Genomic DNA, 91,839 nt, shown 5'->3' with positions numbered 1-91,839 from the left:
ACCTGGAACTCGGACACATCCGGGGCACCGGTCAGCAACTGCCCTGCTACCAGGAGATCGAGATTCTCCCCCCGGCCGGTCACGCGCACGCCGTCAACGAGATCGAGGTGACCTTCATCGCCGCACCGGGCGGTCTGGAGGTCGTGATCGAGGCGGACAAGCGCGCCGGACTGTTCTCGGACGGCCACGACACGGTCCACCGCTTCACCGCCTCGCACCACGGGGTCCCGCACACCGACTGGAACGCCCAGGTCGACGCCTGGCTGAAGGAGGTCATCGCCGGTCACGAGACCCGTGCGACGCCGTCCTCGGGCTTCGGGCACCACGGTGACCAGCACAGGTCGGGTCCCGGCGCGGGTGCGGTGGTGGCCGGGGTCGCCGCGGGCGTGGCCGTCGGTGTCGTCGGAGGCATGGTCGCCGCCGAGGTCGTCGACGAGATCGGTGACGCCTTCGAGGAAGAGGAGGGCGAGGAGGGCGACGAGGGCTGACCCGCGTCTCCCTGCCCGGCCCGGCGCGGCGGGCGGTGCGTCTACCGCCTGTCGCGCCCGGTGCCCGCCTCGTCGCCCGGCTCCGCCGCTCACCCCGGTCGATGAGCTCCGTCTCGCGGACGGTCGACTCGGCCGGACGGCCGGCGGTCCCCGTTCGGGGCCATTCGGTCGGCGAGAGCGTCCAGATCGGACAGGAACCAGATGTCCCGGCCCCGGTTGGCCTCGCTGACGAGGTCGGAGAGGGCCGAGCCGGCCGACAGGTGGTGGCCGATGTCGCCGAGGACGACGAGGCGGAGCCGGTAGTTCGCGCATGTCTGCAGGATGGCTCCGGCGAGGCCGGTGCTCAGGTCGAAGAAGCGGTCGTCCAGCCGTGCGGACGGCACCGCCACCACCTCAGCGGACGTGAACGCGGCCCCGATCAGATGGTCGAGGGCGTCCTGGACATCGGCGATGGTGTCTCCGGAGGCGTCGCACACCAGGACCGGGACACCGTGGTATTCGACGAGTTCAGGCATGGTCCGCCCTCTGCGCGGAGCTGGACGTGGACGTCGGGGCGGAGGCGAACAGGCCGCTGTCCGGGTCCAGCAGGCCGTCGATCATGTGCAGCAGATCGGCGGTGGCGGCGGTGCCGCCGAGAATGACGATCTTCATGCGGGTTCGCTCCTCGTCGTAGACCGTCTGGATGCGCAGCGGGCGCGATGCCTCCCGCCCGGACTGCGTGCTCGCGGTGATGAATGTGCCCAGCCGGTGGGCGGCGTCCGGACCGAGCGCGTCGATCTCCACGATGCTGGACACCTCGGCGTGCCCCGGTGCGGGCGCCGGTTTTGGGACCGTGGCGTCGGTCGGCCGGCCGGTCAGAGCGGCCAGGTCCTCCTTGTTGATCCGGTACTGCTTGCCGATCCGGACAGCCTTCAGCCGGCCGTCACGTACGTAGTTCCGAACGGTGCGCACATGCAGCCCCAGCAACTCGGCCACCTCGCCGACCGAGTAGAGCTCCTGCTCATCATTCCTCATGATCCTAAAGATTACCCTAAACGACTCTTTTGTGATCACTGTAAGTGAGTATGAAGCATTTTAAGGAACATGTGGCTGATGCTCGACCTCCCCGGACGGACTCGGCGGGTGTGGCGAAGCTCCCGGGGGGACAGTAGGAAGGCCCCGGCAGTGAGGGGCAGACGTACGGCTGCCCATGGACAAGGAACCCGATGAACGCCGAACACCGGCCGCCCGATTCGCGGCACCGACGACCCGAAGGCGTGACCGACGCGACCGTCGAGGCCCTCGGGGCACTCTCGAAGGCGCTGGAGACCGCCGAGCGTGCCCGCGGCGCCCTGTACGACTTCCATCAGCTCACCGGCAGCGCCGACCTCGCGCTCGACGACGCCGTACGACTCCTCCGCGCCGCGGGACACGGACGACACGCCGAGCGGGTCGAACGCGAGATCCTCGGCCGCAACGTGATCCCCGGGCACTGGACCTTCCAGATCGTCGAGGAATACAACGCCACCTACTACGACGTGTTCCGGACGATCGAAGGGGGGATCAGGCAGGAGCTCGCCGAGGGCCGCGACCACCTCCACGAGGCCGAGATGAAGGCGGCCCGGCGGACCGAGGGGCACCCGGACCACACCGCCGAATGACGGACGGTGGCCGCCCTCCGGGACCGCGTCCTCCCGCAGTCACCGAACGTAGCCGCACGAGATGCGAACCGGGCGGACTCCGGTGACGCTGGGGCTCCGGTCGCGCACGCGACGTCGGTCGCCGGCGGAGGACCGCGGACGGAGGACACCCCCATGAACCTGTACGACACCCCGGCGGAGCGAGTCCGCCGCAACCGGGAGCGCGCCGAGGAACTCGGCCGCGCCGCGGACCGGGCCACCGACCCCGAGCACCGGCAGCGGCTGCGGGAGAAGGCGCTGCGGCTGCTCCGCGAGGAGACGGCGGCCGAACCCCGCCCTTCCTGAAAGCCGGTCCGAGGGGGCGCGCCGCGAAATGTCGATTGCCCGGGTCGTCGTCGCCCGGGTAGCGTCCCGCGCCGTGACCCCGACCCTGCGCACCGAGAGGCTCCTGCTGGAGCCGTACGCCCCCGGGGACGAAGAGGACTTCGTCGCCCTGTTCCAGGACACCGAGGTGTCCCGGTGGATGGGCGACGGCCCTGCCACCGAGGCGGAGGACCGAGCCCTGTTCGGGCGGGTCTTCACCCAGGTCTACGCGCGGGACCTGTTCGCCGTCTGGGCCGTGCGCCGAGACGGACTCCTTGTCGGTCATGCCGAGATCAAGCGGACCGAAGCCGTCGACGGCCACGAGATCATCTATGCCCTCGCCCCCTCCGCATGGGGTCGAGGCCTGGGCACCGAACTGGCGCAGGCCGTCGTCGCCCATGGCTTCGGCGCCCTCGGGCTGACCGAGGTGCACGCCACGGTCGCGGCCGAGAACGAGGCGTCGCTGACCCTGCTGCACCGCATCGGCTTCCAGCACACGAGGGACATCGAGGAGGAGGACGGCAGCACCACGCGCGTGCTGACCCGTCACCGCTGAGGCGAAGAACGCGCTCTGAACGCGTCCGGGCCGACGGAGCCGCCCGGTGCCCGACCCGTCCGGCCCGACGCCGGTGCCCTGGTCGTCACGCGTGCGACCGGGCTCCGCGTGGTCACGCGCGCAACCGCGCTCCGCACGGCGGCCGTTCACCCCACGGTGCCGCCGTCGCGCCCTGCACACCATGACGCCTCTGGGCGTCGGCGACTGAGCCGACCGCGGGCCAGGGCATGCGGAACGGCCCGATGCGCCCACGGGGCAGCCGCTCCTCCGCCCGTCGCGGTCGAACGACGCGCGGTCCCGGGCCCGTCGCGGTCCGGGACCTCAAGCCCCCACCGTGCCGTCCACTCCTTCCCGCAGCAGGTCCGCGTGACCGTTGTGCCGGCCGTACTCCACCAGGACGTGGACCATGACCATGCGCAGCGAGACCTCCTTCCCCCAGCGCGGCTGACGCCCCACCAGGTCCAGTGAGTCGGCCTCCCGCTCGATCCGGCGCGAGATCTCCACCTCGGCCTTCCAGGCGGCGAACGCCTCGGCCCCGGTCGAGGCGCTCGCGTCGTACGCCGCCTGGAAGTCGAAGGGCTCCGCGGACCACACCATGGGGGCCGCCCCGTCCTCGAACACCCGCCGGAACCAGGCGCGTTCCACTTCCGCCAGATGCCGCACCAGAGCCAGCAGCGACAAGGCGGACGGCGGCATCGACCGCTCGCGCAACGCGTCGTCGTCCAGCCCCGCGCACTTCATGGCGAGGGTCTCCCGCTGATAGTCGAGAAAGGCCCTCAACGTCTCGCGCTCGCCGCCCAGCAGCGGAGGCGCGATCCGTTCGTCGTCCGTCATGATGATGGTCCCCAGTCCGTGTTCCGGCCGACAGTATGACCGGTCGACGTCCGCCCGGCCCGATCCGGACGACAGCTCCCGAGGTGATGAGGCATGGACGAGACGGAACTGCTGCGACGCTCCGACGGGCCCGTGACCCGGGACCGGATCCGGCACGACCTGGCCGCGCTCGGCCTCGTCCCGGGCGACACCGTGATGTTCCATACGCGGCTGTCCGCGATCGGCTACGTCTCCGGAGGCCCCCAGACCGTCATCGACGCCCTGCTGGACGTGGTGGGACCGACCGGCACGCTGCTGGTCACCTGCGGCTGGAACGACGCTCCGCCCTACGACTTCACCGACTGGCCTCCCGCCTGGCAGGAGGCCGTACGCGCCCACCACCCCGCGTTCGACCCGCGGACGAGCGAGGCCGAGCACGCCAACGGCCGCCTTCCGGAGGCCCTGCGCCGCAGACCCGGGGCCGTACGCAGTCGCCACCCCGACGTGAGTCTCGCGGCGCTCGGCGCCTCGGCCCCCGCTCTGATGGACGCCCACCCCTGGGACGATCCGCACGGTCCCGGCAGCCCGCTGGCGCGCCTGGTCGCCCTCGGCGGCCGGGTGCTGCTGCTCGGCGCGCCCCGGGACACGATGACGCTGCTGCACCACGCCGAGGCGCTGGCCCAGGCCCCCGGCAAGCGGTTCGTGACGTACGAGCAGCCCATCGAGGTGGCGGGCGAGCGGGTCTGGCGCACCTTCCGGGACATCGACTCCGAGCACGGTGCGTTCGACTACTCCTCGGCCGTGCCCGAGGGGCAGGACCCCTTCGCGGTGATCGTCGGTTCCATGCTCGCCGCGGGCATCGGACGGGAGGGCTTCGTCGGGGCGGCCAGGAGCCGGCTGTTCGACGCCGCCCCGGCCGTCGAGTTCGGCGTCCGCTGGATCGAGGAGCACCTGAACCGGGACCGCTGAACCGGGCCGCCCGACGCCCGGTTCAGGACAGCCGCACCTTGACCGTCTGCGTCGCCCCGCGCGTCCCGGAGAGGTCGCCGAAGACCAGGCGCAGCGACGCCCCCGTGGCCGCCGAGGTCACGGTCGCCGGCTTCGACACGACCAAGGCGACGGCCCGGTTCCAGGTGAGGGTCAGGCTGGTGCGCGCCCGCATGGGGTCGCTCACGCACACCGTCGCCGTCCCGTCGGCGTGCTCGGTCACCATCACCGAGCACGGGGCGTCCGCCACCAGCGGCCCGACGGTCCCGCCGAACCAGAAGTTGACCGCGGTCAGGCGCAGCGAGGGCACCGACACCCCCTGCTGGGCGTCCGTGTTGGCGAGCACCCTGAGCCAGCCGCTGTCCGCCGCCCGTGCCGCCGTGCGCTGTGGGGACGCGCCGGGCAGGAGTTGGTACGCGTACGTCGCGTCCGTCGGGTCCTGGCCGTGGTCGAACCAGAGGGTGAGGTACTTCCGGGAGACCGGATCCGTGGAGCCGGCCTTGTTGATGTCGCGCCAGCGGCCCGTCCGGTCCTCCCGCAGCGCCTTCACGGTGGCCCCTCCCGGGAAGACGTAACCACCGTGCCCGGCGAGATGCGCCCAGGACGCTCCGGTCAGGGTCGCCGACCAGGGGAGCGTGAGGGGTTTGACCGAACCGTCCGCGGTGAAGGGGGCGTTGCCCGTCGGCCCGAGGTTGCGGTTGTCGACGGTCGTCTCCACGGCGGCGCCGTCGCGGCCGTGAATGCCCGCGCCCAGGCACACGACGGTGTCGTCGAGGAAGAACCACGACTTCTTCGCCATCAGCGTGCTGGTCAGTCCCTTGAGGTACTGGCCCACGGCGGCGCGCTTGCTGTCGGTGACCCCGCCGACCCAGTTCACATCGGGGAGGGAGACGCCCCAGTCACCTCCCGCCCCGTCGGCCAGCACCTTGCGCGAGGCGGTGGTGCCGGGCAGCCGGTACGGGTCGACGGTGGGCCAGAAGGCGTCGCTGTACTGGCCGTTGGCGAAGGTGTCGCCCCACCAGTAGAGCATTCCCGATCCGGTGTGCCAGCCGCGCAGGTTCTCGCCGTTGCCGGCCTCGTAGTAGGTGACGCGCCGGTCGGCCATGCTCAGCGAGGCCGCCCAGCCCGGACGGCGGTGAGTGGCCCGCGCCATGTCGGGGAAGAGGCGGTGGCCCGCGGGCTCGGCGACCGGGGTGAGCGCGGGGTCGTCCAGGACGCTCTTGAGCCGGGCCAGCGCGGTGAGCCCGAGCGAGGGGTTGCTCAACGGCGGACTGTAGTAGTCGCGCTGGGCCCAGCCCTTGACGAGCCCCCGCCACCGGGCGTTCTCGGCGGCCGACGCGCCCCGCCCCAACAGCACGATCGAGGCCATGATCGGGTGCCCCCGCCGGTGGTCGTCGACCTCGCCCCGGCTGATCGCGCGTCCCGCGACGGAGTCCATGACCAGCCCGTTGTAGAGGAACGGGGCCCAGGCGTTCTCCACCGCGTCGAACACCACCTGCCGCTTCGGGTCGGTCACCTCCCACGTGGTCCCCTTCAGCAGCGCGAACAGCAGCCCGAGCCCGCCGAGCATCACCGATCCGTAGCTGCCGGTGTAGGGAACGGTGGTGTGCTGGATGAAGGAGCCGTCGGCGTACAGACCGTCGCCCCTGGTCACCAGGGGGAAGACGGGGGAGAGCGCGTCGCGGGCCAGTGCGATCTTCGCCGCCTTCCCCCCGACGACCCCGCGCAGCGCCAGGACCCGGCACAGGTCGACCCGGTTCGCCCCGGTGCTGGTCCCCGTGTACGAGGCGACGGCGGAGTCCGGGACGAAATGGTCGACGGCGGCGCAGTAGCGGGCGAGCCGCTCCTGGGCGATGGCGTCGTACATCAGCACGCACACGTCCAGCAGGGCCTGGGGCGCGCCGATCTGCCAGCTGTACCAGTTGCCGTACCTGCTCTGCCCGTCGTTGTAGACCTGGGTGCTGAGGTGTTCGAGGCCGGTGAGGACGGCGTCGCGCAGTGCGGTGTTCCCGGTCAACCCGGTGCCCTGCTGGCGGTAGGCCTGGGCCATGGTGTTCAGCCGGACGAAGCTGTCGGCCATCCGGCCGGAGAGGACGTACGACTCGGCGTCCGTGTCCGGGTCCGGATCAGCGAACACCGCGTCGGGCCAGAGCGAACCCTCCGCCGGAGCCATGGTCTCCAGCAGGCGCGAGGCCTTCGCGCCGAGATCGGCCAGTCGGCTCCTGAACGGTTCGGCGGTCGGGCTGAAGCCCTCGCCGAGGATCAGCGCGCTCCAGGTGGTGCGGAGCGCCGCGTAAGCGTCGTCCTCGGGGGCGGCGGAGGCGGCGGTGCCGGGCGCGGCGAGCATCAGCGCTCCGCCGCCCGCGGCGGTGAACGCCGCCGAGGTGGCCAGGAAGGTACGGCGGGACCAGGCAGAAGTCATGGGGGAGCTCCGGGTCGGTGACGTGTCTCCGCCGGGAACCCGGAGCGCGCGATGCGCCGGCCTGTTCCCGGAATCCGACTGTTCTGAGCGGGCGGGCACTTTCTAGCAGCAGCCAGACGACTCGCTCAATGACTTTGGCCGAATTGATCGTATCGATCGATTCTCGGGATGTGTATGCCTGCTCCGGTCGCGAACCGGCGTGCGCCCGTCGCACGGGGGCAAAACACCGCTCGGATCGTTTCGAGCGGATGTGATCGATATGGTTGACGCATGCCGGACGGGTCCCGGGAGGCAGCCGAGCGGAACAGGAGTCCGAGCGGTTTCCGTCGCCCGGGCGGCGGCCGATCGGCCGCCGTGACGCCGTCAGGCCGAGCCCAGCCGTCTCCGAGTCCAGGGGGATCCATGCGACTGCACGTCGATCAGCGCCATGAGCGTGTGCTGGAGCTCGTCCGCGAGCGCGGCAGCCTGCGCGTCGCCGAACTCGCCGAGGAGCTCGGCATGTCCGCCGTCACCCTGCGCCGGGACGTCGAGGCGCTGGCCGCGCAGGGCCTGGTGGAGCGGTTGCACGGCGCGGTGGTGTGGCCCACCGGGCAGTCCCGGCCCGCCCCCGCCGCCGCGCCCCCCGCCGAAGGGCTGGTGGTGGGGATGGTGGTGCCGACCACCGAGTACTACTACGCGGACGTCGTGCGCGGCGCCCGGCAGACCGTCGAGGCCGCCGGCGCCCGCCTGACGATCGGGCTCTCCCGCTACCTCCCCGACGAGGACGCCGCCCAGGCCCGCCGGCTGCTGTCGACGGGCGCCGACGGGCTCCTGCTGACGCCCAGCTGGGAAAGCGGCTGCCCGGAGCCGGGGGAGGGTCTGTGGGCGGTGGAGCAAGGGGTCCCGGTCGTCCTGGTGGAGCGCTCGGCGCCCCTGGGGCATCCGGCGGCCGGGCTGGACCGGGTTCGCTCGGACCATGCGCACGGCGCCGCCGAAGCGGTGGCGCACCTGGCCGGGCTCGGTCACCGGGCGATCGCGCTCGCCGTGCAGGACAGCCCGACCGCTCCCCGGCTCCGGGTCGGATACCGGGCCGCCGTGGAGGCGCTGGGGCTGACCCCGGTGTCGGCCGCGCCGCTGGACGGCGCTCCGTCGCGGTCGGAGGCGAAGCGTTTCGAGCGGACCCTGGAGTACCTGTGCGAGGCCGTGGCGAGCGGCAACGTGACCGCGGCGATCGTGCACAGCGACGCGGACGCGATCGTCCTCATCCCGCGCCTCCAGGCCCGGGGCGTGCGGGTGCCCGAGGACCTCGCGGTGATCGCGTACGACGACGAGGTCGCCGGTCTCGCCGACCTGCCGCTCACCGCCGTGGCCCCGGACAAGCACGCCGTGGGGGCCGCCGCCGCCCGCCTCCTGCTGGACCGCCTGGGGGCGACGGAACCCGGCGCGGCGGACCCGGGGGCGGGGGAGAGCGGCCGGAGGCCCGCCGCCCGCAGGCACCTGGACATCCTGCCCAGCCTGCGCATCCGGGTCTCCTGCGGGGCGGTCGCCGCCGCCCCCTGACCCCGGGAAGTGTCGTGCGAGGAGCCGCGCCCGGGCCAACAGGCCCTGGGGTTGCGGCTTTTCGTGCGTTCGGCGGGCGGTGGCCCGGATCCGGGGCTCGGCATCGTAAGTGATCGATTTGATTGATTTGGTCATTTGCTCTTGACGGCGATCACTTGCGCGCAAAATGATGTGTGCCGTTCACCTCATCTCCCGCAGTTCGAGGTCTCGTAGGAGCCGGCCCATGCCCTGTAACGCCCGCACGTCCCGCCTCGCCCTCGCGGCGTCCGCCGCCTCACTCGCCCTGCTCGCCACCGCCTGCGGCGGTGGATCGGGGGCGGACGCCTCGGGCCCCGGCGACGGCAAGCCCGTCACCCTCACCTTCTGGTCCTCCGCCCTGGGCGCCAAGGAGACGGCCGACGCGTTCAACAAGACGCAGACCGGCATCAAGGTCAGGTTCTCCTTGGTGCCCGCGGGGCCCGAGGGCGTCACCAAGCTGTCCAACGCGGTCAAGGGCGGCAACGCGCCCGACGTGGCCACCATGGACTACTCCGCCCTGCCCGAGTACGCCAGCGAGGGCAACCTCGTGAACCTCACGCCCACCTCCGGAGAGCTGGTGGAGAAGGAGTTCCCCGAAGCGGTCCAGTCCCTGGTCAACCTCGGCGGCTCCACCTGGGCGGTCCCCTTCGACGTCACGCCCATCCAACTGTTCTACCGCAAGGACCTGTTCGCGAAGTTCGGCGTCGAGGTGCCGACGACCTGGGCCGAATACCGCACGGCCGCCGAGAAGATCCAGCGGGCCGACCCCGACGTCGCCATCACCAACTTCGGCGGCGGCGACCCGGCCCTGCTCTCCGGCCTCGCCTGGCAGGCCGGCGCCCGGTGGTACGGCACCAACGGCGACGCCTGGAAGGTGAACATCGACGACCCGGCCTCCCGCAAGGTCGCCGCGTACTGGGACGGCCTCCTCGCGGACGGCCTCGCCTCCAAGACCCCGCTCTGGGGCGAGGGCGAGGCCAAGGAGCGCTCCACCGGCAAGGTCGCCACCGTCATCGGCGCCGCCTGGAGCGCCGGAACCTTCCCCGTCAGCTACCCCGACAGCAAGGGCAAGTGGGGGATAGCCCCCCTGCCCACCTGGGACGGCAAGCCGAGCACCGGCATGTACGGCGGAACGTCCTACATCGTGCCCAAGGGCAGCGAACACACCGAGGCCGCAGCCGAGTTCATCAAGTGGGTCACCACCGACCCCGCGGCCATGACCGCCCGCCTCAGCTCCCTCAAGGCCCCCAGCAGCGCACTGCCCGCCAACGAGGGCATGCGCGCCGCGGCGGCGAAGGAGTTCGACACCTCCTACTTCGCGGGCCAGGACGTCTACGCCGTGGCCGGCGAGGCCGCCGACACCATCGTGCCCGGCTGGACCTGGGGCCCGGTGCAACAGCAGGTCGTCTCGGCGCAGATGGCCGCGGGCAGCGACCACACGAAGATGCTCAGCTCCGGTCAGGCGAAGGGCGAGACCGCGGTCACCGACCGCGGTCTGAAGCTCGACAAGTAGCCGCACGGCTGCCCGGGACGCACGTGCCGGGCAGCCCCTCCCCTTCCCGCCCACCTCATCCACCCAGCCGAAGGAGCCATCAGGTGGCAGCCCCACTCGCCCGGCCGGCCAAGGCCCCGGCACCCCAGGCCGCGCCGCCGCCCACGGGGCCCGCGGGTCCTTCCGGTCCGGCCGCTTCCCTCGGACCGGGGAACCCCGGCGGCCCCGGGACCCGACGCGGACAGCGCCGGGCGGTCGCCCTGTTCACGGTCCCGTTCTTCGCCCTGTTCACCGCCGTCACGGTCCTGCCGATGATCTACGCGGCCTGGATGAGCCTCTACCGTGAGGAGTCCTCCGGCCTGGGGTTCGGCGGCACCGAGCGGGCCTTCGCCGGATTCGGCAACTTCACCGAAGCCCTGGGAAGCGAGGCGTTCCTCCGCTCGTTCGGGAACATCGCGCTCTACTGCGCGCTCTACATCCCCGCGATGGTCGGCGGAGCGCTCGTCCTGGCCCTGCTCGTCGACTCGACCATGGCCCGGGCCCGGCGCTTCTTCCAGATCGCCTACTTCCTGCCGCACGCGGTACCCGGCCTGATCGCCTCGCTGATCTGGCTCTACCTCTACACGCCGGGGCTCAGCCCGATCACCGACGCCCTCGACGCGCTCGGCGCCCAGTGGAACTTCTTCGGCCAGGACGAGGCGATCTTCTCGGTCGTCAACATCTCCGCCTGGCAGTGGACCGGCTACAACATGATCATCTTCTACGCCGGTCTCCAGGCCGTTCCCCGCGAGGTCCTGGAAGCGGCGACCGTCGACGGGGCCGGGGCCCTGCGCACCGCCCTCCAGGTCAAGATCCCCATGATCCGTCCCACCGTCGTGCTGACCCTGCTGTTCACGTGCGTCGGCGCCATCCAGCTGTTCGACGCCCCCAAACTCGTCCAGTTGCGCGCCAACACCATGGGCGAGGACTGGTCGCCGACCATGTTCATCTACACCGCGGCCTTCAAGGGCCACGACTACGGCCTGGCCGCCGCGAGTTCCCTCCTGCTCGCCCTCGTCGCCGGCCTGCTGTCCTTCGTCGTCACCAAGCTCGGCAACCGGTGGAAGGCCTCATGAGCACCCAGACAGCCACCCCCGACGCGCCGCCCGCGCCCCGCCGACCCGGACGCCGCTCCGCCCCACCGGTCCGCCGCAGGAGCCGGGGCATCACCTCCCGCGTCATGGTCAACGGCGTGCTCGCCGTCGTCGCCGTCTACACCCTGATGCCGCTGACCTGGCTCCTCATCGCCTCCACCAAGAGCTACCGGGACCTGTTCGCCACCAACCCGTTCAGCCTCGGCGACTTCCAGTTCCTGGCCAACCTGAACGCCCTCCTCGACTACAACGACGGAGTCTTCGTCCGCTGGCTGCTCAACAGCCTCCTGTACACCGTCGTCGCCTCCGGCCTCTCCACCCTCATCTCGGTGGCCTGCGGCTACGCCTTCGACAAGTACGCCTTCCGCGGCCGGGAGAGGTGGTTCGGGGTCGTCCTCGTCGGCGTCCTCATCCCCTCCACCGTCGTGCAGCTCCCGCTCTACCTGATGGCCTCCGAACTGGGCCTCGTCAACACCTACTGGGCCGTCCTGATCCCCAGCCTGGTGAACCCGTTCGGCGTCTACCTCGCCCGCGTCTTCTCCGAGGGGTACGTACCGGGCGAGGTCCTGGAAGCGGCCCGGATGGACGGGGCGGGAGAGGTGCGGACCTTCAGGGAGGTGGCCCTGCCGATGCTGGCGCCGGGGTTCGTGACCATCTTCCTGTTCTCGTTCACCGCGAACTGGAACAACTTCTACGGCGCGCTCATGATGCTCAACGACGACCGGCTCTACCCGGTCAACCTGGGCCTGTACATGTGGAACCAGAACGTCTACCAGCAGCCGGAGCTCTACCCGCTGGTCATCATCGGCTCGCTCGTCGCCGTCGTCCCCCTGATCGTCGCCTTCCTCTGCCTCCAGCGCTTCTGGCGCTCGGGCCTCACCGCAGGAGCCGTCAAGTGAGCCACTCCGCCGCGCCCCAGCGGACCCGCCCCCGCACCGTCCTGGCGATGAGCGGCGAGACCCGGTCGGCGATCCTCGCCCCGGAGGCCCTGGACCGGCTCACCCGCGTCGCCGACCTCGTCCCCGGCCTCCTCGTCACCGACTTCGGCGCCGACGACCCCGCCCAGCGCACCGGGCTCCACGAGGCGGAGGTCCTGTTCACCGGCTGGGGCTGCCCGCCGCTGGGCCCCGCGGCCCTGAGCGCCATGCCCCGGCTGCGCGCGGTCGTCCACGCAGCCGGCTCCGTCAAGCACCACATCACCCAGGACGTCTGGGACCGGGGCATCGCCGTCAGCACCGCCGCGACGGCCAACGCCCTGCCCGTCGCCGAATACACGGTCGCGGCGATCCTCTTCGCCAACAAGCGGATCCTGGAGAGCGCCCGCGTCTACCGCGAGGCCCGCTCCCGGGTGGACCTCCTGAGCCGGTTCCCCGCCGTCGGCAACTACCGCCGGACCGTGGGCATCGTCGGCGCCTCCCGCATCGGACGCCGCGTCGTCGAACTGCTGCGCCCCTACGACCTGCGCGTCCTGGTCCATGATCCGTACCTGGACGAGGAGGGGGCCAGGGCCCTGGGCGTGGAGCGCGCCGCCCTCGATGCCCTGGCGGCACAGAGCGACGTCGTCAGCATCCATGCCCCCGAGCTCCCCTCGACCCGGCACCTGTTCGACGCGGGGCGCCTCGCCCTCATGCGGGACGGAGCGACCCTCGTCAACACCGCGCGCGGTTCCCTGGTGGACACCGGAGCGCTGGTGAAGGAACTGGTCGCCGGACGCCTGAACGCCGTGCTCGACCACACGGAACCGGAGGTCCTGCCCGCCGACTCACCTCTCTACGAGCTGCCGAACGTCCTTCTGACCCCGCACATCGCCGGGTCCCAGGGCGGTGAGCTCCACCGACTCGCGGACGCCGCCGTCGACGAGCTCGAACGCTACGCGCACGGTCTGCCGTTCGCCCACGCGGTGGATCCCCGGACGCTGCACCAGCAGGCGTGACCCCGCCCCCCGGGCCCGTGCGCACCGGTCCCGCCCGTCGGGGACGCCCAGTCGTGGCGTCCCCGACGGCGTGTCACGCGGCGTACGCCCGCCCCGAGGGCAGCACCGCGATCATCCGGGCCACGGTACGGGCCATCGCGTCCCGGCCGTCCGCCAGATAGCGGCGCGGGTCCACGCCCCGGTCGTCCCGGGCCAGCCGTTCCCTTATCGCTCCGGTCATCGCGATGTTGAGCGCGGTACCGATGTTGACCTTGCGGATACCGCCTGCCACGGCGCGGGCCAGTTCCTCGTCGGACGCTCCGGACGAACCGTGCAGCACCAGGGGGACCGGCACGGCCTCCCGCAGCCGGTCCAGCAGGCCGTGGTCGATGACGGCGTCCCGCGAGGTCATGGCGTGCGCGGTGCCGACCGCAACGGCCAGCGCGTCGACCCCGGTGGCCGCGACGAACGACCGTGCCTCGCCGGGATCCGTACGGGCCCCGGGCGCATGGGCGTCGAGCGCCGGCTCCCCGTTCTTCCCGCCGACCTGTCCCAGCTCGGCCTCCAGCCACAGGCCCCGCTCGTGCGCCCAGAGCACGGCGGCGCGGGTGGCCGCCAGATTCTCCGTGTACGGCAGCCGGGCGGCGTCGAACATCGCCGAACTGAAGCCGCAGTCCGCCGCCCGGTGCAGCAACTCGGTGGACTGCACATGGTCGAGGTGCAGGGAGACGGGCACGGCGGCCTGGTCGGCCACCTCCGCCGCGGCGCGCGCCAGCGGCCTCGGCCGGCCCCGGTGATAGGCGACCGCGTTCTCGCTGATCTGCAGGATCACCGGTGACCCCGCCGCTTCCGCGCCCTCGGCGATGGCTTCCGCGTGCTCCAGGGTGATGACGTTGAACGCGGCGACCGCACGGTTCTGTGCGGCTGCCTCGGCGATCAGATCGCCGGTGGTGGCGATGGACATGGCGACTCCGGGGTGAGGGACCGTCGGGCGGGGAGGGGCTGCCGGACCGTCAGACCGTGCTGCTGAGGATGACCGAGCGGGTGAGGTGGCGCGGCCGGTCCGGGTCGAGACCGCGCGCGTTCGCGATGGCCAGCGCCAGGCGCTGCACCCGGACCAGCTCCGCCAGCGGGTCGAGGCCGCCGGCCACCCACCGGGCGCCGGTCGCGTGCACCTCGTCCATCAGCCCGGAGGGGGCCTCGCCGAGCATCCAGGTCGCGGTGGAGCGGGTGGAGATGCTGATCGGGCCGTGCCGGTACTCCATCGCCGGGTACGCCTCGGTCCAGGCGAGCGCCGCCTCGCGCATCTTCAGCGCGGCCTCGTGGGCGAGCCCCACGCTCCACCCCTGCCCGAGGAAGGTGAACTGGCTGCACTCCACCAGACCGCTGGGCAACGGCTCCGCGAGCGCGACCTGGGCGTCCTCGACGACCGCGTCGGTGTGCAGGCCGAGATGGGCGCGGAGCAGGGTCAGCGCCGAGGTGGCGAAGCGGGTCTGGACGACGGACTTCTCGTCGGCGAACTCGAGCACGATCGTGTCGTCGGCCATGGCCGCCATCGGGGTGTCGGGGTCGCCGATGACCACCGTGCGCCGGCTCGTGTCGCCGATCCTCCCGAGGAGTTCGAGCACCTCGGTCGTGGTGCCGGAGCGGCTCAGCGCCACGACCCGGTCGTACGGCCGGCCGGCCGGGAACTCCGAAGCGGCGAAGGCGTCGGTCTCACCCCGGCCGCTGCCCTCCCGGAGGGCCGCGTAGGCCTGGGCCATGAAGTACGACGTACCGCAGCCGATGACGGCGATGCGCTCACCGGCCGCCGGGAGCCGGTGGGCGAGGCCGTCCGCCATGCCGGCGGCCACCTGCCAGCAGTCGGGCTGACTGGCCAGCTCCTGAGCCACGTGCGTCATCTGCGCTCCCTGTTCCGGCGATCGATGCTCGAAGCTGCATATTAAGCGCGCATTTCAAGCATTATCAAGCAGGAGTGTCGGGGGTTCCTGCAAGCCTGGGTGAGCGTCGGCCCGACGGTCCGACCAGGAGCACCGGGACAGACGAGCGCGGCGCCGGGGAGGCCGCCTCCCCGACGCCGCGCGGCACTCTCAGGCACCCGTGAGAAGCGACTCCCACGCGCTCGCGGTCTCCGGGTGACGGGCGGCCAGCACCACGCCGCCCGGCCGCGCCCCACCCGCACCGGACGCGGCCCACGCTCCGTCGCAGCCGAGGAGCTGTGCGACCGCGTCGAGCGCCGCCGGATGGGCGAAGACCAGCGCGGCGCCACGACCCCCGTCGCCGGCCGCGTTCGCACGGCCGACGACGGGCGCACCGGCTTCCGGCACCTCGCGCCACGGCGGCACCCACGCGTCCAGCGCCGGGAGGCGGGCCGGGAAGATCCGCCCCGCCTCCCGGATCAACAACGGGGCCAGGTCCGCCGCTCCGGCGCGGAGCGTCGTGATCAGGGTCGGCAGCCACGGCAGCAGCACCGCGTCCGGCAGCCGCCCGAACGCGTTCGACACGGCCTCCACCACCACGTCCGCGAGCCCCGGCACCGGCACCAGCGCGTGCACGAAACCGCTGAGATAACGCGGGTAGGCGGGCACCACCATCGGGTTCGCCAGCAGCTCACCGCAGCGCTCCCGCAACTCGGCCCGCGTCAGTGCGCCGAGCTGCACCTGCGCCGCCCACAGGAGCGCCGTCCGCTCCGGGTCCGTGGGGCGTGACTGGGCGACCGCCAGCTCCAGCTGAGCCCGGTCGCAGCCCAGGGACAGCGCCAGACCCTCCATGCTGAACAGGAAGCCCAGCATCGCCGCCACCTGCCCCGCGGTCACGTCCTCGTCGGTGAACGCGGTCGGCAGCAAGGTGCAGTAGTGCGCGTAGCCGGTCTTGACGAACGACTCCACCCACGGCGGCAGGACCGGCTCGCCGGTCCGGTAGTACGCCAGCAGCCCCCGCACCCGGCGCAGCACCTCCGGGGCACCGTCCACGGTGCGCTCGGCGGCGAGGACCTCCAGGGCGCGGGCGCCCAGCTCGTCGGCGAGACGACGGCCGCCGAGATACAGCGTCGCGTCCTCGACGGCGGCGAGGACGGCCGCCGTCGTCGCCCTCGGCCCGTAGGCGTCGCGGCGCAGCCGCTGCTCCAGGACCTGCTCGATGCTCACGCCCTCGTAACCGAGCTCGATCAGCGCCCGCTGATGGGTGCCCAGGGCCAGGTCCCACGACTCCTGGATCGAACGCTCACCGAGCTTCCGCTCACCCATGATCGGCCGGGCCGTACCGTGCGGCATCAGACGACGGAGCATCCACAGCACGTCGGAGCACGCCCCGAGCTCCGGGCGGGCGTTCATGTCCAGCAGGGCACGCTGCACGCCGCGCTGCTGGAGCTTCAGCTCCAGCGGTGCGAGCCGGTCGTGCACATCGCGGGCCAGCGGCGGCAGCGCGTCGTAGCCGACCCGCCCGATCCGGTCGCCGCCCATCATGATCTCGACGAGCCGGCGCACGTCCCGCCGCCCCGGCACCGCGTCCTTCTCGATGCAGGTGATCGCCGCGTCCTGGAAGTCGTACGGAGTGGGCTTGGCCCGGTCCCGCATCCCGGCGAGCAGGATCGACGTCTCGAAGACCGCGATGGCGTCGGCGGTGGACGCGAGATAGCCGCCGCGCCGCGCCGCGCGCACGATGCCCACCGACCAGCCGAGCAGCTCGGCCTCGTCCAGGGTGTCGAGGACCGGCGGCCGGCGCAGGAACCCGGAGAGCCGGTCCGCGGCTGCTTCCGGTGGGGGAGCGGGGAGGGCCGGGGCGGCCCTCCCTGATGTGCGGGGCTTCTTCGCTCCGTCCTGACCGGCCAGCCGGTACGGCTGTATCCGGGTGCGCTCGAGGTTCTTCGTCCACTGGGTCGCGGCGATCGAGACCGACCCGGTGGCGAGCCCGAACTGGGCCTCGATCGCCGCATGGCTGGACGGGATCAGCCCGTGCTGCCAGGTGGTCGCGGAGCGCGGGGAGATGCTGAACGACCCGCCGCCCGCCACCCCGAACTCCTCGACCCGGCTGGCCGCGTGGAAGGCGCCGCACACATACAGGCAGTCCTCCGGGTCCGCCCCGCTCGACGCCAGGTGCTCACGCATCCGGGTCCACATGTACCGCTCGCGGTCCTCGTCCACCCGCAGCCGCTCCCCGTCGCCCGGGGCGAGCCGGCGGAACAGGCTGCCGACGAGGAACATGACCTGGCGGTAGGCGGCGTGGTCGCTGTCGCCGAGCGGGATCTCGACGTACTGGTGCCACCACTCCGACCAGTGCCGCACCTTGCCGTGGCGCAGCAGATGCTCCTCCAGCTCCGCGAAGCGGGGCCGCAGGTCACCGATCTCGACGCCGACCGCCTCACCGTGCAGCGCCGCTTCGGGCTCCGGAGACCCGTCCGCGGCACCGGACGCCCCCTCGGGGGCGCGCTCGCCGTGCCGGCCGTCCCACTGGAAGACGTGGTCCGACGACCGGTCGACGAGTACCAGCTCGACGCCCGGGGTGTCGAGGGCGTACGCGATGGCCTGGTACTCGGCGGAGGCCTCGGTGATCGGGGCGACGACCGAGAGCGGGGCCCACTCGGCGGGGAACCCGTCGATGTCGCTCGCGAACGCCTGGACCGCCACCGGGAGACGGCAGTTGCGCAGCTCGTCGAGGAGCGGCGCCATGTCCTCGCACAGCTCCAGATAGACGACCTTGGGCTGCTTCTCGCGGAGCCGACGGGCCATGGCGAGGGCGGAGGCGGGCGAGTGGTGGCAGACCGGGAAGATCTCCAGTGGCTCGCGCACCGCCCGGTCGACGTCGTCGACCATGCCGAGGAGGATGCCCTCCAGCGCGTCGGGCCCGTCCGCGAAGGCGGCGGCGGCCTCGTGCAACTGCCCGCGCAACGCGGCGAACGACGTCTCCCCGGGGGCGTTCTCCCCGAGGCCGTCCGTGGGCGACCCGCTCATGACAGCGTGGCGATCGTGTCACGCCCGCCGTCCAGGAACTCCTGCCACGAGCCGCCCTCCTCCTTGCCGCGCGGTTCCACGACACCGTGCAGGTACTTGTTGAAGATGGCCAGGTCCTCCGGGTCCCGCCGGGCGAGCGAGCCGACCAGCGAGGAGGCGAGCGTCCGGGCGGTCAAGGTGCTCTCGCCGAAGAAGTTGCTGTGCAGGACGGCGTCCTCCAGCACGCCGATCTGCTCCGCCGTCGACAGCGCGGACTCCAGCTTCTCGTCGTCGCTGCCCGCCGCGGCGGCCGAGGCCCGCAGGTCGGCGAAGCTCTGGAGGAGGATGTCGAGCAGCGTCGGCGGCACGTCGAGGTCGATCGCGTGCCGGCGCAGCAACTCCTCCGTGCGGAAGCGGACGATCTCCGCCTCGCTCTTCCTGTTCGTCACGACCGGGATGCGGACGAAGTTGAAGCGGCGCTTCAACGCGGACGACAGGTCGTTCACGCCCCGGTCGCGGCTGTTGGCGGTCGCGATGATCGAGAAACCGGGCTTGGCGAAGACGATGTTGTCGCCCCCGTCCACGCCGTCGTTCCGCAACTCGGGGACCGAGATGTACTTCTCGGAGAGAATCGAGATCAGCGCGTCCTGGACGTCGCTGGTCGAGCGGGTCAGTTCCTCGAAGCGGCCGATGGCGCCCGTCTCCATCGCGGTCATGATCGGCGACGGGATCATCGACTCGCGTGACTGACCCCTGGCGATGACCATGGAGACGTTCCACGCGTACTTGATGTGGTCCTCGGTGGTGCCGGCCGTGCCCTGCACCACCAACGTGGAGTTGCGGGAGATCGCGGCGGACAGCAGCTCCGCCAGCCAGCTCTTGCCGGTGCCGGGGTCGCCTATCAGCAGCAGACCGCGGTCCGAGGCGAGAGTGACGATCGAGCGCTCGACCAAGCTCCGGTCGCCGAACCACTTCTGCGGGATCTCGCGGTCCAGGCCGTCGGCGCGCTCGGACCCGAGGATGAACAGCCGGACCATCTTCGGGGACAGCCGCCAGGAGAACGGCTTGGGGCTGTCGTCGATCGACTCCAGCCAGTCGAGCTCCTCCGCGTACTTGGTCTCGGCGGGGGCGCGCAACACGTCGGACATCAGAAGGCCTTTCTGAAACATGCGGGAGAGTACGGAAGAAGAACGAGGGGGCGAGGAGAGCCGGCCCGGGGCGGGCGGGAGGGCGGCGCCGCCCCGCAGGACCTCAGGTCAAAAACGTCTTGAGCTCGTGCACGAGCTGGCTCACGTGCCCGGAGACCACGGGCGTGCCCAGGGCCTTGAACCGCTCACGGAACCAGGGGTTGACCTCCTGCCGCCCGGAGCTGGTCACCGAGCCGACCGGGATGAACTTCACCCCGGAGCGGTGAACGGCCTCGATGCCCTCGAACAGCGGCTGGGAGCGGTCGAACTCGTAGAAGTCCGAGATCCACACCATGACGGTGTTCCTCGGCTCGGCTATCTTCGGGCGGGCCATCGCCATCGCGACGGGGCCGTCGTTCCCACCGCCGAGGTTCGTCCGCAACAGCACGTCGAACGGGTCGTGCACCCAGGGTGTGAGGTCGATCGAGCGGGTGTCGTAGGCGATGAGATGCACGTCCACCTTCGGCAGCCCCGCGAAGATGGAGGCGAGGACGGTGCAGTTCACCATGGAGTCGACCATGGAGCCCGACTGGTCCACCACGACGATCAGCCGCTGCGGCGTGGTCCTGCGGACGGTGTGCCGGTAGTAGAGGCGATCGACGTAGAGCCGCTCCTCCTCCGGGCTCCAGTTGGTGAGGTTCTTCCAGATCGTGCGGTCCAGGTCGAGATTGCGGAAGACGCGCTTGGGCGGCACCGAACGGTCCAGCTCGCCGACGGTGGCCTTCTCCACCTGCGTACGCAGCACCTCGGCCACCTCGTCCACATACCGGCGGATGAGCGACTTGGCGTTGGCTAGGGCCACACCCGACAGATTGCCCTTGTCCCGCAGCAACTGCTCGATCAGGGACATGCTGGGCGTCAGCCGGGCGGCCAGCGCCGGGTCGGCCAGCACCTCCCGCAGCCGCATGCGCCCCACCAGATCCGCCTCGATCGCGGCCAGCTCGGGGCCGAGGCCGCCGCCGGCCGGACCCGCGCCCGCCGCACGCCCACCGCGAAGCCCGCCGGGCGGACAGCCCAGCGCACGCTCCAGCCAGTCCGCGTCGGACTGCCAGCGCGCCAGTTGCTCTGCCGTCACGGTGCTCGAACCACGGGCGAAGACGTTGAGCAGCACCTTCGACACCAGGGCGGCACGCCGCACTTCCGCCGCCCGGTCGCGGTCGTCGGCCGCGCCGTCGCCCGGTGTCATCAGACCGTCGAACTTGGCGGCCAGCTCCGGGTGGCGCTGCACGACCGAGTCGAGCGACGTCCCGGGATCCAGCAACGCGGACGGCAGCCCGATGTCCTCGACCACCTCCAGGCTCGCCGACTCCAGCGCCGGCTGCTCCTCCCCGTCGAAGAGACGGGCCAGGAGGCGCCAGTACAGCACCTGACGGCGGTTGTCGTACGGGTCGGGAGCGGCCGGGGAGGGGCCGGGCCCGGCGGAACCGGGCGGCTGCCCGGTGCGGTGCTCGGTCATTTCCGCAACAGCCTTCCGGCGCGCTCGCGCAGTACGGTGACGGCGTCGGTGGCGGCCTTCTCCGCCCGGACACCGGCCTTGTCCGTGGTACCGCCCGCCCACGCCCCGGCGTGGGCGGCGACGGCCTTCTTCCGCACCGTCGCCTCGACGGCGAGCGGCTGGAGCAGGAACTCCCCGGCATCCCAGCGGAGCAGCCCGACGCAGGAGTGGGAGGCCGCGACCGCCTCGGGCGTCAGCGGACCGGCGGCGGGCGCCCGGTCGGTGTCGACGGCCAGCGACCGCCCCGGCAGATCGAACACGAGCCGGTCGTCCTCGCTCCGGGCGGTGTACCCCTCCAGCAGCACCGGCACGGCGATCCGGACGGGGTGCCGGTCCAGCGGTGCGACACGGGCGGCGGCAGCGGTGGACAGCATCACCCGCGCGGTGGCGAAGGCGTCGGCCGGCTCGCCCGGACGCGCACGCCCGTCGTCCCAGAGCAGGTCCCCCTCGGCGGTCACCGGCATGGCGTCCAGCTCCATCGAGCGGCCCTCGCTCACGGCGCCGAGCAGGGACATGCGGGGACGCAGGAGCTGCCACAGACCCGCGCCGACGACCGTGTCCGGCTTGGGCGCCGCGACCCCGGCGCGCACCAGACGCGGCACGCCTCCGTCCGCCGGTTCGAACACGGCGTGGACCTGCGCCTGGACGGCCGTCGCGTGCTCCTGCACATCGACGCCGAGCGGCAACAGGCGACCGCTGACCGGCGTGACGGCACTCTCCCCGGCGGAGCCGGGCACCGTCAACAGCAGGGCGCGTGACCACAGGTCGGCCCAGCGGCGCAGCGGTACGCGCTCCAGGGTCGCCCCCGGGCAGGACGCCGCGAGCTCCGCGGCGAAGCCGTCGAGCAGCGTCGCCCGGCGACGCAGGACCGGATCGGGCAGCATCGCGGAGACCACCGGCGCGGCCCCGGCGACGCGTTCGTGGTCGATGCCCCGCCAGCCGGCGCGCGCGAGGTCGCACAGCCAACTCCGGGCCGCCGCGAGAAGGTTCGACCCACGGTCCGCCGCGGCGGACGCCGGTCCGGGCCCCGCCGCCCCGTCCTCGGCGGCAGGCCGCCCGACGGCCTCGTCGATCCGCTGCGTCAGGGCGTCGTGCACCGAGCCCAGCAGCGCGCAGCGGGCGGCGGCGAGCGCCACGAAGTGATCCTCACCCGCGGCGCCGGCCTTCGCCCGGTCGGCCGCCTCCGCGACCCGCGCGGCGAGCGGCGTCCCGGCGACCGCCTCGGCGAGCCCGACGACCGCCGCTGCCTGGGCGGGCCCCGGCCGCAGCAGACCGGCCACCAACGCCTCGTCGAAGGCGTCCACGACGGCGAGCGCCTCGTCGAGCCCCTCGACCGGATCGGACAACAGGTCGCCTCGCATCAGGCCACCGCCCGCGTCGGCGGGAACCACTGCATCTCGGGCAACGGCGAGGTGACCGCGTCCAGTTCGAGATAGGCCAGCTGCCGCAGGAACCGGCTGAACACCTGGGCGGCCGCCGCGGAGTCGCCCCGCACCGGTCGCGCCGCGGTCATGGCGGCGGTGACGGAGTGCGCGTCGGGCTCCCCGTCCGGGGTCTCCACCGCGAGGTAGCGGGCGACGCGCTCCGCACCATACTGCAGCACCGCCTCGCCGACGAGCGCCTGGATGTGCTTGCAGAACATGCCGCGCGCGCCCCCGCACGGCCGGTTGTTGTTGGTGCTGCAGGCGAACGCGTACGTCCGGGCCGTCACGGACGACACGTACACCCGGCCGATGTCCGATCCGCTGGAGACGACTCCCTGCAACCGTCCGTCGGCCAGTTCGACGAACGGCACCTTGGCCAGCTTGCGCGGGCGCGCGGGCGGCATCACCCGCGCCGTACTCGACTTCTCCCAGACCGACAACGCGCCAACTCCCATGCATGCGAAAGGGGACGTCCGCACCATCGCGGCGGGACATGAACGAACTTAATCCCGACCACTGACAACGCGGCCGGCCGCCCACGACGCCCCTGCGTCCCACAGCCGGTACGGGAAGAGGGTCATGAACTCCAAGGGTGTCGGGTGAACATGTCCGGGTCGACGGTGCGGGTGAGCAGGTGGAGGGGCGCGGCACGGATGCCGGTCGCCTCCGCCGCTTCCCAGTACGCCAGTCCGGTGGCCGCGTCGACCGGACCGTGGACGAGCGGCACTCCGGCGCCCGAGGCGTGGAGCAAGGACTCCAGCCGGCAGGACGCGATGGTGTCCGGCACCATCGGCCGCGCGAGGTATCCGGCCACCGCGGCGGCCGGGAGGCCCTCGGCCACCTGCCGTTCCGCGGGACCGGCGCTCAACAGCCCGCCGCCCACGACCAGGACGTCCTTCGACCGTTCCATCCGGCCGACGGCGCGGGAGGTGTCGAAGCAGTGCGGGAACGAGTCGTCGACCACCGTCGTACCCGGTGCCAGACGGTCGATGTCCAGGAGTGCGCCGCCCCCGCTGACCGCCGCGACGATCAGACGGGCGTCGTAGACGGCGTCGGGCAGACCGTGACCCGACTCGACGACCTCGACGACCTCGACGAGACCGCGTTCCAGGAGGCTCTCGGCCAGCTCCTTCAGCCGTGGCCCGCTGCCCGGCACGTCGCAGAGCAGCAGCCGGGCGGGCGGCTGCTGGGACCGGGTGAGCAGCAACTCCAGCGAGGAGGAGCCGATCGAGCCGAGCCCCACGAACGCGACGGTCAGGGAGCCCAGCCGCTGACCTGTCGCGTCGAGAGCCGCGTGCACGGTCCTGACGACGGACAGGACGGTCGCCGCGTGACCGGTGGTGACGGCGGGGCCGGTCGTGGTCACGGCCTCCGTCGTGCCGACGGCCCGCAGGACGTCGAAGCCGTAGCCCGTGAGCGAGGGGATCATGCCCGCGAGGGACACCGCCCGCGCGCCGAGTGACGAGGCGAGCTCCACCCCGCGCGTGGTGTGTCCGAGCAGGTCGTCCCCGGGGGCGAGTTCGTCGGCGAACAGCGGGACGCACACGAAGCCCGAACGGCCCAGCGGCGTGCGGAGCGTCTCCAGCAGCCTGGGCAGCCCGTCCGGGAACAGCAGGGTCCGCAGCTGTTCGCGCGGCAGCGCCGTCTCCGGCAGACCCGCCAGCCGGGCCAGGTCGGCCGGGGACGGCAGATAGCCGACGAGCGCGGCATCCATCCGCCCGTCCCGGCCGGAAGCGGGCCGGTCGGGTCGGCCGGCCTCGGCCGCGGTCGAGGCCGCCGCGCGCGCCAGGCCGTCGCGCACCGAGTCCGTGAACGCGGCCAGCGCCTTGGGGGTGAACGCCGTTGCCGCCGCCCGGACCGTGATCCGCAGCCGCCCGCCCTCCGGAGCGGCCGCCAGGAACACGTCCGTACCGGCCGGCGGCGGTGTGTACACGCTGTCGCCGCCCTCCCGGGTGACCGTCAGCGTTCGGCCGACCTCCGGACCCAGGGCGGAGAAGTCCAGATAGGTGAAGAAGAACTGCGAGGTCATGGGCAGGCCGTTGGACAGCGGTGGCACGGGCCCCTCGTACGTCCGCGCCTCGGCGGCCTCGGCGGCGACGCGCCGCAGATCGTCGTCGAAGTCCGCGCTGCCGGGCCGCCCCGACGCCGGACCCGCCGGCCGCAGGGGAACAGCGGTGGCGAAGGGACCGAACACCCGGTGGGCGTCCGGCAGGGCGTGGTCCCGGCCGCTCACCGCCATGCCGAGCACCAGATCCGCGCGCCCCGTGGCCGACACGAGCGCCCGGTAGTAGGCGGTGAGCACGGGGGCGTGCAGGGTGGACCCGGTGCGCGCGGCGAGGCCGCGCAGCGCCTCCACCCGGTCGGCTTCGACCGTGAACCCGCAGGTGTGGAAGAGGGGGGCGACGGCGTCCCGGGGTGCACCGGCGGTGGTCGTACCGGCGGCGAGCCGGGGCTGCGCGTAGGGCGCGTTCAGCCGCTCCCACCGGTCCTGGACCGCCGGAACGCCCTGCCGAGGAGACTTTGCCGGGGCGACGGAGTCCCTCCCGGCCGTGGTGCCGGAGGCCGTTGCCGCGGGTGGCGCCGTGCGGGCGTCCGTACGCGCCGCGAGGTGGAGGGCGTGGTCGCGGAAGGTGCTGCGCGGTCGTCCCGACGCCGGCTCCTCGCCGCGGGACAGGGCGTCGTACACGGCCGTCAGCTCCCGTACCAGGAGTGCGGCGCTGTAGCCGTCGCCGATGATGTGGTGGGCGTGGGCGACCAGGACGTGTTCGTCGGGAGCGGTGGTGAGCACCCGCAGGCGCATCAGGGGCCAGGCCCAGGGTTCGAAACGGCGCGCCCGCTCGGCGGTGACCCGCTCCTCCACCTGAGCCGGGTCGGTGAGGACCTCGAAGTCGACCGGCAGACGCAGTGAGGACGGGAGTTCCTGCTGGACGGCCGGTCGTGCCCCGGCGGGGAAGACGGTACGGAGCATCGGGTGGCGTTCGACGAGCGTGTCCACCGCGCTCTGGAAGCGAGCGGTGTCGAGACGGCCGTGCAGCCGCAACCGGGTGAGCCAGGAGGATGTGGCGCCCGGGGCGATGGCTTCGGCCAGCAGGAAGCCCCGCTGGGTGGGTGTGAGCGGGAAGGGCAAAGGCGTGACGGACGGGTCGGGCGCCCCGGTGCGGTCGTCCCCCGCGCCGGGTTCCCCGGCCGACGGGTCCGCCGCGGCGCGGGCGGCCACGCCGGTGGGCTCGCCCGATTCGGCCGCCGCGCCCGCCGCGACGTCCACCGCGGCGGCGAGGGCCGCGAGTGTGCGGTTGCGGTAGACGACGGTCGGCCGGGGGAGCGGACCGCCCTGCTTCTCCAGCCTGGCGAACACTTCCAGCACGAGCAGGGAGTCGCCGCCCAGGACGAAGAAGTCGTCCTCACGGGAGACGTCGTCGGTCTGGAGCAGAGCCGTCCAGATGGCGGCCAGCCGGACTTCGGTGGGAGTGCGGGGCGGCGTACGGACATCGCCCGTACGCGCGGCCGGCCCGGCGTTCGTGTCCGCCCCGGGCGGCGCGGCCGCTTCCTGGAGCGCGGGAAGCGCACGCCGGTCGATCTTGCCCGTGCCGGTGAGCGGCATCCTGTCGACGCGGGTGATCCGGGACGGAAGCATGTACGCGGGCAGGGACTGCGCGAGGTGGAGCCTGAGTCCCGCGGCATCCGCTCCCGCGGCTCCGGGACCCGGTGTCACGAAGGCGGTGAGCCGTCCGTCCCCGGCGAGGACAACGGCGTGGGCGACGTCCGGGTGGGTCTGGAGCACCGCCTCGATCTCGCCCGGCTCGACCCGGTTGCCACGGATCTTCACCTGGTCGTCCAGCCGCCCGAGGAACTCCAGGACGCCGTCCTCGGAACACCGCACCCGGTCGCCGCTGCGGTACCAGCGACGGCCGCGCCGGACCGTGAACGCGGCCTCGGTGAGCGCCGGTTCGCCGAGGTAACCGGGGGTGAGGCCGACCCCGGAGATGAGGAGCTCACCGGCCTCGCCGGGCCCCGCGGGCTCCCCGTCGGGGCCGACGACCTCCACCTCCGTGCCCGCGACGGGGCGGCCGATGGGAAGCCGCCGCACCTGGTCGCCGGGCCGGGCCCGGATGATGTGGCAGCTCGTGTTGATCGTGGCCTCGGTCGGGCCGTACAGGTTGGCGATGTGCTGTCCGTCGCCGAAGAGGTCGAACCAGCGGCGTACATGGGCGGGTGACAGGGCTTCGCCGCCGACGTGGATCCACCGCAGCGCGGACAGGTCCGGTGGCGGCGCGCCGTTGCGCACGCGTTCCTCGGAAGCGCTGAGGAGCTGTTCCCAGAGCGTGGGGACGGAGCTCCACACGGTGATGCGACCGCGCACGACGTGGGTGAGCAGCCGGTCGGGATCGCGCAGCAGGTCCCAGGCCACCGTGACCACGGTGGCGCCGACGAGCAGCGGGGCGAGGAGCTGGCGGACGGACGCGTCGAAGCAGGGCGAAGCGGTCTGGGCGAGCCTGTCGTGCTCGTCGTACCCGAAGGTCCCGATCGCCCAGTCGAGGTAGTTCTCCATCGACCGGTGGGTGATGGGCACGGCCTTGGGCCGGCCGGTGGAACCGGAAGTGAAGATCACGTAGGCGATGGCGTCGGCGTCGGCAGGGCCGTCCGGCGCGGGAGCGGCCTCCGGCGACCGGAGGGTACCGGCGACACGGTCCGGACCCGGGACGGACCCGGGAACCCCCGCGCCCCGGTACGCGAGCGCCGACACGTCGGCGACCACCAGGGCGACGTCGCCGAGCGCTTCCCCCACCGCCCGGGTGGCGGCGTGGCAGACGACCGTACGGGCGCCGGAGCGCGTGAGCTGGTCCGTCAGCCGTGCGGCGGGGTGGCCGGGGTCCAGCGGTACCCAGCCCGCCCCCGCGCGCAGGACGGCGACGACCGCGACGACGGTGTCGGCGCCGGGTTCGGTGAGGAGCCCGACGAGGCTTCCCCCGGTGACGCCGCGGGCCAGCAGAGAGGCCGCGAGGGCGTGGGAGGCACGGTCGAGTTCGGCGTACGTCAGGGTGGTGGCGCCGGTGTCGACGGCGACCGCGTCCGGGGTGGCCCGGAACCGCTCCACGAGTCGGCGCACGAGCGTGGCCGATCCGGTGCCGGGTGCCGGTACCTGCACCGGTCCGGGGACCGCCGGGAGGCCGGGCCGGGGCTCCACGAGAGCGGTCAGCTCGGCGTGGAAGTCGCGGTCCAGACGTGCCACCGTCGCCGGGGCGAACAGTCGGGCGGGGAAGTTCCACGAGAAGCGCAGGACCGCCTCGTCCTGCCAGCACAGCAGGCTCAGACGGGTGGCGGCGGTGGCGGTGCCGGCCGCCGTCGGCCGCACGCTCACCGGACAGCGCCCGTCGAGGGCCGCGGGGAAGCGCGAGAAGCTGAAGCCCGCCGGGCTCACCGTCCGGGGGCCTGCCCCGGACGGGTCCGTCGGCAGCAGCCGCGCCAGGTCAAGTCCGGTGAGGCTCGCGTGCCGCTCGCTCTCCAGCCAGATCCCGGCCAGCCGCTCGGCCAGGGTCTCGACCGGTTCGTCCGGGTCCGTCGCGCACAGCAGGGGGAGGGTGTCGGCCAGCGGTCCCACCAGCCGGTCCAGGCCTGCCATACGGTCGTCCCGCCGGGCGCGGGCGACGTTGACCGCGATCTCCCGCTGCCCGCTCCACCGGGCCAGACAACGCACGTGCACGGCGAGCAGCAGATGGAAGAGGCTCACTCCGTGAGCGGCGGCCCGCCGCTCCAACGCGGCGGTCGGCACCGGGCCGAGGGCGCTCTGGTGCGTGTTCACCGGCGCCGCGGGCAGGGCGGACGGATCACCGTCGTACGGCAGGCGAAGCGGTTCGCCCCGGGCGGCGAGCCGCCCGGACCAGTACAGCCGGTCGGCGGCGAGAGCTCTCGTACCGTCCGTGGCGGAGCGCGCTTCGGCGGTGGCGACCGCGTACCGCGCGAAGTCGGTGGCGAGCGCGGGCAGTGTCGGTGCCTGCCCTTCGGCGAGTGAGGTGTAGAGCGACCAGAGCTCTCCGGCGAGGACGTTGAGGCTGTAGCCGTCACCGGCCGCATGGTGGATCACCAGCACCAGATGGGACAGCTCCGGGCTCTCCCGGGCGAGGAGCGCGCGCACGGGAGGCTCGGCGGAGAGGTCGAACGGCCGGTTGCACAGGGCCGTCTCGACCTCTTCGATGCGGCCGGCCGGCTCGCGGACCTCGTACCAGGCGGACAGCGGCGCGGGCGGGGCGACGTACTGTCCCGGTGTCGCCGAGCCGGTCCCCCCGCTGATCCCGTCGTCGCCGCTTCCGAGGCTCCCGGTCTGCTGGACGCGGATCCTGAGCATGGCGTGGCGGTCGGCGAGCGCGGTGAGCGCCCGGCCCAGCAGCCCGGTGTCCAGGGGCCCCCGGACGGTCTGCCGGACGTACCCGTGAGCCGGGACGTCCGGATGGAGCCGGCTGCTGGTGTGCAGGGCCAGTTGGACGGGGGTGAGGGGGAAGGCGACGCCGTCCGGCACGGCGGGCGGGGCCGACGCGGGGGAGCGGAGGAGGGAGGGGGTGGTGTCGAGGTGAGCGGCCAGCTCGGCGACCGTCCGGTACTCGAAGAAGAGGGTGGCGGGCAGCGTCCTGCCCAGCTCCCGTTCGAGCTGCCTGACGAGGTCGACGGCGGCGAGCGAGTCGAGGCCGAGGGCGAGAAACGGCTCGTCGTCGGGGACCGCGGCGTCAGGCAGACGCAGCGCCGAGGCCAGCAGCCGGCGGAGCAACGCCGCCGTACCGCCGGCGGTGTCGCCACGGGGTCCGGATCCCGTCCGCGGACCGGCGCCGGGCGGTTGTGCCGTGCCGGAAACCGTGCCGCTGGAATCCGTGCCGGATGCCGGGGAGTCCCCCGGTCCCGCGACCGCCGCCGGCGCGGTCCGGTCCGTCATGACCGTCGGCTCCCGGAACGGCGTCAGGTCGGCGAGCAGCAACTGGGCCGCGTCGACACCGCACGCCGTACGGAGCGCCGCCAGCGCGGGCCGGAGGGCGACGGGCCGGCCTCCGGCGCTCGCTCCGGCGGCGGGGCCACCGCCTGTCGCCGGCCACGCCCCGGTTCCGAGGGCCGCCGCCATCCCCGTCCCGGCGACCGCCGCGAGGTTCACCGACTGCCAGGGCCTGCCCGCGTGCCGTTCGGAAGCGGCGAACGCGTCGAGGAAGGCGTTGGCGCCGGCGTAGTCGCCCAGCGCTCCCGCCAGGCCGGGCAGCACGGCGCTGACGGAGGAGAACACGACACGGACCGCCGGGTCGAGCCCGTGCCGGCGCAGGGCCAGCGAGAGCAGCAGAGTGCCCCGGGTCTTGGCGGCCAGGGCCTCCGCCGTCTCCTCCGCGCGCCGGTCGCGCAGCGTGCCGGGTCGCACAGCCCCCGCGGCGTGGAAGAGGCCGTCGAGGTGGCCGAGTCCCGCGAGGAGCGCCTCGACGTCCTGCTCCACCGAGACATCGGCCATCCGGTAGTCGACGGTGGCGCCCAGCGCGCGGAGTTCCTCCGACAGCCCCTCGGGGAGACCGGGTGAGCGTCCGGCGAGCACGAGGGTCGGGCGGCCCCGACCGGCGAGGTCCCGGGCGAGCGAGGCGCCGATCCCGCCGCCGCCCCCGGTGATGAGGTAGGTGCCGTCGGGCGGCAGCGGTGACCGCCCCGGCCCGGCCGGTGCGGCGGCGCCGCTCGGCAGCGGTGCGAAACGGCGGGTGAGCCTGCGCCCGGCGCGCCGGGCGACCAGGGCGGCACCGCCCCGCGGGCCGGAGGAAGCGGCCGGTTCGGCGAGTTCGGCGAGCACGGCGGCCAGCCGCTGGGACGGTGTGTCCAGCGAGCAGAGGTCGAGCGCGGTGGCCGAGGCGCCCGAAGTCTCCTGCGGCAGCGCCATCAGCAGCCCGCCGAGGACGGCGTGGGCGGGCCGCGGCCGCTCCCGTACGGCCCCCGTCGCGTGGACGTCCTCGGTCAGTACCAGCAGCCGGTCCGCGCCCGTCTCGTCGAACCGTGCGAGGGCCTCGTCGAAGGCGGCCAGCGCGGTGTCCTGGGCCCGGCCGAGCGCGTCGGCGGTGTCCTGGCCGGGAGCGGGACCCGCCACCAGGACCACGGCATCCGGTGGCCCGTCGCCCGTTTCGTGCGTCCGGACACCCGCGTCGGCGAGCTGCGAGGCGAGCCCGGCGACGTACGCGGGGTCCGGACCGGTCAGCAGCACCGAACGCACGGCTCGCGCCGTCTGCCCGGGCAGCGCGGAGTCCTCCCACAGGACCCGGTGCAGCAGAGGGCTCGCGGGCGGATCGGCCCAGTACCGGCGGCGCTGGTACGGGTAGGTGGGCAGGGGAATCCCCCGGTGTTCCGCGTCGAGCGCCGTACGGTCCAGCGGTACGCCGTGTGACCACAGGCGGCCGATGGTGGCCAGCAGGTCCCCGCGCCCGCCGTGTCCGTCCTCGGAGGACCGCCGTTCGGCGTCCGCGCGGCTCTCGGAACGTCCCGGCAGGGCGCACAGCACCGTCGCCGGGCGACCGGCGGCGCCACTGGCTCCGGCCCCGCCGACGCCTGCCGGCGCGGCAACGCCCGTCGCCGCGCGGACCGCACCCGACAGGGTCGCACCGTGGCCGACCTCCACGAACGTGTCGTACCCCTCCCGGGCCAGACGTTCCACAGCGGCCCCGAACAGCACGGGACGCTCGGCGTGGTCACGCAGGTACTCGGGGCCGAGGACCGGCTGCCACTCCGCGGTGACCGTGCTCATGAGGGGGACGGACGGGGCCCGCGGGGTCAACGCGCGGGCCGCCTCGGCGATCCGGTCCGCCACCGGCCGCATCAGCGGAGAGTGGAAGGCCCGGGAGACCCGCACACGACGGGTGGGGACGCCCAGGCCTTCGAGGCGGGCGGCGGCGCTCTCCACCGCACGCACGCCCCCGGAGAGGACCTGGAGCCCGGGACCGTTGTACGCGGCCACGGTGAGCGCCCCGTCGGACTCCGCCACCGCCGCGGCGACGGCCTCCTCGCCCCCGCGGACGGCGATCATGGCTCCGGGCTCGGTGAACGCCTCCATGAGACGGCCGCGTTCGGCCGCGAACGACACCGCCTCGCGGAGGGTCAGCACCCCGCTGACGCAGGCGGCGGTGAGCTCCCCGACGCTGTGCCCGGCGACCGCGTCGGGCTCCACGCCCCAGGCCCGCAACTGGCGGGAGAGCGCCACCCCGGAGGCGACGAGGAGCGGCTGCGCCTGCTCCGTCGCGTCCCGGGCCGCGGCATCCACCTCCGGATCCAGCGCCCAGTCCAGCAGGGAACGCCCGCCCACGGGCCCGAGGAGGGCGGACGCCTCGTCGAACGTGTCCCGGAACACCCGAGCCGTCCGGTACAGCGCCCGGTCCTGTCCGGGGAACCGGGAGCCCTGCCCCGGGTACAGGAAGACCACCCGCGGCCGGGAGCGCACGGGGCTTCCGCCCCGCCCGCCCGCTTCGCCCGTCCCGGCGGCGGAGACTGCGGCGAGACGCTCCCGCAGATCACCGTGGGCGATGACGGCGAGCCGGTGGGGCCCCTCGTCCCGGGAGGTGCTCGCGGTGCGGCAGACATCGCCCTCGCGCAGCAGCGGACGGCTCTCCAGATGGGTGGCGAGCCGGGTCACGGCATCCCGCAGCGCTCCTGGACTGTGCGCCGAAAGGGTCAGCAGGTGAGGCCCTTCGACGGACACCTCACGCGCCTCGCCCGTGGGGGGCGAGGCCGGGGCGGCAGGTGGCGGGGCCTGTTCCAGAACGGCGTGGGCATTGGTGCCGCCGAACCCGAACGCGTTGATCCCCGCGAGGAGGGGCCCGGTGGACGTCCAGTCCCGGGCCTTGGTCACCACGGAGAAACCGGCGGGGGCGAGACCCGGCGAGGCCGGGGTGTGATGCAGCGACGGCGGCAGCCTCCGGTGGCCCAGGGCCAGTACGACCTTCACCAGCGAGGGAAGCGCGGCGGCGTTCAGCAGATGCCCGATGTTGGTCTTCACCGAGCCGACCAACCGGGGCTCACCGCCCGGGCGTTGGGGAAACGCGTGGGCCAGCGAACGCAGTTCGATGGGATCCCCCACGGCGGTGCCGGTGCCGTGGGCCTCCACGTAGGTCACCGCGGCGGGATCGACCCCCGCCGCCTCGTACGCCCGGGTGATCACCTCGCGCTGCCGCAGCGGGTTGGGCGCCATCAGGCTCATCGACCTGCCGTCGTTGTTGACGGCCGTGCCCCGGACCACCGCGAGCACCGGATCGTCCGCGCGGCGGGCGGCGTCGAGCCGCGTCAGGACGATGGCCGCGCCGCCCTCGCCGGGCACGAAGCCGTCGGCGTCGGAGCTGAAGGCGCGGCTGCGTCCGGTGGGGGAGAGGGCTCCCGCCTCCTCCAGCAGCCGGTGCGGGGCCGAGGTCAGATGGAGGTTGACGCCGCCGACGACGGCGAGGTCGCACTCGCCGTCCAGGAGGCTGCGCCGGGCCAGGTGCAGGGCCACCAGCCCCGACGAGCAGGCGGTGTCCACCGCGAGTGCGGGACCGTCGAGGTCGAGGCACTGCGAGACCCGTGCGGCGACGAGGGAGGGCAGGTTCCCGGTGAGTGCGGCGGGCAGGGGGGCGCCCTCGGCCCTGGCCCGTTCCAGGACCTCCCGGTAGCCGCTGTCCCCGACCGCCGCGAACACACCGATCCTGTGACCGTGCCGGCGGGGCCCCGCGTATCCGGCGCGTTCGAGTGCCTCGTGCGCGAGTTCGAGGAAGATACGGGCCTGCGGGTCGAGCGTCCGCGCCTCGTCCTCGCCGATGCCGAAGAAGTCGGCGTCGAACGCGGCCGGGTCCTCCAGCAGCGCCGCCCACCGCTCCCGGGGAACGCCCGGAACTCCCGCGACTCCTGGAACCGCCGTCCGAGCCCCGGGAGCGGCGTGGCCGTCGTCCCATCGTCCACGCGATACGGGGGCGACGGCGTCGTGCCCGTCCACGAGCAGGTCCCAGAAGGCCTCGGGGGTGTCCGCGCCGGGGAACCGGCACGCCATCCCGATGACGGCCGTGGCGGCGTCGGCAGGGTCGGGAAGTGCGGGGGCCCGCCCGCCGACCGTTCCCCCGGTCCGTCGCACGACGCTCTCCGACGTCTCCGATGTGTCCGAGGCCTTGGCGCTGTCCGCGAGGGGCAAGACCGGACCGGGCGCCACCGTCAGAAGGTGACCGGCGAGCGCGGCCACCGTGTCGTGATCGCGGGCGACCGCCGGCGGCAGGGTCACACCGAAGGCGTCCTCCAGCGCCACCAGCATCTCCATGGCCTTGAGCGAGGTCCCGCCGATGCTCCCGAACGGCTCGTGCGTCCCGATCGCGTCGGCGGGCCGGCCCAGCACCCGGGCCCAGGCCTCCCGCACGACCTCGACCGTCTCGGCGCGGGTCCTGGGCGCCAGCGCGCGGGGCTCCGCCGCGGGCCGCCCGGGTTCCGTGAACGGTGGACCACCGGCCGCGCCCGCCGCCACCTCACCCGCCCCCGGCTCACCGGCACGCCGCTCACCCGACCCGAACACGCCCTCCTCGAAACGCTCCCGCAGCCGCCGACGTTGCAGCTTGCCACTCGTCGTACGGGGGAACGCCCCCGGCGGCAGGGCCAGCACCCGCACATCGTCATGGAGCAGGGCCTCGCGCACCCGGGCCGCGACGCGTTCGAGCACCTCCGACGCCTCACGCGCGGGCCGCGCCCAGGGGACGAACACCACGACGCGCTCCGCACCGGTGACCGGGTCGGTCGACCCGACCACGGCCGGGGCGCCGGAAGGCAGCCCGGGCGTCGCGGCCGCGACCTCCTCCAGGTCCGTGGCGTGGAAGGTGCGGCCGTTGAGGAACAGCACGTCCTTGTGGCGTCCCGTGACGCACAGCCGACCGTCCCGCAGGAAACCCGTATCACCGGTGCGGAGCCATCCCCCGGCGAACACTTCCGCGCTCACGTCGGGAAGGCCGTGGTAGCCACGGGCGAGTTGGGGTCCGCTCACCATGATGTGCCCGGTCCGCCGGTCCCCGAGGACGGTCCCCGCGTCGTCGACGATGCGCACGGCGCAGCCCGCCACCGGCCGCCCCACGTCCATCAACTCGACGGCCTCATCGCCAGGTTCGGCGTCCACCGCCACCCCCCGGCTCAACGAAGCCCGGTCCAGGACCAGCGGTTCGGCCACTTCCCCCGGCGGCGGGAAGGTCACCGCCAGCGTCGCCTCCGCCAGGCCGTAGACCGGCTGGGCCGCCGCGGGGGCCAGCCCCGACGGCCGGGTCCTGTCCGCGAAGGCGCGCCACACCGCGGGGGCGATCGGCTCCGCCCCGACCAGGACCAGCCGCACCGCCGAGAGGTCCAGCCGGGCCAGGACCTCTTCGGGAACACGGCGTACGGCCAGCGCCAGGGCGAAGTTGGCCGCGGACAGCACCGTGGCCCGGTGCCGGGCCGCCACCTCGAACCACAGGCGGGGCCGCTTGGCGAACGACAGCGGACCGATCTTCACCTGCCGGGCCCGGGCGGCCAGCGGGGCGAGGTGGGTGCCGATGAGCCCCATGTCGTGGAAGTACGGCATCCAGCTGACCACCACGTCCTCGGGGCCCAGCTCCGAGGCGGCCCTTATCTGCTCCAGGTTGGCGAGCACCGCTCCGTGCGTCACCTCCACGCCCTTGGGCGCACCCGTGCTTCCCGAGGAGAACTGGACGAACGCGACGTCGTCGCGGCCGGCGGCGACGGGCTCCCGCAGTGCCGGTCCCTCCCGCAGCACGTCGAGGCTCAGGGCGCGAACGTCATCGGGGAGTTCACCGGACAGCGACGCGGTCGAGGCGTCCACGACGACTGGCGGACGCCCCAGGTGCTCCCAGACCGGCAGCACCCGACGCGCGTCCGGAGCCAGCGGAACCGGAACGAGACCGGCCGCCACCGCACCCCAGAACATCGGCTGGAAGTCCTCGCTGCGGTCGGCGAGCAACGGCACACAGGTCCCGGGCGCCACCCCCGCCGCCCGCAAGCCCCCCGCCACGCGCAGGGATTCGTCCAGGAGCTCGCTGAGGCTGACCGTCAGCTCGCCACCGTCGCCGCGGACATGCACGACGACCTGCCCGGGAGCCTCGCGCACCGCGTCCAGTAGTACATCCAGCAGTGTCATGTCGTGCTCCACCGGTCCGTCGTTCGCCTTGCTCGGGAGAATGATCTTAAAAACGGCCGGGGCGCGGGTAATCAACCGCCGGGAGGAGAGCGCATGCACCCTGGGAGTGACCTGACGGCAAGAGAGCTCGGTCCAGGGGACCGGGCCGGGACCGGGGAGCGGCCGGCGTGTGCGGAGTGAACGTGGGGACCGAGGAGACCCGGCTGATCGTCCTGCGCGGCAACAGCGCGTCGGGGAAGTCGAGCGTGGCGGCGGGTCTCCGCGACCGCTTCGGCCGCGGACTGGCCGTGGTCGGCCAGGACAACCTCCGCCGTACCGTGCTGCGCGAACGCGACCGGCCAGGGGCGGCGAACATCGGTCTGATCGACCTGACAGCCCGCTACGCCCTGGACGCCGGCTACCACGTGGTGGTCGAGGGCATCCTCTACGCCGACCACTACGGCGACATGCTCGCCCGGCTGCGCGCCGACCACCGGGGCCCGACCCACGGGTACTACCTGGACGTCCCCTTCGCCGAGACGGTGGCCCGGCACGCCACCAAGCCGATCGCCGACGAGGTCGACGAGAACCAGCTGCGGGACTGGTACCGGCCCCGCGACGTTCTGCCCGACGGCGTCGAAACCGTGATCGGTCCCGACAGCCCGCTGACCGGGACCGTCGACCGCATCCTGCGCGACACCGGCCTGGCTCTGCTTCCGGCGGTCGACCGCTGACCTGCCCGGGCCCGGCAGACGGCACGACCGACCCGCCCGGTCCGGCCGGGCACGGACCGGGCAGGTCACACGGCCGCACCCGCCCGGCTCGGGGCGGACGGGCGTCGGACGGGCGCTACACGCCGGTCGGGGCGGCCTGCTGCACGACCTCGAAGGACCACACCGTGGACCCGCCGGCCGCCGGCTTGGGGCGCTCACCGCCGTCGGCGCCGCCCTGGTGGGCCGCCTTCATCGGCCCCTCCATCCATGCCTGGAAGGAGGCCTCGTCACGCCAGCGCGTGTAGACGAGGTAGTCGTCCGTGCCCTCGACGGGCCGGAGCAGCTCGAACCACTCGAATCCGTCGGAGCTCTCCACGGCGTGGGCCCGGGAGGCGAAGCGCTTCTCCAGCGTCTCGCGTTGTTCCTGGGGGACGGTCAGCACATTGATCTTGACTACGCTCATGGCTCCATCCTGCCGTACGGCGTTCCGGTTCCGTCGGCGGGCGGGGCTGACGCGGGGAGTTCCACCGTGACGCGCAGCCCGCCGTCCGGACGCGGGACGAGGGTGAGCGTCCCGTCGTGCGCGCGGGTGATGGTCTTGACGATGGCCAGGCCGAGCCCGACCCCCGCGTGGTGGGTGTGCAGCCGTCCGGCGCCACGCCGGAAGGGTTCGGTGAGCGTCGCGGCCAACTGGGGGGTGACCTTCGCGCCCGTGTTGTCGACCGTGAGCACCACGGTCTCCGGCCGGACCGAGGCGGTGACCCGGACCGTGCCGCCGTCGGGCAGGTTGTGGACGATCGCGTTGTGCACGAGATTCGTGGTCAGCTGGAGCAGGAGCGCGGGCGATCCGGTCGCGGGGGCGATCTCGCCGTGGGTCTCGACGGTGACGCCGTGCTCCTCCGCGAGGGGCAGGAGGGTCTCGGCGGCCTCCTCGGCCAGCAGCGAAAGGTCGACCCGTTCCCGGGCGAAGGAACGCCGGTCGGCCCGGCTGAGCACGAGCAGGGCCTCGGTGAGGTCGATCGCTCTGCCGTTGACGGCGTACAGGCGGTCGATGATCTCGTCGGGGTCGCGGTTCGGATCGGCGCGGGCCACATCGAGAAGCGTTCTGGAGATCGCCAGCGGCGTGCGCAGCTCGTGGGAGGCGTTGGCCGCGAACCTCTCCTGTTCGGCGACGTGTGCCTCGAGCCGGGCCAGCATCGTGTCGAACGCGTCGGCGAGTTCACGGAACTCGTCCCTGCGGCCCGGCAGCCTGATGCGGTGGGCGAGCGACCCGTGGGTGGCCGCGCGGGTGGCTTCGGTGATCCGGGTCAGCGGGGCGAGCATACGGCCGGCCAGGACCCATCCTCCCAGGAGGCCGACGACGAGGAGGACCGCCAGCACGGTGGCCGCCGCCGGAGCGAAGGTGTACGCGAGAAGCTGACGGTTGGGATTCTCGTGGAGCATCCGCCGGTCCCAGTCGTCGGGAACGTACTCCAGGAGGAACACCCACACCGCCGTGAGCAGCAGGACGCCGGCGACCATGAGGAATCCGGCGTAGCTGAGGGTGAGCTTGAGACGGACGCTCAGCCCGGGGCGCCTGGGGTCTGTCGTCACACTGCCGCCTGCCGGGCGATGCCTGGCACGCACGCTCGCGGCGTTGCCGAAATGCCCTGGCAGCTCCGCCACGAGGCCACTGCGGCGCCTCGCGATCGCACGCGCCAGGCGCCGCCCGGCCGCCCTTCGGGCGACGACGGCAGTGTGACGACAGGCCCTAGTCACGGTCCTCTCCGGCGCCACGAGCGGTACCGATGCGATAGCCGACGCCCGGTACGGTGGCGATGATCCAGGGTTCGCCGAGCCGTTTGCGCAGGGCCGAGACGGTGATGCGCACGGCGTTGGTGAACGGGTCGGCGTTCTCGTCCCACGCGCGTTCCAGGAGGTCTTCGGCGCTGACGACACCGCCGTCGGCGGCGACGAGGACGTCGAGCACCGCGAACTGCTTTCTGGTCAGGGCGACGTAGCGGCCGTCCCGGTAGACCTCCCTGCGGAACACGTCCAGCCGCAGGCCCGCGATCTCGCGCACGGGCGGTCTGCTGTGGGCGCGTCGGCGGTCGAGCGCTCTGAGCCTGAGCACGAGCTCCCGGAGATCGAAGGGTTTCGTGAGGTAGTCGTCGGCGCCGAGCCCGAACCCGGAGGCCTTGTCGTCGAGGCGGTCGGCCGCCGTGAGCATGAGGATCGGCATGCCACTGCCGGAGGCGACGATGTGTTCGGCGATCTCGTCGCCGGACGGCCCGGGGACGTCGCGGTCCAGGACGGCGATGTCGTAGGTGTTGACGCTCAGCAGCTCCAGAGCGGTGTCCCCGTCCCCCGCGATGTCCGCCGCGATCGCTTCGAGACGCAGGCCGTCGCGGACGGCCTGCGCGAGAAGGGGTTCGTCCTCGACGATCAGCACGCGCATGGGCCGATGCTACGAGTCGGCGCCTATCGCCGGTGTATCGAAAACCGCATACGTGCCGGCAACAGCGCCGTGCCTTGACTCGTGGCATGAATCGACGACCGCCTTCAGCGTGGACAGCACTCCGCCGGTCGCGTGCGCTTCTCGCCGTCGGCGCGGCGGCAGGGCCCTGGAAGCGCGGCCGGGGGCTCGCCGTCGCGGCGCTGCTGCTGGGCCTGCTCCTGCCGCTGCACGCGAGCATCCCGAACGGGGTGGGGAACCTCGGCAGCCTGGTGGAGACCTTCCTCCCGTGGTTCGGCCTCCTCATCCCGGTGCTGCTGGCCGGGGCGCTGCTGCGCCGCTCCCTCCTCGCGGGCGCCGCGCTCCTGCTGCCGGCCGTCGTGTGGCTGCACCTCTTCGGCGGGCTGCTCGCCGACAAGTCCCGCCAGGGCGGAGACCTCACCGTGGTCAGCCACAACGTCGGCGCCGACAACCCCGACGCGGTGGGCACCGCCCGCGCCCTGGCCGCCGCCGGCGCCGACGTGCTGGCACTGGAGGAGCTGGATCCGGCGGACCGGAGGACGTACGAGAGGGAGCTGGCGACGGCCTACCCCCACCACACCGTGCTGGGCACCGTCGGTGTGTGGAGCAGGCTGCCGCTGTCGGACACCCGGCCGGTCGACGTCGCGATGGACGCGGGGCCGCTGGGGGACGCGAAGCCCGCCGAGGTCAAGCTGGCGTACAACCGGGGACTGCGCACCACGGTGGCCACGGACCACGGGCCCCTGGCGGTGTACGTGGCGCACCTCGGATCCGTGCGGGTGAACCCTCGGGCGGGCCTCTCCTCGGGGCAACGGGACGCCGGCGCGCGGTCGCTCGGCCGGGCCGTCGCCGCCGAGCGGAACGAGCGGGTGGTGCTGCTCGGCGATCTCAACGGGACCCTGGACGACCGTGCGTACGCGGGCATCACCTCGCGGATGCGCTCGGCGCAGGAGGTGGCCGGCGACGGGTTCGGCTTCAGCTGGCCCGCCACCTTCCCGGTGGCGCGGATCGACCAGATTCTCGTACGGGGCGTGGAGCCGGAGAGCTCGTGGCTCCTGCCCGCCACCGGTAGCGACCACCTCCCGGTGGCCGCCCGCGTCAGCTGGTGACGAGGCCCCCGGACCCGTCCGGGCTCCACCGCCCGTCGGAGCGGTCGACCACGCCTTTCGCACGCCGCCGTTCACCCTCCGCCGGGGGAGGGTGAACGCACGCGCTAGGCTGCGTTCCGCCACGGGGGAAGTCCGGTCGAAATCCGGCGCTGACCCGCAACGGTAGACGGAGCCCCCGGGTTCCGTGAGCCCGATCACCCGCGGCGGAGAAGGCTCCTGACGATTCGCCGTGGACTGCGAAACGGGCGCTGCGCGGGGCGGCCGCCGTCCGGGGCCGCTCCTCATCGCGCGACGCACGGCCCGAGGCGAAAGCGACCGGTCCGTGGCCACGTCTGTCGACCGCATACCCTCCAAGCCGTCACGCCCGGCGCACGACGGCACCGGACCGGCGCCACCGCGGCGCGTACCCCTGCCGATACTCCTGGCGTGCCTGTGCGCGGCCCTGCCCCTCTCCCTCGTCTGCGGGGCGGCGCTCGGCGCCTCGGGACTCTCCTGGGCCCAGGTGACGCGCTACCTGTGGGCAGGACTGACCGGTGGGGCCATCGGCCCCGACGAGGTCCCTGCCTACACCATCGTCTGGGAACTGCGCCTGCCACGGGCCGTGCTGGCGGCCGTCGTCGGCGCGGGCCTGTCCGCCATCGGCGTGGCCGTCCAGGCCATGGTGCGCAACGCGCTGGCCGACCCGTTCGTCCTCGGGATCTCCTCGGGCGCGGCGGTCGGCGCCAACGCCGTACTCATCTTCGGGGCCCTGGGCGCACTGGGCATCTGGGCCCTGTCGACGGCGGCGTTCCTCTCCGCACTGCTCGCCATGCTGCTCGTGTACGCGGTCGCCCGCACCGAACGCGGACTGACCCCCCTCCGGCTCGTCCTGACGGGGACCGCGATGTACTACGGGTTCTCCGCCGTCACCACGTTCATGGTGTTCGCGGCCGAGCGCGGGGAAGCGGCCCGGTCCGCGATGATGTGGCTGCTCGGCAGCCTGAGCGGGGCCAACTGGGCCGCCGTGCCGATCGCCGCCGGAGCGGTCCTCGCCGGCCTCGCCCACCTCGGCTGGTCGGCACGGCGCCTCAACGCCCTCGCCCTCGGGGACGAGACCGCCGCCGCCCTCGGGGTCGACGCCGGGAGGCTGCGCAAGGAACTCTTCCTCGTCTCCGCCGCCGTCACGGGGGCGGTCGTCGCGGTGAGCGGAGCGATCGGCTTCGTCGGCCTGATGGTCCCGCACGCCGCCCGGATGCTGGTCGGCGCGGACCACCGCCGGCTCCTGGCCGTCGCCCCCCTGGCGGGAGCCGTCCTGCTGATCTGGGTGGACATCCTGTCGCGCGTGGTGCTGGCGCCGGCCGAGCTGCCGGTGGGGGTCCTCACCGCGGTCATCGGCGTTCCCTGCTTCATCCTCCTCATGCGGCGGCGCGCCTACTCCTTCGGAGGCATCTGATGCGGATCGACATCGACGCGTTGACCGTGGAGATCGCCGGCGCACGGCTGGTGGACCAGGTCACCCTGGGCGCGGCCGACGGACAGCTCGTCGGGCTGGTCGGCCCGAACGGCAGCGGGAAATCGACCCTGTTGCGCTGTGTCTACCGGGCCCTGCGCCCCTCGGCCGGCGCTGTGAGGATCGGCGGTGAGGACCTGCACTCCCTGACCACCCGGGAAGGCGCCCGACGGCTGGCGGCCCTTCCCCAGGACGCGGTCGCCGAATTCGACTTCACCGTCGCCGAGATCGTCGCCATGGGCCGGCTGCCGCACCAGGGGCCGGTGGCCCGGGCGTCCGACGAGGACCGCCGCCTCTGCCACGAGGCGCTGGCGGGGGTCGGCGCGGGACACCTCGCCGAACGCGGCTTCCTCACCCTCTCCGGCGGGGAACGGCAGCGTGTTCTGATCGCCCGCGCCCTCGCCCAGCAGCCCCGGGTGCTGGTGCTCGACGAACCCACCAACCATCTGGACATCGCGCACCAGTTGGAGGTCCTCGCCCTGGTCCGCGGCAGCGGCCTCACCGTGCTCACCGCCCTGCACGACCTGAACCTGGCGGCCCTGCACTGCGACCTGGTCCATGTCATCGACGGCGGCCGGATCGTCGCCTCCGGGGCCCCGCACACGGTCCTGACCACCGAGCTGCTGGCCGACGTCTTCGGCGTACGGGCGCACCGCGTCGCCCATCCGGAGACCGGAGCGCTCCAACTGATCTTCGACCTTCCCCCCGCCCGCCCCACCTCCTGAAGGAGCCTCGACCACCATGCCCAACCCCCTGCGCCCCGCGGCCCTCGCGTTCGCGGCCGCCCTGGCCCTCACCGGCTGCGGAGCGGACGTCACCTCACAGGCCGACGGGAGGACCGGCGAGTCCGGGGCCGACCGCCACTACCCGGTGACCGTCGAGAACTGCGGGGAGGAGAAGACGTACGACAAGGCCCCGCAACGCGTCGTCACCAACGACACCGGCATCACCGAGATCATGTTCGCCCTCGGGCTCGAGGACCACATGGCCGGATACGTGATGCCCGACGACAAGGGCGACCGGACGTCCGTCCCGTGGAAGGACGGCTACGAGAAGACCAAGTGGCTCTCCAAGGAGCGGATCAACAAGGAACTGGTCCTCGACGCCCGCGCCGACCTGGTCTTCGCCGGCTGGAACTACGGATTCAACGAGGGCGAGGGATTCACCCCCGCCGAACTGGAGCGGGTGGGCATCGACTCGTACCTGCTCAGCGAGTCGTGCCGCAACGGCCAGGGCAAGGCCCGGGGCGTCATGCCCCCGCTCGAAGCGCTCTACACCGACCTGCGGAACCTCGGCAGGATCTTCGACGTCGAGGACCGGGCGGACACCCTCATCACGTCGTTCCGCCAGGAGGTGGCCGAGGCGCGGGCGAAGGCGGCCGAGGGCGACGACCGCCTCCGCGTCTTCCTGTACGACGACGGGAAGGACAAGCCGCTGACCTCGGGGGCGTACGCCGGACCGCACGACATCATCACCAAGGCCGGCGGCGACCACATCATGAAGGACCTCAAGGACAGCTGGACGACGGTGGGCTGGGAGACCGTGGTCGACCGCGACCCCGAGGTCATCGTCATCAACAACTACGGCGACACCGGAGCGGACGAGAAGCGGAGGTTCCTGAAGTCCTACAAGCCGCTCGCCGGGGTGTCCGCGATCCGGAACGACCGGATCGTCGTCCTGGACTACGTGGACCTGGTCGAGAGCCCGCGCAACCCCGCGGCCATCAGCTCGCTGGCGGAGGACCTGAGGGAGTTCGCCCGGTAGAGCCCGCGACCCCCGCCACCGCGCCCGGTCCCGGGCGTCAGTCGTCGTCGACCCGGACGCCCAGTCGGCCGGCCGCGGTGGTGAGGGCGTCGCCCAGCGGGAGGGCGATACGGGGCAGAGCGTGCCGGTCACCCCGGGTCGGGTCCCTGTTGACGATCAGCACCGGCAGTCCCGAACGTTCGGCCTGCCGGACGAACCGGAGCCCGGACATCACCGTCAGCGAGGAGCCCAGGACCAGCAGGGCGCTCGCCGCGTCGACCAGCGCGCGGCAGTGCTCGACCCGTCGCGGGGGCACCGACTCGCCGAAGAACACCACGTCCGGTTTGAGCACGCCGCCACAGACCGCGCAGGGCACCACGCGGAAGTCCCCGACCTGCTCGTCCGTGAGGTCGGCGTCCCCGTCCGGGTTCATCGCCGCGGCCACCGGCGCGAAGCCCTCGTTGGCCTCCTCCAGCCTGCGCGCCAGCTCGGAGCGCGGGCCGAAGGCGCCGCAGGACAGGCAGACGACCCGGTCCAGCCGGCCATGGAGGTCCACGACGTCCGCGCTGCCGGCGGCCTGGTGCAGGCCGTCGACGTTCTGGGTGATCACACCCGAGAGCAGCCCCCGCCGCCCGAACGCGGCCACGGCCCGGTGCCCGGCGTTGGGCCGGGCGCGGCCGAACGTACGCCAGCCGAGATGGCTGCGCGCCCAGTACCTGCGACGGGCCCCGGCGTCGGCGGTGAAGTCCTGGTAGGTCATCGGGGTGTGGCGGCTCAGGCTCCCGCCCTCGCCCCGGTAGTCGGGGATGCCCGACTCCGTGGAGATGCCGGCACCGCTCAGGACCAGCACACCGCCGCCGCGCAGCGCCTCGACGACCGGCTCCAGGTCCGTGGTGCCCGGCAGCGGCTCCTCGGCGGAGGTCCAGCTCAGGGTGGGTCGCATGCGCATGCCCCCAGGGTACGGAACACGCCCCGACGACGGCGCCGGGCGGCAGGACCGCACGGGGCGATCCCCGAGGACGGAGGGGCGGGCCGAAGATCCCGGGAGGGTGTGTTTCCGGCCGGATGTTATGGCAGGTGCATGATCAAGCTGTGAGCGCGGCATAGGTTCTGCGGCCCCGGGAGGATCGGCGGCCGGCCCTCGTGTCCGCACGGTGCGCGGCGACCGCCCTCCCACTCCCTCGGCTCCGCGCGGAGCCGAGCCCCCATGAGAGTGAAGGGACAGCAATGCTGGAATCCAGATGGCTCAAGGCAGTGGGTGTCGCCGCGGCGATCACCCTGGCCGCGGCGACGGCGGCGCAGGCCGCTCCCGCGCCGGAACCGGCGGCGGAGGACGCGTCCGCGGTGGTCACCCTCCGGTACGACGACAGCCGTGCGGGCGGCTGGGAGGCGCAGATCGCGGCCGGCGTGGCCTCGTGGAACTCCAACGTCGACAACGTCAAGCTGGTCGAGGCCGCACCCGGCACACGTGCCGAGATACAGATCGTGGCCACCAGCGGCTGGCCGCAGGCCACCCTCGGCCCGGTCCGGCCCGGCGGCCAGGTCAGGGTCGAGCTGGGCAGCCAGGCGGTCGCCCAGGGCCACGACAAGACCCGTATCGCCGCTCACGAGATCGGCCACAGCCTGGGGCTGCCGGACACCAAGCCCGGCCCCTGCTCCCAGTTGATGTCGGGATCCAGCGCCGGCACCAGCTGCAAGAACGCCGTACCGAACGCGGCCGAGCAGTCCCGCGTCGAGTCCGCCTACGCGGGCGGCCTCGCCTCGCGCGTGCCGGCCGACGGACGCGTCCTGGTGGACGCCCCGTAACCGGTCGTACGAGGACGCGCGGGCGCCGGTCTCCTCTGAACCGTCGCCCGGCCACCCCGTCCCCGGCCGGCCCGCCGCCGGACCCGGGGACGGGGTGGCGCGCCGGATCCGCCCGGTGTCAGCGGTGCTTCGGCGTGAAGGGGCCGTCGTGGCCGAAGGCGTGGCGGGCGAAGCGTTCGGCGATGCGCCGGTGGGCGGCGGGGTCCGGGTGCAGGTCGTCGGGGAGCGGGAGTTCCGCGTGGTCGCTCGCGCCGTACAGGTCGAGACCGTCGAGGTAGTGCAGATGGGGGTCGTCGGCCGCGCGTTCGGCGACGATCCGGGCGAGTTGCTCGCGGATGACGGTGAGGGTCAGCTTTCCGGCGGCGGTCTCCGCGGGGTCGCCCATGGCGACGAACCGCAGCCGCCCCTCGCCCATCGCGCTCCGGTCCGGGGCGCAGGGGCCCGGCGTGGTCTCGTGGATGGGGCAGCAGATCGGCGAGACCACGAGCAGCGGTGCGGTGGGGTGGCCTTCGCGGAGGGTGTCGAGGAAGCCGTGGACCGCCGGGCCGAACGCGCGCAACCGCATCAGGTCGGCGTTGACGAGGTTGATGCCGATCTTGACGCTGATCAGGTCGGCCGGGGTGTCGCGCATGGCTCGGGCGGTGAACGGATCGAGCAGGGCGCTGCCGCTGAACCCCAGGTTGATCAGATCGGCTCCGCCGAGGCCGGCGGCCAGGGCGGGCCAGGTGCCGGTGGGGGTGGTGGCGTTGGACCCGTGGCTGATGGAGCTGCCGTGGTGCAGCCAGACCGGCCGGCCGCTCGGGGCGGGGCTCCTGAGCGGCGCGTCGGTGCGCAGGGCGACCAGGAGCGTGGTCTCGTCGTGCGGCAGCCAGATCTCGACGTCCTTGTCCTCGTCCGGCAGTCCGGTGAACCGGAGCGTTTCCACGGGGCCGGGCCGGGTCCGCGAGGTCATCGAGGCCAGATCGACGGTGAGCGTGTCACCGTCGGGGGCACTGGCCCGGGCGGTGGGGCGGCCGTCCACGAGGAGTTCGTACACCCCGTCGGGGCGCGGCGGCGCACCGGGATAGACCCGCTTGGTCGCCACCACGTCCAGTTCGACGGCGGTGGCCCGGGTGCGGAACGCCAGCCGGACCCCGGAGGGCTGCGATGCGGCCATGGCCAACTGGTCGTCGGGGATCTGCCGCCGTGCCCCCGCGGGCAGCCGGTGCGGCAGCGTGCCGCGCCCGGTCCGCTCCAGGTCGAGCGCGCCCCGGACGATGTCGGCGCTGATGGGGGTGGTCGTCCAGTCGTGCCGGGTGGTCATGGTCTCGGTCTCTTCGTTCGTCGAGGGGGCGGGAGGCGGGTCGCGGGGGAGCGGGGCGAGGAGGGTGCGGGGTCAGGGGGACGCGGGCCAGTTGCGCAGCAGGGAGTCGAGCGCGTCGAGGATCTCCGTCCAGCTCTCCTGGGAGTCGGGGGAGCTGTGCCGGAAGCCGCCGGCGGTCTCCAGTCGCACATAGCCGCTGAAGACGCTGCCCAGGAGCCGCACCGCGTGCGTCTGCTGGAGCTCGGTCAGGTCGTAGCCGCGCAGGATCGCCCGCATCATCCGGGAGTGCCGGCCGCCGGCGCTCGCGGCCGCCGCGTCCGCGTCGAGCCGGAACCCGGCTGCGGCGAAGCGTCCGGGGTGCTGGAGGGCGTAGTCGCGGTAGGCGTTGGCGAAGGCGCCGAGCGCGTCCCGGCCCGCCCGCCCCGCCAGTGCCGCCGACGCCTGGTCGGCGAGTTCCTCCAGGGCCAGCAGCGCGATCCTGGTCTTGAGGTCGTGGGCGTTCTTGACGTGCGAGTACAGGCTCGCGGTCCTGATGCCCAGCTTCCGGGCGAGCTCCGAGGGGGTCACCTGCTCGAAGCCGATCCCGTCCGCGAGATCGGCCCCCGCCCGTACGACGCGCTCCGGGGTCAGCCCTGCTCGTGCCATGCGACCCTCCGGACCTCTCACCTGCGGTTACCTAAGAAAAATATACGTTTGCCTAATGAGATTAGGCAAATTAGCGTGAGTCCCATGGACCCCCTGACCGAACAAGACATCCGTACGTCCTTCGTGAACTGCACCAAGGGCGAGGCCAAGCGCCTGTCCGTGCCCCGCGACCTCCTCGACCGCCCCTGGGGCGACCTGGACTTCCTGGGCTGGCGCGACCCGCAGGCCCCCGACCGGGCCTATCTCGTGCTCGGCTCGGGCGAGGGCCCCGTCGGCATCCAGTTGCGCTCCTCCGACGCCGGATCCTGGCAGACCCGCCGCAGCATGTGTTCGCTGTGCGTGACCGTCCACACCGGAGGCGTCTCCCTGCTCGTGGCCCCCAGGGCCGGGAAAGCGGGACAGCAGGGCAACTCGGTCGGCGCCTACATGTGCACCGACCTCGCCTGCTCGCTCTACGTGCGCGGGAAGAAGGACGCGGGCGTCGGGTCACGGCTCCGCGAGTCCCTCACCCTGGAGCAGCAGATCGAGCGAACCGTGATGAACGTCGAGGCGTTCATCGCCAGGGTGACCGGATGATCCGGGCTGTGCGGCTCGGACGGTGCCGTGCCGCACGGACAGCCCGTGCGCGCCCTCGCCGAGCGGGAGCGACATGGTCGACGGCAAGGTTCCGGACGCCGTCCTGATCGGTTCCGGCCGTGGAGGGGGCCGGTGCTCCCTCCATCGCACCCGCTGGACCTGAGCGGATGCGAAACCGTTCGACCGTGTGCGAAAGGCACCGGCCAGATCCGGGTCCCCGCGATGTGGCCGGTCCCGATGTCGACCAAATAGGTGCCTGGGGCATCCAATTGGGAGAGGTGCGGAGCGACCCGCTCCGCACCTGACACCGAGCACTGCGAGGCGACCGCTCCATGACGGAATCCACGACGGAACCGGCCCGCCAGGACCCCGCTCCCACCGCCCCTCCGACGCAACCGACCTCCACGACACCCTTCCCCCAGAACCGCGACTGCCCCTACCACCCGCCCACCGGGTACCAACCGCTCCGCGCGGACCGGCCGCTCAGCCGGGTCACCCTCTTCGACGGGCGTCCGGTCTGGGCCGTCACCGGCCACGCCCTGGCCCGCCGGCTACTGGCGGATCCGCGCCTGTCCACCGATCGCACCCACCCCGACTTCCCCGTTCCGGCCGAGCGGTTCGCGAACGTCGAGCGGAGGCGAGTGGCCCTGCTCGGCGTCGACGACCCCGAGCACAACGCCCAGCGCAGGATGCTCATCCCGAGCTTCTCCGTGAAGCGGATAGCCGCGCTGCGCCCCCGCATCCAGGAGACGGTGGACGGACTGCTGGACGCGATGGAGCGGCAGGGCCCGCCGTCCGAACTGGTCGCCGACTTCGCGCTGCCGGTGCCGTCGATGGTGATCTGCGCGCTCCTCGGTGTGCCGTACGCCGACCACGAGTTCTTCGAGGGCTGCTCCCGGCGGCTCCTGCAGGGCCCGGGCGCGGCCGATGTGAACGAGGCCCGGATCGAGCTGGAGGGCTATCTGGGCGCCCTGATCGACCGCAAGCGGGTGGAGCCGGGGGAGGGGCTCCTGGACGAACTGATCCACCGGGACCACCCCGGCGGACCCGTCGACCGCGAGGACCTCGTCTCGTTCGCGGTGATCCTCCTCGTCGCGGGGCACGAGACGACGGCGAACATGATCTCGCTCGGCACGTTCACGCTGCTGAACCACCCGGAACAGCTGGAGGCGCTGCGCTCCGGGAGGACGACGACGGCCGCGGTGGTCGAGGAACTGCTGCGGTTCCTCTCCATCGCCGAGGGACTGCAACGGCTGGCCACCGAGGACATCGAGGTGGCCGGGACGACGATCCGCGAGGGAGAGGGCGTGTTCTTCTCGACCTCGCTCATCAACCGCGACACCGAGGTCTACGAGAATCCGGAGACGCTCGACTGGGACCGGCCTTCCCGGCACCACCTCGCCTTCGGCTTCGGCGTCCACCAGTGCCTGGGCCAGAATCTGGCCCGCACCGAGCTCGACATCGCCCTGCGCACTCTCTTCGAGCGGCTGCCGGGACTCAGGCTCGCCGTGCCCGCGCACGAGATCCGGCACAAACCCGGGGACACGATCCAGGGCCTTCTGCACCTGCCCGTGGCCTGGTGAGCGGCATGGGCGTGCGGGTCGACAGGGAACGGTGCGTGGGGGCCGGCATGTGCGCGCTGACCGCGCCCGACGTGTTCACGCAGGACGACGACGGGTTCAGCGAGATGCTTCCCGGGAGCACGGCGGGGACGGGGGACCACCCACGGGTGCGGGAGGCCGTTCGGGCCTGCCCGGTCGGGGCGGTGTCCCTGACCGACGACTGACGGGCCGGGTCCGGCGGGACGCGAAACGGTCGCGTCCCGCCGGGTCCCCGCCGCCGCGCGAGGCGCACCGGTCGGATCAGAGCCCGAACTCCTGCGGGGACACCCCGAGCGCCATGCACGCCTCCCGGAGGACCTGCGCCTCTGCCGGGGCGATGTACCCGTCCGCACCGGCGATCACGAAGCCGGTCTGAACGACGGCCTTGGCCTCCACGGGCTTCTTCGCGGCCTTGGCGATCTCCTGCATGGCCTCCGTCTTGCCCTGCTGGAAGTTGAACATCATCTGATCGACATGCTTGTTGAACCTCTGCCGCAGCTGCTCCGGAGGGAAGTTCTGCAGGACGTCGTTCTGCAGGATCAGCGTCTCCACGTGGTGCCGCTCGGCGGGGTCGACGGACCCGTCGGCGGCCGCGACCAGAGCACACATCGCCATACTCGCGTCCCGGTACGCCCCACTCTTGAGCTCCGTCTTGAGGGAGCCGAGCTGCGACTTGAGCAGCCCCACCAACTTCTCCTTCGAGCCGCCGGAGGATCCGGTGCCCGGCTGTCCCTGGCCGGCCGGGCCCCTCGTGCCCTGCGACTGCTGCTGAAGCCCCTTGGCCTGGTCCTTGATGCGGTCCCACATAGCCATACGTGTCCCCTTGCCGATCGGATCGACGGTCCGCGCCCGGTGCGCGGCCGCTGGCGAATTCCTGCGTGACCGCTCGTCGGCGGCCCTCGCCGGGTGACCGGTGTGCCTCCCGGAGCGGACGGCTCAGGACCGTTGGCCGAACCGGTCACGCGTGGCCCCTCTGCCGGTCACCTCGACGGGAACGCAGCCTGCGAGCGACCGCCACGACCAACGCCACGACCACCAGAACCAGAACGACCTTCGAGAGCACTCCGACGTAACTCTCCACGAGCTCCCACTGGTCACCCAGCAGGTATCCGGCCATGACGAGGATGAAGTTCCATATGAAGCTGCCCAGAGCGGTGAGGAGTATGAAGATCGGCAGCGGCATGCGCTCCAGGCCTGCCGGAACACTGATCAGGCTGCGGAAGATCGGAATCATCCGGCCGAAGAAGATGGCCTTCATGCCGTGCTTGACGAACCAGGCCTCGGTCTTCCTGAGATCGGAGACCTTCACCAGGGGAAGCCGCTCCCACAGCGCGTACATGCGGTCCCGGCCGAAGAGAGCGCCGATCTGATAGAGGGCGACAGCCCCTACCACCGACCCCAGCGTCGTCCAGAACAGCGCGGAGAACAGGCTGATCACTCCCTGCCCCGCGGCGAAACCCGTCAGCGGCAGAATGATTTCGCTCGGCAGCGGCGGAAAGAGATTCTCCAAGGCGATCGCCAGCCCGGCCCCGGGGCCACCCATGGTTTCGACAAGGCTGGTCGCCCACCCTGCGATGCCGCTCGCCTGCTCCGAGGCGAGGGGGAAATGCTGCATGTGCGTCTGCTCCAGGACTGAGTAGGGGGCCGAGGTCGGAGTGCTCGTCAACTCGGCTTCATATCTTTCGGGGCGCGAAGGCCACAGGATCCGGCCGGATACCGAGTGAGGAATCCGCGCCCCATCGCGAGGGAATAGCGACGGAATTCCGCATGGCGCGGGATGTGAGGACACACAGCCGCGAGCGGGAGATCAGGGACCGGGGGCCACGGGGGCCTGCTCACCACAGGGGGCGAGCGCGGTACTGCTACCGCGGCGAGTGCCGGGCTACCGCGGGGCGTCGGGCCGCGCGGGGGCCCGAGGGGCTGCCGCACGGCGGACCAAGGCTCCGCTCAGCAGCGAAGGATCTGGACACGGGCAGGGCTTCGCGAACCCGGGTGCGCAGCATGCTGCCGGGCGGCATCCGCCGCGCAGTCGTGGAGATCAGGTGAGGTGGAGGGAATGCCCGCCGGCACGGGAGGAGAGGCCGTAGCGCTTCCCGCTTTGTGGCGGTGCTGGAGCGTGGCGTCACCGTCGACGCCCTCCAGCGGAGCGCTCGGCCCCGACCCGTCGAATACGGAAACGGAGTGGGAATGAGTCGACGTGTCGACGGTCCCCGGGGTCTGGGTGGAGGAACCGAGGGTGAACACGGAAATCAGCAGGAGCACGGCGATACCGGCACAGAAGGCCAGAATCTCCCTGCAGCGCATTCCTACGCTCCCTGTCCCGGTCGATTCGGCTCAAGGGCGAAGTGCCGAAGCCGCTCGGCGAATTGCCGCCGCAGGACTGCACTCTAACAGCCCGAACTGAAGCGAACCTGAAGCGCATTTCGCCGCCGGGACGCCGCGACGGCCGACGGGCGCCGACGTGCGGCCCGGCGCCGGCCGTGGAGGGTGGCCGCCGCCGGGCGCACGCCGCCTCCGGCTCGCCGCCGAAGGCTCCTGGCGTGGTCAGACCCCGCTGTGGACGCGGCCCAGGAAGTCGAGGATGAGCGCGGCCACCGCCTCGCCTGCGCTCTCCAGCAGGAAGTGGCCTCCGTCCAGGAGGTGGATCTCCGCATCCGGAACGTCGTCGGCGAAGGCGCGGGCGCCGTCGGGGCCGAAGATCGGGTCGTTCTTCCCCCACACCGCGAGAACCGGCGGGCGGTGCGCGCGGAGGTAGCTGTGCAGCGCCGGGTACAGCGGCGAGTTGCTCGCGTAGTCACGGAACAGCGACAGCTGGATCTCGTCGTTGCCGGGGCGGGAGACGAGGGCGAAGTCGTGGTGCCAGGTGTCGGGGCTGACGGTGCTCTCGTCCGGAGTGCCGGTGACGTACTGCCACTTGATGCCCTCCAGGGTCAGCGCGCTGCGTGCGTGTGCCTCGTTCTCGGGCGTCTGCTCGCGCTGGTAGTCGCGGATCGGCCCCCAGAAGCTCTCGACGAAGCCCGCGTCGTAGCCGTTGCCGTTCTGCGTGATGATCGCCGTGACGGCCGCGGGGTCGGCCAGCGCGAGCCGCCAGCCGATCGGCGCCCCGTAGTCCTGGACGTAGACGGCGTAGCGGCTCACCCCCAGCTTTTCGAGCAGTCGCGCGGTCAGCTCGGCGAGCGCGTCGAAGGTGTAGGTGAACGCGTCGGTCGAGGGGGCGTCGGAGAGGCCGAAGCCCAGGTGGTCGGGCGCGATCACGTGGAAGCGGCCGGCCAGCGCGGGAATGAGGTCGCGGAACATGAACGAACTGGTCGGGAAGCCGTGCAGCAGCACGACGGCGGGCGCCTCGGCGTCGCCGGCCTCGCGGTAGAAGATCCGCCGGCCCTGAACGTCCGTGAAGCGGTGATGGACGGCAGTCATGACTAACCCCTCTGGATCGATTTGCTGGTTGGCTCCATCATGGCGCCCGCACCTAACCTGTCAAGTCGCGTTAGAGGGGTTAGGGTGGATCGGGGAAGGGGAAACATCGCGAGGGTTGGAGGAACCCGTCCCTCCGCCTCAGGTGGTGGCTAGGGTCTGGAGAATGGAGATTTCGGGGAATCGACGGACGAGACGTGTGATGGCGGCATTGGCCGGAGCCGCTGCCGCGGTGGTGTTCGGAGTCGGCGGTGCGCTGGCCGTGGGTACGTCGGACGAGGGGTCGACCGGCCCGGATCCGGTGCCGGTCGAAAGCGTGCCCGCGGGATCGAGCGGCGGCGGTGAGGTCTCGGGTGGCGGCGACGGCGGCGCCGGGGGCTTGGACGGCGGCGGGAGTGTGAGCGGTTCCGGGGGGTCGGACGGCGGGAGCGTGAGCGGTTCCGGCGGGTCGGACGGCAGCGGGAACGTGGGCGGTTCCGGAGGATCGGACGGCGGCGATTCCGGATCCACCGGGGGCCCCGAGCCCAGTGCCCATCCGAGCGGTCCGAATCCCACGGTCGGGCCCAGCCCCTCGCCGACCGCTCCCGCCGATCTCGCGGAGGTCGCCCGGCGGATCGACGACCTGGAGAAGAAGGTCGACGAGCTGCCCACGAAGAAGGATCTGGCCGATGCGCTGCGCGCGTTCGCCGACTCCTTGGAGCAGCAGGGCTAGTCGGCCGGGAGCGCGGTCCCGGCGCCGGCCTCCTCGGCCGCGTCGGGGCCTGGGCCGTCGGAAGAGGCCGGTGCCCGCCACGACCGGGCCCGGCCGGCCGGGTCGCGGCCCGCTGCCCGGGCCGTCCAGACGCGTGTTTCGGAAGCCCCTGCTGGGTGCAGGCCCGTGCCGGTGCCGATGAAGCCTGGCAGCTCAGCGAGCAGAATCTCGGTTGCGTGTGAGCGCGGGTGTCGGATCCAATGACCGGCAAGATCACCCGGGCGCGTCCGCCTCGGCGGGACGTGATGGTCGCGCACCGTCAGCGGCCGGCGCGCGATCCGGGCGGACCGCGACCGCATCGTCCCAGGGGAGACGCCACCCGATGAACACGCCACCATCGCCGTCCGGAGCGGAGCACACGGACAGGTCACCCGTCCGCCTGGGCGCTCTGGTTCCGCTGACGCGGCCCGGCTGGGTCGAGGCGGGCCGACACCTGCTCGCAGGACTCGACCTGGCCGTTGGTGAGGTCAACGACGCCGGCGGGATCGACGGCAGACCACTGGAGTTGGTGGTTCGGGACACCGCGGCCGATCCGGAGCGGGCTGCCGCGGCCGTGGACGAACTGGCCCACCTGGGCGTGGCCGCCGTGGCGGGTGAGTATCACAGCGTGGTCGCCCGCGCCGCCGCCGCCCGAGCCGACGCCCTCGGCGTACCGTTTCTCTGCTCGTCCGCGGTGCTCGACGCGCTCACCGAGGAGCCGACGGAGTGGGTCGCGCGTCTGGCCCCGGCCCAGTCCCACGGCTGGCGGATCTACGCGGACTTCCTCCTCCGCACGGGCCGGAGTCGGATCGCCGTGGTGACCCAGCCGAGCGTCTACTGGGCGTCCGGGACCCGCGTCCTGCGGGACCACCTCGCTGCCCGCGGCGGCACCGTCCTCGAACTCGACGCGACGCTCACGCCCGAGGCCCTGTGCGACGCGCTCGTCGACCATGGCGCGACAGCGCTGCTCCTGCTGGTCGGCCATCCGGAGCCGGCGGTGCCCATCGTCCGGGCCGTCCGGGGTGACCGGCGGCTCGCGGAGATCCTTCTCGGCGCTCCGGCCGGACAACCGGAGTTCGCCGAATGGGCCGCGGCGCTGGGCGATGACGGCGCCGGGATCCCGTTCCTGCGCTACCTGCCCGAGCGCCTCGGTCCGCTCGGTGAACGCGTCGGGAAGGAGCTCCGCGAGCGGCTCGGCGAAGCGCCCTCCTTCGTCGCCTTCGAGGGGTGGGACACCGTCGCCGTCCTCGCGGGATTGCTGCGTTCCCACGGCACGGACCGGGCGGCCCTCGCCGGGTCATGGCCGCGCGTCGCGGTCGAGGGCACCCGCGGGCCGATCCGGTTCTCCCGCACGCCGGGCATCAGCGTCTGGCAATGGGCTTGGACACCCATCCACGTCGTTGACCGGGACCCGGCGGAACCCGATCGCTTTCGGATCCTCCACGCCGGCTGAGTGGGCGTGGCGGTCCGACTGTCCGGATCTGCCGAACGTCGAACGTGCGGTTCGCAGCAGCTCGTTGATGGCGGCGACGAGGACGTTCGCCTCGTGGCGGACGGCGAGCTTGTCGTACCTCGTGGCGACGGCGCGGTGTCTTTCGACGCGGTTGGTGCCGCACTCCACCGCGTGCCTCTCCTCAGGGTCGGCCCTGTCGCGCCTGGGCGGCCGACCGCCGCGCGAGCCGCGTTCTTGCGGTGGGCCGCCTGGCCGGAAGATCGTATGCCGTCGTTCAGCCGCCGGGGTGATCACACACGTGGCCGCCCCGGCTTCTTCCCCTTCGGCGACGGCGGCTCCGGCAGGGTCCCTTGCTCGTCCGTCAGATCTCCACGCGACACGGACCAAGGCCATCGCATGACCAGCATCCACTTTCGGAAAACGCCCTAGGGGGTGTCTTGTCGATCATGTGTCGAGCCAGATGAGTGTGCTGGCGAGGGTGATGGCGGCGAGGTAGCGGTCGGGGCGTTTGTCGTAGCGGGTGGCGATGCCGCGCCATTGTTTGAGGCGGTGGAAGCAGCGTTCGACGACATTGCGTCGCCGGTAGGAGGCCCGGTCGAATCCGCAGGGCCGTTCCCGGCGTCGTCTGCGGCCGGCGAGCTGGTCGGTGCGTTCGGGAATCGTGGCCTTGATCCCGCGCCGTCGCAGGTAGCTCCGGAAGGCGCGGGCGGAGTAGCCCTTGTCCGCGACGATGCGATCGGGCCGGGTCCGTGGTCGTCCCGGTCCCGGCCCGGCCACGCGGATGCGGTCGATGACGGCTTCGGCCTGGGTGCAGTCGTTGCGGTTGCCGCCGGTGAGCAGGAAGCCCAGCGGTCTGCCCGCGCCGTCGCAGGCCAGGTGGACTTTGCTGGTCAGCCCGCCGCGGGAGCGTCCCAGTCCGCGTTCCTCAAGCCCCCTTTGGCGGCAGTGTGCTGGTGGGCCCGCACGGTTGTGGAGTCGATCGCGACCAGCCAGTCCACCTCCGCCCGGCCCTGAGCGGCGGCCAGGAGGCGGTCGAAGGTGCCGTCGGCCGCCCAGCGGGCGAACCGTCCGTGCACGGTCTGCCACGGGCCGAACCGATCAGGCAGGTCCCTCCAGGGCAGACCGGTACGGAACTTGAACACGATGCCCTCAAGCACCTGACGGTGATCCCGCCACCGGCCACGAGCCCGACCCGCAGGCGGCAGCAGCGGCACCATCACCGCCCAGGCAGCGTCAGAAATCTCCCCATCCCTCATGACCGGACCAACGATCCGATGATCGGAAAGACACTCCCTAGACGCGTTCCAGGGCCCGGTGCGGGGGCGGCGGCAGCTCGACCTCGACGGTGTCGCCGGCGCGTACCGTCCCCCCGGTGCGGACCACGGCCATGACGCCCGACTTGAAGGTGAACTCTCCCGACACGGGGTCCAGGGCGAACACCTCGCCCAGCAGCCCCGGGCGGAAGTCGTTGATCTTCGCGCACGGATTGCGCAGCCCGGTCACCTCCAGGACCGCCTCCTTCCCGAGGTGCAGCAGGGTGCCGGCGGGAAGCCCGAGGAGGTCCACCCCCGCGGTGGTGACGTTCTCGCCGAGCCGGCCCGCCGACACGTCGAAGCCCTTGAGCGCGAGCTCCTCGAAGAGTTCTTCGTGCATCAGGTGGACCTGGCGCAGGTTGGGCAGGTCCGGTTCGTACGTCATGCGGAACTGGTGGCGGATCGTCGTTCCCGCGTGCACATCCCCCTCCACGCCGAGCCCGGCGAGCAGCGTGATGGACGGGCGGGTGGGTTTGCTGAACCCGTACCGCTCGTTGCGGCTGACCGCGGTGACCCGGCCGCCCATGGTGCCCTCCGTGTGTCGTCGTCGTCCGTGGTTCGTCGCCCGATCGTACGGCCGGCCCCGTCCGGGGCCTCGGCCGGTCAGTAGGGCAAGCCCTCCGATGCGGCCCGCAGGGCGGCCAGGACGCAGGCCGTGATCTCCTCGCCCGACGCCTCGGGGTCGTCCGCGTACCGCTGGGCGAACTCCTCCGCCGCCGCGCGCAGCGCGCCGTTGAGCGTCGCCGCGTGCACCTTCGTTCCCAGCGCGTCGGCGCCGCCCCCCGAGCGCCGGGCGAGGAGTTCCGCGAGGACCGGCAGGGCGTCGTCGTGGGCCTGGAGCCAGACGGCCCGGAGCGCGGGATCGGTGGACGTCATCCGGATCAGGTCGAGGACGGCCGGAGCCGCCGGGGGCAGCGCGCCGCTGCGGCTGGACCGCGTCACGAAATCCAGCAGCGTCATCCCGGGCGGCCACGAGGCCAGTTGGTCCACGGCCAGGTCGAGCCCGGCCGAGAGCAGGGGCAGGACGCAGCTCTCCTTGGTGGGGAAGTGGCGCCACAGGGTGCGGGAGGAGATGCCCACGGCCCGGGCGATCTCTTCGCCCGTGGTGGCGGTGACGCCCTGGGAGGTGAACAGGCGGACGGCCTCGCCGGCGATTTCGAGGCGGAGCGCGGCCCTGCGCCGCTGGGCGAGCGACGGCCTGGCTGCTGCCCCGGCCATCGGTCCGCCTTCCGCGGACGGCAGTTCACGCACCCGCACCCCCGGAGTCGGCCCTGTTCCGCAGAGCATAGCGACCACGGCGGAATCGGCGCATGCAGACGTCTTGTCACTGAGTGACACGAAGACCTACGCTGCCGCAAGTGACCAGCGAGTAACACCGCTGGTTCTCCGGGCACTTGCCGTGAACCACCCGCATGAAGACCCGCACCGCGCGGAGAGCCGCGCCGCGGAGAGACATGCGGTCAAGCCGCCCCGGTCCCATCTGCACCGGCCACACCGGATCCCGCGACGAGGAGCACACCGTGAGCCGCACGAGAGCCCGTTCCCGTTCCGCCGCAACCCCCGCGAACCGCCGCCCGTCGGTCCGCCTGCGCCTCCTGGCCTGCACCGTGGCCGCCGGAACCGTCTGCGCGGGCCTGGCCGCCGTCCCGGCATCCGCGGCCGAGGCCCCTCCGGTCGTCTCCCGGGGCGTCACCATCCCGGAGTTCTACACGCCTCCCGCCGCACTGCCCGCCGAGAACGGCGCGCTGATCCGCAGCGAGGCCCTGCCCCTCGGCCTGAACATCCCCGGCCTCGACGGCCGCCCGATGCCGGGAACCGCGACCCGTCTCATGTACAGGTCCACCGACTCGACCGGGGCGCCCGTCGCCGTGACCGGGGCCTACATCGAGCCCTCCGCGGCCTGGAAGGGATCCGGACCGCGCCCCCTGGTCGCGCTCGCCTCGGGCACCATGGGCCAGGGCGACCAGTGCGCACCGTCCTTCGCCCTTCAGCACCCGCTGACCCTGAACGGCGACACCGTGTCCGTGGGCTACGAAGCCCTGGCCGTCTACCGGATCCTGGCCACCGGGGCGGCCGTGGTCGTCACCGACTACGTCGGCCTGGGCGCCACGGACCGGCTGCACACCTACGTCAACCGCCTCGACCAGGGACACGCCCTCCTCGACGCGGCACGCGCCGCGCGCTCCGTGCCCGGAGCCTCGGTCACCGCGGCGTCCCGCACGGGCCTGTACGGCTACAGCCAGGGCGGCGGCGCCAGCGCGGCGGCCGCCGAACTCCAGCCCACCTACGCCCCCGACGTCCGCCTCGCCGGAACCTACGCCGGCGCGCCCCCGGCGGACCTGACCTCGGTCATGAAGGGCATCGACGGAAGTGCCCTCGCCGGTGCGCTGGCCTGGTCGATCAACGGCTTCGCCCAGGCCGACCCCGACCTGCGGGCGGTCGTCGAGGCGAACATCGGAGCCGCCGGGAAGGCCGCCCTGGCCGATGCCTCCACCATGTGCGTCGGAGACGCCCTCTTCGGCTACGGATTCACCAAGAGCGGCACCTGGACCACCAGCGGAAGGAGCATCGGCGAGATCATCGCCGCCGAGCCCCGGGCCAGGGCGGCCCTGGACCGGCAGCGCATCGGAACGCTCAAGCCGTCCGGCCCCGTGCGTGTGGCCACCGGCGTCCACGACGACATCGTCCCGCACGCACAGGCCCGTCAACTGGCCGTCGATTGGTGCCGCAAGGGCGGCGACGTCACCTACGACGCCGTCGTCCTGCCCAACCTCGGCGACAAGATCCTCACCAACCACCTCGTGCCCCTCCTCACCGACCAGGGCGCTGCGATCGGCTGGCTCACCGACCGGCTCGCCGGGAAACCGTCCACCTCCAACTGCTGGTCCATGCCGGTCCAGCCCTGACCCGCGGGACCCGGGCGCACCCGCCCGGTTCGCACCGATCGGCCCCGGGCGCGGCGAGCCTCGGCCGAGCGGGCGACCGCGGGGGGAGGATGGCCGGGGGCGGACCCGACCGGGACCGCCCCCGCACCGCCCCGCCGCGTGGAGAGGCCCGGCCATGAAACCGCTCGACCATCCGCTGATCCCCCCGGCCGGCGGCCGAGGGCCCCGGCGGACCGCGGACGCCCGACACGACCTCGTACCGGTGATGGCGTGAACGCCCCTCCGCCCGGGAACGCGTCGGGCGAAGGCCGTTACGGCGAGGCCTTCTTCCGCCCCGACCGGGCCGGGGAGGAGGTGCGCATCGACTTCGGCGCCGTCGCCTACGACGACTTCACGATGGCCCGACTGCGCTCTCTCGGCGCCGGACCGGGATGGCGCTGCCTCGACATCGGCGCCGGAACGGGCACGGTCTCCCGCCGGCTGCTGGAGGAGGCAGGGGTGGCGAACGTGCTCGCCGTGGACCGCGACGTACGGTTCCTGAGCGCACGCCCCGTCCCCGGCCTCGACGTGCTCCAGGCCGACATCACCCGTCCCGGCTTCGCGCCCGGCGGCTTCCAGCTCGTACACGCGCGTTTCGTGCTCATGCACCTGCCCGAACGGGACCGCCTGATCGAGCACCTGGCCGAACTCCTCGCACCCGGAGGCGTCCTGGTGCTCAGCGACGCGGTCGACCTGACGAGCGACCGGACGCCGGTCACCCCGTACACCACGGCGATGCGGGCCATGTGGCAGGGGCTGCGGGCCACCATCGGCACCGACGTCTCCCGGGTTCCGTCCTACCCGGGCCTCCTGCGCGGGGCGGGGCTCCAGCGGGTGGCGGCGGAGATCCACGTACCGCCGCTGGTACCCGGCAGCGCCATCAGCCGCTTCTGGGCCGACACCTGGCGGCGCGGCAGGGAGGCGATGCTCTCCACGGGCCTGGTCGACGACGCGGCCGTCGACGCGGCGGCGCGGTATCTGGAGAGCGACGAGTGCGCCGCGCTGTCGGCCGGCATGCTCACGGCCTGGGGGCGCAAGCCCGAGGGCGCCACCGGCTGACCGGCACGGGCCACCGGCCGGAACGCATGCGGCGCGACGCCACCGAGCGCCCGAAAGGATGAATCGACCCCGGAACCCGGTGTGCCCCGAGGACGGAGGCCGCACCCTGCCGGGAGGAACGCCCGCCGCCGCACCCACCGTGGGGTGCGCGGCGGCGGGCGAGGGGGAGTGGCAGTGGAATCAGCCAAGGGCCGGCCGCGGGTGCCGTTGCGGGACTGGGCACGCTACCGGTTCGACCGTACGCTGGCCCGCTCGACCGGCACCCTGATGGGCTGGCTGGTGATCACCTGCCTGGCCGTCGTGGTCCCGGTCAGCCTGCTGCTCGTGTGGACGGATCCCGGTTCGCCCGCGTCCCTCTCGGGGCGGCTGATCGCGACCTGGCGGATGAGCGCGGAGACGCTGCGTCTTGGAGCGGCCACCGGTACGCCGCCGCGTCTGGTGCTCTCCGCTGTGCTCGGGCTGGTCGCGCTGCTCTGCGTATCGACTCTGGTCGGGGTGATCACGACCGGACTGGCCGAGCGGATGGCGGAGTTGAGCAGGGGACGGTCCACCGTCCTTGAGCAGGGGCACGTCCTGGTGCTGGGCTGGTCGGACCAGGTGACCACCGTGGTGGGTGAACTGGTCGCCGCCCGGGCCCCGCGCCGGCCGCGCGCCATCGTGCTGCTCGCCGACCGCGACAAGAGCGAGATGGAGGAGGCGCTGACCGCGCGGGGCGGTCCGGCTTCCCGCGCCCGGATCATCTGCCGCAGCGGCCCCGCCAGTGACCCGGAGGTCCTGGCACGCGTCAGCCCGCGATCGGCGAGCACCGTGGTGGTGCTGCCGTCGAACGGACCGACGGCCGACGCGGAGGTGCTGCGCGTCCTGCTGGGCCTGCGGGCGGTCCTCGGCGAGGGCACGGACGGGCCGCCGGTGCTCGCCGCGATCCGCGACGACCGCTACCGGGCCCCGGCCCGGCTGGCCGCGGGCCCCCGCGGCACGGTCCTGGAGACCGACACGGTCACGGCCCGGCTGATCGCGCAGTGCGTCGGCCGCCCGGGGCTCTCCCTCGTCCTGCGCGACCTGCTCGACTTCGCGGGCGACGAGTTCCATCTCGCCGACTCCACGGCGTTCCACCACGGCCCCTTCGGCCCGACCCTGCTGAGCCACCCGCACTCCTGCGTGGTGGGGCTGCTCACGCCCGAGGGCCGAACGCTGCTGAACCCGCCTGCCGACACCGCCGTCCTGCCCGGAAGCCGGTTGATCGTGCTCGCCCGCGATGACGACAGCACCCGGGTCGAGGACTGCCGCCATCTCGTCGACGCCGCGGTGATCGCCCCAGCCCGGCCCGAGCCGGACGATCCTTCGCGGCTGCTGCTGCTCGGCTGGAACCGCCGGGCCCCCCTGGTCCTGGACCAGTTACGGAGCACGGCTCGCACCGGCTCCTCCGTGGAGGTGGTCGCCGACAGCGCCGTACCCGGACCGAGAGGAACGGAGGACCGGCAACCGGCCGGTCGCGACGTGCGCTTCAGGCAGGCCCCCCTGTCACGGCCCGAGACCCTGCTCGGCCTCGACCTCGACCGGTACGACGCGGTGGTCGTCCTGGGCCCGGACCGGGGCGACGGCCCCGACCACCCGGACGACTGGACCCTGGTCGCGCTGCTGGCCGTGCGCCTGCTGGACGGGCGAACCGGACGCGAGACGCGGGTCGTCACCGAGCTCGTCGACGACCGGAACCGGCCCCTGGCACCGGTGAACAGCGGCTCCGACGTCATCGTCAGCGGGATGCTGATCGGCCTCCTCATGGCTCAGATCGCCCAGAACCGGCATCTGGCGGCCGTCTTCGAGGAGTTGCTCTCCGCCGAGGGCAACACCGTCTGTCTGCGGCCCGCCGGCGCCTACATCCGCCCGGGAGCCGAGGCCACGTTCGCCGGCGTCGTCGCCGCCGCGCGGGACCGGGGCGAATGCGCGATCGGCTACCGCCGGCACGACATCACCCGCACCGGGACCGGGGACCAGGGCATCAGGCTCAACCCGCCGAAGGGCGAACGGCGCGTCTGGTACGCCGAGGACCAGGTGGTGGTCATCGCGACGGACCACCACGGCCCGCCCGCACCCGCCGCCGGACCGGACGCGTCCGACACAGCGGACTCCGCACCCTCGGGAGCCCGTTAGGGCGTGTTGCGAAGCGAGCGTGCCTGCCAGGCGCCGCCGCGCAGGCGGGACTTCACCCCGCAGGTCCGCCCTTCGGGCGACGACGGCAGTTCGACGACAGGACCTAGCCCCAGGTGAGCGGATCGAGATGGAGGTAGAAGCGCAGCCGTTCCGGGTCCGGGGCGATGCCGTAGCGCTCGGCGAACGCCGCGTCGGCGAACCGCGCCCGCTCCTCGTCCACCCAGGTCTCGCGCGCGTTGGCCAGCAGCAGCGCCAGGTCGGCGTGGCGGTCGGCCGCCCCGAGCCGTCCCAGGTCGATGAAGCCCGACACCTCCAGGGTCTCCGGATGGAGGACGATGTTGGGCAGGCAGAGATCACCGTGGCAGACGACCGTGTCGGCGGCCTCCTGATCGCGCCGACGGGCGAGCTCCCCGGTGAGCCGGGCCAGCAGCTCCGCCGGGGGAGCGAGCCGCTGCTCCACCGGCAGGAACTCCGGATGCACCGCGCCACGGGCCACCACGTCACGGGCGGCGTCGACCACGGAGTCCAGCCCCCGGCGGAACGGACACGAGGCCACGGGTACCTCGTGCAGCCGACGGACCGCGTCCGCGACGGCCCCCCAGGCAGTGCGAAGGTCATCGGCGCCCACCCGATCAGCGGGTACGCCGGGGACGGCACGGGTGACCAGGCAGGCGCCCGCGTCACCGGCGTACCAGTCGAGGACGCGGGGGCCCGGTACGCCCTGCCCGCTCAGCCAGGCGATCCGGTCGCGTTCCGCCTCAAGACCGGCCGCGTCCGCGGCGGGCACGCACTTGGCGTACCGGGTGGCGTCCGCGGCGCGAAAGACGGAGGCGCCCGATTCGCCCGCGGTGACGGCCAGCCAGTCGCCGCCCACGCCGAACAGCTCCGGCGTGACGGCCCCCGGCCCGGGGTGATCACTCATGGCGCAGACTCTAACCAGCCCGACGCCTCCGGCCGTCCCGGAGCACCCGAACCGAACCCGGTGTGTCGGGCTCGTTTATGCTCCCGCTGGGGGCTGACCGGAAGGCGAGCTGAACATGACTGGGCAACGCGACCGTTGGGCGGAACTGACCGGTGGACAGGCTGGGGAGGAATACGCCCGGAGGTTCGCACGGCTCGCCGCGTCGGGCCACGACGTCCACGGCGAGGCCTCCTTCTGCGCCGCGTTGCTGACCCCGGCCTCCCGAGTGCTCGACGCGGGGTGCGGCACCGGCCGGATCGCGATCCGCCTCGCCGAGCTGGGCCACCACTGCACCGGCGTGGACGTCGACTCCTCGATGCTCGCCGTCGCCCGCCGCGAAGCGCCCGCACAGGACTGGCTCCTCGGCGACCTGGCCCGGCTGGACGACCTCGGCCTGGAACCCGGCTTCGACCTGGTGCTCGCCGCCGGAAACGTCATCCCCCTGCTGGCCCCCGGTACCGGAGCGACCGTCGTCGGGCAGCTGGCCGCCGCCCTGCGCCCCGGCGGCCTGCTGGTCACCGGCATGGGGCTGGACGCGGCACACCTGCCGCTCGACGAAGCACCGCTGACCATCGCCGAGTTCGACCAGTGGTGCGCCGGGGCCGGACTGACCCCCCGGGAGCGCTGGGCCACCTGGAGCGGCGACCCCTACCACGACGGCGGCGGTTACGCGGTCAGCGTCCACACCCGCCCCGCCGGGTGAACCCGCGGCCTCCGGGAGCCCGTTCCCGACGCCCGCTCACCGAACGCCCCCTTCTCTGCCCTCGCCGTCCCAGGACCTGGAGCTACCGGCATGCCACGCGTCGTCCTCGTCGAAGATGATCCGTCCGTACGCGACGGCGTCGAGATGGGGCTGCGCCGCCGCGGACACGAGGTCCTCGCCACCGCGACCGGAGAGGACGGCCTGGCGGCGCTGGACGCCTTCCGCCCGGACCTCCTGCTGCTCGATCTGATGCTGCCCCTGATGGACGGTGTCGAGGTGTGCCGCCGCGTACGCGCCGACAGCCAGTTGCCGATCATCATGCTCACCGCGCGCGGCGACGACATGGACATCGTCGTCGGCCTGGAGGCCGGTGCGGACGACTACGTCGTCAAACCCGCCCGCACCGAGGTCATCGAGGCCCGCATCCGTGCCGTGCTGCGCCGCATCGAAGCCCCGGCCGGGGTGCGGCCCGCCGTCGAACACCACGGCGACCTGGACATCGACCGTGCCGGCCACACCGTCCTGAAGTCGGCGGAGCCGGTCGCCCTCGCCCCTTCCGAGCTGAAGCTGCTGCTGTTCCTGTCGGCGGCTCCGGGAAAGGTCTTCAGCAGACAGCGGCTGCTGGAAGAGGTCTGGGACCACAGCTACCACAGCGATGTGCGCTTGGTGGACGCCTGCGTGCGCCGACTCCGCATCAAGATCGAAGACCGGTCCGAGGACCCCCGCTACATACAGACCCTGCGGGGATTCGGCTACCGCTTCGGTCCGCTGTGAAGATACCCGGAGCGTCCGCCGCGTTCGGCGTGCGCACCCGGTTGGTGCTCGCGTTCCTCCTGGTCGCCGCGGTCAGCGCGGTCACGACGGCGGCGTTGACCTACCGGGAGGCGCGCAGCGCGGTCCTCGAACGCGCACAGGACACGGCCGTCGCCTCCTTCCGCGAGGAGGTCGAGCGGTTCGTGCCCGGCCTGCCCCTGGACCTGGAAGCGGTCCGGTGGGAGCTGTACGACATCGCGGCCCGCTCCAAACCCCATCCCTGGATCGTGTTCGCCGAGTACGGTTCGACGCGCGTCTCCTCGGGCGACCGGCCCGTCTCCGGCGTGCTGACCGAAGATCTGCGCCGTGCCGCGCGGACCGCGCCGCACGGCAGCTTCCAACGGGTCGTCAAGGACGGGAAGGCGTATCTCACCATCGGTATGCCGGTGATGACCCGGGTCGTCGCGGGCGGCGGCGCGGTGCCCAGCGGTCTGATCCTCTTCGCCGTGATGCCCATGACGAACGAGGAGACGGACATCGACGCACTGGTGACCGCCGCCCGCGACGGTGCGCTGCCGGGGCTGGCCGTGGCGTTGGTACCCGCCCTGTTCGCCGCGCGCAGCGTGCTGCGCCCCGTCCGTGAACTGCGGCGTGCCGCGGACTCCATGGGCGGCGGGCGGCTCGACGCGCGGATCGCCGTGCGCGGCAGGGACGAGATGGCCGACCTCGCCCGGACGTTCAACAGCTCTGCGGCGCGTCTGGAACACTCCGTGCAGGAACTCCGGGACGCCGGGGCGCGGGCCCGGCGTTTCGCCTCGGACGTCTCGCACGAACTGCGCACCCCCCTCGCGGGGATGCTCGCCGTCACGGACGTGCTGGACGAGGAGGCCGCGACGCTCGACCCGGACACCGCCCGGGCGGTGCGCCTGATCAGCGCCGAGACCGGCAAACTGGCCGTGCTGGTGGAGGACCTGATGGAGATGTCCCGCTTCGACGCCCGCGCGGCCGAACTCACCACCGACGAGGTGGACGCCGCGGAGGCCGTGAGGCGCAGCCTGTCCGGCAGGAAGTGGCAGGACCGGGTCCGTGCCGAGCTGCCCGAGGGCATCCGGATCCGCCTCGACCCGCGCCGCTTCGACGTCATCGTGGCCAACCTCGTCGGCAACGCCCTGCACCACGGGGCCGAACCCGTCACGGTCCGGCTGTCGTCCCGCGCGGGCTCGCTGATCACCGAGGTGCGCGACAGCGGACCCGGGATCGCCCCCGACGCGCTGCCCCACGTCTTCGACCGCTTCTACAAGGCGGACGCCGCCCGCTCCCGCTCGTCGGGCAGCGGCCTCGGCCTCGCGATCACCCAGGAGAACGTGCGCCTCCACGGCGGCACGATCCGCGCCCAGAACGCGCCCGGGGGCGGTGCGCTGTTCACGGTGGAACTGCCCTTCGACGGACCGGCATCGGGCCACGGGGCGCCCGACGGTCCGGCGACCGCACACGGCGAAGGGCCGGGGACCGGCCCTCACACCAGCACGGAGGCCGGAGCGTGAGGAAGCGGACGTTCCGCGCGATCGGGCCAGGGCGTGTTGCGAAAGTCCCGCCTGCTCGGCGGCCTCTGGCACGCACGCTCGCCGCGTTGTCGGGATCGCCCCGGTACCTCCGGTATCCGGGCGGCCCTCCGCCGTGCGATCGCACGCACCGGACGCCGCCGAGCCCGCCCTCCGGACGGACGGCGCTCCCTTCGCGACACTCCCTGGCCGCGCTGCTGTTCCTCGCAGGGGCGCTGCTCTCCGGCTGCGGCATCCAGGAGACGGGCGTGGTCGCGGCCGGGAGGCCGCCGGTCGGTGACCTGTTGCCCCCGCGCGACTCGCGGGTGCTGCTGTTCTTCCTCTCTCCCGACGACGAACTGCTCCCCGTACCACGCATCGTCGACGTCCCCTGGCAGGGCGACTCCGGGAGCCCGTCCCCGGACGGCGAGGAGGCGAGTGAGGTGCTGTCGCCCCTGACGGCCGTCACCGCCCTGCTCGACGGGCCGAACAAGGCCGAGCGGAAGGCCGGTCTCCGCAACGCCCCCTCACTGCCCCGGGAGGCCTCCGCCGCCGACCGGGTCGTGACGGGCGCCTCGACCGTCGAGGTCAGGCTGGACCTGCGGGTCAGGCGGCTGTCCGCCCCCGCCCGCGACCAGCTCGTCTGCACGGCCGCGTTCGCCGCCCATACGCAGGGGGCCCTGCCCGTCGTGCTGATCGGACAGGACGGTCGTCTCGCTCCTGCCCACTGCTCCCTCCGCCCGGTCCCGGCCCCGGCACGCTGAGCACGCGAAGGGGGCGCGGAGAGGCCGGCGGCCCCGGCCAACGCACCGGCGGGCACGGAAGCGGCCCGTCGGAACCTCCGTTCCGACGGGCCGCTTCGCCCGGCATCAACCCGGACGGTGCTCCACCCGGGGGCGTGTCACCTGCCGAAGAAGGCGTTGTGGATCGTGACCGCGGACTCGTTGCCGCCCTGGTCGGTGACGACGGCCCGCAACGAGATCGCCCTGTCCTTCGCCGGGGCGCTCACGGTGACCTTGCCCGAGACGACCTTGGCGGGCAGCCACTTCTCGCCGTCATACGACACCGTCACCCGCAGCGACTTGAGGCCGGCTCCGGCCGCCGCGCCCTGGACGACGACGGGGAACGTCTGCTGGGAGCCCGCCGGAACGGTGGAGTCCAGCGCGAGCCGCGGCTGGAAACGGACGGTCGAGACCGGCAGCGTCTGCGGAGCCTCGGTGCGGGCCGAGGTGAAGGTCCACGAGGCGTCGATCCGGTTCCCGGCGCGGTAGACCGCCGGGTTCCGGTTGACCGTGGTCGCCACCTTGTACGCGGCGGACTCCGGCGGCAGCGCGAAGGCCCCTTGGTCGACGGCCGCGTCCTCCTTCGCGTACAGCACCCCGTCGCGGTGGATCGTGGTGGTCGCACCGGCGTAGCGGGCGAACCCGGTGTGCCCCTGCCCGTCGCTGAGCAGGTCCAGCGAGCCGTAGAGGTTGTCGCCGTCGCGCACCAGCCCGTCACCGGCCTTGATCCGCGGCCCCATCACCCCGGCGTGGAACGTCTCGGTGTGTGTCGTTCCCGGTTCGAGCCTCCGGGACGCGTCCCAGGAGTACGCCGCCTCGATCCTCCGGCCGCCCGCCGGGTCCGGCTCTCCCAGGACACCCGCCGAGATGTTCCAGACGGCGTCGTCGTCCGTGGACAGGTACACCTTCCGGGTCCCCGGCAGGGGGTGCGCGGTGAAGGCCGGGTCGACACCTCCGTTGGCCAGTTCGCCGTACGCCTTGACGACCCCGTCGAGGCCGGGCGCCGACGCACCGATCCGCACCTTCACCAAGGCCATGTTCTTGGTCGTGTACGTCTTGCTGTAGCCGGTGGCGAGCTCCGGGACGATACGGCCCGCGAGCGCGTTGTACTCGGTGGCCCCCCGCTTCCAGTGGGCCGACCACTGCTGGTAGAGGGTGGAGTCGCCGGTCACCGGGGAGCCCTGGTACGCGGTGCGCACGTTGTCGAAACTCGTGAAGTCGCTCCACAGGACGATGCCCGTCTCGGGCGTGTTCAGGGCGTACATCATCCCCGCGCGCGTCGGAGTGGCCGTCGCGTCCGGCACCTTGAACGTCACCGGCCGGGTGGTCCGGGCGTCGAGGTCGACCGTGGTCGGACCGGTCACCGAGAAGCGGGGGTTGTTGATCAGGTCGGCGCCCTCGCCCGGAGCCGCGGGGTCGACCAGCATGTCGGCCGACAGGTTGTAGGTGCCGCGCGGCAACCGCACGGTGACGGAACCGGACGACAGGTCGGGGAAGAAGCGCTGCCCCGAGGCGTGGCCGGAGTAGCCCTTCAGGTCGGCCTGCCAGCCGGTGCTGGGCGCACCGTCCCGCCCGGTGGCGTTGAAGGTGACCTCGTACGACTCGGCCTCGCGCTCGACCGTCGCCGCCGTCCGCACGCCCAGGCCGCCCCCGGACGCCACGACGGTGGCCGAGTAGGAGCCGTCGACCGTACCGCCGAGGCGGGTGTCGGCCGTCAGGTCCACGGCGGCTGTGCCGCCCGCCGGGACCGTGACCCGCTGCGCCCCGAGGGTGAAGAAGCCGGCCGGGGCGGGCTGTCCGTCCCCGCCGGTCGGCGCGGACAGCGACAGGTCCAGCGTCACGTCGGCGCTGCCGTGGTTGCGGTAGGTCACCTGCTCGGTGACGGGGGCGTCGTCGGTGTGGGGCCAGGCCTGGGTGCCCAGGTTCAGGGAGACCGGCTCGGCCACGACCGTCTGGTCGATCGCCTTGTCGACGGCGAGCCGGCCCGCGCCCTGCTGGAAGACGGAGTGGGAGCCGCCCTCGGCCGAGCCCGTCAGGGCGGCCTTGAGCTGGGCGCCCGTCCAGTCGGGGTTCTTCTGCTTGAGGATCGCCGCGGCCCCCGCGACGTGCGGAGTCGCCATCGACGTGCCGTTCAGGCTGTGGTAGCCGGGCGGGTTCTGCCCCGCCACGCCCTCCGCCGCGGCCGCCGTGATCGACACACCCGGTGCGGTGATGTCGGGCTTGACGGCCTTGTCGCCGGTACGGGGGCCGACGCTGGAGAAGTCGGCGATCAGGTCGTCGTCGTCGACGGCGCCGACGGTCAGGGCCGCGTCGGCGCTGCCCGGCGAAGCGACCGTGCCCCGGTCGGGGCCGTTGTTGCCCGCGGCTATCGCGAACAGGACGCCCTTTTCCGCGGAGACCTTGTTGACCTGGGCTTCCAGCGGGTCGATTCCGGGGGTGTCGAGGCCGCCCAGGCTCATGTTGATGACGTCGGCGCCCTGGGCGACGGCCCAGTCGACGCCCGCGATGATGCTGGAGTCGTCACCGACGCCCTGGTCGTCCAGCACCTTGGCGTTGATGAGCTCGGCCCCGGGGGCGACCCCCTTGAACCGGGCGTCCTTCGCACCGGTGCCGGCCGCCGTGGAGGCCACGTGCGTGCCGTGCCCGTCGCGGTCCCGGGCGTCCGGCGAGGCACTGAAGTTGCGCTCGGCGGCCACCCGGCCCGCCAGGTCCGGGTGGGTGGCGTCGATGCCGGTGTCCACGACGGCGATCTTCACACCGGTGCCGTCGAGCGACCTGGCCCAGGCCGCGGGGGCGCCGATCCGACCGGTGCTGCTGTCGAGCGAGGCCTTGCGCACACCGTCGAGCCAGATGCGGGCGATGCCGGACGCGGTGGCCGCCGAACCGTTCGCCCGCTGACGCGTCAGGGTGTCCCACAGCGCGCCTTCGTCGTCGGTGGCCGCGGCGGTGGTGACGGCGTCGGCGTCGAGGGCCGACAGGGTCCGGCGGACGGTGGTGCCGTCGGTGGACCGCACCTCGGCACGGGCGGACCCGGCCGACGCTCCCCGGTATCCGACGATCACCTTGAGCCCGGCCCGGTGGGCCTTGAGGCTCTCCGGACGGGCCAGGGCGGTGATGTCGAACAGCCGTCGGTCCAGTCTGCCGTCGGCGATCAACTGCCGGGCGTCGCGCGGCACCACATGGGTGCGGCCGTCGTGGATCTCGGTGAAGAAGGGGATGTCCTCCCGGCCCTTGGCCCGTTCGATGCCGCCGACCCGGCCCTTGGCGTCCACGAGGACCCGGTCGCCGGTGATCAGGGTGACGGTGCCGGCGGTCCGGCCGGCTGCCTCCGAGGCCTTGGCGGCGGACGGGGACGCCGTGTCCGGGCCGCCGGTCTTCCCCGACGCCGGACCGGTCATGCCCGCGCTCAGGGCGACCGAGGCCGCGGCGATGAGCGCGTACGCCCGCGTTGATCTTTTTCGCAAGACTGCCCCTGCTCAGGAGTGGTTCGGGCGGGCGAAGGCCCGGCCGCGCGGGGCGCGTTCGGATATGCGTTCGGCCCCGGATTCCTGAAGTATGCCGAGGCCGTTCGGACGCACTCAATGATCGTTGTGTAACAGCGGGGGACCCCGATCCGGGGTGCGCGCGAGGCCGTACGAGCCGGGATCAGCCGGCCGACGGGACCGGCTCCCACACGCCCGACCACTGCTCGGCGCCGTACTCCTCGAACCGTGCCACCTCGGTGAACCCCAGCTTCCGGGCGAGGCGCAGGGAGGGGCCGTTGTCGATCCGGGTGCAGAGCGCCACCGGTTCGCCGGGACACGAGACGGCGAACCAGCCGAGCACGGCGGCGCACGCCTCGGCGGCGTACCCGAAGCCCCACGCCCCAGGCAGGAACATATAGCCGAGCTCGGCGCGGCCGACGTGCCGACAGCGGTCGCCCGAAGGCTCGGCGGCCCGGCGTTCGAGCGTGACCGTGCCGACCATCGCTCCGTCGAGCTCCACGACGAAGAGGCCCCGGCGCCGTCCCGGCACCTCGGGAACGGCCCGCTCCAGCTCGTCTCGCGGACGGGCGCCGCCGAGGTGGGCGCCCACCTCCGGCGATGCGAACAACTCGATGAACGCCGCACGGTCCCGGGCCTCGGAGGCACGGAGCCGGAGCCGCGCCGTGTCGATCGGGGCAGGTGGCCAGGGAACACGTTCGAAATCGGTCATGGGGGGCAACCTACCGCGCCCGTCCCGGGAGGCCGACAGGCGGCCGGACAGCCCAACAGGGTCTGGGCCCAGCCTGGTTGAGCCGTGCCGGTGGGTGAGTCGGCTCCCGGCCGACGAGCGCCGGGCCGCGGAACCGAACGGTCCCGTCGGTGTCGGGGGCGGCATCGGCTGGGGCCCGGTCCGAGCCGGTGCGCATCGCGGTCGACCTCGCCCCGGGTCGCCCGGTGGATCATGGTTGTAGCCTCGTGGAATGACTGCGATCTTCGACGAAGCCGTCCGCGCCCGGCTGCGAGCAGCCAACATCTGGTACGTCGGCACCGTGTTCGCCGACGGAGCACCGCAGGTCAGCCCGATGTGGGTTGACCTGGAAGGAGAGGGGGAGCTGACGTTCAACACCTCGGTGGGCCGGGTGAAGGAGGAGAACCTGCGCCGCGACCCCCGCGTCTATCTCTCGCACGCGGACGCCGCCGATCCCTTCGACCGGGTGCAGATCAGCGGCGAGGTGGCCCGTTTCGTCGAGGGCGCCGAGGCACACGAGCGGATGGACCGGTTGGCGCGGAAGTACCTGGGCGTCGAGCGGTTCGAGTGGACCATGCCGGGGGAGCGACGGGTCGCGGTGATCGTGCGCCCCGTGAAGGTACGGCACATCGTCGGAGTGGAGCGTTTCCGGCCCGGCGGCCCCGTACCCGCCCCCTGAACCCCGTCCCGGAGGCGCGTCGGACCTTCCGTCGACGTGCCCCGGCCTACGGAAGCTCCGTGCTCGGGCGACGGCGCCAGTCCCACTCGGGATGCCGCGCCAGCAGACCGAGGAACCCGCTCACCGGCAGGATCTCGAAGTGGTTGGTGTCCACGAGACCGTCGACGCCGGGGAGGACCTCGCGGAGAAGAGTTCGGGCCGCTTCCATGGACTGGCACGACACGTGAACCGCGTACGGTGCGCCGACGAGGGCGGTCACCTGGTCGAGTTCGTCCGGCTCGTACTCCGCCAGGATCCGGCCGGAGAGATCGAGGGCGTACGAGAACCCGTTCCGGTACAGCCTTTCGCAACCCGTCACCGGATCCGGCACGAGCCGCCCGAGCGTACGGATCCGACCTTCGAGCGCCGGGCGCTGTTCCACGGGGACGAGGATGATGACATCCGGCCAGGACACGTGTTCACCTCCACGGCAGTATCGGTACCCCTCCCGGACCGCCACGCTCCAGCTCCCCCGGGAGGGAACGGCGGGGTGCCGGCGGTCGGGCAGGTCACCGCGGGAGTCACCACGCCGCGATGACCGGTGCGCCGGGTGCGCGGTGCTGCCACGCCTCGTCGAGGCGCGCGAGCCGGTCCCTGGCGGCGATGCCGTACAGCGACGCGACCCTGCCGTCGCTGACCTCGAACGCCACGGCGCCCACGACCCGTTCGCCCGCCACGGCGACGACGGCGAGGGTGCCGTTGACCCGCGCGAGATGCATCGCGAGCGGGGCGCCGGCCAGCCGCCGCTTCGCCGGCGTCGGCCTGAAGCCGGCCCGGACGAAGGAGGCGACCCGCTCGCGCGACGTGTACCGCAGCAGCCGCCTGGCCAGTCCGGCACCGTCCGAGACCGCTGCCACGTCGTCGGTGAGGAGCGCGACCAGCCGATCGGTGCGCCCCGACGTGGCGGCGGCGAGGAACTCCTCGACGACCCGGCGCGCGGACGCGGGGTCGGCCGCGCCGCCGCGGCGGCGCTCGGCGGCGACCCGGGTGCGCGCCCGATGGGCATGCTGCTGGCTCGCCGCCTCGGTGATGTCGAGGATTGCGGCGATCTCGGCATGGCTGTACGAGAAGGCCTCACGCAGGACGTAGACGGCCCGCTCGGCCGGCGAGAGGCGTTCCAGGAGGGTCAGGACCGCCAGGGTCACCGATTCACGCTGCTCGTAGGTGTCGGCGGGGCCGAGCATCGGGTCGCCTTCGAGGAGCGGTTCGGGCAGCCACGCGCCGGCCGTTCGCTCATGACGCGCCTGTGCCGAGCGGAGCCGGTCGAGGCAGAGGTTGGTGGCGACCTTGGTCAGCCACGCCTCCGGCACCTCGATCCGCTCGCGGTCCGCGGCCTGCCAGCGCAGGAACGTGTCCTGCACGGCGTCCTCGGCGTCGGCCGCCGAGCCGAGGAGGCGGTACGCGAGCGAGGCCAGCCGGCTCCGGCCGGCCTCGAACCGATCCACGGCTGCGCTGTCCATGGGCACCAGCCTAGGCGCTGGCCCGCAATTCCCGGCGGGGCACGGGCGTCAGCCGGTGCCTGCGCTTCGGCAGGCCGAAGGTCGGATGGGCGATGCCCCATCCGGCGCTCCTGAGCACACCCGACTTGAGCCGCGCGGCGGTTCGCCCGCCCAGAAACCAGGTCTTCGACCGGACGTCCCCGTCCACCATCTGGAAGATGGCGTCCCGGCGTCCGAGGCTGATGTGGTTCCCGAAGTACTTCAGTCCGGTGGCCGGGACCTCACGGCCCGTCAGGCGCGCGATGATCGCGGTGGTCGCCCGCATATTGGTGAGACCGGCCGAGGCGCAGGACATCGGCAGTGGCCGGCCGTTCTCGCCGATCGCATAGGCGCAGTCGCCCGCGGCGTAGACATCCGGGTGCGAGACCGAACGCATGGTGCGGTCGACGACGATCTGTCCTGTCCCGGCGACTTCGAGGCCGGCGGCGGCCGCCATGGGGTGCACGGCGAACCCGGCCGACCACACCGTCACGTCGGCCGGGACGGACCTGCCGTCGGCGGTGACCACCCGGGTCGGCTCGACGGCTTCGACCGAGGTGTGTTCGTACACGGTGACGCCGAGCCGGTCGAACGCGCCGCGCAGATGGCGACGCGCCTTGGGGGAGAGCCAGGCGCCGAGCTCGCCGCGGGCCGCGAGTGCGATCGAGAGCCCCGGACGCGACTCGGCGATCTCGGTCGCGGTCTCGATGCCGGTCAGCCCCTCGCCGACGACCACGACCGTGCCGCCCCCGCCCAGGCCGGCCAGACGTTCCCGCAGGCGCAGCGCGGAGGACCGGCCGGCCACATCGAAGGCGTACTCGGCCGCGCCGGGGACCCCGTGGTGGGCGACGGAGCTGCCGAGCGCGTAGAGCAGGGTGTCGTAGGCGAGTTCACCGGCGCCGTCCTCGCCGGTCACGGCGACGGTCCTGTGCCCGGGGTCGATTCCGGTGACGCGCGCCACCCGCAGCCGCACCCCGGTGCCCGCGAACACGTCGGCGAGCCGGCGGGACGCGAGTTCCTGGCCGCTCGCGAGCTGGTGGAGGCGCATCCGCTCGACGAAGTCGGGTGCGGCGTTGACGACGGTGATCCCGGTGTCGGCGGGAGAGAGCCTGCGGGCCAGGTTGCCGGCGGCGAAAGCCCCGGCGTAACCGGCGCCCAGTACGACGATGCGGTGCTTCATGCATGGCTCCTGTCTCGTTCGTGTGCCCTCTGAACGGGATGGCGCCCCGATCGCTGACAGGAACCGCGTGTGAGGCGGGTCACTTCGCGATCCAATCCCTTCGCGCCGCCGCTCCGAATCACTGGTGAGGGCGGGCCCGAACTTCTTCCGAAGGCGCAGGTGGGATCGATGACCCGCACACGATCACTGCTCACCCCTGATCTTCCGCCCCGGTTCGCGACACCGGACCTTCCGGGAGCACGGGCCGCAGACGCCGTTCGGTCACGACCGCGACCCGCGCGGCACCGGGCGGGACCGAGCGGGTCGCCGCCGCCGGAACCGCCCGATCGGCCCGCCCGGGCGGGCCGAGGCCGACAGCCGGCCGACCGAATTTTGTACGGTTTGCCCGTATGTAGTGGGTCGTAACCACAAAAAGGGACTTTTTGCCGTGCGTGAGAATTTGCCACGCCGCGAAGAGAAGGGCTATAAGAGGCATGTGGTTCAGGCGCCGCCGGGAATTCCGGGGAGGCCGCCATGGAGGTTTCCCATGTTTCTGACTCCGTCCGACACGGAGAAATTGCTACTGAGTGTTGCCGGAATGATCGCCCGTGACCGACGTGCCCGCGGCGTCCGCCTCAACTACCCGGAGACCGTCGCCCTGCTCGCGTGCTGGGCGATGGAGCGGGCCCGCGAGGGAGCCCCGGTCAGCGAGCTGATGACTGCCGGCAGGTCCGTCCTCACCCGTGCTGAAGTGCTGGAAGGCGTCCCTGAGATGCTGCACGACGTCCAGGTCGAGGCGACCTTCCCGGACGGGCGCAAGCTCGTCACGATCACCTCGCCGATCCCGTGATCCCGGGCGAGATCCGGACCGGCTCCGGAGTGCTCCACATCAACGCCGAAAGCGCGGCACTGCCTCTCACCGTGGTGAACGACGGCGACCGGCCTATTCAGGTCGGATCCCATCTGCATTTCTCCGACGCCAATCCGGCACTTTCTTTTGACCGGGCTGCGGCCCGGGGATTTCGGCTCGATATTCCCTCGGGCACATCCCTGCGTTTTGAACCGGGGGTCGGGGTCGACGTCAGCCTCGTCGAACTCCGCGGCCGCCGCCGCGTCCCCGGGATCGTGCCACCCGGGACCCGGGACCCCGCCTCGCTGCCCACGCCCCGAACGGAGGAGCCGTGACATGGCCCAGCTGACCCGCGCCGCCTACGCGTCGCTCTACGGCCCCACCACCGGGGACCGGATCCGCCTCGCCGACACCGACCTCTGGATCGAGGTGGAGGAGGACCGGTGCTTCGGCGGCGACGAAGCCGTCTTCGGAGGCGGCAAGTCCATTCGCGAGTCGATGGCCCAGGCCACCGCGTCCCGCGCCGAGGGCGCCCCCGACCTGGTCATCACCAACGCCGTCGTCCTGGACCACTGGGGCGTCGTCAAGACCGACGTCGGTGTCCGCGACGGGCGGATCGTCGCCCTCGGCCGCTCCGGCAACCCCGACATCAGCGACGGCGTGCACCCGGACCTGGTGATCGGCCCGGGCACCGACGTGATCTCCGGCGAGGGGCGCATCCTCACCGCCGGAGCCGTCGACACCCACGTCCACTTCCTGATGCCGGAGACCCTCCACGAGGCGCTCGCCACCGGCACCACCACCGTCATCGGGGGCGGCACCGGCGCCACCGAGGGCTCCAAGGCCACCACCGTCACCCCCGGCGCCTGGAACCTCGCCATGATGCACCGGTCCCTGGACCGCGTCCCGCTCAACGTCATGCTGTTCGGCAAGGGTTCCACCGTCGGCGAGGAAGCCCTGCGCGAGGCGGCCCTCAGCGGCGCCGGCGGCTACAAGGTCCACGAGGACTGGGGCGCCACCCCGGCCGCGATCGACGCCGCGCTGCGGGCGGCCGACGCCTACGGCCTCCAGGTGGCGCTGCACGCGGACAGCCTCAACGAGGTCGGCTACGTCGAGGGCACCCTGGACGCCATCGCCGGACGCGGCATCCACGTCTTCCACGCCGAGGGCGCGGGCGGCGGCCACGCTCCCGACATCATCACCGTGGCCTCACACCCCAACATCCTCCCCGCGTCCACCAACCCGACGCTCCCGCACACCGTCAACACCGTCGCCGAGCACCTCGACATGCTGATGGTGTGCCACCACCTCAACCCCCGGGTCCCCGAGGACCTCGCGTTCGCCGAGTCCCGGATCCGGGCCACCACCATCGCCGCCGAGGACGTGCTGCACGACATCGGCGCACTCTCCATCACCTCCTCCGACGCCCAGGCGATGGGCCGCATCGGCGAGGTCGTCTGCCGCACCTGGCAGGTCGCCCACGTCATGAAGCAGCGTTTCGGCGACCGCGACAGCGAACTGCCCGCCGACAACGAGCGGGCGCGCCGGTACGTCGCCAAGTACACGATCTGCCCGGCCGTCGCCCACGGCATCGACCACGTCGTCGGCTCCGTGGAGCCCGGCAAGCTCGCCGACCTGGTGCTCTGGGACCCCGCCTTCTTCGGGATCCGGCCCGCCGCCGTCATCAAGGGCGGCATGGCCGTGTACGCGCCGCTCGGCGACGCGGGCGCGGCGATCCCCACCACCCAGCCGGTCCTCCTGCGCGCCACCTCCGCCGCCGAGGCCGCGCCGCACCTCTCGGTCAGCTTCGTCTCCCCGCTGGCCCTGGCCGACGGACTGGCCGAACGACTCGGCCTCGAACGCGAGTTGGTGGCCATACGCCCCACCCGGCATCTCACCAAGGCGGACCTGCCGAACAACACGGCGCTCCCGGCCATCGACGTGGACCCCGAGACCTTCGCCATCCGCATCGACGGGGAGCTCGTCGAGCCCGCCCCCGCCGCCGAACTGCCGCTGGCCCAGCGGTACAGCATGTTCTGATGGCGCTGCTCGCCCCCTACCTCCTCGCCGACGGGCGGCTCCCGGTCGGCGCCCACACCTACAGCGCCGGCCTCGAACCGGCCGTCGCGGCAGGCCTCACGCGCGCGCAGATACCCGCGCTGCTGAGGGCCCGCCTGCACACCACCGTCGTCACCGAAGCGGCTGCCACCGCACTCGCCCTGCGCGCGGCCCTGCGCGCACCGGTGGACTTCGCGCCCGTGCAGGAGGCACTCGCCGCCCGGACGCCGACGGCGCCGCTGCGCGAGGCGTCCGCCGCCCTGGGCCGAGGCGTGCACCGCCTCGCCCGTCGACTGGACCCGGACCATCCCGCGGTCACCGCCCTGGCGCGGATCCGGCCGCGCCCCCTGCGACCGGTCACCCTCGGGGCGCTCGGGGCCGTCCTGGGGGTGGGGGAGGAGGAGCTGGTCCACGGCGTCGTCTACGACGAACTCCAGACCATCGCCTCCGCCGCGCTCAAACTGCTGCCCGGCGACCCCCTCGACTCGGTCGCGTGGATCGTCGCCGCCGAAGCGGACGCCGCGAGAACCGTCACCGAGGCGCTGGCCGTACGCACCCCCGCCGAACTCCCCGCCCGTACCCCACCGCTCACCGAGCAGTGGGCACTTGAACACGACCGACGCGAACGGAGACTCTTCCTTGCCTGACAACGCATCCGCCCAGCAGCCGGGACAGCCCGCCCAGGGCCCCAACGAGCACTACCACCAGCCGCTCAACCAGCCGCGCGCCCTGCGCATCGGCGTCGCCGGCCCCGTCGGCACCGGCAAGAGCTCCATCCTCGCCACCCTCTGCCGCGAACTCGCCGGTGAACTCTCCATGGCCGTCGTCACCAACGACATCTACACCGACGAGGACGCCCGCTTCCTCCGCTCGGCCGGCGTCCTGCCCACCGAGCGCATCCGCGCCGTCGAGACCGGCGCCTGCCCGCACACCGCGATCCGCGACGACGTCAGCGCCAACCTCGACGCGGTCGAGGACCTGGAAGAGGCGTACGGGCCACTGGACCTGGTGCTCATCGAGAGCGGGGGCGACAACCTCACCGCCACCTTCAGCCCGGCCCTCGCCGACGCCCAGCTGTTCAGCATCGACGTCGCGGGCGGCGGGGACGTCGCCCGCAAGGGCGGCCCGGGCATCACCGGCGCGGACCTCCTGGTCATCAACAAGACCGACCTGGCCCCCCATGTGGAGGTCGACGTCACCGCGATGGTCGCCGACGCCGAACGGGCCCGCGACGGTCTGCCCGTCCTCGCGCTGTCCAAGCACGATCCGGAGTCGATCGCCCGACTGGCCGACTGGGTGAGGGCCGTGCTGGTACGCCACCGCTCCGGCACCCACGTCCCGACCGACCCCGGCCCGATGGCGCCCCACAGCCACAGCCACGACGGCTCGTGACCGGCCCGCCCGCGCCCGCCGCACGCCCGGCCGAGCCCGACGACCCCACGGTCGTCGCCGTCGAGCGCGACGCCTCCGGCCGGCACCTCGCCCGCGAGCTCTCTCCCGGGGCGTTCCTCGCCCCCCGCCCCCTGCTGCCGTGCGCGGACCGCCTGCGGATCGCCCTCGTGGGCACCCGGGCCGGACTGCTGGCCGGCGACGATCTCCGGCTGCACGTGTCCGTCGGCCCGGGGGCCCGCCTGGATCTGGTCGAGCCCTCCGGTCTGGTGGCCTACGACCACCGGGGAGGCAGATCGGCGTGGCGGGCCAGGATCGACATCGCGGCAGGAGGCCGTCTGGACTGGGACGGAAAGCCGTTCGTGGTCGCGCACGGCGCGTGGGTCGACCGCACCATGGAGGTGACGCTCGCGCCCGGCGCCCGGATGCTGTGGCGCGACACCCTCGTCCTGGGCCGCTCCGGTGAACGCGGCGGGCGGGTCCGGACCAGGACGAGGGCCGAGTACGACGGCCGGGAACTGCTGGTAGAGGACCTCGACCTGACCGACCCGGACATCCGGGAGCTACCCGGTGTGCTCGGCCCGAACCGGATCGTCGGCTCCGTCACCGCCCTCGGCACCCGTCCGCCCGGACCGCCCCACCCCTACCGGACGGACCTCGCGGGCCCCGGGGCCCAGGTCCGGCTGCTGGACACCGAGGCGCCGGCGATGGAAGCGGAACTGTCGGCCCTGTGCGAGCACTGGCGCACCGAGAACGACCACGCATGACCGGTCAGGGGCGTCCCCGCACCGTGAAGGGGCCGGGTGGCGCCCCCGGCCCGGCGGTGCGGCACCGCGCGACCGGCTCGCAGCGTGGTTCCTCCGGAGTCGGCCGTTCCCGCCGACCAGAGCGGGAACCAGTGTCGCCGGGCGCCGACTGGGCTACGTTGCCACGTGAGTCGGCGAGTGCGAGGAGCGGTGGACGTGGCGAACGGGTTGCGATGGATATCCACCGCGTACGACTTGGGTTACACCTTCACGCTGTGCGAAGGCATCGGGCCGCGGGATCTGCTGGCGCGGATGGGAGCGGAGCCGCATCACCTCCACGAGCTGTCCGACGACGTGGTGGCCGAACTCCAGATGCGGCCGGAGGACGGCCACCTGAGTGACCTGGACTTTCTCGACCGGGAGGACGAGAGCCTGGTGGCCCGGCTGACGGAGGCCGGATTCCTCTCACATCCGGCGGTGCTCGTTCGCGCGGGCGCCGTTCCCGGCTGGGCCTACGCGATCGAGAACATCACCAGCCGTGCCCCTGCCCACCTGGCGGCGCTGTCGCACGGCACTCGCGTGTACACCGTGTTCCGCAGCGTGAACGGCGAACACGAGGTCGGCTATGCCGTCAACGGCAGGGTGCTGGCCTACTACCAGCCCCAAGTGGGGCATTCGGCAGGCGCCGGCGGCGAGCCGGGGGTGCCGGGCTTCGGGTATTGCGGTGAGGAACCTCCCGACGTCGCCTTCCTCCGTTTCCTCGAACGCGAGCACGGAATCCACGTCTCGTGGGAGGCCTTCCAGGCCCCGCTTCCCACCGCCGCCTTCGCCCGGGGCAGTTGAGAGAGTCGGCCGGACCGGCTGCTCGGTCCTCCCGGATCGAGTAACGCGGACGGATCCGGAGACATGCGTCGCCTCTGCCACCCCACAGGAGCGCCGTCCGTCGACTTCGGACCCACGAGGTTCGGCTCTGACTGCGGTGAGAGCCATGTTCCTGCACCACGTAACAAGATGATCAACAAGCCGCAGATTTCATACACTTATTGAGCTTCGTGCCCCTATTCGTGAAGAATATTTGATCTTCCCGTGAAGGGTTGTGCGTGGCATGGTCACGAGGCAAGCGGCAGCGTCGGCTCATGGGGAGCAGCGGGTACGCCGACAGCTGCCGTTCTGAGGGGGATCGCGCCCCGGGGTCGGACATCGTCTGTCATGCCCATGGGAAGTGCTGCCGGACGACCTAGAGATTGCCGGGCAGACATGTCATTGCTCAGAGATATCGGCAGACGCCGACGTCGCATTCGCTCCACCCTGACCAGAGCCACCAGCGCAACAGCGCTCCTGACCGCCGGGGCCGTACTGGCGGGTGTGATCCAGGCCGTTCCCGCCGTGGCTGACCCGCCCGCCGAGGAGGACACCGGGGTCAGCCGCAACAGCATCGGCGAGGATCCCCGACGCGACCGCTGCCTCGCCGGTGTGGCGCTGCACGTCGGCGGTCCCCGGATGAAGGCCAAGGCCATCGAGGCCCTGACCGGCACCGACGAGCAACTCCGCGAGGCCATCGGCGATATCGGCTGGATCGGCTACGGCCCCATCGGCATGGAAGGAATCGCCGACAAGGAGGACGGCAGCGCCTACCGGGAGGCCGGCGACCGGCGGAGAGCCGAGCTCAACGAGGCCAACAAGCCCTATCGCGAGTCCGCGTGGACCGATGAGGGCATGGACTTCCACGCACCCGACTTCGGTGCGAACGTGAGCTACTTCACCGCCCTCGCGCAGGTTCAGCTCGCCTCCCCGCTCGGGTGGGACGGCCACAGCGAGGCCAGTGACGAGGCGATCGCGCGGGCCCGCGTGATCGCCGACGAGAACGACGGCAAGGACGACTGGCACGACTTCGCGGCGCACTTGATGCTGCGAGACGTCGGATACGAGTACTCGGGCGGCACCACATCCAGCGACATCGCCGCCTATCTGCGGCGCGGTGGATTCGCGACCGATGCCCCGGTCAAGGACACGGCCGAGTACAACGTCGAGGTCGAGGACCTGAAGCAGGCCTGGGCTGCCTGCGATTACCAGAACCCGATCGACCCGCGGCGCGTACTGAACGCACCGGTCATGACCGCGATGGTCGACTGGGAGCTGGAGTACGCGGGGCAGGCCGACCAGCGGGCCACGATCATCCAGGCGGAGGCGGACGCCGCCGCGGCGACCCAGGCCGCGACCGGCGACATGATCGAGGCCATCAGGCAGGCCTGGATCGTCGAGCAGATCCTGACCTGGCGGAAGTACTGGCAGGACGCCGCCGCCAACGGCATCGACATGTCCGACAAGCCCGACCAGGCTTTCTACGACAAGGCCACGGCCGATCAGAACGCCGCCCGCACCAAGGTGGCCGCCCTGGTCGTCTCGGCCAAGGCGCAGGCTGCCAAGGCAGCCACCGCCGCCCAGAAGGCCGCGACCGCGCAGCAGGAGGCATGGGCCGTCGCCGACGCCGCCCGCACGCCGCGCGGGCGTGGTCTGATGTACGCCCAGCAGTCGGTCCAGGTGGCCCGTGCCTCGGCTGCCGCCACCGCGGCCGCCGCGAAGGCCACGGAGACCGCGCTCGCTGCGGCCAACGCGACGATCGCCGACGCGGACGCCCTGCTTGCCAAGGCGCAGACGGACTCCCACGCGATCAGCACCGAGTTCCGTCGCGTGGCCGCCGAGGAGGCCGCCTCCCAGGCGAAGGCCGCCGCCGACAGTGCCGAGGCCAACGCCCAGGGCGCCGCCGCCAGTGCGAAGAGGGCCAAGGACGCCCGTACTACGGCGGAGCAGAAGCGCGACAAGGCAGAGGACGCCGCCACCACCGCTGCTTCCGAACGCGCCAAGGCACAGGCCGAGAAGGCCAACGCCGTCGCATCCCGTGCCGAGGCCGCCATCGAGCGGGAAAAGGCGCAGAAGGCCCAGCAGCGGGCGGCGACCGAGCAGACCACGGCCAAGAGTGCCGACACCGCTGCCGAGACCGCGTCCGCCGACGCGACGGCGAAGCGCAAGCTCGCCACCGAGAAGGCGAAGGCTGCGCAGACCGCACGCGAGAAGGCCGTTGCCGCGACCCAGGCCAAGCAGGCCACCGCGGCCCGCGCAGCCGCCCTCGAAGCCGCGGCCACCGCCGCCGCGGGCACGGCGGCCGCCGCCGAGACCCGGGCCGCGGCCACCGCCGCACGCACGGCGGCGAGCCAGGCCGCCCAGGCCTCGACCGCCGCGCAGACCGCTGCCGACCAGGCCACCACCGCCGCCGTCGGTGCGCGGAGCGCCGCGACCACGGCGGAGGGCGCAGCCAGGCGGGCCGAGGCCAACGCCGGTAAGGCGTGGTCGGCGTACCGCACCTCCCTCGGCGCGGCATCCTCCGCCCACGCGGCCGCCGCCGTCGCCCTCGACGCGTCGCAGGACGCCGCGCTCCGCGCGGAGAACGCCGCCACGGCATCGCAGAACGCCACGAAACTGGCCGAGAAGGCGGAGCAGGAGTCCGCTGCCGCCGTGACGAGCGCGGCCGACGCCGTCAAGTCTGCCGCGACCGTCGTCGGTCGCGCCTACGCCGCCGGACAGGCGGCGCTCGCCGCGCGCGACAGCGCGAAGGAAGCCACAGCCGCTTCCAGCGAAGCCATCGCGGCGGGGACCCCGTACCGGGTGAAGGACAGCTCGGCTGCCTTCGCCGTCCTGGTCGGTCAGTCGTCCAAGACGATCGCGGAGCAGCAGGCCGCGGCCGCCGAGGCCAAGGCCACCGAGGCGGCAGCGGCGTCCGATTCCGCGCGGCAGGCCGCCGCGCAGGCGACGGGCGACGCCAAGCTGGCAGCAGAGGCCGCCGCACGCGCGGCGAGTGATTCGGTCCGGGCCGTCGAGGCCGTGACCCGCGCTCAGACGTCCGCCGCCGACGCGGCCGGCGACCAGAAGGGCGCCAAGAAGGCGTCCGACGCCGCCGCCGGGCACTCCCAGCAGGCCGGCGATGACGCGGCCAAGGCCCAACTCGTCGCGAACGAGACGAACACCACGGCCATCGAGGCGGACCGTGAGGCGACGGACGCCGAACGGCACGCCGCCGAGGCGAACGAGAAGGCCGACCGGGCCGGTGAGGCCGCCAAGGGAGCCCAGGACAAGGCGACCGAGGCGGAGAAGGAGGCCAAGGCCGCCGAGGACAAGGCGTCCGACGCCACGGGCGACAGCACCGCGGCCGAGGAGGCCGCGAAGAAGGCCGAGCAGGAACAGCGCGAGAAGAACGAGGCCGCGCACAAGGACGCACTCGCCGAGGGCGTCACACCCATCAAGGGCGGTGCCGCCAACTGGCCCGTTCTCGGGGACCGCGAGGAGAAGATCCTCCTCGACGCGTGCGGCCGGACCTGTGTCGACGACTACCGCGAGGGCCTCGCGGCCGTCTCGGTGGACATCGTCGCCTGGGCGACGGCCAACGGCGGCCAGATCCTCTTCGAACAGCTCGATGCCGCCGACGTGAAGCAGTGCCTGGCGGGGTACGACGTCGAGGACTGCCTCTGGGACCTCGTCGACATCACCTCCTCCGCCGTGATCGTCGGCCGTATGCCCGCACTCGCCCAGGCGGTCGAGAAGGTCTCCGAGGGGGTTCGGAAGATCTTCGTCGACGCCGACAACGCACAGCGCCGGCTCGGCGAACTGACCGCCGTCATCAGCGATGTCCGCTCCACCCCGCGGCTGAACCGGTGCCTCGCGGGGGTCGCCCTGCACGCGGGCGGCGCCAAGATGAAGGCCAAGGCCATCGAGGGCCTGACCGGGACCAACGATCAGCTGGACGCCGTCATCGGTGACGTCGGCTGGATCGGGTTCATGCCCCTGGGGCAGGCCAGGGACCAGGACAGCGAGGCCGCCATGGCCTTCCGTGACGCCATGGCCGCCCGCGAGGCTCTCCTGGAGGATGCCAACCGGCCGTACGCGATGAGCTCGTTCGACGACGGGATCACGCTGCACACGCCGGAGTTCGGCGAGGACATCCTCGGCTTCACCCTGGCCTCGCAGGCGAAGCTGTCCCAGCGTCTGGGCTGGGACGATCACACCAACGCCAGCGCCGAGGCACTGGCGAAGGCCGGGGAGATCACCGAGCAGAACCGCGGCAAGGACAGCTGGCACGACGCCGAGGCAGACGTCATGCTCCGGTACTCGAACGTGAGCAACACCCGGTTCTCCGGCGGTACGACGTCCGCCGACGTCGCGACCTACCTGCGGCACGGCGGCTTCCTCGGCAAGAAGGTCACCGAGGACAGTGCGGGGTTCCGCATCGAGGTCGAGACCCTCAAGCAGGCATGGGCGGAGTGCAACCACCAGGATCCGGTGGACCCGCGCAACGGTCTGAGCGAGGTCGTCTCGCAGGCCTCGGCCGAGTGGGAGACGGAGTACGCCGGCCAGGCCGCCCCGCGCGCGGTCATCATGCAGGCGGAGGCCGACGCCGCCGCCGCGACCCGGGCCGCCGCCGACACCATGGTCGAGGCCATCGGCCAGGCCTGGTTCGCCGACCAGATCCTGCGGTGGCAGAAGTACTGGCAGGACCAGCTCAAGATCGACCCGGACCACCTCTTCAAGCCGAAGCAGGCCCTCTTCGACCGGGCGAAGAGCGACCTCGCGAAGGCGCGGGGCAAGGTCCAGGTGCTCGTCACCGCCTCCAAGCAGCAGGCCGCCGCCGCCAACGCCGCCGCCCAGCGCGCGGTGACGGCCCAGCAACAGGCCTGGACGATCGCGGACGCCGCAGAGGTGCCCCGCGGCCGCGGTCTCGTCTACGCCCAGCAGTCGGTCCAGGTCGCCCGCGCCTCCGGCGCGGCCGCCACGGCCGCCGCGAAGGCCACGGAGACGGCCCTGAACGCGGCGAACGCCACCGTCTCGACGTCCCACGCCTTGCTGGCCCTGGCGCAGACCCAGACGCACGCGGTGAAGACCGAGTTCGCCCGTATCGCCGCCCAGGAGGCAGCATCCCAGGCGAAGGTCGCCGCGGACAGCGCGGAAGCCTACGCCGCCTCCGCCGCGGCGAATGCGGCGACCGCCAAGAAGGCCAAGGAGACCGCCGCCGCAGAGGAGGAGGAGGCCCGTCAGGCCGCTGCCGACGCGCAGCGTTCGAGAGGTGTCGCCGAGCTCGAGCGCGCCAACGCGGCCGCCTACCGGGCGACCGCGGAGAGCGAACGGGACAAGGCAGCCGGCCACGAGGCGGACGCCGTCGCGCAGGGCAGGCTCGCCGGTGACGCCCGTACCTCCGCCGAAGCGTCGGCAGCCACGGCTTCGGACCGCAGGGCCAACGCCGAGAAGGCGGAGAAGGACGCGGTAGCCGCCCGCGACAAGGCCCTGGAGGCCGAGCAGCGACGGGACTCGCTCAAGGCCAAGGCAGCGGCGAAGGAGGCGCACGCCGCCGCCATGGAAGGTACGGACGCCGCTGAGGCCGCCCGTGCCGCCGCCACCGACGCCCGGAGCGCCGCCAACACGGCCACCACGGCCGCCACCAACGCGCGGGCGTCGGCGAACGCGGCCACGGCCGCCGCCACCAACGCCCGGGAGGCGGCCACCAAGGCACAGGGCGCGGCATCCCGCGCCAAGGCGGCATCCGACGCCACCTGGGCCTCCTACCTGGTGGCGGCCGGTTCGGCCGCGTCAGCCCACGCCGCGGCAGCGGAGGCCATCGACGCCTCCGAGGCCGCGGCCCTTGACGCCAAGGGCGCCAAGGAACAGTCCGAGAAGGCATCCACAGCGGCCAGGACAGCCAAGAAGGAGGCAGCCACCGCCCACAGCGAGGCGCTGAAGACCGCGGCCTGGGCAGCGACCACCGCCGGCAAGGCGCTCGCCGCCGTCCAGTCGTCCCTCGCCGCCCGTGACTCCGCGGCGGCGGTGATCAAGCCCGCCAACGAGGCGATCTCGCTGGGCGGCCCGTACCAGGAGACCGACAGTTCCGCCGCGTTCGCCGTCCTCACCGGCCAGCAGAGCCTGACGCTCTCCCAGCAGCAGGCAGCGGCGGCAGCCGCCACGGCCACCCTGGCCGAGGGCTTCTCCGCCGAGGCGAAGGCCCTCGCAGCCCAGGCTGCGGCCGACATGAAGCTGGCGGCCCAGGCATCGGCGGCAGCGGCGACCGACGCCGTTCGTGCCGCCAAGGCCTACACGCGTGCCCAGTCCTCAGCCGCCCAGGCCGCAGCGGACTCAAAGCTGGCCCAGGCCTCGGCGAAGCGAGCCGACGGCTACGCCGAGTCGGCCGGCCAGGACGTGGCAAGAGCCTGGACGGCGTCGAACGACGCCCAACTGGACGCGATCGCGGCAGACAGCGCCGCCACCGAAGCGGAGAAGGATGCCGCTTCGGCCCGTGCGGCGGCCACCAGGGCCGAGGAGGACGCGGCCGGTGCACGCGGCGCCGCCACCCGGGCGGAGGCCGACGCGACAGCGGCCGAAAAGGCCGCCGAAGGTGCGTGGGATGCGGCGAACGAGGCCCAGGAAGCCGCGGACCGCACGGAGAAGGGTGGCAACACCGAGCAGATCACACAGGGTGTCACCACCGGGATCAGCGGGGTGTGGGCGGTCCTCGACCGCATCGAGTACATCGGCGAGCCGCGTAACGTCGTCAAGGACAACTGCAACCCGATCATCCACGTCGGCGACTGCACGATCACGTCCGACGTCACGTACAAGTCGCACGTCGACCTGTTCATGTGCATGGCGACGCCGGATTCCTACTCCGGCAGTTGCCCCGCCGCAGACACCGTCTACCTCGGCCCCGAGGTGTCCGAGCCCACGACCAAGCGGCTGTCGTACACACTGACGATGGTCGAGTTCAACTCGGGCATCGACCCGGTCGACGTGCTCCTCGGGGACTTCATCGGCTGCGCCAAGCTGATCACCCCGGGCGTGTCGGGCGGCAGCTGGGGCGACTGCGCCTGGGCGGCGAGCTGGTTCGTCGCCGGTGTGATCTTCCGGTCGGCGAAGGCCGCGGTGACGGCGATGGACGCCGCCATGAGGACGGGCATCGGGTTCATGGACGCCTATCGGGCGCTCCGTACCATCGGCCTGACCGAGGCCGCCGTCCAGGGCATCATCAGCCGTCTCCTCCGGATGGCCGCCGAGGCGTGCGAGACGGTGAACACCCCGAAGACCTTCAAGGTCGCGGCGTTCTCCCTCGCGTCGGCCGACTCGGAGGTCGTCAAGAAATGCGCCGCGCTCCTCAAGGATCTGGTGAAGGACGGTGATCACATCGTCCTCGGAATCAACCCCCACTCGGATGACCTGGCCGCTTCCATCGGAGCGTCCACGTTCAACAACAAGGCGTACGGGACCAACCTGCCGGCGGCCATGGGCCTGGGCGAGCGCCCCATATGGACGGTGGGGGTGGAGCGATCGGTGGAGAACCCCAAGGTGAGGATCTCGGTGACCCTGGACGGTGTCGCCGGCGCCAAGAACGCCGACGAAGCGCTGACCCTGCTCCTGCAGCGAGGGGAGACGATCGAAAAGAGCGACTGGAAGGTCATCCGGACCGGTGGCTTCGGGACCGCATGGGAGATGATCAAGCTCCGTACGGCCCTCCGGATGGAGTACCGCAAGTGGGACAGCATCGAGTGGCACATGACCAACAGCAAGGGCGACGTCGTACGGGTCTACCCGACGCGCATGACGTACGCCAACGGGACTCCGGTGGACTGAGGCGTGTTGCGAAAGTCCCGCCTGCTCGGCGAGGCCTGGCACGCATGCTCACCGCGTTGTCTGGATCACCCCGATACATCCGGTATCGGGGTGACCCTCCGCCGTGCGATCGCACGCACCGGACGCCGCCGAGCCCGCCCTCCGGGCGGACGGCGCTCCTTTCACAACACGCCCCAGTGGGAAGAAGATGGTGGTCATGACGGATTTCATCCGGGAGGGACGGCTCTTCAGAGTCATCGGTTTCCTCCCCTCGCACCGGCAGTTGTTCCTGGCCAGTGAGGCCACGCTGGTGGACCGGACCACGACCCGGGTCGAGGTCTCCTTCGGGCATGTGGAGCTCATGTTCCTCAAGCCCTTCTACCGGAACGGGCTTCACATCCGGCGGGCGACCGAGGCCGAGTTCGGCTTGCTCGGCGAACGGCACGGCATTCCGGCGGAGGACGCCGCCTACACGTGGATGCTGGAGCGCGACGGCGACAGCTTCGTCGTCGCCGGCCGGCCGTCCTGGCGGGAGGCCGAGTACGCGTTGATGGGCGAGCGGGAGTCGTTGTACGACCCGCGTGAGCCCTGGCCGCCGGACTTCCCGGCGGAATCCGGGCAGGTCGGCTGACGCTCCGCCGACCGGAGCCGAGGGGCGGGTGCCGCGCAGTGGCACACCGCCCCTCGGCTCCACGCTGCGAAAGTCGCGTGGCGGATCCGGTCGCGCGGGCTGTCAGAGGGCCCTCCCACGAGGGTTGTCGAAGGGCCTCTTCCCGTCACGGTCACCGGCGCTTCCCCATCGGGACCCGCCGACGCGTCAGTACTCAGCCCAGCTTCTCCATCTGGCCGCGGACGACCGAATCGGGGATCGCGCTTTTCTCCGGGGTCAGCATGTTGACCCCGTAGAAGACCGCGACCACGCCGTCCTTGCGGACCAGGGTGTACGTCATGCTGACCTTCTGCTTTCCGACCACGTTGGTAATGCGGTAGCCGACGGCCTCGTCACCCAGAGCCGGCGCCTTGACCGCCTTGACCGACGTGTAGGTCAGTCCCAGAGTTCTGAAGCCGTCGGGACACTCCTGGAGAGAGGTCCGCACCTCCGCCAGGACCTTCTTGGCATTCCGCTCCGAGTGCGAAGCGAGCCACATCGATCCAACGGTTGCGTTCGTCGTCTCGACGGGTTCGAGGGCGCGGTGCTCGACCGCCACCGCGGGGATGTGGGTGTAGCCGCCGGCCAAGCTCGCCAGCGGCTGACACTCGGCCTTGTCCGCCCTCATGTCGCGGCCTGCTTCGACATCCGCCTTGGCTACCTTCTTGGCCTCGAAGTTGCTCTCCTTTCCGGAGAGCGTGGCTCTTTCGAGGGCCTGTGGGGTCATCGCTCCGATGCGCTCGGCCTCGGCCTCAGCCTTGGCTTCGGCCGGAAGGGGAGTGCTTTTCTTGCTCGTTTTCGCATGATCGCTGGATTCTGCCGAAGTGCCGCTGCATGCGGATACCGCGAAAAGAGCTGACAGTGCAGCGGCGGCCGCGATTGCCTTGCGTGGCTTCATGTGATTATTTCCCGGAGTCTCTCACTGCTCAAGAATGAACAAAATGATCTTACCGATGGCGGGGAAGTCTCCGGATTACGTTTTGACGTCAACCAAACCGACAATCGCCTGTTTTCCGGCATAAGGCTCGATCTTTCGTGGCGGTTCGCCGGCTTCTCCGCGGACCGTTTCGGTCGGCCGCGGCGGCGGTGATCAGCCCGACGGCCCGACCGGCGCCTCGGGTGGAAGCCGGTTCTCGCGACTCCGGCAACGGTCACCGGAGCACGCGGTCGCCGCCGGCAGATGAGTGCGCATCCGGGGAGAGGCCTGCTGCGCGGTGTCTACGGGTCACCGACCGGAAAGCCGGCGCCCCCGGCCCCGGGGGTACCGGACCGTCACGTCATGAGCGCGCCCGCGATCGGCCAAGCGCCGGGTGTGGTGTTGGAGATGACCGTGCGGGTGGTGCCGGTGCGCGGGTCATGAGCGGACTTGAACGAGACGCCGGCGTCGTAGCCGATCAGGAACACGGTGTCCGTGCTCTCGTGGAGCCAGAAGCCGAGACCGTAGCGCATCGACTCCTCGGGCACGTCCCTGCGCGGGCGTACCACCTCGTCGACGCGATCCACGATGTCCCCGGCGAAGAGCGCGCGCCAGAAGGCCGAGACGTCCTCGGCCGTGGTGTGAATGCCGCCGTCACCGGAGGCCAGCACCGGCAGGTGGAAGACGTTGGAGCGGTCCACCCCGTCCAGCGGCAGGTAGCCCACAGCCGCGTCGGCGGGGAGCTCGTCGGAGCGGAGGAACTCGGTCGAGGTCATACCGGCCGGGAGGAGCACCCGTTGGCGAACCAGATGGTGGTAGCCGGTACCGCCGGCCCGTTCCGCCAGCAGGGCGAGCACCACGAACCCGCCGTTGCAGTACCCGAACCGCTCACCGGCCGCGAACTTGGTCGCGTGGCCGTCCACCAGGGGCAGGAAGGCCTCGGTGCTGGTGAGTTCGTGGGCCGCGCCTATGACGTAGTCGATGATCTCCGTGTCTGCCTCCTCGTCCAGGTAGTCCCCGATGCCGGAAGTGTGGGTGAGGAGATGTTCCACGGTCACGTCGTCCGCGATCTGCGGCAGATCCCTGCCCAGCAGCGATCTCGCTGTGGTGTCCAGCTTCAGCGCACCGTCCTCGATGAGCGAGAGAACGGCCAGCGCGGTGAATCCCTTGCTTCCGCTGGCCATGCCGAATCTGGTGTCCACAGTGTTGGGAACGCGGTAGGCACGATGGGCCAGCCCATAGGCTTTCGCGAACTCGACCCGGCCGCCCCGGTCGATCCGGACCACCCCGGAGAATCCCGTCTTCTCGGCGATGGTGTCGATGTCTTCTGGCCCCATTCGCGCAGCCTAGCTTCGGCCTCGGTGACACCGAAACCGAAATATTCGAGCAGGCCTGCGGGCGACGGGGCCAGAGGTGTTCGACCGGTGCGTGTACGCAGGCGTGGCGGGGATCTGGACGGTCCAGGCAGGGATCTTCCCCGAGAACACCGCCGGCCTCGCCGTCCACGCACGGGCCGGATTCCGCGTGATCCGCTCCCGGGCCCCGCAGCGGCAGAGTTCGTCCGCCCCGGGATTCCCACGCGTGACCTGTGCACGGAAGCGTTCGCCGCAGGCCGCCCTCACGCCGTGCGTGGCGACACGGCTCCGCCGAGGATCGTGGCGCCGGGCGGATCCGGGCGGATCCGGGCGGATCCGGGCGGATCGGGCGGTACCTCAGGCCCTGCCGTGGGAGACCCGCGAACGCCGGGCCACGGCATCCAGCGACACCGCGAGCAGCAGCACGCCGCCGGTCACCATGAAGCGGTACGCGGAGTCGAGATTGAGCAGCGTGAGCCCGCTGGAGATCGACTGGATCACGAGAACCCCGAGCAGCGCGGCGAACGCGGTGCCCCGGCCGCCGAACAGACTGGTGCCGCCGATGACGGCCGCCGCGATGGCGTTCAGGTTGACGTCACCGCCGCCGCTGCTCTGGTTGGCCGCGGCGAGGCGTGCTGCCGAGAGGACGCCGCCGACGCACGCGAGCGTCGCGCACAGCACGAACGCCGTGGTGAGGACGGCCTTCACGTTCACCCCCGCACGCCGGGCGGCCTCCAGGTTGCCACCGACCGCGTACATCGACTTGCCGAAGGCGGTGCGGGACAGGACGTAGTGCAGCGCCAGCACCAGAGCGAGGAAGAACACGAACATCCAGCCCACCCCCCGGTCCCGGTTGAGATACCAGACCGCCGCGCCGAGGCCGGCCAGCAGCGCCAGACTCCGTCCGGCGAGCAGGCGCCGGGAGGCGGCGGCGAGCCCCGCCCGGCGTCGCTCCGACGCCCGGGCG

General features: G+C 72.5%; 70 protein-coding genes and 2 pseudogenes (1 of these 72 only partly in view). 39 read left to right on the top strand and 33 right to left on the bottom strand.

Annotation, left to right across the window (positions count from 1 at the left end; all coding sequences use genetic code 11):
* Nucleotides 1-488: sporulation protein (locus DTB53_RS33480; RefSeq protein WP_172595319.1), on the top strand; the 488-nt coding region annotated here is incomplete at its 5' end.
* Between the two features lie 89 nt (nucleotides 489-577).
* Here the strand turns inward: DTB53_RS33480 and DTB53_RS33475 are convergent.
* Both DTB53_RS33475 and DTB53_RS33470 read right to left on the bottom strand, forming a co-directional pair.
* Nucleotides 578-1,003, bottom strand: coding sequence for a DUF4180 domain-containing protein (locus DTB53_RS33475; protein WP_012377687.1), 426 nt, complete (start codon nucleotides 1,001-1,003; stop codon nucleotides 578-580).
* Nucleotides 996-1,502: a helix-turn-helix domain-containing protein gene (locus tag DTB53_RS33470; RefSeq protein WP_012377686.1), complete on the bottom strand. Its 507-nt coding sequence runs from the start codon at nucleotides 1,500-1,502 to the stop codon at nucleotides 996-998. Before DTB53_RS33470 ends, DTB53_RS33475 begins: the two co-directional genes overlap by 8 nt.
* 191 nt (nucleotides 1,503-1,693) lie before the next feature.
* Here DTB53_RS33470 and DTB53_RS33465 point away from each other — a divergent pair, with 191 nt between their 5' ends.
* The 3 genes from DTB53_RS33465 to DTB53_RS33460 all read left to right on the top strand — a co-directional run bounded on the left by DTB53_RS33465 (nucleotide 1,694) and on the right by DTB53_RS33460 (nucleotide 3,026).
* Entirely contained in the window at nucleotides 1,694-2,128 is a 435-nt protein-coding gene (locus tag DTB53_RS33465) for a hypothetical protein (RefSeq protein WP_003964162.1), read from the top strand.
* Nucleotides 2,129-2,281: 153 nt separating this feature from the next.
* Nucleotides 2,282-2,452, top strand: a complete 171-nt coding sequence (locus DTB53_RS37050; RefSeq protein ID WP_003964161.1) for a DUF6381 family protein — start codon at nucleotides 2,282-2,284, stop codon at nucleotides 2,450-2,452.
* 73 nt (nucleotides 2,453-2,525) lie between these two features.
* Nucleotides 2,526-3,026 (top strand): GNAT family N-acetyltransferase, encoded by a 501-nt coding sequence (locus DTB53_RS33460; protein WP_236586410.1) that lies wholly within the window; start codon nucleotides 2,526-2,528, stop codon nucleotides 3,024-3,026.
* A 321-nt stretch (nucleotides 3,027-3,347) separates the two neighbouring features.
* Here DTB53_RS33460 and DTB53_RS33455 read toward each other — a convergent pair whose 3' ends face one another.
* Nucleotides 3,348-3,860 carry a DinB family protein gene (locus DTB53_RS33455; protein ID WP_012377683.1) on the bottom strand — a complete coding sequence of 171 codons (513 nt, stop codon included), beginning with the start codon at nucleotides 3,858-3,860 and terminating at the stop codon, nucleotides 3,348-3,350.
* Between the two features lie 93 nt (nucleotides 3,861-3,953).
* Here DTB53_RS33455 and DTB53_RS33450 point away from each other — a divergent pair, with 93 nt between their 5' ends.
* Nucleotides 3,954-4,808 carry an aminoglycoside N-acetyltransferase AAC(3)-Xa gene (locus DTB53_RS33450; protein ID WP_012377682.1) on the top strand — a complete coding sequence of 285 codons (855 nt, stop codon included), beginning with the start codon at nucleotides 3,954-3,956 and terminating at the stop codon, nucleotides 4,806-4,808.
* Nucleotides 4,809-4,830: 22 nt separating this feature from the next.
* On the opposite strand, the gene DTB53_RS33445 is transcribed toward DTB53_RS33450, so the two are convergent.
* The gene (locus tag DTB53_RS33445; RefSeq protein ID WP_052295612.1) at nucleotides 4,831-7,248 is read right to left on the bottom strand and encodes a polysaccharide lyase 8 family protein; all 2,418 of its coding nucleotides are present in this window, start codon (nucleotides 7,246-7,248) and stop codon (nucleotides 4,831-4,833) included.
* Nucleotides 7,249-7,650: 402 nt separating this feature from the next.
* Between DTB53_RS33445 and DTB53_RS33440 the strand changes: the two genes are divergently transcribed.
* The 5 genes from DTB53_RS33440 to DTB53_RS33415 all read left to right on the top strand — a co-directional run bounded on the left by DTB53_RS33440 (nucleotide 7,651) and on the right by DTB53_RS33415 (nucleotide 13,363).
* Nucleotides 7,651-8,787, top strand: coding sequence for a substrate-binding domain-containing protein (locus DTB53_RS33440; RefSeq protein ID WP_012377680.1), 1,137 nt, complete (start codon nucleotides 7,651-7,653; stop codon nucleotides 8,785-8,787).
* Nucleotides 8,788-9,010: 223 nt separating this feature from the next.
* Nucleotides 9,011-10,318: an ABC transporter substrate-binding protein gene (locus DTB53_RS33435; protein ID WP_012377679.1), complete on the top strand. Its 1,308-nt coding sequence runs from the start codon at nucleotides 9,011-9,013 to the stop codon at nucleotides 10,316-10,318.
* Nucleotides 10,319-10,401: 83 nt separating this feature from the next.
* Nucleotides 10,402-11,412 carry a carbohydrate ABC transporter permease gene (locus tag DTB53_RS33425; protein ID WP_003964153.1) on the top strand — a complete coding sequence of 337 codons (1,011 nt, stop codon included), beginning with the start codon at nucleotides 10,402-10,404 and terminating at the stop codon, nucleotides 11,410-11,412.
* Nucleotides 11,409-12,329 carry a carbohydrate ABC transporter permease gene (locus DTB53_RS33420; RefSeq protein ID WP_012377677.1) on the top strand — a complete coding sequence of 307 codons (921 nt, stop codon included), beginning with the start codon at nucleotides 11,409-11,411 and terminating at the stop codon, nucleotides 12,327-12,329. The genes DTB53_RS33425 and DTB53_RS33420 overlap by 4 nt, the downstream gene beginning before the upstream one ends.
* Nucleotides 12,326-13,363, top strand: a complete 1,038-nt coding sequence (locus tag DTB53_RS33415) for a hydroxyacid dehydrogenase (protein ID WP_003964151.1) — start codon at nucleotides 12,326-12,328, stop codon at nucleotides 13,361-13,363. Before DTB53_RS33420 ends, DTB53_RS33415 begins: the two co-directional genes overlap by 4 nt.
* 73 nt (nucleotides 13,364-13,436) lie before the next feature.
* On the opposite strand, the gene DTB53_RS33410 is transcribed toward DTB53_RS33415, so the two are convergent.
* The 8 genes from DTB53_RS33410 to DTB53_RS33375 all read right to left on the bottom strand — a co-directional run bounded on the left by DTB53_RS33410 (nucleotide 13,437) and on the right by DTB53_RS33375 (nucleotide 35,511).
* Complete coding sequence (locus DTB53_RS33410) at nucleotides 13,437-14,306, bottom strand: class II fructose-bisphosphate aldolase (protein ID WP_012377676.1); 870 nt, start codon at nucleotides 14,304-14,306, stop codon at nucleotides 13,437-13,439.
* 49 nt (nucleotides 14,307-14,355) lie between these two features.
* Nucleotides 14,356-15,243, bottom strand: a complete 888-nt coding sequence (locus DTB53_RS33405) for an SIS domain-containing protein (protein WP_012377675.1) — start codon at nucleotides 15,241-15,243, stop codon at nucleotides 14,356-14,358.
* A gap of 189 nt (nucleotides 15,244-15,432) precedes the next feature.
* Nucleotides 15,433-18,291, bottom strand: a complete 2,859-nt coding sequence (locus DTB53_RS33400) for a DUF5682 family protein (protein WP_012377674.1) — start codon at nucleotides 18,289-18,291, stop codon at nucleotides 15,433-15,435.
* The gene (locus DTB53_RS33395) at nucleotides 18,288-19,418 is read right to left on the bottom strand and encodes an ATP-binding protein (protein WP_042495362.1); all 1,131 of its coding nucleotides are present in this window, start codon (nucleotides 19,416-19,418) and stop codon (nucleotides 18,288-18,290) included. The genes DTB53_RS33400 and DTB53_RS33395 overlap by 4 nt, the downstream gene beginning before the upstream one ends.
* Before the next feature lie 103 nt (nucleotides 19,419-19,521).
* Nucleotides 19,522-20,913 carry a VWA domain-containing protein gene (locus DTB53_RS33390; RefSeq protein WP_012377672.1) on the bottom strand — a complete coding sequence of 464 codons (1,392 nt, stop codon included), beginning with the start codon at nucleotides 20,911-20,913 and terminating at the stop codon, nucleotides 19,522-19,524.
* Entirely contained in the window at nucleotides 20,910-22,313 is a 1,404-nt protein-coding gene (locus tag DTB53_RS33385; protein ID WP_012377671.1) for a hypothetical protein, read from the bottom strand. Before DTB53_RS33385 ends, DTB53_RS33390 begins: the two co-directional genes overlap by 4 nt.
* Nucleotides 22,313-22,831 carry a hypothetical protein gene (locus tag DTB53_RS33380; protein ID WP_003964144.1) on the bottom strand — a complete coding sequence of 173 codons (519 nt, stop codon included), beginning with the start codon at nucleotides 22,829-22,831 and terminating at the stop codon, nucleotides 22,313-22,315. The genes DTB53_RS33385 and DTB53_RS33380 overlap by 1 nt, the downstream gene beginning before the upstream one ends.
* 122 nt (nucleotides 22,832-22,953) lie before the next feature.
* Entirely contained in the window at nucleotides 22,954-35,511 is a 12,558-nt protein-coding gene (locus DTB53_RS33375) for a hybrid non-ribosomal peptide synthetase/type I polyketide synthase (protein ID WP_012377669.1), read from the bottom strand.
* A gap of 155 nt (nucleotides 35,512-35,666) precedes the next feature.
* Here DTB53_RS33375 and DTB53_RS33370 point away from each other — a divergent pair, with 155 nt between their 5' ends.
* The gene (locus DTB53_RS33370; RefSeq protein WP_003964142.1) at nucleotides 35,667-36,212 is read left to right on the top strand and encodes an AAA family ATPase; all 546 of its coding nucleotides are present in this window, start codon (nucleotides 35,667-35,669) and stop codon (nucleotides 36,210-36,212) included.
* Nucleotides 36,213-36,327: 115 nt separating this feature from the next.
* Here the strand turns inward: DTB53_RS33370 and DTB53_RS33365 are convergent, their stop codons facing one another.
* From DTB53_RS33365 to DTB53_RS33355, 3 genes are all read right to left on the bottom strand, one after another.
* On the bottom strand, nucleotides 36,328-36,654 hold the full coding sequence (locus DTB53_RS33365; RefSeq protein ID WP_012377668.1) for an antibiotic biosynthesis monooxygenase family protein: 327 nt from the start codon (nucleotides 36,652-36,654) through the stop codon (nucleotides 36,328-36,330).
* A complete protein-coding gene (locus tag DTB53_RS33360) occupies nucleotides 36,651-37,712 on the bottom strand; it encodes a sensor histidine kinase (RefSeq protein WP_236586414.1) in 1,062 nt (353 codons plus the stop codon). The genes DTB53_RS33365 and DTB53_RS33360 overlap by 4 nt, the downstream gene beginning before the upstream one ends.
* Nucleotides 37,713-37,941: 229 nt before the next feature.
* Nucleotides 37,942-38,628, bottom strand: coding sequence for a response regulator transcription factor (locus DTB53_RS33355; RefSeq protein WP_003964139.1), 687 nt, complete (start codon nucleotides 38,626-38,628; stop codon nucleotides 37,942-37,944).
* 86 nt (nucleotides 38,629-38,714) lie between these two features.
* Between DTB53_RS33355 and DTB53_RS33350 the strand changes: the two genes are divergently transcribed.
* The 4 genes from DTB53_RS33350 to DTB53_RS33335 all read left to right on the top strand — a co-directional run bounded on the left by DTB53_RS33350 (nucleotide 38,715) and on the right by DTB53_RS33335 (nucleotide 43,008).
* Entirely contained in the window at nucleotides 38,715-39,755 is a 1,041-nt protein-coding gene (locus DTB53_RS33350) for an endonuclease/exonuclease/phosphatase family protein (RefSeq protein ID WP_012377666.1), read from the top strand.
* A 322-nt stretch (nucleotides 39,756-40,077) separates the two neighbouring features.
* Nucleotides 40,078-41,187 (top strand): FecCD family ABC transporter permease, encoded by a 1,110-nt coding sequence (locus DTB53_RS33345; protein ID WP_012377665.1) that lies wholly within the window; start codon nucleotides 40,078-40,080, stop codon nucleotides 41,185-41,187.
* On the top strand, nucleotides 41,187-41,969 hold the full coding sequence (locus DTB53_RS33340) for an ABC transporter ATP-binding protein (RefSeq protein WP_003964136.1): 783 nt from the start codon (nucleotides 41,187-41,189) through the stop codon (nucleotides 41,967-41,969). The genes DTB53_RS33345 and DTB53_RS33340 overlap by 1 nt, the downstream gene beginning before the upstream one ends.
* Before the next feature lie 16 nt (nucleotides 41,970-41,985).
* Nucleotides 41,986-43,008 (top strand): ABC transporter substrate-binding protein, encoded by a 1,023-nt coding sequence (locus tag DTB53_RS33335; protein WP_012377664.1) that lies wholly within the window; start codon nucleotides 41,986-41,988, stop codon nucleotides 43,006-43,008.
* Nucleotides 43,009-43,045: 37 nt separating this feature from the next.
* Here DTB53_RS33335 and DTB53_RS33330 read toward each other — a convergent pair whose 3' ends face one another.
* Nucleotides 43,046-43,936: an NAD-dependent protein deacetylase gene (locus DTB53_RS33330; protein WP_012377663.1), complete on the bottom strand. Its 891-nt coding sequence runs from the start codon at nucleotides 43,934-43,936 to the stop codon at nucleotides 43,046-43,048.
* A 278-nt stretch (nucleotides 43,937-44,214) separates the two neighbouring features.
* On the opposite strand from DTB53_RS33330, the gene DTB53_RS33325 reads away from it, so the two are divergent.
* Nucleotides 44,215-44,793 carry a snapalysin family zinc-dependent metalloprotease gene (locus DTB53_RS33325; RefSeq protein ID WP_012377662.1) on the top strand — a complete coding sequence of 193 codons (579 nt, stop codon included), beginning with the start codon at nucleotides 44,215-44,217 and terminating at the stop codon, nucleotides 44,791-44,793.
* A 118-nt stretch (nucleotides 44,794-44,911) separates the two neighbouring features.
* Here DTB53_RS33325 and DTB53_RS33320 read toward each other — a convergent pair whose 3' ends face one another.
* Together DTB53_RS33320 and DTB53_RS33315 are read right to left on the bottom strand one after the other, a co-directional pair.
* Nucleotides 44,912-46,096 (bottom strand): GDSL-type esterase/lipase family protein, encoded by a 1,185-nt coding sequence (locus DTB53_RS33320; RefSeq protein ID WP_012377661.1) that lies wholly within the window; start codon nucleotides 46,094-46,096, stop codon nucleotides 44,912-44,914.
* A gap of 72 nt (nucleotides 46,097-46,168) precedes the next feature.
* On the bottom strand, nucleotides 46,169-46,741 hold the full coding sequence (locus DTB53_RS33315; protein ID WP_012377660.1) for a TetR/AcrR family transcriptional regulator: 573 nt from the start codon (nucleotides 46,739-46,741) through the stop codon (nucleotides 46,169-46,171).
* An 84-nt stretch (nucleotides 46,742-46,825) separates the two neighbouring features.
* Here DTB53_RS33315 and DTB53_RS33310 point away from each other — a divergent pair, with 84 nt between their 5' ends.
* The 3 genes from DTB53_RS33310 (at nucleotide 46,826) to DTB53_RS33300 (ending at nucleotide 49,103) form a co-directional block, all read left to right on the top strand.
* Entirely contained in the window at nucleotides 46,826-47,317 is a 492-nt protein-coding gene (locus DTB53_RS33310) for an FBP domain-containing protein (protein ID WP_003964130.1), read from the top strand.
* Nucleotides 47,318-47,649: 332 nt separating this feature from the next.
* Nucleotides 47,650-48,900 carry a cytochrome P450 gene (locus DTB53_RS33305; protein ID WP_012377659.1) on the top strand — a complete coding sequence of 417 codons (1,251 nt, stop codon included), beginning with the start codon at nucleotides 47,650-47,652 and terminating at the stop codon, nucleotides 48,898-48,900.
* 5 nt (nucleotides 48,901-48,905) lie between these two features.
* Nucleotides 48,906-49,103, top strand: coding sequence for a ferredoxin (locus DTB53_RS33300; RefSeq protein ID WP_042498028.1), 198 nt, complete (start codon nucleotides 48,906-48,908; stop codon nucleotides 49,101-49,103).
* A 76-nt stretch (nucleotides 49,104-49,179) separates the two neighbouring features.
* Here DTB53_RS33300 and DTB53_RS33295 read toward each other — a convergent pair whose 3' ends face one another.
* From DTB53_RS33295 to DTB53_RS33280, 3 genes are all read right to left on the bottom strand, one after another.
* Nucleotides 49,180-49,731: a tellurite resistance TerB family protein gene (locus tag DTB53_RS33295; RefSeq protein WP_012377658.1), complete on the bottom strand. Its 552-nt coding sequence runs from the start codon at nucleotides 49,729-49,731 to the stop codon at nucleotides 49,180-49,182.
* 145 nt (nucleotides 49,732-49,876) lie between these two features.
* Entirely contained in the window at nucleotides 49,877-50,533 is a 657-nt protein-coding gene (locus DTB53_RS33290) for a DedA family protein (RefSeq protein ID WP_003964126.1), read from the bottom strand.
* A gap of 929 nt (nucleotides 50,534-51,462) precedes the next feature.
* Entirely contained in the window at nucleotides 51,463-52,335 is an 873-nt protein-coding gene (locus tag DTB53_RS33280; RefSeq protein WP_012377656.1) for an alpha/beta fold hydrolase, read from the bottom strand.
* Nucleotides 52,336-52,534: 199 nt separating this feature from the next.
* Here DTB53_RS33280 and DTB53_RS33275 point away from each other — a divergent pair, with 199 nt between their 5' ends.
* Nucleotides 52,535-53,044 carry a hypothetical protein gene (locus DTB53_RS33275; RefSeq protein WP_042495352.1) on the top strand — a complete coding sequence of 170 codons (510 nt, stop codon included), beginning with the start codon at nucleotides 52,535-52,537 and terminating at the stop codon, nucleotides 53,042-53,044.
* Nucleotides 53,045-53,405: 361 nt separating this feature from the next.
* On the top strand, nucleotides 53,406-54,515 hold the full coding sequence (locus DTB53_RS33270; protein WP_012377655.1) for an ABC transporter substrate-binding protein: 1,110 nt from the start codon (nucleotides 53,406-53,408) through the stop codon (nucleotides 54,513-54,515).
* Nucleotides 54,516-54,959: 444 nt separating this feature from the next.
* Here DTB53_RS33270 and DTB53_RS33260 read toward each other — a convergent pair.
* From DTB53_RS33260 to DTB53_RS33250, 3 genes and pseudogenes are all read right to left on the bottom strand, one after another.
* Nucleotides 54,960-55,771: pseudogene (locus tag DTB53_RS33260) on the bottom strand (IS5 family transposase).
* Nucleotides 55,772-55,808: 37 nt separating this feature from the next.
* Nucleotides 55,809-56,354, bottom strand: coding sequence for an MOSC domain-containing protein (locus DTB53_RS33255; protein WP_003964122.1), 546 nt, complete (start codon nucleotides 56,352-56,354; stop codon nucleotides 55,809-55,811).
* Between the two features lie 77 nt (nucleotides 56,355-56,431).
* A complete protein-coding gene (locus tag DTB53_RS33250; RefSeq protein ID WP_012377653.1) occupies nucleotides 56,432-57,046 on the bottom strand; it encodes a TetR/AcrR family transcriptional regulator in 615 nt (204 codons plus the stop codon).
* 302 nt (nucleotides 57,047-57,348) lie between these two features.
* Between DTB53_RS33250 and DTB53_RS33245 the strand changes: the two genes are divergently transcribed.
* The 3 genes from DTB53_RS33245 (at nucleotide 57,349) to DTB53_RS33235 (ending at nucleotide 61,962) form a co-directional block, all read left to right on the top strand.
* Nucleotides 57,349-58,734, top strand: coding sequence for a lipase family protein (locus tag DTB53_RS33245; protein WP_042498013.1), 1,386 nt, complete (start codon nucleotides 57,349-57,351; stop codon nucleotides 58,732-58,734).
* Nucleotides 58,735-58,983: 249 nt separating this feature from the next.
* The gene (locus DTB53_RS33240; RefSeq protein WP_012377650.1) at nucleotides 58,984-59,811 is read left to right on the top strand and encodes a class I SAM-dependent methyltransferase; all 828 of its coding nucleotides are present in this window, start codon (nucleotides 58,984-58,986) and stop codon (nucleotides 59,809-59,811) included.
* A 174-nt stretch (nucleotides 59,812-59,985) separates the two neighbouring features.
* Nucleotides 59,986-61,962 (top strand): CASTOR/POLLUX-related putative ion channel, encoded by a 1,977-nt coding sequence (locus DTB53_RS33235; protein WP_012377649.1) that lies wholly within the window; start codon nucleotides 59,986-59,988, stop codon nucleotides 61,960-61,962.
* Nucleotides 61,963-62,065: 103 nt separating this feature from the next.
* Here the strand turns inward: DTB53_RS33235 and aph(3'')-Ia are convergent, their stop codons facing one another.
* The gene (aph(3'')-Ia, locus tag DTB53_RS33230) at nucleotides 62,066-62,884 is read right to left on the bottom strand and encodes an aminoglycoside O-phosphotransferase APH(3'')-Ia (RefSeq protein ID WP_012377648.1); all 819 of its coding nucleotides are present in this window, start codon (nucleotides 62,882-62,884) and stop codon (nucleotides 62,066-62,068) included.
* A 115-nt stretch (nucleotides 62,885-62,999) separates the two neighbouring features.
* On the opposite strand from aph(3'')-Ia, the gene DTB53_RS33225 reads away from it, so the two are divergent.
* The 4 genes from DTB53_RS33225 (at nucleotide 63,000) to DTB53_RS33210 (ending at nucleotide 66,684) form a co-directional block, all read left to right on the top strand.
* Nucleotides 63,000-63,626, top strand: coding sequence for a class I SAM-dependent methyltransferase (locus DTB53_RS33225; RefSeq protein WP_012377647.1), 627 nt, complete (start codon nucleotides 63,000-63,002; stop codon nucleotides 63,624-63,626).
* Between the two features lie 90 nt (nucleotides 63,627-63,716).
* Nucleotides 63,717-64,400: a response regulator gene (locus DTB53_RS33220; protein WP_012377646.1), complete on the top strand. Its 684-nt coding sequence runs from the start codon at nucleotides 63,717-63,719 to the stop codon at nucleotides 64,398-64,400.
* Nucleotides 64,397-65,923: an ATP-binding protein gene (locus DTB53_RS33215; RefSeq protein WP_012377645.1), complete on the top strand. Its 1,527-nt coding sequence runs from the start codon at nucleotides 64,397-64,399 to the stop codon at nucleotides 65,921-65,923. Before DTB53_RS33220 ends, DTB53_RS33215 begins: the two co-directional genes overlap by 4 nt.
* Before the next feature lie 86 nt (nucleotides 65,924-66,009).
* Nucleotides 66,010-66,684 carry a hypothetical protein gene (locus DTB53_RS33210; protein WP_012377644.1) on the top strand — a complete coding sequence of 225 codons (675 nt, stop codon included), beginning with the start codon at nucleotides 66,010-66,012 and terminating at the stop codon, nucleotides 66,682-66,684.
* A 137-nt stretch (nucleotides 66,685-66,821) separates the two neighbouring features.
* Here the strand turns inward: DTB53_RS33210 and DTB53_RS33205 are convergent, their stop codons facing one another.
* Together DTB53_RS33205 and DTB53_RS33200 are read right to left on the bottom strand one after the other, a co-directional pair.
* On the bottom strand, nucleotides 66,822-70,166 hold the full coding sequence (locus DTB53_RS33205) for a S8 family peptidase (protein WP_012377643.1): 3,345 nt from the start codon (nucleotides 70,164-70,166) through the stop codon (nucleotides 66,822-66,824).
* Nucleotides 70,167-70,347: 181 nt separating this feature from the next.
* Nucleotides 70,348-70,896 (bottom strand): GNAT family N-acetyltransferase, encoded by a 549-nt coding sequence (locus DTB53_RS33200; RefSeq protein ID WP_012377642.1) that lies wholly within the window; start codon nucleotides 70,894-70,896, stop codon nucleotides 70,348-70,350.
* A gap of 250 nt (nucleotides 70,897-71,146) precedes the next feature.
* On the opposite strand from DTB53_RS33200, the gene DTB53_RS33195 reads away from it, so the two are divergent.
* The gene (locus DTB53_RS33195) at nucleotides 71,147-71,593 is read left to right on the top strand and encodes a TIGR03618 family F420-dependent PPOX class oxidoreductase (RefSeq protein ID WP_003964110.1); all 447 of its coding nucleotides are present in this window, start codon (nucleotides 71,147-71,149) and stop codon (nucleotides 71,591-71,593) included.
* A 46-nt stretch (nucleotides 71,594-71,639) separates the two neighbouring features.
* Here the strand turns inward: DTB53_RS33195 and DTB53_RS33190 are convergent, their stop codons facing one another.
* From DTB53_RS33190 to DTB53_RS33180, 3 genes are all read right to left on the bottom strand, one after another.
* Nucleotides 71,640-72,047 (bottom strand): hypothetical protein, encoded by a 408-nt coding sequence (locus DTB53_RS33190; protein WP_106431664.1) that lies wholly within the window; start codon nucleotides 72,045-72,047, stop codon nucleotides 71,640-71,642.
* Nucleotides 72,048-72,153: 106 nt separating this feature from the next.
* On the bottom strand, nucleotides 72,154-73,092 hold the full coding sequence (locus tag DTB53_RS33185) for a sigma-70 family RNA polymerase sigma factor (RefSeq protein ID WP_012377640.1): 939 nt from the start codon (nucleotides 73,090-73,092) through the stop codon (nucleotides 72,154-72,156).
* Between the two features lie 10 nt (nucleotides 73,093-73,102).
* Nucleotides 73,103-74,290, bottom strand: coding sequence for an NAD(P)/FAD-dependent oxidoreductase (locus tag DTB53_RS33180; protein WP_012377639.1), 1,188 nt, complete (start codon nucleotides 74,288-74,290; stop codon nucleotides 73,103-73,105).
* 526 nt (nucleotides 74,291-74,816) lie between these two features.
* Here DTB53_RS33180 and DTB53_RS33175 point away from each other — a divergent pair.
* From DTB53_RS33175 to DTB53_RS33135, 9 genes are all read left to right on the top strand, one after another.
* Nucleotides 74,817-75,119: an urease subunit gamma gene (locus tag DTB53_RS33175; protein WP_003964106.1), complete on the top strand. Its 303-nt coding sequence runs from the start codon at nucleotides 74,817-74,819 to the stop codon at nucleotides 75,117-75,119.
* On the top strand, nucleotides 75,116-75,454 hold the full coding sequence (gene ureB / locus DTB53_RS33170) for an urease subunit beta (RefSeq protein ID WP_003964105.1): 339 nt from the start codon (nucleotides 75,116-75,118) through the stop codon (nucleotides 75,452-75,454). Before DTB53_RS33175 ends, ureB begins: the two co-directional genes overlap by 4 nt.
* A 1-nt stretch (nucleotide 75,455) precedes the next feature.
* Nucleotides 75,456-77,159, top strand: coding sequence for an urease subunit alpha (locus DTB53_RS33165; RefSeq protein WP_012377638.1), 1,704 nt, complete (start codon nucleotides 75,456-75,458; stop codon nucleotides 77,157-77,159).
* Nucleotides 77,159-77,824 (top strand): urease accessory protein UreF, encoded by a 666-nt coding sequence (locus DTB53_RS33160; RefSeq protein WP_003964103.1) that lies wholly within the window; start codon nucleotides 77,159-77,161, stop codon nucleotides 77,822-77,824. Before DTB53_RS33165 ends, DTB53_RS33160 begins: the two co-directional genes overlap by 1 nt.
* Nucleotides 77,817-78,569 (top strand): urease accessory protein UreG, encoded by a 753-nt coding sequence (gene ureG / locus DTB53_RS33155; RefSeq protein ID WP_012377637.1) that lies wholly within the window; start codon nucleotides 77,817-77,819, stop codon nucleotides 78,567-78,569. Before DTB53_RS33160 ends, ureG begins: the two co-directional genes overlap by 8 nt.
* Nucleotides 78,566-79,333: an urease accessory protein UreD gene (locus tag DTB53_RS33150; protein WP_012377636.1), complete on the top strand. Its 768-nt coding sequence runs from the start codon at nucleotides 78,566-78,568 to the stop codon at nucleotides 79,331-79,333. The genes ureG and DTB53_RS33150 overlap by 4 nt, the downstream gene beginning before the upstream one ends.
* Nucleotides 79,334-79,528: 195 nt before the next feature.
* Complete coding sequence (locus DTB53_RS33145) at nucleotides 79,529-80,155, top strand: DUF6461 domain-containing protein (RefSeq protein ID WP_042498007.1); 627 nt, start codon at nucleotides 79,529-79,531, stop codon at nucleotides 80,153-80,155.
* Nucleotides 80,156-80,569: 414 nt separating this feature from the next.
* Nucleotides 80,570-87,973, top strand: a complete 7,404-nt coding sequence (locus DTB53_RS33140; RefSeq protein WP_042495345.1) for a polymorphic toxin type 27 domain-containing protein — start codon at nucleotides 80,570-80,572, stop codon at nucleotides 87,971-87,973.
* Nucleotides 87,974-88,169: 196 nt separating this feature from the next.
* Nucleotides 88,170-88,583: a hypothetical protein gene (locus DTB53_RS33135; RefSeq protein ID WP_042498004.1), complete on the top strand. Its 414-nt coding sequence runs from the start codon at nucleotides 88,170-88,172 to the stop codon at nucleotides 88,581-88,583.
* A gap of 193 nt (nucleotides 88,584-88,776) precedes the next feature.
* On the opposite strand, the gene DTB53_RS33130 is transcribed toward DTB53_RS33135, so the two are convergent.
* A complete protein-coding gene (locus DTB53_RS33130; protein WP_042495343.1) occupies nucleotides 88,777-89,499 on the bottom strand; it encodes a hypothetical protein in 723 nt (240 codons plus the stop codon).
* 374 nt (nucleotides 89,500-89,873) lie between these two features.
* Nucleotides 89,874-90,854 (bottom strand): serine hydrolase domain-containing protein, encoded by a 981-nt coding sequence (locus DTB53_RS33125; protein ID WP_012377631.1) that lies wholly within the window; start codon nucleotides 90,852-90,854, stop codon nucleotides 89,874-89,876.
* Nucleotides 90,855-90,930: 76 nt separating this feature from the next.
* Between DTB53_RS33125 and DTB53_RS37760 the strand changes: the two are divergent.
* Nucleotides 90,931-91,056: pseudogene (locus DTB53_RS37760) on the top strand (GNAT family N-acetyltransferase); the annotation flags it as partial.
* A 173-nt stretch (nucleotides 91,057-91,229) separates the two neighbouring features.
* Here DTB53_RS37760 and DTB53_RS33120 read toward each other — a convergent pair.
* Nucleotides 91,230-91,839: the 3' end of a sugar ABC transporter permease gene (locus tag DTB53_RS33120; protein ID WP_012377630.1), read on the bottom strand. Its footprint extends 656 nt past the window's final position; the window shows 610 of its 1,266 coding nt (coding positions 657-1,266); its start codon lies beyond the right edge, outside the window; the stop codon is at nucleotides 91,230-91,232.

The organism is Streptomyces griseus (assembly GCF_900460065.1).
GTDB classification, from domain to species: domain Bacteria; phylum Actinomycetota; class Actinomycetes; order Streptomycetales; family Streptomycetaceae; genus Streptomyces; species Streptomyces griseus.
The sequence above is the reverse complement of the archived record's forward strand: the minus strand, read 5'-3'. Positions and strand labels throughout refer to the sequence as shown.

What these genes read in the sequence shown, in the direction of transcription:
- DTB53_RS33360 (WP_236586414.1), bottom strand. Translation starts at nt 37,712, where the DNA reads ATGGTCGCCGGCGTCCTGCTGCTCACGGCGGTGTGGGTGTTCCTCCTG.
- DTB53_RS33185 (WP_012377640.1), bottom strand. Translation starts at nt 73,092, where the DNA reads ATGGACAGCGCAGCCGTGGATCGGTTCGAGGCCGGCCGGAGCCGGCTG.
- DTB53_RS33445 (WP_052295612.1), bottom strand. Translation starts at nt 7,248, where the DNA reads ATGACTTCTGCCTGGTCCCGCCGTACCTTCCTGGCCACCTCGGCGGCG.
- DTB53_RS33275 (WP_042495352.1), top strand. Translation starts at nt 52,535, where the DNA reads ATGGCGGCATTGGCCGGAGCCGCTGCCGCGGTGGTGTTCGGAGTCGGC.
- DTB53_RS33320 (WP_012377661.1), bottom strand. Translation starts at nt 46,096, where the DNA reads ATGACCACCCGGCACGACTGGACGACCACCCCCATCAGCGCCGACATC.
- DTB53_RS33455 (WP_012377683.1), bottom strand. Translation starts at nt 3,860, where the DNA reads ATGACGGACGACGAACGGATCGCGCCTCCGCTGCTGGGCGGCGAGCGC.
- DTB53_RS33355 (WP_003964139.1), bottom strand. Translation starts at nt 38,628, where the DNA reads ATGCGCGTGCTGATCGTCGAGGACGAACCCCTTCTCGCGCAGGCCGTC.
- DTB53_RS33340 (WP_003964136.1), top strand. Translation starts at nt 41,187, where the DNA reads ATGCGGATCGACATCGACGCGTTGACCGTGGAGATCGCCGGCGCACGG.
- DTB53_RS33440 (WP_012377680.1), top strand. Translation starts at nt 7,651, where the DNA reads ATGCGACTGCACGTCGATCAGCGCCATGAGCGTGTGCTGGAGCTCGTC.
- DTB53_RS33125 (WP_012377631.1), bottom strand. Translation starts at nt 90,854, where the DNA reads ATGGGGCCAGAAGACATCGACACCATCGCCGAGAAGACGGGATTCTCC.
- DTB53_RS33305 (WP_012377659.1), top strand. Translation starts at nt 47,650, where the DNA reads ATGACGGAATCCACGACGGAACCGGCCCGCCAGGACCCCGCTCCCACC.
- DTB53_RS33325 (WP_012377662.1), top strand. Translation starts at nt 44,215, where the DNA reads ATGCTGGAATCCAGATGGCTCAAGGCAGTGGGTGTCGCCGCGGCGATC.
- DTB53_RS33395 (WP_042495362.1), bottom strand. Translation starts at nt 19,418, where the DNA reads ATGTCCGACGTGTTGCGCGCCCCCGCCGAGACCAAGTACGCGGAGGAG.
- DTB53_RS33200 (WP_012377642.1), bottom strand. Translation starts at nt 70,896, where the DNA reads ATGACCGATTTCGAACGTGTTCCCTGGCCACCTGCCCCGATCGACACG.
- DTB53_RS33380 (WP_003964144.1), bottom strand. Translation starts at nt 22,831, where the DNA reads ATGGGAGTTGGCGCGTTGTCGGTCTGGGAGAAGTCGAGTACGGCGCGG.
- DTB53_RS33310 (WP_003964130.1), top strand. Translation starts at nt 46,826, where the DNA reads ATGGACCCCCTGACCGAACAAGACATCCGTACGTCCTTCGTGAACTGC.
- DTB53_RS33130 (WP_042495343.1), bottom strand. Translation starts at nt 89,499, where the DNA reads ATGAAGCCACGCAAGGCAATCGCGGCCGCCGCTGCACTGTCAGCTCTT.
- DTB53_RS33255 (WP_003964122.1), bottom strand. Translation starts at nt 56,354, where the DNA reads ATGGGCGGCCGGGTCACCGCGGTCAGCCGCAACGAGCGGTACGGGTTC.
- DTB53_RS33250 (WP_012377653.1), bottom strand. Translation starts at nt 57,046, where the DNA reads ATGGCCGGGGCAGCAGCCAGGCCGTCGCTCGCCCAGCGGCGCAGGGCC.
- DTB53_RS33295 (WP_012377658.1), bottom strand. Translation starts at nt 49,731, where the DNA reads ATGGCTATGTGGGACCGCATCAAGGACCAGGCCAAGGGGCTTCAGCAG.
- DTB53_RS33465 (WP_003964162.1), top strand. Translation starts at nt 1,694, where the DNA reads ATGAACGCCGAACACCGGCCGCCCGATTCGCGGCACCGACGACCCGAA.
- DTB53_RS33195 (WP_003964110.1), top strand. Translation starts at nt 71,147, where the DNA reads ATGACTGCGATCTTCGACGAAGCCGTCCGCGCCCGGCTGCGAGCAGCC.
- DTB53_RS33365 (WP_012377668.1), bottom strand. Translation starts at nt 36,654, where the DNA reads ATGAGCGTAGTCAAGATCAATGTGCTGACCGTCCCCCAGGAACAACGC.
- DTB53_RS33225 (WP_012377647.1), top strand. Translation starts at nt 63,000, where the DNA reads ATGACTGGGCAACGCGACCGTTGGGCGGAACTGACCGGTGGACAGGCT.
- DTB53_RS33420 (WP_012377677.1), top strand. Translation starts at nt 11,409, where the DNA reads ATGAGCACCCAGACAGCCACCCCCGACGCGCCGCCCGCGCCCCGCCGA.
- DTB53_RS33335 (WP_012377664.1), top strand. Translation starts at nt 41,986, where the DNA reads ATGCCCAACCCCCTGCGCCCCGCGGCCCTCGCGTTCGCGGCCGCCCTG.
- DTB53_RS33435 (WP_012377679.1), top strand. Translation starts at nt 9,011, where the DNA reads ATGCCCTGTAACGCCCGCACGTCCCGCCTCGCCCTCGCGGCGTCCGCC.
- DTB53_RS33160 (WP_003964103.1), top strand. Translation starts at nt 77,159, where the DNA reads ATGGCGCTGCTCGCCCCCTACCTCCTCGCCGACGGGCGGCTCCCGGTC.
- DTB53_RS33470 (WP_012377686.1), bottom strand. Translation starts at nt 1,502, where the DNA reads ATGAGGAATGATGAGCAGGAGCTCTACTCGGTCGGCGAGGTGGCCGAG.
- DTB53_RS33140 (WP_042495345.1), top strand. Translation starts at nt 80,570, where the DNA reads ATGTCATTGCTCAGAGATATCGGCAGACGCCGACGTCGCATTCGCTCC.
- DTB53_RS33220 (WP_012377646.1), top strand. Translation starts at nt 63,717, where the DNA reads ATGCCACGCGTCGTCCTCGTCGAAGATGATCCGTCCGTACGCGACGGC.
- DTB53_RS33385 (WP_012377671.1), bottom strand. Translation starts at nt 22,313, where the DNA reads ATGCGAGGCGACCTGTTGTCCGATCCGGTCGAGGGGCTCGACGAGGCG.
- DTB53_RS33390 (WP_012377672.1), bottom strand. Translation starts at nt 20,913, where the DNA reads ATGACCGAGCACCGCACCGGGCAGCCGCCCGGTTCCGCCGGGCCCGGC.
- DTB53_RS33280 (WP_012377656.1), bottom strand. Translation starts at nt 52,335, where the DNA reads ATGACTGCCGTCCATCACCGCTTCACGGACGTTCAGGGCCGGCGGATC.
- DTB53_RS33450 (WP_012377682.1), top strand. Translation starts at nt 3,954, where the DNA reads ATGGACGAGACGGAACTGCTGCGACGCTCCGACGGGCCCGTGACCCGG.
- DTB53_RS33315 (WP_012377660.1), bottom strand. Translation starts at nt 46,741, where the DNA reads ATGGCACGAGCAGGGCTGACCCCGGAGCGCGTCGTACGGGCGGGGGCC.
- DTB53_RS33405 (WP_012377675.1), bottom strand. Translation starts at nt 15,243, where the DNA reads ATGACGCACGTGGCTCAGGAGCTGGCCAGTCAGCCCGACTGCTGGCAG.
- DTB53_RS37050 (WP_003964161.1), top strand. Translation starts at nt 2,282, where the DNA reads ATGAACCTGTACGACACCCCGGCGGAGCGAGTCCGCCGCAACCGGGAG.
- DTB53_RS33350 (WP_012377666.1), top strand. Translation starts at nt 38,715, where the DNA reads ATGAATCGACGACCGCCTTCAGCGTGGACAGCACTCCGCCGGTCGCGT.
- DTB53_RS33410 (WP_012377676.1), bottom strand. Translation starts at nt 14,306, where the DNA reads ATGTCCATCGCCACCACCGGCGATCTGATCGCCGAGGCAGCCGCACAG.
- DTB53_RS33300 (WP_042498028.1), top strand. Translation starts at nt 48,906, where the DNA reads ATGGGCGTGCGGGTCGACAGGGAACGGTGCGTGGGGGCCGGCATGTGC.
- DTB53_RS33175 (WP_003964106.1), top strand. Translation starts at nt 74,817, where the DNA reads ATGTTTCTGACTCCGTCCGACACGGAGAAATTGCTACTGAGTGTTGCC.
- DTB53_RS33290 (WP_003964126.1), bottom strand. Translation starts at nt 50,533, where the DNA reads ATGCAGCATTTCCCCCTCGCCTCGGAGCAGGCGAGCGGCATCGCAGGG.
- DTB53_RS33400 (WP_012377674.1), bottom strand. Translation starts at nt 18,291, where the DNA reads ATGAGCGGGTCGCCCACGGACGGCCTCGGGGAGAACGCCCCCGGGGAG.
- DTB53_RS33270 (WP_012377655.1), top strand. Translation starts at nt 53,406, where the DNA reads ATGAACACGCCACCATCGCCGTCCGGAGCGGAGCACACGGACAGGTCA.
- DTB53_RS33475 (WP_012377687.1), bottom strand. Translation starts at nt 1,003, where the DNA reads ATGCCTGAACTCGTCGAATACCACGGTGTCCCGGTCCTGGTGTGCGAC.
- DTB53_RS33180 (WP_012377639.1), bottom strand. Translation starts at nt 74,290, where the DNA reads ATGAAGCACCGCATCGTCGTACTGGGCGCCGGTTACGCCGGGGCTTTC.
- DTB53_RS33135 (WP_042498004.1), top strand. Translation starts at nt 88,170, where the DNA reads ATGACGGATTTCATCCGGGAGGGACGGCTCTTCAGAGTCATCGGTTTC.
- DTB53_RS33330 (WP_012377663.1), bottom strand. Translation starts at nt 43,936, where the DNA reads ATGCGCATGCGACCCACCCTGAGCTGGACCTCCGCCGAGGAGCCGCTG.
- DTB53_RS33165 (WP_012377638.1), top strand. Translation starts at nt 75,456, where the DNA reads ATGGCCCAGCTGACCCGCGCCGCCTACGCGTCGCTCTACGGCCCCACC.